This window comes from Rhizobium tropici CIAT 899 (assembly GCF_000330885.1).
GTDB classification, from domain to species: Bacteria; Pseudomonadota; Alphaproteobacteria; order Rhizobiales; family Rhizobiaceae; genus Rhizobium; species Rhizobium tropici.
This window is the reverse complement of the sequence record NC_020061.1, coordinates 286466-399545: the sequence shown is the minus strand read 5'-3', so window position 1 is coordinate 399545 and position 113080 is coordinate 286466. Positions and strand designations below refer to the sequence as shown.

The window sequence follows — 113080 nt, the reverse complement described above, 5'->3', positions numbered from 1 at the left end:
GCTTCACTTCGACTGCGTCGTGCGAGTCCAGCATCACCTTTATTGATGGCGACGAAGGCGTTCTGCTGCATCGCGGTTATCCGATCGAACAGCTTGCCGAGCACGGCGACTTCCTCGAAGTCTGTTACCTGCTGCTCTACGGCGAATTGCCGACCGCAGCCCAGAAGAAGGACTTCGACTATCGGGTCGTGCACCACACCATGGTGCATGAACAAATGTCCCGCTTCTTCACCGGTTTCCGCCGCGATGCGCATCCGATGGCCGTCATGTGCGGCTGCGTCGGCGCTCTGTCGGCCTTCTATCACGACTCCACCGACATCACCGATCCGCACCAGCGCATGGTCGCAAGCCTTCGTATGATCGCCAAGATGCCGACGCTTGCCGCCATGGCCTACAAGTACCATATCGGCCAGCCCTTCGTTTACCCGAAGAACGATCTCGACTATGCGTCGAATTTCCTGCGCATGTGCTTTGCCGTGCCCTGCGAGGAATATGTGGTCAATCCGGTGCTTGCCCGCGCCATGGACCGCATCTTCATCCTGCACGCGGATCATGAACAGAACGCATCGACCTCGACGGTTCGCCTCGCCGGCTCTTCCGGCGCCAATCCCTTTGCTTGCATCGCCGCCGGCATCGCATGCCTCTGGGGCCCGGCCCATGGCGGCGCCAACGAAGCTGCGCTCAACATGCTGACGGAAATCGGCACGGTCGACCGCATTCCGGAATATATCGCCCGCGCCAAGGACAAGAACGATCCGTTCCGATTGATGGGCTTCGGTCATCGCGTTTACAAGAACTACGATCCGCGCGCCAAGATCATGCAGAAGACGGCGCACGAGGTCCTCGGCGAACTCGGCATCAAGGACGATCCGCTGCTCGACATCGCGATCGAACTGGAGCGTATCGCGCTGACCGATGACTATTTCATCGAGAAGAAGCTTTACCCGAATGTCGACTTCTATTCCGGCATCACGCTGAAGGCGCTCGGCTTCCCCACGACCATGTTCACGGTACTATTTGCGCTCGCCCGCACCGTCGGCTGGATTGCCCAGTGGAACGAGATGATCGAAGATCCGGATCAGCGTATCGGCCGCCCGCGCCAGCTCTATACCGGCGCACCGCTGCGCGAATACGTTCCGCTTTCAAAGCGCTGAGCGACATCCGTGATGAAACGAATACCCGGCTGCTCAGCTGCGATCTCGCAGGGTTGAATGCAATGGCGACCGAACAGTGGTGCTTGACGAATCTTGCTTCCCTTGCGAAGGCCTAGCGCGAGCATGCGAAGACGTTGAAAGCGACCGTTCTGCTCGTTGAACTCAGCGACTTCGCGGACGTCAAACGTATCTATGCCGCCCCCCTCTAGACCCCCTACCCCTGCTGGCGGTGGAAGGCGTTGGCGAAAGGTGCAAAAGTGAAATCGAGACCTTGATCGCTCTCAGTCAAGCTGCGCGCCGCCTTCACCGCAACGATCAGGAACAACATTGCTCCGGCGTCCCCGTTCAGCATAAACGTTCAGATGAACAAAGCTGTAGACGTTGACGATCGGAACAGGAAGAACGGGAATGACGCTCACTGCTGCGCTAACGAGGCATCTAAAAAATCCGGAGCAATTCCTCGACCTATCCGAGCCTAGCACGCACACGGCTACATCTATGAAGCGCTTTGCGGTCTTTAACCCGTCCACCGGCGATCTGCTGGCCGAGGTGCCGGACATGAGTGCCGAAGAGGTTTCCGCAGCCATTGACAAGGCGCATGCTGCCCAAGCGCCTTGGGCTGGGCTCACCGCCCGGGCGCGCTCGGACATCCTGTGGAAGTGGCACCGGCTGATCCTCGAACATAGCGACGATCTTGCCGTGATCTTGACGGCTGAGATGGGAAAGCCGCTGGGAGAGGCGAAATCGGAAGTCTTGTACGCGGCGGCATATCTCTAATGGTACGCCGAAGAGGCCAACCGCATTTACGGCGAGACCATTTCAGCGCCCTCCAATGACAGGCGTATGCTGGTGATCAAGCAACCAATCGGTGTTGTCGGGGCCATTACCCCTTGGAACTTTCCGGCCTCGATGGTAGCGCGCAAGATTTCGCCGGCGCTTGCCGCTGGCTGTACCGTTGTCTTGAAGCCCGCTGAGCAAACGCCCCTCGTTGCCGGGGCCATGTTCGCCCTCGCGCGTGCAGCTGGTTTCCCGGAGGGCGTTCTCAATTTCGTCTATGCGTCAGAGGGTGACGCTATCGGTCGTGAATTGTGTTCAAACCCAAAGGTGCGAAAGATCAGTTTCACAGGGTCGAACGAAGTCGGCCGATTACTGATGCGCTAGTGCTCCGACCAAATCAAGCGCATCAGCTTCGAACTCGGCGGGAACGCCCCTTTCATCGTCTTCGACGATGCTGATATCGACGCCGCCGTTGACGGCCCGATCCGAGCCAAGTTTCGCAATGCTGGGCAGACCTGCGTGTCCGCCAATCGGCTGTACGTCCAAAAACGCGTCTATGACGAATTTGCTGAAAAGTTCACCGCGCACGCGCGAAGACTTCGCGTTGGCGACGGCTTTGAACAGGACACCGCGATCGGGCCTCTGATCGACAATCATGCTCTGACAAAGATCGAAGCGCATGTCGATGACGCTGTCAAAAACGGGGCAATAGTGCGATGTGGTGGGCGGCGCATCGGCACGTCCGGAACATTTTTTGAGCCGACCGTGATTACAAATGTCGTCAGCTCAATGCGCATCGCCCAGGAAGAGACTTTCGGTCCTCTGGCACCAATCATCCGTTTCGACGACCCGGAGCAAGTCGTGCGATACGCTAACGATACGATCTACGGCCTCGCCGCCTATTTCTATGCTTCGAACCTCAGGCGGGTCTGGCGTGTGGCCGAGGCGCTGGAATACGGGATGGTCGGCATTAACACCGGCCGCATGTCGTCGGAGGCTGCACCCTTTGGAGGGATCAAGCAGTCAGGCATTGGACGTGAAGGCTCCCGCCACGGCCTCGAGGACTATCTTGAAATGAAGTACCTTTGCCTGGGTGGCCTCTGACGCGGATTAAGACCTCCCGCGATTTGACGCTGTTGATACCAGTCTCTCTCGCAAAAAAGAGGCTGCCGTCCTTGTTCGGCGGCAGCCAAGTCGCTTGGGAGGCGAATTCAAAGCTCAAGCGACTGATCCCCTAAACGAAGCCCTTTTCGTACGTGTCGCCGATCAGATACCTATCGCTTCATAGGCATCGGCGATCTGTCGGATTGACGCGACATAGGCGGCGGTTCGGTAGTCACCGAGTTCCGGTTGCTGCTCCATCAGGTCAGCAATGCGCCCCCAGGTGCTTCGCATCACGTCTTCCAGTCCGGAACGAACGAGATCGATTTCCGCGCCGCCTTCGAGGAACTCGTCACGGATGTCGGCAGGGAACTCCTTACCGGTCATGCATTCGAGGGCCGGTGCGATGGTCTGGTTGCGCCGCTCGCGCCGGCGGCGCTCCATCAAGCCGAAGCCGAAGGGATATGCGTGAGATTCTTCACCCATTCGAAGTAGCTGACGATCAGGCCGCTTCTTTGTTGCGAACATCCTTCCATTAACAACACGGCACAAGTCTGGCGGACCGGTAAGTAGGGGCACACTCCCAAGGACCCTACGAGCCGGAACCAATGCCTAACGCAATATGACCACTAATGCAACGAGTGTCTTAGTTTGCGATATATGGATCAGGTGTAACATCGCTTTCAAGATCATTGGGCTGCATCTGATGCGCCAGCGCACGAGCCATCCATTGGATGTCGCTCCCCAATCGAGGTTGCGACACCGCACCCTGGCAAGTTTAAATGTAAATGGCGTGGCCACTGATCAGGCCTTCCGGGCCGTCCGCTTTGACGACCGATTACACTTAGTTCCAAGAAGTGACGACACCCGCGCCCCCTTCGGTCCGGGCCAAGCGGCTACACAACACGGATACCGCAGCGTTATTAAGCCAATAACTCACGGCGATACATTCGGGTCGAACAGACATACTTAAAACAAATGTTGCATTTCGATTTACCACACGATACGCTTCGAAAACGGGGCAGCAGCCTGGGATACCGATCGGGACGCACAAGCTGAGCCGAGGTGCGCCGCGATGAGCCGCGCCGACAATCAAGAAGCACTAACAAAGGGGAATATCGGATGAACAAATTTTTAAAAATGTTGACAGCGGCGTCGTCGGTCGCGGTTGCTTCGGCAATTCCATTAGCCAAAGCAAATGCCGGTGAGGTACTTGATCGCGTACGCGCAACCAAGACGCTGACAGTTGCGGTCGGAACGGACTGGGGGCCGATGTCGCGCATGAATGACAAGCACGAACTTGATGGTGACGATGTCGATATCGCTAAGGGAGTTGCTAAGTACCTAGGGGTGGAGGTCAAGTTTGTTACGCCTGCCTGGGATCTCATCACCTCTGGCCAGTGGGAGGGTCGCTGGGATCTTTCTATGGGTCAAATGACGCCAACCAAGGAGCGTGCGGAAAAATTAAACTTCCCAGCTGTCTACGTGTGGGCGCCAGAAGTTGCCGTTGTTCACAAAGACAGCAAGGCGACGACGCTTTCGGATTTGGACGGAAAGATTGTCGGCGTCGGAGCGGGCAACGTGGCGGAATCCTACGCCAATCACAACTTCAATCCCAGTTGGATTGACGCCAAGCCGGTGCAGTACCAATTTACGCCAGGCCAAGTGAAGACGTATGGATCCAGCAACGTCGCATTCGACGACCTTCGTCTCGGCGACGGTGTTCGTTTAGATGCGGTTCTCGGTGATGATACGGTGGCCCGTGAAGCAATAAAATCAGGCTATCCGATCAAGGTGCTTGGTACCCTCTTCTACGCGCCAGGTGCAATCTCAATTTTGAAGGGCGACGACGAATTCAATGACAAGATCGCGGCCGCCGTCAAGAGTATGAAAGATGACGGTACCCTTTCCAAGATGTCGATCAAGTGGTTCGGGGTGGACTACTGCGAACAAAAATAAGACATCACGCGTTAGCGGCCCGGCTCGGCCGGGCCCATTTTCTTGAAGGGTCTATCATGCTATATCGGGATACAGTTGAATCCGAGGTGCTTGTTCATAAGCCTTGGTTCGTCGCCCTGATCTTCGTCGCAATGCTTGCATTTTTTCTTTCGTTCAACCTTGCGGGCACGACCTTCGGCGAACTTATGCGGCCGGTTATTGGCGACCCGCTACAAAGCGGAATTTACGGGCGTTTTGCGATCGCCTTCGTACTTGCGATCATATTTAGCCTCAACATCGTAGTAGTTGGATTTATTCCATTACAGGTGCAGATTGGCATCGTATGGATGGAACTATTGCTGCTGTTTCTCGCCTTTTTCAGATCATTCAATCTGAGCATGCCCTTCATATGGGAGAATTTGCCTTACCTCATCTCCCAAGGGGTGGTGACTACGATCTATGTTTCAGCGGTCTCGCTTTTCTTTGCCTCGCTAATCGCGATTGTCGCCGCGGTCGCAAAGCTTTCAAGCAATGGCTTCGCATATGCCACCGCCAGTTTTTACACCTCTTTTTTCCGGGGTCTGCCCCTTCTCATGCAGATTTATCTGATTTACCTCGGTTTGCCTCAGTTGGGGATTGTGCTCAATGCCGTTCCCTCGGGCATCTTGGCGTTGTCGCTCTGTGTGGGAGCCTATATGACAGAGATCTTTCGCGCCGGTATCCAGAGTATCGACCGGGGCCAATGGGAAGCGTCAAGATCCATCGGTTTTGGCTTCGGTCTGACCATGCGCAAGATCATCTTGCCGCAGGCTTTTCCTGTCATCATTCCACCGATGGGAAATACGTTCATCTCAATGCTAAAGGATAGTTCGCTTGTGTCGGTACTCGGCGTGTGGGAATTGACGTTCCTTGCCCGCACAATCGGTCAGCCGACGTTTCATCACATGGAGATGCTGATAGCAGCATCGCTCATCTATTGGACAATGTCTGTCTGCCTCGAGATTGGTCAATCACGGCTCGAGCGCCATTTCGGGAGGAGTATGGTACGATGACCCTTAGCAATACATTTGAAGTGAAGGGGGCCGATGAGCGCAACTCTTTGCAGGGGATTGACAACATGCCGCCAGTGCATGTGCCGTCATCCCACAAGTCTTCGAAGCAGAAGCAGGTCTCGATGAGCGCAGAAAAAATAATTGAAGCGACGAACGTTTCCAAGTGGTACGGCGCCTTCAGGGCACTCACTGATGTCAATATTACTGTCAGCAAAAGCGAACGCATCGTCATCTGCGGCCCCTCCGGATCGGGAAAATCGACACTGATCCGATGTTTCAACCGACTTGAGGCGCATCAGGAGGGTGAGATTGCCATTAACGGGATCAGGTTGCACAACAGAATGCGTAACGTCACCGAAGTTCGCAAGAATGTCGGTATGGTGTTCCAGCACTTCAATCTCTTTCCCCACATGACCGTGCTGATGAATTGTATGGCCGGTCCAATGTGGATTAATGGCGTGCCCGAGGCAGAGGCCAAAAAGATCGCTCTTAAGTTCCTAGAGCGCGTTCGCATCCCCGATCAAGCGAACAAATACCCAGCCCAATTATCAGGCGGACAACAGCAGCGCGTCGCGATTGCCCGTTCTCTGTGTATGGAACCAGCAGTGATGTTATTTGATGAGCCTACCTCAGCACTCGACCCTGAAATGGTTTCGGAGGTACTAGAAACTATGACTAGTCTGGCGCGTGAGGGAATGACCATGGTTTGCGTCACCCACGAGATGGGTTTTGCCCGAGCCGTCGCGGATCGGGTAATTTTCATGGATTGTGGTCGAATTGTCGAAGAGGGCAACCCCGATGACTTCTTTGGCAACCCCAAGCACGACAGAACAAAGCTGTTCCTCAGCCAAATCTTGACACATTGAAAGCTGTTATTTCACGCTTGGCTTTGTCTGGTTAGACTTCTGACACCAGACGTCATTAACGTGGCGAACTATCGAGAATGTGGCTTTGCGTGCGTCGACCTATATCTTCTCGAAGACGCAATTGATTATCGTCTAACGCCTTCGCAAGGAGGCGTGCGGCAGCTTGGTGCCGTCGCAGCGGCACCGCATCCGGCGAGCTAGCCGTCACCCATGCTTGTCGATATCTCCCAACAATATTACCGAAGCCGTCGTAACCACAGACTTGCGCGATCGGTTACATGTTTGGTGATCCTTCACAGGAAGTCCGGAGTTCCAGAGGTCCAGTATCCCCACGCCGAGGACCGCCTTGCTTTGTCACGGTGATATCGATGTTTTGCTGAGGTGAGCGGTATCGCCACGTTGCTAACAACGAGGATAACGACGTGTCTATCCATCAGCTTGAGATTTTGGCGGGCAGTATGCGGCGCCGGAAGTTCACACGAACTTCCAAGGAATCGATCGTTTCGGAGACGCTGACTGGCGAGATGACGGTGACGGAGGTTGCGCGACGTCACGACGTTGATCGGTCACTGGTTTATCGGTGGCGTCGTGAGCTTGGTGTTGCAGAGAGAGCGGAAGAGCCGCGCGCCTTCGTTCCGGTGAAGGTACAACAGGCGCCGGACTCGGCAATGGGAATGCCGGCTGCGACGGCGTCTTCTGCGATCGAAATCCATGTTGGCCGGGGCCGGTCGGTGCGGGTCACTCGTGACTTTGATGCCTCGACGTTGTCGCGCGTGCTTGATGTGCTGGAGGGACGATGATCCCGATCAGTTCGAACGTCAGAGTGTGGATTGCCAGCGGTCACTGCGATATGCGCAAGGGTATGCAGGGGTTGGCTCTCATCGTGCAAGAGGGGCTTGGCCGCAATCCGTTCCAGGGCGACGTTTTTGTTTTCCGCGGGAGAAATGGTCGATTGATCAAGGCCCTATGGCATGACGGTGTCGGACTATCGCTTTATGCCAAACGGCTCGACCGAGGCCACTTTATTTGGCCGGCGACAGTGGACGGAGCCATTGCCCTTACAGCCGGGCAGATGTCCTACCTTCTTGAGGGAATAGACTGGCGAAATCCGCAACAGACATGGCGTCCGACGAGCGCCGGATAGGTGCATTTTGCGGCTCGAACCTTGAAGAAAAGCTATGCAAATCAGTGGCTTTGTGGTTTGATCCGGACATGGAAAACGGCCTGGAAAACCACTCCGATTATGCCGCTGCACTTGAAGCAGAGCTGGTCGTGGCGCGTGCGGAGCGCGCCGTTGCCTTAGCCGAACTTGCCGTCGCCAAAGCCAAGGAAGCGGACGATCAAGCCACCATTCTGCGTCAGAAGGTCCATATCGAAAAGCTGCAAAGGCAATTGCGTGGTCAGAAATCGGAGCGGACTGCCAGGCTGATCGCTCAAATGGAGCTGATGCTCGAGGATGCCGAGGCGGCGGCCACCGAGGATGAACTTGCCGCTGAAATGGCCATTGCTGCGGCCGCCCCCATTGCTGTCGCCGGCTTCACACGCAAACGCCCCGTTAAGAAGCCATTCCCCGATCACCTGCCGCGCGAGCGTGTCGTTGTGCCCGGTCCGGTCGCCTGCAGCTGCTGCGGTAGTGACCGGCTGCGCAAGCTGGGCGAAGATGTCACCGAGACGATGGAGAGCATTCCACGCTCCTGGAAAGTCATTCAGACGGTGCGCGAGAAGTTCACCTGCCGCGACTGCGAGAAGATCAGCCAGGCACCGGCCCCATTCCACGTCATTCCCAGAGGCTGGGCAGGTCCAAGCCTTCTGGCGATGATCCTCTACGACAAATTCGGCCAACACATTCCCCTTAATCGTCAGGTGGAACGATTTGCGCTTGAGGGCGTGTCAATCAGCCTGTCGACGGCAGCCGATGCTATCGGTTCTTGTTGCCATGCCCTTGATCCAATCCTGAGGCGGATCGAGGCTCACACCTTTGCAGCCGAGCGGATTCACGGCGACGATACCACGGTTCCGGTTCTCGCAGCCGGCAAGACCGATACTGCTCGGATCTGGACATATGTGCACGATGATGCCCCGTTCGGTGGCACGGCGCCGCCGTCGGCGATGTTCTATTATTCCCGCGACCGCAGCGGTGACCATCCGCAGGCGCATCTGGCCGGCTATTGCGGCATCCTGCAAGCAGATGCCTATGGCGGTTATACCAAGCTCTATCTTCCTGATCGCAGTCCAGGTCCGATCTATGAGGCAGCGTGCTGGGCGCACGCAAGGCGACCATTCTTCATCATGGCCGATCTCGAGGCCAATGCCCGGCGCAAGGCTCAGGGCAAACCCGCTGCCGTCATCTCACCAATCGCCATCGAGATGGTGCGCCGGATCGATGCGCTGTTCGAGATCGAACGTCAGATCAATGGCCAGACGGCCGATGAGCGCAAGGCGACGCGTCAGCAGCATAGCAAGCCACTGATCGCCAACATGGAGCGGTGGGTGCGCGAGCAACGTGCCAAGCTGTCTCGCGACAATGATCTGGCCAAAGCGTTCGACTACATGTTGAACCGCTGGGTATCGTTTACTCGTTTCCTCGACGATGGCCGGATCTGCCTGTCGAACAACGCGGCAGAGCGTTCGCTGCGCGGAATTGCATTGGGAAGAAAGGCTTGGCTATTCGCCGGCTCCGACCGTGGTGGTCAACGAGCTGCCGCCATGTACAGTTTGATCGTCACCGCAAAGATGAACCATGTCGATCCGCAGGCCTGGCTTGCCGATGTGCTTGCCCGTATCGCCGACCACCCGGCAAACAGGATCGACGAGTTGTTGCCGTGGGCTTGGAAGGCCGAAAAGGCGGCACCTATTGCGGCGGCCGCGTAAACAGTTCCCGAAACAGCTCCTCTGACCGTTGCAGGCCTTCATCCGTTAAGATCAACGACTTCGACTTGTTCACCGGATCGGCGATCAGCCCCTTCTTGAACAAACGATCCGTCGTCTCCCAGTCCAAACCCTTCCAGGCTCGATACCCGTCATGCAGCGTCAGCCACAACAGCGCCAGCACCGCATCGTCGATCTTGTCTTCGTCGATATCCATTGCGAGAGCTTATCACGTGCAAATACGAAATTAATGCGGTACTCGCCGAATGCGTACCAAGGTCCAGAGGTCCAGAGGTTCTTTGATCACAAGACCCAAGGACCTTGTCCTCCTGAAAAAGAGCGGGACGTTTGCATCACAAGTTGAACTTATAAAACATGCGTTGCATTGCAGGAGAGAGTTCGCTATGCATTCTAACTATCAGAAGTACCGATGTCGCTGAAAGGAGCAGACTGAGGCTTGTCCCAGCCACAAACACAGGGAATTACAAATGGTCTAGCTTCAGACGAGAGTAACTGCCGCATCGCAACCGCGCTTGTTGTTTCCTCAACTAAAGATGGAGACTCGCAGTTCGAGAATCGGACAGGATCGTTGTGGACACTGCACCGAGTGAGTGCAATAAACTGCGGAAATTAGTCGACCGGCGAACCGACACGCAGAACACAGAAAAGGCTCTTTCTCATCCAGCATTCGAGCCGAGTTCGCCCGGACGCATTTAGGCGTATGCCGTTGCGCCCGACGCCTCCACCATCACAGAAAGCATCGTTCAATGACTACTACTGAAGCGACTCCAAAGGTTCAACCGTTTAAGTTTACGGCTTTCGAGCAGAAAGACTACAACTATCGCGTTCAGCGCGTGCGCGAGAAAATGGCGCAAGCTGAGATTGACGTGCTGCTCGTTACCGACCTTTCCAATATCTGCTATCTAACAGGTTTTCAAACATTGGTATCGGACTGGTATTCCTGCTTGATCCTTCCTGCGCAGGGAAACCTAGTTCTCCATGTTTGCGATCTGGAGGTCGATCTTGGCCGCGTCCATACTAATGTCGAGCGCATCGAGTCGATAATGTGGAGTCGCATGGATGAGGCTGGTACGGAACTAGCCTTAATCATAGACAGTTTAAATTCAACGCCGAAAAAAATTGGCTTGGAGAGTCGGCAAAAGGGACTAACTCCGTATGCCTACTCGAAACTGTGCTCTGCATTTCCTAATGCAATAGTGGCCGATGCGTCCGGTTTGGTCACTCGCATTCGTGCCGTAAAGTCCCCAACAGAGATTACCTATATGCGCAAGGCCGGGCTTTATTCGGTAGCTGGTCTGACGGCAGCAGAAGCGATCATCCAGGAGGGCATCACCGACAATGACATTGCCGCGGCGGCGTCTGCAGGTATGATCCGCGCAGGCAGTGAATATTTCTCCATTGATCCCATCATCCGTACCGGAGATTGGCATGCTATAGTGCATTCTTCGTTTCGTAGGAACAAGATCAAGCGGGGCGACCCCATCATCATGGAGATGAGTGGGGTCCATGAGCGCTATAACGCGCCGCTTTATTCCACGGCGATAGCAGGGCGTGCGTCAGATAGTACACGCCTTCTGTCAGATGTCGCGCTCCATTGTCTTGAGACACTTTATAGCAATCTGAAGCCCCGCCGAACTATGCGAGACGTTCTGACTAGCACGAAGTGCGAACTGATGAGTTTGGACGCGCGAACTCGCCTTGGAACCCGAATAGTAGGCTCCACTTTGGCTGACTACCTGACTGAGAAATTCAGGTCGTGGAAGGCCTATCCCGTCGGCCTGGCCTTTCCTCCGTCCTGGCCTGAAAACTCGATCTGGCTGGCAGAGTCTGACCAGATTCTCGTGCCGGGGATGTGCTTCCACGCGTGCTACTCGTTCAGAGTGTTTGGGGAGGTCGCCGCCGGGTTCGGTGATTCCATTGCAATTACAGAGGAAGGTTTCGAAATCCTAACACCACGTACGAAGCGTCTTCTCGAGGTGTTCTGAGATTGAAACGCCGATACCGTTGCAACACCGCTTGCGACACGCATTTAAATTGGAGGACCAATGAAGACCGATCTCCTTTCCGTCATTGACTGCGCTGGGTCGCCCCGTCAACGAGGACGCACTCATGGAGAAGCGCTGCGCACCGCTATCGCTGAAAAGATAATGCGCTGGCATGACGCCATCGCGGAAGCCTACGGCGTCACCGCCAAGACGTTCATTCCGCGCTTCTTGGCGGCAACACGGTTCGGCGATGCGGTGAAGCGATACACACCCCACCTCGCCGAAGAGGTTGCAGGAATAGCGGAAGGATCCAACATCGCCCACGAAACCGCATTTGCGCTCCAGCTACTGGATGAGGAGTGGTGGTTCGGCCGCTCCACTGGAGACGGACATTGCTCCAGCCTTGCAATCGCCCCCTGCGGGCCTATCCCGACAATAATTGCTCAAACAATGGACTTGCCACGATGGCACGACGGGGCGCAGGTTTTGCTGAAAACGCAGGACTCGGAAGCCGGTGAGACCATGGTCTTCACATCTGCAGGTCTGATTGGCCTGATGGGCGTGTCCGAGCGCGGGGTCGGCGTCTGTGTGAACACCTTATCACAACTGGCTGTCAGCCCGACAGGGTTGCCAGTGGCTTTCGTGATGCGAGGCGCCCTCGCCTGCTCGAGCGTGTCGGACGCCATTAGGTTCCTGCATGACGTTCCGCACGCCTCGGGACAGAACTATCAATTGGGAGACCGTCAGAACATCGCGACTGTCGAATGCTCCGCGGGCAAAGTATTGCCGCTCGCTACTAAGTCTAGATGTTCGCTGCATACCAATCATCCGCTTGCGAGCGACGACAGGCGTTCGGCGACAATACCCCTCGCAGGAAGCGATAGTTCGCGCGGTCGCCTCCAAAGCTTGCATCTCGATCTTGATGACGTGCGGGTAACCACGGATGATGTCAAGGCGGCACTGGCGGCATGCCGGGCCGGCGGTGAGGTTTCGCTAGTTGCCCCGCAACTGGCGACGGAACCGATGACCGTTGGCGCGGTCGTCTATGAGATCGGCGAGCGTACTAAAATATCAGTCTGCGCTGGACCACCGAGCGTCGAGGCATGGCGGGATATTGGGTTAGGGACGTGAACTTGCGTCTGATTTAGATTGATGCACGCGTGGTGGCCTCGATATAAACTATAATCGACAAAGGATCAGCGGAACGAATGGCGGAACGCTATAGCGCGGCGATCTGGGAGGAACTTCCACCTTGATCGTCGCGCGGCAGAACGCGAAGCTTCGCGCGAATACGCGACAAACCGGCAAAGGGCGCGCGCCTGCAAGCGTTGAGCCAGTCATCCACGCGAAGGCGGTTTGGTTGGCTTACGAAACGCGAGATCGCCAGAGGTGCCCCCTCTACGCAGGCGACCGAACATTCCGCCCCTCCACACATCCGATCATCCGATCAACGATCCTGGATCGTCAACAAGAGGTTCGGCAGACTTCCATCCGTAACAAGGTTGCCGTCGCTCGCCACGTTCAAAGAGAGGCGATATTCGCGCCGATAGCTCAGTACGCCTAGCTTCGAAATGAGGACGGCCCGGAATTGCCGACTCAACTCGGACCAGCGTCATCCGGAGGCACTACCCATGCGCTGTTTCACGTTTCCCGATCGTGTCTCAGCCTAAGGGATTGGTGTAGCTTCCGGCAGGTAGCCGTGTTTTCCGGCGAGCGCCGGAGTGGGATTTCAGCGCGTGACTGCAGGCAGGCTGATTTCCGGATCATCGCTCATTGATGCCATTGTCTCAAGTGTCATGTACCTGGCACGTTGGACGGCCCAGTCATCGTTTTGCTCGGGCAGCAGTGCGCCGACGAGACGGACGATGGCTTCGTCGTTGGGAAAGATGCCAACGACCTCGGTGCGTCGCTTGATTTGCCATTGAGATGTTCGATCGGATTTGTTGAATGCAATTGACCCGGTGCTCTTTCGGGAAGGTCATGCAGGCGAGCACATCCTCTTCGGCATCATTCATGATGGCGGCGAGCTTCTGCACTTTCGGCCGGATCTGGACGGCGACGTTGCGCCACTGGGTGCTCGCCGCCTCCGATGTGTCCTGAGCAAAAGCAGTGGCGATGAAGGCGGATACGACGCGTCTGCCGCTCTTTCCGGCGTGCGCCAGCACGTTCCTCATGAAGTGAACCCGGCATCTTTGCCATGTGGCACTGAGAACCTTGGTGACGGCGGCCTTGAGGCCCTCATGAGCATCGGAGACGACGAGCTTCACACCGCGCAGACCTCGGCGGGCGAGCCTACGCAGGGACTCCGTCCAGATCGGCTCGGCTTCGGGAGTGCCAACTTCCATGCCCAGAGCCTCGCGCCTGCCATCGGTATTGACGCCGACGGCGATGATAACGGCAACGGAAACAATGCGGCCACCGCGCCGGACCTTCAGATAGGTGGGCATCGATCCAGAGATAGGGCCAGCCCGTCGATGGGTCTTTCGAGGAAAACCTTGACCTTGACATCGATCTCCTCGCACAGAGGGCTCACCTGGCTCTTGGAGATGCCGCTCATACCCATCGCCTTGACGAGATCGTCGACGGAACGCGTTGAGATGCCTTGGATGTAAGCTTCCTGGATAACAGCCGTCAGAGCCTTTTCCGCCATGCGACGTGTCCCAGTCTCGGTCGCGGTAGCCGTTGCGTTGGGCCAGCCGCATCGCGTTCTTCTCGCCGTAGCCAGCACCGGTCGCACTGCCGACCTCCAGCTCCATCAGCCGTTCGGCGGCAACGCCGATCATCTCCCGTAGCAAATCGGCATCGGCACTCTTCTCAACAAGCGAGCGCACGTTCATCATATCGTCGGTCATCGGTGTCTTTCCATCAGGTTGGTCTTGAACAGCCCGACCCTGCCGGAAAAAAACTGATGGCCATCTAATCCTCAGGACCTACACTACCCGGCGGGACACGATCCGTTGCCCGAAATGAGGGACACATCATGCATGCCCACAAGCTCGGGCCGACTATAATGTGGCGATGATGACTGTCACGAAAACGACACAGCCGCTTCCCGTCTTGCTGCTAAGACTCACGAGGTTCCCGAGACCTTTTCTTTGGCCAGCCAGGCGCGGAAAGCTTCGAGCGGCGGGTAATTGGTCCGCGATTGCGGCCAGACGAGCCAGTAGGACCCCGAGCCCGGCACCGATCTCTTCAGGACCGGTACCAGGCGCCCTTCGATTATTTCAGTGTCAGCGAGATAGGCCGGAAGAAGAGCCACGCCGAGCCCGGAGATCGCCGACTGCGTCATCGTCGCGAACTGGTCGAAAAGCATCCCCGTCACGTTCGCCGGTCGCGCTCCCTGAGCGGCAAACCAGATCCTCCAGCCGGTCGGCCTGGTTTCCAGTTGCAGAAGTGGCAACCTCGCCATGTCCGCGATGTCGTCAATCGGATGTTCAGCGAGGAGCGCTGGCGAAATGCACGCCGTCAGGCGCTCCTCGAAGAGTTTCATATGGTCGGCATCCCGCCAATCGTCTGCTCCAAAATGAATGGCTGCGTCAAAACTCTCGGCGGCAAAGTTAAAGCGCTTGAGCCGCGTCGCGAGGTTGATCGTGATACCTGGATGTTTGACCAGGAATGCGCCCAACCGCGGCGCCAGCCATCGCGTACCGAAAGCCGGCAGGATAGCCAGCGACAGGGTGCCGCCGCCTGGGTTGGCGGCGAATTCCATGCTGCCCCGCTGGATGAGATCGAGCGCGCGGCTCACGTTCCGCCCGTAGGCATGGGCTGCTTCCGTCGGAATGAGCTTCTGCCTGTGTCGCTCGAAGAGCGGCCGGCCAAGCTGCTGCTCCAGATTCTGCACGAGGCGGCTCACAGTGCTCTGTGTCAAATCAAGCTCACGCGCCGCCGCCGCCGTTGAGCCGGTGCGCAAGACGGCTTCGAACGCAGAGAGGAGGCTCATGGAGGGAAGGAACCGACGCGGGCGCATCAAACCTATGCATTTTATGAATTAGATCACATCTAAATAGGGTTATTTCTCGCGAAACACAATCGGTAAATGCATGAGCAAGCAGCTTCGATATCCGAGGTCGCATTTCATTCGAGGGAAATCCGTGACGACAAATTCCGCCACAGCCATGTCTTCCGCACAGACGAGCGCGTTTGCGTGGGACGATCCCTTCCTCTTGGAGGAGCAGCTCTCTGAAGAGGAACGCATGATCCGCGATGCTGCCAAGGCCTTTGCAGAGGCCGAATTGCTGCCGCACGTGGGGGATGCCTATCTTGAGGAGAAGACTGATCCCGGTCTCTTCCGGCTGATGGGCAGGGCCGGGCTTCTCGGCGTAACGTTGCCGGAAAAATATGGGGCGGCTGGCGCCAACTTCGTCTCTTACGGCCTGGTTGCGCGCGAGGTCGAACGCGTCGATTCAGGCTATCGGTCGATGATGAGCGTCCAGTCGTCGCTGGTGATCTATCCGATCTATGCCTATGGCTCGGAAGAACAGCGAGACAAGTATCTACCGGGCCTCGTATCCGGGGAATTGATCGGCTGCTTCGGTCTGACCGAGCCGGATGCCGGCTCCGATCCCGGCGACATGAAGACCCGCGCCGAGAAAATCGACGGCGGGTACCGCCTGCGCGGCTCAAAGATGTGGATCTCCAATGCGCCGATCGCCGATGTCTTCGTTGTCTGGGCGAAGTCGGAAGCTCATAACCGCCAGATCCGCGGTTTCATCCTCGAAAAGGGCATGAAAGGCCTGTCGGCGCCGAAGATCGGCGGCAAGCTGTCGCTGCGTGCCTCGATCACCGGCGAGATCGTGATGGACGGCGTCGAGATCGGCGAGGACGCCCTGCTGCCGAATGTTTCGGGTCTCAAGGGGCCGTTCGGCTGCCTGAACCGCGCCCGTTATGGCATTTCCTGGGGCGTGCTCGGCGCTGCCGAGGATTGCTGGTTGCGTTCGCGGCAATATGGACTGGACCGCGTTCAATTTGGCAAACCGCTGGCTGGCGCTCAACTCTTCCAGAGGAGGCTGGCGGACATGCAGACGGAGATTGCACTGGGGCTGCAGGCTTCACTCCGCGTAGGGCGCCTGATGGACGAGCACAAGTTCGCGCCGGAAATGATTTCTATCGTCAAGCGCAACAACTGCGGCAAGGCGCTCGATATCGCCAGGCAAGCCCGTGACATGCACGGCGGCAACGGCATCCAGATCGAATACCACGTCATGCGCCATTCCCAGAACCTTGAAACGGTCAACACCTATGAGGGCACGCATGATGTCCACGCACTGATCCTCGGCCGCGCCCAGACCGGTATTCAGGCGTTCTTCTGATGGGCGGTCCGAACAGTGCACCGCTTGCCGGCCTGAAAGTCGTCGAACTTGCCCGCATCCTTGCCGGTCCCTGGATCGGCCAGACACTCGCCGATCTCGGCGCCGAGGTTATCAAGGTGGAAAGCCCGCAGGGCGACGACACCCGCAGTTGGGGGCCACCCTTTATCGAACGCCCGGACGGTAAGGGCGGCGCTGAGAAGGTGGCGGCGTATTTTCATGCGGCAAACCGAGGCAAGTCGTCGGTCATTTGTGACTTCGGCGATCCCGAGGGTCTTGAGCGCGTCAAAGCATTGATCGCAGAAGCTGACGTTGTGATTGAGAACTTCAAAGTTGCCGGGCTGCAAAAATTCGGTCTCGATTATGAAAGCATCGCCGCGATCAATCCGCGGATCGTCTACGCTTCGGTGACCGGTTTCGGTCAGACAGGCCCGCGCGCCCGTCAGCCAGGATACGATTTCCTCATACAGGGTATGTGCGGAATTATGGACCTGACCGGTGAGCCAGACGGTGAACCGCAGAAAGTCGGCGTCGCCTGGATCGACGTCTTTACCGGACTTTACGGCGTCATCGGCATTCAGGCAGCGCTTGCCGAGCGCGACCGCTCCGGCGTTGGCCAGCATGTCGATCTGGCGCTCTTCGACGTCGGAGTTTCCGTCCTTGCCAACCAGGCCATGAATTATCTCGCAACCGGCAACGTGCCTCACCGTATGGGAAACGCTCATCCGAATATCGTGCCCTATCAGGTTTTCCCGGCCTTCGACGGTCATCTCATTATCGCTTGTGGCAACGATCGGCAGTTCGCATCCCTTTGCGACCTGCTGGATCTCGCTGCGCTCGCCGGAGACCCGGCCTACGCCACCAATCCCGCACGAGTGGAAAACCGCGAGAAGCTTTGCGCGATAATTGCGGAAAAGACGCGACTTCGGCCGAAAGCAGAACTGATCGCCGCACTTGAAGGGGCGGGTGTTCCGGGAGGACCGATCAATAGCGTCGCCGAGGCGATCGACGATCCGCAGATCAAGGCGCGCCGGCTTAAGATCGCTCCGGAAGGCTTGTCCGGCCTGAGAACGCCGATCGGCTTGTCGCGCAGCCTCCTCACGCTCGACAGTGCCTCGCCGCTTTTGGGTGCTGGACGCTGGAGCTTTTCTTCCGAAGAGTCGAGGGTAGACACGAAATGACGATCGAAACCATCGGAGTGCTCGGCGCCGGGCAGATGGGCAGCGGTATCGCTCATGTGCTTGCAATTGCGGGATTCGAGGTCTCGCTGATGGACGTCGACGCGGATCGGCTCGTCGCCGCGGTCGCCAAAATTAGCGAGGATATGGACCGGCAGGTGGCACGGGGAACGATCGCGGCCGAGGCAATGTTGAGCGCCGTTGGACGCCTCAGGACGACCGTAAACCTGCCCGAACTTGGCACGCTCGATCTGATCATCGAGACGGCGGCGGAGAGCGAGCCGGTCAAGCTGAAATTATTCGACGATCTCCGACCTCACCTGAAGCCGGAAGCGATCCTCACCTCAAACACGTCTTCGCTCTCGATCACCCGTCTAGCCGGACGGACTCGAAAGCCCGAGCAGTTTATGGGCCTCCACTTCATGAATCCGGTTCCGGTCATGCAGCTCGTCGAGCTCATTCGTGGAATCGTGACCAGCAACGAGACTTTCGAGGCTGTCCGCGCCGTCGTACAACGACTCGGCAAAACCGCAGTCGTTGCGGAGGATTACCCCGCCTTTATCGTGAACCGGATTCTGGTCCCGATGATCAACGAAGCCGTTTATACGCTTTACGAGGGTGTCGGTTCGGTTTTCGACATCGATCAGAGCATGAAGCTTGGCGCGAATCATCCGATGGGACCGCTGGAACTGGCTGATTTCATCGGCCTCGATACCTGCCTCGCCATCATGAACGTTCTGCATGAAGGCCTGGCGGACAGCAAGTACCGCCCATGTCCACTGTTGGTGAAATATGTCGAAGCGGGATGGCTAGGACGCAAAGTCGCCAGAGGCTTTTATGATTATTGCGGCGATACGCCGGTTCCGAGCCGCTGATCAGGAGTGCTGCACATGAAGATTCTCGTTCCCGTGAAGCGGGTAGTTGATTACAACGTGAAGATCCGGGTGAAGCCGGATGGTTCGGGCGTCGAGCTTGCGAATGTGAAGATGTCGATGAACCCGTTCGACGAGATTTCGGTCGAAGAAGCGCTGCGGCTGAAGGAGGCCGGCAAGGCCGAGGAAGTGGTGGTGGTGTCGATCGGACCGGCCAAGGCCGAGGAGACATTGCGCACCGCCCTTGCCATGGGCGCGGATCGCGCCATCCTGGTCGAGACCGAAGATCAGGTCGAGCCGCTGGCCGTCGCCAAGATCCTCAAAGGTGTTGCCGATGCCGAACAGCCGGGCCTGATCATCGTCGGCAAGCAGGCGATCGATGATGACTCGAACCAGACCGGCCAGATGCTGGCGGCCCTCTTGGGTTCGGCGCAGGCGACCTTCGCCTCGAAGATCGAGATCGGCGAGGGAAAAGCCAAGGTGACCCGCGAGGTCGATGGCGGCCTGCAGACGATCGAGGTCAAGCTGCCGGCGGTGGTGACCACGGATCTTCGCCTCAACGAGCCGCGTTACGCCTCGCTGCCGAACATCATGAAGGCGAAGAAGAAGCCGCTCGACAAGAAGGCGCCTGCCGATTTCGGCGTCGATACGACACCGCGGCTGAAGGTGCTGAAGACCGAAGAGCCGTCCGGCCGCAAGGCAGGCGTCAAGGTCAAGTCGGTCGCCGAACTGGTCGAGAAGCTGAAGACCGAAGCCGGCGTGCTCTGAGGATAGAAAGGGAGAACTTCACCATGGCCATTCTTCTTCTGGCTGACCACGACAATGCCCATCTTTCCGACCAGACCGCCAAGGCGCTGACGGCGGCCACTCAGATCGGCGGCGATATCCATGTGCTGGTGGCCGGCAAAGCCGCCAAGGCTGCGGCCGATGCCGCCGCCAAGCTTGCCGGCGTCTCCAAGGTGCTGCTGGCCGAAAGCGACGAGCTTGCCAACAATCTCGCCGAACCGCTTGCCGATCTCATCGTCTCGCTGGCGGCAGGTTATGACACCATCCTGACGGCTGCTACCTCGGTCGGCAAGAACGTCATGCCGCGTGTCGCAGCTCTCCTCGATGTCGCCCAGGTCTCGGAAATCATCGAGGTGGTTTCGTCCAACACCTTCAAGCGGCCGATCTATGCCGGCAATGCCATCCAGACGGTGCAGGCAAGCGATGCCAAGAAGGTGATCACCGTGCGCACCGCCTCCTTCGCTTCCGCCGCAGAAGACGGTTCGGCCACTGTCGAGGCAATCCCGGCGGTCGCCAATCCCGGTCTTTCGAGCTTCGTCGCCGATGCGCTGTCGACCTCCGATCGTCCGGAACTGACCTCGGCCAAGATCATCATCTCGGGCGGACGCGCACTCGGTTCGGCGGAGAAGTTCAAGGAAGTCATTCTGCCGGTTGCCGACAAGCTCGGGGCGGCCGTTGGCGCCTCCCGCGCTGCCGTCGATGCCGGCTACGCGCCGAACGACTGGCAGGTCGGCCAGACCGGCAAGGTGGTGGCACCGCAGCTTTACATCGCCTGCGGCATATCAGGCGCCATCCAGCATCTCGCCGGCATGAAGGACTCGAAGGTCATCGTCGCCATCAACAAGGACGAGGAGGCACCGATCTTCCAGATCGCCGACTACGGCCTCGTCGCCGATCTCTTCGAGGCACTGCCGGAACTCGAAGAGGCGCTGTGAAGATTGATATCTGTTTCCGATCTAGCATGCCCGTTGTGAGGGCGCGCTCAAACGACGAAGCCAGATGCCGCAATGGGGCGGCGCTCCGCATAGCCAAGAAGATGACTGTGCCTCAGAGCGACGATGGTGAAGCGGGTCCGATGATTTCGGCCCCAAGCATCAAGCGGGGGACAAGCGGGGACTATGTTGTGGGAATTGATGCGTCGCTGGCACGGCTCTGAACTCGGGTTAACGTTTCTTCCCTGAACGGTTTGGGTGTGATTCAAGAGTGTCGGTGATTTGGAGGCCGACATGTTTGAAGACGATCGCCCGCGGCTGCGGGTTTTGCTGGACCATTTTAGTCTCGTTGAGGATGAGCGGGAGCAATGGCGGGTCGCCCATCCGTTACCCGAGGTGCTTCTTCTGGTCGTTTGCGGGACGATCGGCGCATGCGACGATTTTGACGAGGTCGTCGAATGGGGAGAGGATAACCTGGCGTTTTTACGTCGGTTTCTTCCCTATCACCATGGCATACCGGGTTCGCGCTGGCTGCGCATTCTGCTCAACCGGATCGATCCGGACCTGTTTTCGAACTGCTTCATATCCTGGGCGGCGACGCTTCGACCCGATGCTCCGGCGCTGGTGGCGATTGACGGAAAGACCTCGCGCGGCAGTCATGACCGGGCCAACGGCCGGGCGGCGCTGCATCTCGTCTCGGCTTTCGCCACCCGTGAACGGCTGGTTCTTGGACAAGAGGCAGTGGCAACGACAAGCTGTGAGCAGGACACCATCCCCTTGCTGCTGGAACGGTTGGCCGAAAAGGATCGCCTGAAAGGCGCGCTCGTGACCATCGACGCCATTGCCTGCAATGCCAAAACCGCCCAGGCGGTGCTCGATGCAGGCGCTGATTACCTCCTGGCGGCCAAGGCCAATCAGCCCGGCCTGATGGGTGAGATCGAGCGCTTCTTTGCCGACGCTCCGGCAAACCTCACCTCAACCGTGACCGAAGTCGACAAGGGCCATGGCCGGGTCGAAGAGCGGCGGGTCACCGTCTCCACTCAAATCGACTGGCTCTCCGGCGACAGGCGCTTTCCCGGCGAATACCGCTTCCCGTCCATCGCCACCATCGTCAAGGTGCAAGCACAAGTCTATGAAAAGTCCAGGCAAAGCAGCCAGGTCCGCTTCTATATCTCCTCGCGGTCGATGACCGCGCTCCAGTTCGCCGAGGCCATACGTGGCCATTGGGCCATCGAGAACTCCCTCCATTGGGTACTCGACGTCACCTTCAACGAGGATGCCGCCCGATCTCGAACCGGGCATGGACCAGCCAACATGGCCGTCGTCCGACACTTCGCCATCAACATGGTTCGAAGCCATAACGACAAGCGCAGTATCAAACTCAGACGAAACAAAGCAGGCAGAAACCCACAATACATGGCCGAAATCATCCGAGCATGACTGTTAACCCGGATTCAGCGCCGTGGCGTCGCTGGTGGCTCTATAAACATCAATGTCGAAATATGACATGGGCAAGAGACACTCGCTGGGTTCTGACACCATCGTACATTCAGGATGACAGTGAGCGCGACGAACAGCCCACTGCTTTCGGCGTTGACGGGATCGCAATAGCACTTTCTTTTAGAACTTCTGCTTTGCCCGCTTCGGCATAAAATAGGTTCGGATATTGACGAGTGCTTCGGCGACGGCAGCAGCATCCTGGTGGGTCGCTTTCCGTTTTGTCTCGCCGAGCTTGCGGATCGGCGCGATGATATCCCCAGTGACGGCATGACCTCGAAGGACAGGCTGCCAAAGCCTCGGCGCGTATCCTGTTCCGAGGAGAAAGCAGATGTCCCAATCGAATGGATCAAGGGTCTGATCATCGATCCTGGTGAACCTGGGCCGGTGGTCTTTCGGTCTCTCGGAAAGGCTTGCAGATATCCGATTATACTCCGCCACGATCGTCTGCACGGCCCGATGTTCGGTTGTTTCCATTGGCAGGTTCAGGGCATCCGGGCCGGTCAGTTCCGGGATCCATTGGCGTGGGTCGATGAACTTCGGGCCGATGATGAGGGCCGTAAGATAGCCATCGAGACTGCTCATTGACCAGATAGGCGATGGCGGACGACGTCTCCTGATAAAGGCTTCGAATGCGTCGTCATCGAGCTTCGGTCGCGGCGTCATCTCCTGGCTGTTCTGTGTCATGCCGCTTGTCGCTCCTGCTGTGTCATCGCTTCGCGCTCGGCGTTCCAGGCCCAAGGCAAAAGGCTCTCCATCTCGTTGGCTTTGACTTTGCCGGAGATGATGCGTTCCAGCACATCGGCAAGCCAGGCGTCGGGGTCCACGCCGTTAAGCTTTGCCGTGTTCACGAGCGATGCCAGGACCGCGAAGGTCTGGCCACCCCGCTCGTTGCCCACGAATAATGAGTTCTTTCTCGTCAGAGCCACGGATTTCATTGAACGCTCGACTACGTTGGAGTCCACCTCGATCCGGCCATCATCGAGGAAGGCTGTCAGGCCGCCCCAGTGGTTGAGCATGTAAGTGACTGCCTTGCCAAGTGCTGATTTCGACGACACCTCGTCGCTCAGTTCGGTGAGATGGACCTTCAGCTCCCTCATGATGGGAGCCGCCTCACGACGCCTGCCGCTAAGCCGGGTATCTTCATCTTCCCCTCGTAGTTTTGCTTCGATGCGATAGATTTCTGCAATCCTGGCAAGGATCGACAAGGCCTCCGAAGAGCCGGTCAGTTTGACGACATCAACGAACTTTCGCCGTGCATGGGCGAGGCAGAAGGCCAGCCGCATGGGGGCAACGTTGCTCTTGCCGCGTCGTTTGACCATGGTTTTATAGGCTTGGTATCCATCAACCTGAAGCACGCCGGCAAACGACGACAATTGCCCCTCGATCTCGCGCGCACTGCGGCTTTCGGCAAAGATATAAGCAACCGCCGGCGGCGCCGGACCATTCCAGGGGCGGTCGTCAACCGCTTGCGCCCATAACTGGCAGACCTTGGTTCGCTTGCGTCCTGGATCGAGGCGCGGAAGCGGCGTCTCGTCACAGAACACCCTCGGCTGCGAGCGGATGAAGGCGGTCAGCGCATCGTAGAGGAGCTCAAGCCACCAGGCGACACGCGTGACCCATGCCCCGAGCGTACCGCGATCAATGATGACGCCGCAGGAGGCCAGCATTTGCGCCTGTCTGTTGAGCGGGAGATGCCAGGCAAACTTCGAAACAGCGACATGCGCGGCAAACGCCGTGGTCACCATGCCACCGTCCATCACGCGTGCCGGTGCGGACGCCTGCACAACAACACTTTCGCAGGCCCGGCATGCATAGCGTGGCCGGATCGTCCGTTTCACCCGGACAACCGCAGGCACGATGTCGAGCGCCTCGCTGACATCAGTGCCGATGCAATGAAGTTCGAACGAACAGCAGGGGCAAGTCTTGCTCTCTGGTTCGATGACCTCGTCATACCGCGGAAGGTGCTTGGGCAAGCGGCCGATATTGCGCGCTGGCGATCGCCGTGCCTGCATTTTGTCTTCAATGACCGGCACGACATCGTCATTGGCAGCAACGGGAATGTCGCTTAGATCGCCAAGATCGAGCATTGCCTGCGTCGGATCGAGCACTGTCATCTTCTCCGATTTCGTCCCGAAGAGCTGGCGCTCAAGGAAGACCACGCGCGCCTTAAGGTCGGCATTCTCTTCGTTGAGCGAGAGAATGATCCGGGTCAATTGCGCAGTGTCCTGGGGCAAGGGATCGGGTCGAAGCGGCATGACGGACCCTACCACATGAGCCTGAATCTTCAAGCAAAACCAATAGGATCAACCAACTTTCAAGGGCCGCTTCACTGGGTTCTGCTTCACCCTTGTCCAGTCAATACCGGCAACCAAAAGTGAGAACTCTTCGCGCGTCATCTGCATGGCGCCATCGCGGATCGGTGGCCAAACGAACTTGCCTGCCTCCAACCACTTCGTCGCTAAAATCATGCCTGATCCGTCCCAGTAAATGCAACGAAGCCGATCAAGACGCTTGGCGCGGAACACGAACACGTCGCCGCAATAGGGTTATGTGGCGCGCCACATAACCCTTTTTATGCATCGGGTGAGATTTTGTGGCGGAGCCGTCATGGCGCCAGCCGGGGACTGCCAAATCTGGCATCTTCCGCCACATAATGTTTTAGCTTAGATGCTGTTCAGCAGTTGCAGAACGGCATCGGTGGGCCGGAAGCGCGTCCCGTAATCGCCCTTGATGCCCGCCTTTTCGAGTCCGTTACGCATCATCTCGACATCCGCGGCGGCATAGCGGTGGGTGGTGGCGACCTGTGCGTGCCCGAGCCAGGCTTGAATCGTCAAAAGATCCACGCCGGACTGGAGAAGCTTCATGGCAAGGGAGTGCCGGAAGATGTGTGGCGATATGGGCTTTTCGGCCAAATCCGGCCTTGTGGCCACTGCCTTGGCCGCCGCTCGTCGTACGATGTGGGTCGCCCCGAAGCGCGTCAGGCGCTCATTGTGGGCACCGATAAAGATCGGTCGTGGTTCGTGGTTGGTGATTCCGCGCTCGCGCAACAAGGCCGCCAGCGCTCTCGCCAGATCCTGAGGAACGGGGATGACGCGATCTCTGCGCCCCTTACCGTGCAATAGCACCTGCGAGTGCGGGCGTCCCAACTGAAGGTCGTCAGCATTGACACCGATGGCTTCGGAGACCCGCGCGCCGGTCCGCGCCAGGAACAGCAGAAACGCGCGGTCGCGCCGACCACGGGGCGTCCTCTGATCGGGCGCCGCAATGACGGTGTCCACTTCTGCGTCGGTGAGATGGTGCGTCACCTCAATGTGCGCGCGTTTTGTGGGAATCGTCAGCACGCGTTGCGCGACACCAAAGGACGCCGGGTCGGCGGCTGCCACATGGTGGAAGAAAGATCGTATCGCAGCTAGTCGGGCATTACGCGTGGCGACGGTGTTGTTCCGCTTCTCCTCGAGTTCGTCGAGAAATGCGAGAACGAGGTCTCGATCGAGATCTTCGAGCACCAACGCCGCCGGCCTCTTCCGCAACCTGGCGGCGGCAAAGAGGATCAGCATGCGCAAGGCGTCGCGATAGCTCGCGACAGTCGCGGGAGTGGCGTTGCGCTGCTTGGTTAGGCGCCGGCGAAAGTAGGATTCCAGGAGCGGCGCCAGGAGCAGATGTTCGCTCATGCTGCACCTCCATCGAGGAAAGCGCGGTCCGCCGCAATGGCGAGAAGATCCGCCGAACCAGTGAGGTAGTAAGCGGTATCGCTGTAGCTGGCGTGGCCGAGATAGGTGGCGAGCAACGGGAGCAACGCCTGAACGTCTGCGCGCTGTTGATGCCAGAAGCTGAGGCGGGTCACGGCGAACCGGTGCCTGAGATCGTGCGGCCTTAAGGGCTTACCGCCATCAAGGCCGGAGAGCTTACGCACCTCGGCAAAACCGTTTTGCAGGCCGGTCGCTGAGAGGCGGTTGCCACGAGAGCTGAGGAAGAAGCCCTGGTCCTTGGGCGTGGGAAAAGCGGCGTCACGCTCACTGGCGTAGTGGCGAAGGGCAGCCTGGGTCGTCGTGTGAACTGGAACGAGACGGTCCTTGCGGAACTTCGTCTTCCGAACGAGAAGAACCCCGTTGGTCAGATCGACGTCGGAACGATCAAGCCTTACCACTTCGCCAGATCGCAGTCCCGAGCTTGCCAACAATCCGATTAGCGTTGCCATCGTCCGCCCCCTGAGAGGGATGCTTGGCGAAATGCGCGCACATGCGTCGATGAGCGACGCCAACTCTGACTCGCTGAGGATCCGCGGCGGCGGAATTGCCCTGGATCTGGGAAAGACCCTACGCTCCAAGCTCTCGGTTTGGGCGTCATAGACGGCGAGATACTCGTAGAATCTGCGGAGCACGCCGTGACGAGTGGTGCGGCTGTTGGCGGCCCCGCCGAACGATAGGACGAAGTCCAGCGCCATCGTCCGGGTGGCGGGCGCGTCGATTTGAGTGCGTTCAACGTAGCGGACAAAAGCGCGCAACGTACCAGCTTGCTTACTGAAGGCATAGCCGAGCGAGTGGCGCAGTTCGATGTAACGCTCAACCTTCTCGCCGAGGAATCGGGCAAAGGCGGTCATGCGGCGCCTCCCGGAAAGGGGAGTGCGACCTCGGCGAGTTGCGAGGCCGCAACCTTCACGTACAACGCCGTTGTGTTGATGCTCCGGTGGCCAAGAAGATCGGCGACCTCGTTGATTGGCCTTTGCTGCCTGACGAGCTGGGTGGCAAGGCTGTGGCGCAGGAGATGCGCACCTGCGACTCGCCCAAGTTCGACCCCGCCATGCCGCAACCGCTTCCGCACGATCCTCGAAACAGGCGACGCGCACTTGAACGGCCCCAGCGGCGGCGTGAAGGACAGGAACAGATACGGACTATCCACCTTCGGTCGAGCGCGCAGGATGTAATCGGCGAGTGCGGCGCCGGTCTCCTCTAGGAGTGGCACCACCCGATCACGCTTGCCCTTGGTGCGCCGGACAAAAACCTCGCCAGTACGCCAGTCGATATCCTTCAGCCGAATGGCGCGTAACTCGCCGTTGCGAATGCCCGTAGTGGCGAGCAGCAGCAGGACGGCTCGATCGCGGATGTCGACCGGCGTCGTTGCGCCGATCGCATCGATCGCCTGCCGAACGTCATCCCATGCAAGGCGTGGCGGCAAATGTGCCAAACGCCAAGAGGGCGTCCTTGGGACAACGCCGGCGAGATCTTGGCGATGGTAGCCAGCCCAATACAAAAACCGAAGAAATGTTCGAGTGTGAGCAGTCGCTGCCGTGCGGCTGCCGGAGGTCGCCGATAGCGACAGCCGATGCTCGACAGCAGCAAGGACCTGCTCAGCCGTCAACGGCTCGAGGTCCTGGCCGAGATGGTGATGGCGGAACCAATCCAGAAAGCGGCGGCCGCCCAGAAGAACGCCTCGCGGCAAACTGGCTAAAGCGCGCAATCCGGCTCAGGTAAATCTTGGCAGACGCTCGCTTATAACCGAGCGTGAAAAAATGCTCCGCGAAGCGATCCATCTCGCCGCCGAGCGCACCGCTACGCAGACGCTTGAGTACCCCACGATACGAAAAATAGAAGTCGAGCATATTGCCCCTCCAGTATTGCGGCGCAGGGGGATCCCGCGCCCGTCAGAGAGGCATGAAATATTATGTGGCGGAGAATTCTAGATTTGGCAGTCCCCGGCTGGCGCCGTAATGGCTCCGCCACAAAATCTCACCCGATGCATAAATATGGATCGGCCGCAAGGGCTGACGCCACCAACGCCACCAGGCCATTCATGCCGCGCCGGAAGTCGACAGGTCGCGTCGCAACCATGATCTTCACACCGCTTGGTGAAAGTCCGATCACCGGCGCCCTCGCAACACCGCCACCATCGCCTGCGCCAACTCGGGCGCCACCGAGCCGATAACCGTCATGCGTGCGCCCGCAATTTCGATCTCAATTCGGCCAGCAAGAACCTCCGAGGCATTCGATGGCGAGCCTTCGTGTCGTGCGCCATCCCCAACCACTGTCACCGGCACGAACACGGCAGACGGCAAACTGGCCTTTGCCGACCGTTGAGAGGTTAGTCCGGCATCCCGTCGCCACACATTCAGCAAGCCGCGATTGACGCCCCAGCGCCGGGCAACGGCCGAGATGTTCACGTCAGGTTCTGCGCTTTCCGCAAGGATCTGCGCCTTCTCCTCGTCAGTCCAATTCCGCCGCTGGCGCCGACCGGTGATCACCTCGATCCGGCGATACTTTCCCTCATGCCTGGCTTCATGCATGCCTTCATCCATGACTTCAAGCATGGCATCAACGCGATCTCCAACCATTCCATTCCGCTCCTATCGATGAAGGAGCTTATCTCACGGCCTCATTCACAAAAGAAAAGGTGGGTTGTTCGTCGCGCTCACGGATGACAGTAGTTTGCCACAGCAATATTAGACGTCGTCGCACGTCCTCTCAGAAAAAATTTACAAAATCTTCGCGTTCGCAGATTGCTCGGCAATGATACGTTCACCCGCAAATCCGCGGAGAGGCGTGCGTAAAAACTGATGGAAATTCATCCTCAGCTCGCCTGAAAGCACGCCACATGGAGGTTGACGCCAATGAAAGGAAGAACACTCATCTTAATTGAAGGTTCACGGGCTAATGGCCCGCTGTACGTCCAAGCGGCTCAGCGGCTTGGTCTCCATCTTATTACTCTGTCTGCAGATCCAGCTCAGTACGACTATCTTGGCGCGAACGAGGTTCAGACAATCTGTGTCGATACAGACGATCTCGATGCGTTAATCCGCGAATGCTACCAGTTAAGCACGACTTATGAGATTGCTGGCATTACCGGGTTTCCAAGCCCGAGCGAGACAGTCTATGCAACAGTTGCCCGACTCTGTCGACACTTCACTCTACCTGGACCGGACCCCGCATCGATTGATCGATGCTGCGACAAATTTGTGCAACGCCAAGTACTCGCGGAATACGGAGTTCCAGTACCTGCTTACCGCTTGGCAACAGATGCAATGGAGGTGGAATGCTCAGCGGAGAAGATTGGTCTGCCGGTGATACTAAAGCCAACCGCAGGCCTCGGCGGCAGCGGTGTCCGATTGTGCCGGGATGCCAAAGAGTTAGCTCAACATACGAGCCATCTGCTCGACGGAGATCACCCGTGGCAATCTTCGCCGAAGATACTCGTCGAAGAATTCGCACAAGGCCCGTACTACGGCGCTAATACAATGGGAAACCAAGTCATTGCAATTGGTACCGCTGACTTCGGCCCCCCGCCACATTTCGTCTTTCGTGAATACACCTTTCCTGCCCCGCTGACTGAAACCGAACTTCAACGCATCATCGATGTTTCACTTAGCTGCTTGCGAGCTCTCGGTCTTGGATGGGGACCGGCAAACATTGAATTCCGATGGACGAACGATGGCCCAGTTGTCATTGAAGTTAATCCCCGCCTTCCGACCGGGGAAGCTAGACTGGTTCAACTGGCGTACGGCGTTGATTTGATCACGGCGCACATCAATCTTGTCATCGGCCAACAAATTTGTGACTTGCGAGCAAAGCATTCGCACATAGCAGCAGTGAGGAGCCTGCTTCCGGAGGGCGATGGCATCCTCGATTGGATCAGTGGTGACAATCGCGCGGCTGCTGTACCGGGTGTCAACGAGGTCAAATTTTACGTTACACCAAAGGCACAAATCGTCAGAAGAGGTGATTATTTAGACTCGATTGGACATGTCATCGCATGTTCGTCAAGTCGTTCTCAGACAGAAATGATGCTGGAGCGTGCCGTTAATCTGATCAGGTGGTCAATCGCACCATTTCCGTCCCTTTGCGAACCGGACGAAATATCGACCTCAATCTCCGGGGCGAAGGAGGCGCCTCGCGAAGGATGATCTAAATAAGAGTTTGCAAGGCCTTCTTCTGGGAGCTTCGTATTCCTTTTGCTAGTGCCCTCTTGTCAGATGGCAGGCTTGCCAACAAACAGTCATGTCTTGGACAACAGCGCGAACGATGCTGAAGGATACAGCATCACAGATCCGTTCAGTTAACTGCAGCGCCGATGCTTCTGTCCTCGCTTGACCATTTACGTTCTTGGGAGCGAGCGACTCATATGGGAAGATCGGGTCAAGAACTCCATCGCATGTTTTCTTCGGTCGCTCTTTCGGCATCCAAGGCTGAGCCTGTTCGCGTGAACGGGCCTGTTTCCATTGCCGGTTCAAACTCACATTCGGTCGCCGCGCCGAGCGGCTGCACCATCATTCCGCTTGCGTTGCGGCAAAGGCTCGGGAGGACGAGACCATTCTTAGTAGCGGCGTTTGAAGCCATGTCGCGATCGGGCGAGTCGCGGAGGGACTTCACCCTCCGCGCTCTCAGAACCGTGCGTGAAACTGTCGCTTCACACGGCTCCCATCAGACGAACTTACCGGTTATTCCGAGCTGCCAATGCACGAAAAGCTTCGTTCGACTTTGGGCAAGGCGTTGTAGAAATTTCCCTGCTTGGGTCGAACGGGCATAGCGCTTGAACTTCCTTCTCACCCACACGCACAGCGTCTGATTGACGTAACGCCGCAAGGCATCCAGCGCCGATGGCGTAAACCGCCCGTAATACGCAATCCACCCCCGGAGGAGCGGATTGATCTCGCGAGCAATGTCGGCCAGCGACACATGCGTTTTCTGTCGGAGTTTCAAGTCCCGGATCGTCGCCCGCATGTGGTTCAGCGCCGAGGGAGCAACCCCCGGCGTAAATCGGCAGAACAGTCGCCCATTTTGCGGATTTCTCACCACTCGCGGTCGAAAACAGTATCCGAGAAAGTCAAAGCTGACGTTCGGATACGTTCCCCTGCGTTTGGGGTCTTTGCAGTAACCGATCTTGGTTTTGGTGGGATGCATTTCCAGCTGGCATTCCGCCAGCCTTGCTTGAAGGGCAGCCTTGACGGCCTCCGCTTCCTGTTCGGTCCGGCAGTGCACCAGACCGTCATCCGCATACCGGCACCATGGGAGGTCGGGGTATGTCCGGTTAGAGATCAAATGCGTAGTGCAGGAACAGATTTGAAAGAATCGGACTGACCACACCCCCTTGCGGGGTACCGCGATCCGCCCTATCCTTTGTCCATCCTGTTCCAAGGGCGCCGTCAGCCATCTTTCGATATAGAGCAACGCCCCTTGACCCTTGACATGCTTGTGGACCGCCTTGAGCAAGAGATCGTGCGCCAAGTTGTCATTTAGGCCCTTGATATCAAACTCTAAAACCCAATCATATTTCCAGCACCGCTGACGCGTGATCCCTACCGCGTCCAGAGCAGATTTGCCCGGTCGGTAGCCGTAGGAATCTGGCCGGAAGATCTGATCAAGTTCCGGTTCAATGAGCCGTTTGACCACCATTTGCGCGATCCTATCGCTCACGGTGGGCACACCCAAAATCCGCTGGCCCCCAGTCTTTTTGGGAATGGGGACGGCACGGACCGGTGGCGGAAAGTAGCTTCCCGAACTCATCCCGTTCCAGATCTTGTAGAGATTACCCTTCAAGTCGGCTTCGAACTGCTCGATCGTCTGCCCATCCACTCCGGCCGCACCACCATTGGATTTGACCGCTTTATAAGCTTCGTACACCAGCCGCTTATCGATCCTAAACGGCTTGTCTGTCGTATCCGCCGACGTCATCCTGTCTCCAGTTGTTTCGAAAATACGACCACCTGATCCGAGCCCTTTGCTCCAGCTCCATTAAAGCGCCTTCATCACTACTACGGGTCGGTTCGCCCCAACTTCCTGTATCTGTACTCTCGCCTCACGGTGATGTGCCGCTTGTGCTTCTCCCTTGGCATCAGAAAGCTGGTTCCTGCAGTTCCGCGCAAAAGCCTGTGACCGACTCACGCCCTCTCACCGCCGACCGCCGTCCGCCCGATAATCAGGCTCCTGACGGACTTGTCTCAGAGGAACGAACCGCCCCTGATTTTGACGGTATCTGACCAGTTTACGACGAGTCTTCGAGGGTTCACGTTTGTTCGTCTTTCGGACACGCACCTGCTCATGGTCATGCCATGAGCTTTTGATCCGACGCTCACCACCACGGCTCTTTACCGCAGCAAGCAGCTCGGACTGGTTTGGAACCTGCTCCTGAAAGCCGATCCCGAGGGGCCCACCCTCATCTTTCACGCAGCTTGTCCACACGTTAGTTGTTCATGTTGAACTCCCTTCATGTGTGCCTGCAGCACACGTTCGTCCCCCCTGGATCCGCCAGGATTGATCGCTCCTGGAAGATTACAGCGTAAACTCATAAAATTTCTTGGCATTTATCGACCGCCGTGATTCAAGGCTTCGAAATAGGGAAGCATTTGATGACGGTCGTCGCTACGAACTGACTGACCACGAATGGTCGATTATATCGCCGTTGTTACCCAACAAGCCACGCGGCGTTGCCCGCGTTGATGATCGGCGGGTACTGAATGGCATCCTCTGGCGGTTTCGAACGGGCTCGCCTTGGGCGGAAGTTCCGGAACGCTATGGCCCGCCGACGACCTGTTACAACCGCTTCGTCCGCTGGCGCAAAGCCGGGGTATGGGATCGGCTTCTTGAAGCGGTGTCCAAGGCCTACGATGGCGACATCGTCATGATCGACTCGACCTGTGTCCGCGTTCACCAGCACGCGGACACGGGAAAAAAGGGATGGAGACGATGGTGGCATGGGACGTTCCCGCGGCGGCCTTACGAGCAAAATCCATGCGCTCGTCGATGCCGAAGGTCGCCCGGTCAATCTGCGTCTGACTGGTGGACAGATCGCCGATTGTGCCGAAGCCGACGCGCTGACGGATGAGCTTGGCGAGGGGGACATCCTGCTGGCCGACAAGGGTTATGACACGAATGCCATACGGGCTAAGGCCGCCGAGAGAAAGGCCTGGGCCAACATCCCGCCGAAGAGTAATCGCAAGGGCTCTTTGTATTTTCGCGCTGGGTCTATCGGCAACGTAATCTCGTGGAACGGTTCTTCAACAGGATCAAGCAGTTCCGAGGCATCGCAACCCGATATGACAAGCACCCGGAAAACTACCTCGCCGCCGTAAAGCTCGTCGCAACAAGAATATGGTGCCAGAGTTTATGAGTCGACGCCGTAGAGAATTTGGCTTGCTGCGGTCATTCTCTTCTTTCGAAACGGACCGTCGTGTTCGCCTTATCGGATGTCCGCCACGTCCTCGCGTGTCACTTCATTTTCGTAATTGTTGCCGAAATTTGTGCGCACGTAGTTAACGACGGCAGCAACTTGGTCATCGCTCATCATATGACCGATAGGTGGCATGCCTGTATGCCCGTGGAGCACCAAGTAAACTGGGTAATCCCCGACCACTAGATTCTGATTTTGAGTAAGGGCCGGATATTTGCCTGCCCCCATCGCACCTTCCCCATGGTTCATATGACAAGCGGCACAGACGTTCGCATACAGCGCTTCCCCGCTTTGTTCACTGAAGTTCTCACCGTCGCTCAACATTACTTGGGCTCCGACGGGGACAGCGAGCGCCATCGTCAAGATTGAAACAACAACGGAGCCTAGAGGCCCTTTGGAGTTTTTCGCCATCGGAAAAAACCTTCAATTGGTCGCAACGTATTATCAGCCAGCCATGATGCGCTTATGAAGCCTTGTGATTGCGTCTAGTGAGGAGAGAATCGCCCCCTCCATCCAGGCCGGGACTTGGGATGCATGCTCGCCGGCGATTACTACGCGACCGTCGATCTTGCAAAGATTATTGAAGTGTTCCCTGCGGGTGTCTTCCGTCCAGTCCCCGGCGCAGCCAAGTGTAAACGGGGAGCGATGCCAGGCCCAGGAAACGCCATTTTCGAACTCCTCTTTGTATTGAGGATGGATCCGCGCACCGTATTCGACAACCCGCTTCACGCGTTCCTCGGGAGCCATTGACGTGAACTCATAGGAATTCGGCCCATTCCAAGTGTAACAGCCCAGCAGAACGCCCTTTCCCTTCGTATTGAAGTCACTGCTTGGATAAGAAATCTGCCGGATCGGCAGATTGGTGTAGCTCACGCCCCCGAAAATCAGGTCATCTTCCTCCCAAAAACGACGCTTGAACTGTAGGCCTACCTTCACGGATGATGCATAGGGTACAGCTTTGATCGCTGCGAGCATTTCGGCGCTGACATTGATGTCGATTTGACTGAGGATCGTCAGGGGAATCGTACATACGCACCAGTCGCCGCTCGCCCGCTGTATTGTACCGGGATTCTCGCTGTCTTCGTAATAGGCCGTGACGCGCTTCTCGTCCTGCTCGATCTTTGTCACCTTGGCGTTATAGGTGACGAGGTCGTCCACTTCCTTGCTGAAAGCCTTGCCAATCAGGTCGATGCCGCCACGTGGCTGGAACATGGTTGTTTGGAATTCATAGCGCGCAAAAGCGGCTAGATCGCTCCAAAGGCCCGAACCTAGTATTTCGGAAAGGCTCAGCGGCTTTCCGGACGTTGGCACGACGCTATTTCTCCCCGCGCGATAGGCTTCGACCGAACCGCGAAACTCTCTCACGTGTGTGCTATTCTGGTAGGCATAATTCTCATCCAACGCGCCCCAGGAGCGAAGGGCCTCAAGTAGCATCTCCTGATCTTCCTTAGTGACACTCCCTTCGAGTGCGCCCTTGCGCGTCACCTTACACAGCAGCTCTGATATGTGTCCCCGAATATCGGTCATAACGTAACGCACTCGCTGCGGCTTGCCGCCGCCCCCCCTTGTGGAGTGCAGGAACGCGTTGTGGTTGAGTTGTTGGAAGGGCTCTAGCACCACGCCCAGCCGCTTGCAGTATGCGAGCAAGCCATGGTGATGATACGGAATTCGCCACGGACCAGGATTGATGTAAAGCCCCTCATCAAATTCACAATTCCGGATCTCGCCGCCCAGTTCCTTCACGCTATCGCCGCCGCGTATCGTCCAATTTCGGCCACCTACTCGATTGTTGTATTCCAGTATTTTCACGTTGTAACCGGCCTGACGCAGTTCGAGTGCTGCCGTCATACCCGCCAATCCTGCTCCAAGAATCAAGACGGAAGTGTCCTTCGGAGCGCCTTCCAGCTTTATTGGTCCGTTGTATCTAGACTCACCAGCCAGCCCGAGCGTAGTCATGGCGTGGTACATCGTCATACTGCCTGCAGTCATACCGATTAGCGATAGAAGATTGCGCCGGTTTAAGCCAACTAGCTTATCTTGTGCCATTTTCCGTCCTCTCACTGTCCGTGCCAAAACTGTAAGTTTGCGAAGCCCTTTGAAACTTTTTTTATCCATTCAATCGCTATGCCACCACGGCAACTAGTACCGCTCCTAAGAGATTCTGACTGGTGAGCTAGCGTAGGATTGGCAGCGCCTCAGGTTCTACGAGCAATTGAATGCTTCGCGCTTCTCCAGGCTGGCATTGAATGAGGCCGGCTTTTTCCAGGGTTATCACCATCTGGTGTACAGACGGTGCGGTCACCTCAAAGTGGCGACGCATGTCCGCTTCTGCCGGGGAGCGTTTGAAGATCCTGGTATAGGCATAAATGAAGACCAGGTATCGGCCCTGCAACTGCGTGAACTGTGGCGCTCCGGCAGGAGGCTCCTTGTCTCGTTGCGCGGGCTTATCCCAGGATGACGAAACGGTCCTGGTTTCGACGACGCTTGAATTTCTTAACGACGCGTCTTCGGATGGTTCACTTTCGTTCGTCTTTCGGACACGCACCTGCTCGATCTCGTCCGAACTTTTCATCCGACGCTCACCACCACGGCTCTTTACCGCAGCAGCTCGGACTGGTGAGACCCGCTCCCGAAAACCGATCCCGGAGGGCCAGCCTCCATCATTCACGCAGCTTTACGACACAGTGTCAGTTCATACTGAACTCCTTCCGTGCCTCTGCAGCATACTCTCGTCACAGAATACCCCCGGCTGCGAGCGGATGAAGGCGGTGAGCGCATCGTAGAGAAGCTCCAGCCACCAGGCGACCCACGTGACCCAGGCGCCGAGCGTGCCGCGATCGATCATGACGCCGCAGGAGGCCAGCATCTGCGCCTGTCTGTTGAGCGGGAGATGCCAGGCAAACTTCGAAACAGCGACATGCGCGGCAAACGCCCGTGGTCACCATGCCACCGTCCATCACGCGCGCTGGTGCCGACGCCTGCACAACAACGCTTTCGCAGGCCCGGCAGGCATAGCGCGGTCGGATCGTCCGTCTGACCCGGACAACCGCAGGCACGATGTCGAGAGCCTCGCTGACGTCCGTGCCGATGCAATGAAGTTCGAACGAACAGCAGGGGCAAGTCTTGCTCTCCGGCTCGATGATCTCGTCATAACGCGGAAGGTACTTGGGCAAGCGGCCGATATTGCGCGCTGGCGATCGCCGTGCCGGCGTTTTGTCTTCACCGACCGGCGCGACATCGTCATTGGCAGCAACGGGAATGTCGCTCACATGGCCAAGGTCGAGCATTGCCTGCGTCGGATCGATGATCGTCATCTTCTCCGATTTCGTCCCGAAGAGCAGGCGCTCAAGGAAGGCCACGCGCGCCTTAAGGTCGGCATTCTCTTCGTTGAGCGAGAGAATGATCCGGGTCAGTTGCACGGTGTCCTGGGGTAAGGGATCATGTCGAAGCGGCATGACTGGCCCTACCATAGGAGCCTGAATCTTCACGTAAAACCGACAGGATCAGCCTGCTTTTGAGGGCCTCCTCACAGCGTTTCGTTTGACGCGCGTCCAGTCAATACCGGCTAGCAAAAGCGAGAACTCTTCGCGCGTCATCTGCATGGCGCCATCGCGGACCGGGTGGCCAAACGAACTTGCCAGCCTCCAACCACTTGTACCTTATCTGAGAATGCAGCCTCGACCAGCACAGATCAGCAGCTAGTGCTGGTTACACATCAGTTTCATCCGCTTTTCGGACGGCAACGGGCCTCTAATCGACAATGATGCTCTGAAAAAGATCGAAGCGCATGTCGATGACGCTGTCAAAAAAGGGGCGATGGTTCGCTGCGGCGGTCGTCGGATCGGCGCGAAGGGAACATTTTTTGAGGCGACCGTCATCACCAACGTCGTCGGTTCGATGCGGATCGCGCAGGAAGAGACGTTCGGTCCGCTGGCGCCGATCATCCGTTATGATGACCCGGAGCAGGTGATTCGGGAAGCCAACGATACGATCTACGGCCTCGCCGCCTATTTCTACGCCTCGAACCTCAAACGCGTCTGGCGCGTGGCCGAGGCGCATGGTTGGCATCAACACTGGCCGCATGTCATCGGAGGTGGCACCCTTCGGAGGCATCAAGCAGTCCGGCATTGGACGCGAAGGCTCTCGGCACGGTCTCGAGGACTATCTCGAAATGAAGTACCTCTGCATGGGCGGCCTCTAACGCTGGTTGCCGCCCTCCAACATCGACGCCGGGTTCGACGATGTTAAGATCCGGATCACCTCAAAAAAAGAGGCTGCCGTCGACACATGTCCTACGGCAGCCAAGTCGCGTGGGAGGCGAATTTATTGCCAGGGCCATCGAAGAATCGCTGGCTCTCTAGTCTTACTGAGTCACAAAAAACGGGAGATTCGCGGTTTGCGATGATGTGCTAGCGTGGCGATTCGTGGTCAGCAGGAGCAAGCTGAGATGAATGGCCTGAGCGGAAGAAGTGAATCAGACTTTGCGGATTATGTCGAGAGGCTTGTCGATGTGATCGGCCATGCCGATCGGGCAGAGCCGCTGAAGGATTACTGCCTTGGCCTCATGCTGCCGGTGGAGCGCAAGAGTGTCGAGCCTCTGGCAGCGGTAACGGCACCGGCGAGGGTTTCGTCCAAGCATCAGTCGTTACTGCATTTCGTCGGTCAGGCGCCGTGGTCGGACGAGGCGCTTCTGCGGCGGATTGGCGATTTGGTGCTGCCGCTGATCGAGCGACATGGGCCGATCGAGGCGTGGATTGTAGATGACACCGGCTTTCCCAAGTAGGGCAGGCATTCGGTCGGGGTGGCGCGGCAATATTGTGGCCAACTCGGCAAGCAGGACAACTGCCAAGTCGCGGTCAGCTTGTCGATCGCCAACGTCGCAGCGAGCTGCCGATTGCCTACCGGCTGTATCTACCCGAGATCTGGGCCGACGATGCCGAGCGGCGGCGCAAGGCGAAGATCCCTGACAGCGTCGCATTCCAGACCAAACCGGCCATCGCGCTGGAGCAGATCCGAGCCGCCCAGGCAGCCGGAGTGGCGCCCGGTGTGGTGTTGGCCGATGCCGGCTATGGCGTGGACGGCGCATTCCGCGCCGGCCTGTCGGCACTCGGCCTCGACTATGTCGTGGGCGTGCAGCCGACACTCAGCGTCTGGCGACAACACTGACCTCAACTCTCGCTTCGCCGCCGTGCGCGTCAGGCCCGCGTCCAGGGATTACAAATTGACCGAGCCCCGCGCCGAGGAATGGCTGCTGATCGAATGGCCCGAGGGTGATGCCGAACCACTCAAATACTGGCTCTCCACTCTCCCGGCCGCCGCTTCGCTCGCAAAGCTCGTCAGCACCGCCAAGCTGCGCTGGCGCATCGAGCGCGACTATCAGGAACTCAAACAGGAACTCGGGCTCGGCCACTATGAGGGACGCGGTTGGCGCGGCTTCCATCATCATGCAAGCCTCTGCATTGCCGCTTACGGATTCCTCATCTCCCAAAGGGAGACGATTCCCCCCTCAGCGCCGCCCGAAACCAAAAACCGCCCGCAATCTGGCCTTCCCCAGGGTTATCGACCCCGCGGAGCCCCCGATCCGACCCGAGCGACACGTGTCGAATTCGATCGCCACAATCCGAAGGCACTTGACCGTCGCACTCAGTCGCAACCTCCAGCGATGTCCATGCTGCTCCCGGATGAAGGATCGATAAAATCCACAAATTTGTGACGCAGTAAGACTAGGCAGGCAATTGATCAGATTCCTATCGCTTCATAAGCATCGGCGATCTGCCGGATCGACGCGACATAGGCGGCGGTCCGGTAGTCACCGAGTTCCGGTTGCTGTTCGATGAGGTCGGCGATCCGTGTCCAGGTGCTGCGCATGACGTCTTCGAGGCCGGACCGGACGAGGTCGATCTCGGCGCCGCCTTCGAGGAATTCATCGCGGATATCGGCGGGGAATTCCTTGCCGGTCATGCGTTCCAGCGCCATTGCGATGGTCTGGTTGCGCCGCTCGCGCCGGCGCCGTTCCATCAGACCGAAGGGAATATGCGTCAGGTTCTTTACCCACTCGAAGTAGCTGACGACGACACCGCCGGCATTGACGTAAAGATCGGGAAGAACGGTGATCCCTCGGGTGCGAAGCACCTTGTCAGCCTCGAAGGTGATCGGGCCGTTGGCCGCCTCGACGACCAAATTTGCCTTGATGCGGTCTGCATTGCCCGCATGGATGGCATTCTCCATGGCCGCCGGAATGAGGACGTCGCATGGCTGCGCAATGCCCGTCATATCGCCGGCAAACGAGGTGGCGTCTTCGAAGCCGAGAATGCTGCCGGTCTTGATATGATGCTGCTTCAGCGCCTCGATCGCAAGACCATCGGCGTTGGCGACATAGCCGTCGCGTTCGGCAACAATCGTCACCCGGGCACCGTCTTCTTCAGAGACGAACTTTGCCGCATGGTAGCCGACATTGCCGAAGCCCTGGACGATGATTGCAGCACCCTTCAGATCGCGCTTGCCGTTCAGGCCGGCAGTGCGCGGATCGCGGAGATAGCTCTGGATGGCGAACTGCACGCCTCGGCCGGTTGCCTCGGTGCGGCCGGCAATACCGCCCTTCGACAGCGGCTTGCCGGTGACGCAGGCGCGCGCGTTGATGACATCGGTCGGATTGGCGCGGCGGAACTCGTCCATCATCCAGGCCATTTCCCGCTCGCCGGTGCCGATGTCGGGTGCCGGGACGTTGACGCCGGGGCCGATCAGGCCGCGCTTGTTGAGTTCCTGGGTGAAGCGGCGGGTGATGCGCTCGAGCTCCTGCGGCGTCCATTCGCGCGGATCGATCTTTAGCGCGCCCTTCGAGCCGCCGAACGGCACATCGACCAGCGAGCATTTGAGCGTCATCAGCGCTGCCAGGGCCTCGACCTCTTCAGCATCGGCATTCGACGCATAGCGAATGCCGCCCTTCACCGGCTCGCAGTGCTCGCTATGGACCGAGCGCCAGCCGATAAAGCTGTACATGCGACCCCGCAGGCGGACGCCGAACCGAACCGTGTAGGTCGAGTTGCACTGCATGATCCGCTCCGACAGGCCTTCCGGCAGGTCGAGGAATGTCATGGCATGACGGAAGTTTTGGTCAACGCTATCCAGGAAGCCTGCGGAGCTGGTTTCTCCGGCTTGCACGTTGCGTTGTGGTATTGCGTTCACTGGGGTGTTCCTCCTTGGTGGGAAAGTTTCGGGCCGAAGCTGTGTCAGCTCAGCAGAACTCGACGGTCGGCATTGCGCACGAGCAGGGCGTAGATCAGTGTGAACAGCCGGCGGGCGGTGTCGTTGTCGATGTTCACTTTCGCTGACAGCCGGCTTTTCAGCAGTTCGGCTGCCTCGTTATGGACGCCGCGCCGGCCCATATCGATCGCCTCAAGCCGTTCAGGGCCTGGGTGGCGGATGGCGTCGTAGTAGCTCTCACAGATGCGGGTGTAGTCTTTCAGCAATCGGCGGAACGGCGTCAGCGACAGGTAGTGACTGACGACATGCTCGCCATGGGCATCGGCGACATGTAACGCGAGGCGCCCGTCGGCCGCCGCAATCGTGAGGCGGTATGGCCCGCCATCGTGACCGACCGGAATGAAGGTGTTGGATTCCAAGAGGTCGATAACCGCGAGCGCTTGCTCCCGCTCAATTCTCGCGTCCCGGCCAGCGAACGACCGGTCGAGCGATACGTCGCAGAGACGGTACTCGGCGGAGGCCATGGCCCTGCCTCCTCACATCGCTTCCACGCACATGGCGACACCCATGCCGCCGCCGATGCAGAGCGTTGCCAGACGTTTCCTGGCGCCGCGGCGCTTCATTTCGAAGAGCAGCGTGTTGAGCACGCGGGCGCCGGAGGCACCGATCGGATGGCCGATGGCGATGGCGCCACCATTGACATTGACGATGCCAGGATCCCAGCCGAGGTCCTTGTTGACCGCGCAGGCCTGCGCCGCGAAAGCCTCGTTGGCCTCGACCAGCTCGACATCGCCGATCGCCCAGCCGGCTCTGGCCAGCGCCTTGCGCGAAGCCGGGATAGGGCCGGTGCCCATGACCTGCGGGTCGACGCCGGCCGTTGCCCAGGAGACGATGCGCGCAAGCGGCTGGATGCCGCGCTTGGAAGCCTGCGCTTCGCTCATCAGCAGGGTGGCGGCGGCGCCGTCATTGAGGCCGGAGGCGTTGCCGGCGGTGACCGTGCCTTCCTTGTCGAAGGCCGGACGCAGCTTGGTCATCTGGTCGAGCGTTGCGCCGTGGCGGATATATTCGTCCTGGTCGACGGTGACGTCGCCCTTGCGGCCATTGACGATGAAGGGAATGATCTCGTCGGCGAAACGCCCAGCCTTCTGTGCGGCCTCGGCCTGGTTCTGCGAGGCGAGTGCGAACGCATCCTGCTCCTCGCGGCTGAGCTGCCACTGACGGGCGACGTTCTCGGCGGTGATGCCCATATGATAACCGTAGAAGGCGTCGGTCAGGCCGTCCTTGATCATCGTGTCGATCATCTTGAAGTCGCCCATCTTCATGCCGCCAGCGACGATGATATCCGCATCACCGGTTGCAATCTGCTGCATGCCGAGCGCGACGGCGCGAAGGCCCGAGCCACAGAGCTGGTTCATGCCCCAGGCGGTCTTTTCCTGTGGGACACCCGCCTTCATCGCTGCCTGGCGCGCCGGATTCTGGCCCTCGCCAGCCTGCAGCACCTGGCCGAGGATCACCTCGTCGACTTCACCCGCTTCGACGCCCGCGCGCTCAAGTACGCCCTTGATGACGGCAGCACCGAGCTCATGCGCCGGCGTGTTGCCGAAGGCGCCGTTGAAGGATCCGACCGCGGTGCGGCCAGCACTGGCGATGACGATCGATGGGATGCTCATGGTGGTCTCCTCTATGGTCCTCGCGAAGCCGGCACAGGCCGGCTCCAGCTACTCGGCAAAAGGCTCAGGCCTAGTTGACGATGGTCGCCTCGGTGGCGCTGCGGATCTCGCCGTCGGTGACGCCCTCGGCAAGCTCGACCAGCTTCAGTCCGCCATCGACGACGTCGAGCACACCGAGATTGGTGATGATCCGATCGACGACGCTTTGTCCGGTCAGCGGCAGGGTGCAGGCCTTCAGCACCTTGGATTCGCCTGATTTGTTGGTGTGGTCCATGACGACCACCACCCGCTTCACACCAGCAACCAGATCCATCGCGCCACCCATGCCCTTGACGAGCTTGCCGGGGATCATCCAGTTGGCGAGGTCACCGTTCTCGGCTACCTCCATCGCGCCCAGGATCGCCATCGCGATCTTGCCGCCGCGGATCATCGCGAAGCTCTGCGCTGAATCGAAGAAGGCGGAATGCGGCAGTGCCGTCACCGTCTGCTTGCCGGCATTGATCAGATCGGCATCGATCTCACCCTCGGACGGAAAGGGACCGATGCCGAGCAGGCCATTCTCCGACTGCAGCGTCACGTGGACGCCGTCAGGGATGTAGTTGGCGACCAGCGTCGGGATGCCGATGCCGAGATTGACGTAGGTGCCGTCTTGAAGTTCGCGTGCAGCGCGCGCCGCCATCTGGTTTCTGTCCCAGGCCATGTGTTTCTCCCCAGCCTCAAGCCGCCGCGCGCGTGGTGCGCTGTTCGATGCGTTTCCCGTGCTGACCCTGGATCAGGCGATGCACGTAGATCCCCGGCACATGGATGTGATCGGGATCCAGGCTGCCGACCGGGACGATTTCCTCGACTTCAGCGACACAGATCTTGCCGCATGTGGCGGCCGGCGGATTGAAGTTGCGGGCCGTCTTGCGGAAGACGAGATTGCCCGAGGTATCCGCCTTCCAGGCCTTGACGATCGACAGGTCGGCGACGATTCCAGTCTCGAGAACGAAGACCTCTCCATCAAAGACCTTGAGTTCTTTTCCTTTCGCGACGACGGTGCCGACGCCGGTCTTGGTGTAGAAGCCGGCAATGCCGGCGCCGCCGGCGCGCATGCGCTCGGCAAGTGTTCCCTGGGGGTTGAACTCGAGCTCGAGTTCACCGCTCAGATATTGCCGCATGAACTCGGCGTTCTCACCGACATAGGACGAGATCATCTTCCGGATCTGCCTGGTCGTCAGCAGCACGCCAAGGCCGAAGTCGTCAACACCGCAATTGTTCGACGCGATTGTCAGGTCCTTGGTGCCAGCTTTGCGGATCGCATCGATCAACAGCTCCGGAATGCCGCAAAGGCCAAAGCCACCCGCCGCGATGAACATGCCGTCGAACAGCAAGCCCTCAAGTGCTGACGTCGGATTGTCGAAGATTTTGTTCATTCTCCCCCCATCAGGTTCGGCTGTTGCGGCGCCGAGGCGCCGCCTGGATTCATTCACTTGGGTTCGAAAGTCCGGCAGCGGTATCAAACGGCTGCTAGGTCCCTTTACCCACGGTTGATACAAACGACCTTTGGCTGGGTCATCTCTTCATAGGCGAAGCGCACGCCTTCCCGGCCCATGCTGCCGTATTTGGAGCCGCCGAATGGCATGGCATCGAAGCGGTAGTCTGAGGAGTCGTTGATCATCACGCCGCCAGCTTCGATCCTGGCTGCGGCGTCAAGTGCGACATTGAGGTTGCTGGTGAAGATGCCGGCGTGCAGGCTGTATTCGGGTTCATTGGCCAGCTCGACCGCTTCATCGAGCGTCTCGAACGGTGCAAGCATGACCACGGGCGCAAACACTTCTTCGTGCCACAGGCGGCAGGTCACCGGCGTACCTTCCAGCACCGTCGGGTGATAGAGCGACCCTTCGCGTTTGTGGCCGCAGAGCAACTTCGCGCCGGCGGCGATGGCGTCGTTGACGGCTGCTTCGGTGCGTTGGGCGACCTCCTTGGAGATCATCGGACCGACATCTGTGTCCTCCTTCAGCGGATCGCCGGCCTTGAGTTTGTTCGTCGCCGCCACGAAAGCATCGCGGAAGCGCTCATAAAGCTCGGCCTGGACAAGAACACGCTGGGCGCCGATGCAATTCTGACCGGCTGCCCAGAAGGCGCCGGAGACGCATCCTTCAACCGCCTTGTCGAAGTCGCAGTCGTTCATGACGATGACCGGCGCATTGCCGCCAAGCTCCATCGCGAGTTTCTTAAGGCCCGCCTTGCGGCTGATCGCTTCTCCGGTAGCGAAGCCGCCGGTAAACGACACCATGCGAACCTCACGCGCGGAGACGAGAGCCGAGACGATCTCGCGATCGCCGTGAACGACGGTGATGATCTCGGGTGGCAAGCCCGCTTCCACCAAGGCTTCGACAAGCTTGATCGAGGAGAACGGCGTCAGGTTTGACGGTTTCAGCAGAACCGCATTGCCGCCGGCAATCGCCGGACCGAGCTTGTGCGCGACCAGGTTCAGCGGATCGTTGTAAGGTGTAATGGCGGTGATGATCCCGAGCGGCTCGCGGGTGAACCAGCCCTGACGCTGTTCCGAGCCGACATAGGCATCGAACGGTACGATCTCACCGGCATTGCGCTTTGCCTCCTCGGCAGAGAGCTTTAACGTATTGACGCAACGAAGCACTTCCTTGCGCGCCTGGACGATCGTCTTGCCGGCTTCGCGCACGATGGTTTCGGCAAATGCTTCACGGGGGCTCTCGATGATCCGCGCAGCTCCTTCGAGGATGCGCGCGCGCTCATGTCTCGGCAGCCTGGCTGAAAGCTCTGCGCCGCGACGGGCGCGGGCCAGAAGTTCGTTAATTTCGCTCGCATCCGTGGCGTCAATCGTCCCGAGGACAGACCCGTCATAAGGGCTGTAAACAGTGATCGGCGCCAGACTGGTGGTGATATGAAGTTTGGCAACGGTCATAGGCCGGCTTCCTCTTGCGTGATGATGCGCCACCTGCGCGGCGGCTGAGTTGGTCGGTCAGGGCAAGGAGAGGTCCCTGCCCTGTTCTCGTTTCCATGACTGCATTGGTTGCGGTAGGAGCGACCGACCGCTTGGCGGTCAGATTTTCTGACCGTTCAGAACCAGGTCATCGATGACGCAGCGTACTGCCTTTTCCGCGATCGAGACGATCTCGTCGATCTCCGCCTTGGTGGTGACGAGCGGCGGCGCGAAGCCGAGGATGTCGCCATGCGGCATGGCGCGGGCGATGAGGCCCCGGTCTCGAGCAGCCTTGGAGACGCGGGCACCGACCTTCAGCGACGGATCAAACCTGGTCTTGTTCTCACGGTCGGCAACGAATTCAATCGCGCCCATCAGGCCAACACCACGCACTTCACCGACGATCGGCAGCTGCGCGAACTTCTCCTTGAGCTGGGCCTGGAAATAGGCACCGACTTCGCGGGCATTGCCGGGCAGGTCTTCCTTTTCGACGATGTCGAGCACCGCGTTTGCGGCGGCCGCACCGATCGGGTGCCCGGAATAGGTATAGCCATGCGAGAAGGCGCCGACCTTGTCAGCTCCCTCTTCCATGACCTTGTAGACCTTCTCGCCCACGATCGAAGCCGATAGCGGAAAGTAGGCCGAGGTCAGGCCCTTGGCGACCGTGATCAGGTCGGGTTCGATGCCGTAGTGCTGCGAACCGAACATCGAGCCGGTGCGGCCGAAGCCGGTGATCACCTCGTCGGCGATCAGCAGCACGTCGTGCTTCTTCAGCACCGCCTGGATTGCTTCCCAATAGCCTTCCGGCGGTGGCGTGATGCCACCGGTGCCAAGCACCGGCTCGGCGATGAAAGCGCCGACATTGTCCGGTCCAAGCGTCTCGATCATCTCGTCGAGCTCGGCGGCGCGACGGGCCGAGAATTCGCGTTCGGTCTCGCCGGGGTTGGCGCCCCAATAGTGATGCGGAACACCGGCGTGATCGATCTGCGGGAGCGGCAGATCCATATGGTCGTGATAGAAGCTCATGCCGGTCATCGAGCCGGAGACGACGCTACAGCCATGATAGCCGCGTTCACGCGAAATGATCTTCTTCTTCGTCGGCTTGCCACGCAGATTGTTGTAGTACCAGACGAGCTTGGCCTGGGTCTCGTTGGCGTCCGAACCGGACATGCCGTAGAACACCTTGCTCATCTTGCCGGGCGCCATCTTGACGAGGCGGTCGGAGAGGATAGCCAACTCATCGGTCGTGTGCGCGGCATAGGAATGATAATAGGCCAGGCGATAGGCCTGACGAGAGATCGCCTCGGCAACCTCGGTGCGGCCATAGCCGACATTGACGCAGTAGAGACCGGCAAAACCGTCGATCAGCTGGTTGCCGTGCGCATCCTGGATGCGGATTCCCTTGCCGGTCTCCACGATCGTCGGTTCGCCGAGCTTGCCGGTCGCAAAGTCCTTCAACTGGGTGAAGGGATGCAGGACCGAGTTACGATCTTTCTCAGCGATGTCTTTGATGTTGATGGTCATTTTAACCCCTTCGGTCGCCGCTTTTCAGCTGCGCGCTTTTCTTCCTGTGAACCTGGGCCTGATCAAGTGCGAGCAGCAAAACCTCGACTTGAGGACAGCTTTCGCTTGCCCGACCCGCTCAGATGATATTGCCTGTAGGTGCTAGCTTCATCGCACCATTTCGCTCCGGGGTGACGCCGGGTTCCTGCAATCTTCCTCGCTTTTTGCAGGAATTCGCTATCGGTGGAGGCTTTGCTGATTTGACCCGTGCGGTCGGCTCATTGGGTTGGATCGACCGCGGAGACATAGGTTGAAGAACAAAGCGAGGATCGAGGGTGCTTGAGGACCGGCCCACCTCAGGTGAGATTGGAATGTCAGGCCACACTCTCCACCCATCGCAAGCGTCCGCGCAGCCTCAAAACATCACCAGCCTACTTGACTAGCACCGTTCCTCCCAGGACATCGCACTCGTTGGGGGCAGCATGGACGCTCCAATCAACCCGGTCAGCGGATAGCGCGAACACGCCCATCGCCAGAGTTTGCGACCCATCGATTGTTCCGTTCTTGTAGATCGGCACCGTCTCATCGAATAGAGCGACTTCTGCGTCTTCAGCGAGCCTTTGTCCGGCAGTAACCCGGTCCACTGCCGCCTGACGATCGCGGGAAGAGGCGCTGATGGTCTGCTCCAACTGGGCGAATTCTTCGAAGATCAAATGGTTCGCATGGCCTTGGGGGGTGACGGCCTCCCGAATGGCGCAGCCTGAAGCGGGAGCCTCGATTGAGACGAGCCGGCGCGTTTTCGTCTCGCCGAGATTATGATGGAATCCGCTGGCACGGTCCTTGCGCTTGAGGATTTCTACCGCATCGCATAACGACCTTGAGTCGAGGATCGCGCGGCAGATGATGTGTCGGGGTACTCCAGGCTGAAGATCATGCGCGGTGATGTTATTTATCGTCTGCACGAGCCCCATCTCATTGAAGCCAAACGTGTGGCCGGGCAGCATGCCAGGGTACATGAAGCTGGCCCAGGCTGGTCCCTCGTCCGGCTCGACTTCAACCCAAAAGCAGGCGCCGAGGAGCGCTTGGTCACCGTCCTCGTTATGGGCAATTATTGCGGGGCGGTCGTCCTGCGCCGGCAGCAGGAGTGTCGTGCATCCATTGGCAGCAACCGACCCTGTTGCCGGGGAGACATCCTCGGGAAGCCGAAGGTCTCCGCGGCAATTCCAGAGGAAGATCGAATCGAAATCTTGACCGGCGCCTTCGGCGATGCCCTCGATTTCGCGCACAAAGCGGGGATAGGTTGCGCGCGCCGCAGCTTCGAGAGCCTTCAAATATGCAGATCGGCGCCACCGGGTATCCAACGCCCGATATTCTTCAGTGTGCAAGACGCGCTCTCGGAAAGCAGAAGCGCTTGCTCGTCCGAGTGTCACGCCGATCGAGAAGGCATCGCCCTTGGCACGGACGCGCGAAATGGGATTTTTGGACATGCGACTTTCCTCATCGTTTCTTTCGCACTTGAGGTGTCCAATTCAAGGAAGCCACGCCTCCTTGTGGCAAGGCGTCACCGGGCGCATTGTGGATCACGATTTCGCCCGGGGATTGGACTCACTCGATAACGAGCAACTTGCGGGGGACATTGGACAGGAATTCGACTTCGCCCTCCGTGATCAAGAAACTTTCGGTAATTTCGATACCCCAGTCGTCGTACCAAAGCCCGGACATGAAATGAAATGTCATGCCTGGGCGCAGCTCGGTCTTATCACCGTCGCGGAAGCTGGCGGAGTTCTCGCCCCACGCCGGCGGGTATCCCATGCCAATGGAGTAGCCGGCGCGGCTTGCCTTCTTCAGACCGTATTTCGCAAGGGCATTTCCGTAGGCCAGAGCGATATCTTCGCAGTAATTTCCCACCACAGCCTTCTCAAGGCCGGCGCTCATGCCTTCCAAAACGGCCTTCTCAGCATCCAGCATTTGCTGGCTCGGCTTACCGAGATAGTACGACCGAGAGAGCGGGCAGTGGTACCGTTTGTGTACACCAGCAAGTTCAAAGAAGATGCTTTCGTTCGCGCGAATGGGCTTATCAGTCCACGTCAGATGAGGAGCTGAGGCATCGGCACCGGCGCCAAGGTTGGGTACGGCTGACGGATAGTCTCCCCAGTAGTCGCCCACACCACGGGTGCCAACATAGGAAATTTCAGCGATTATGTCCGACTGTTTTACTTCCGGCCGCAGCACCTCTGTGATGCGCTCATACATCGCTTCGACAATCTTGCCGGCGCCGCGCATATATTCGATTTCACGAGGGGATTTGACGATGCGTTCCCAGTTGATCATGCGCATGGCGTTTTTGAAGCGCGCGTTGGGAAGTGCGGCTGTAAGGGCTTCGAAACCGGCCGGTGAGAAATAGTAGCTGTCCTTCTCCAGACCGATTATGGCTGAACCGTGCCCCTCATCCGTGAGGAACTGGCCAAGAACGGTCATGGGGTGCAAGGTGTCTGACTGAACGTAGTGGTCCTCGTACCACCTGATCCGATCCTCGCCGATATATGCCGTGCGACGGCATCCATTGGCATCCTGACCACGGCCGAACCAGAGGGGATCCTTGTCCTTTGACACAACAACACATTGTGGCACGTAGAACGAGTTGCCCTCGTAACCGGTAAGCCAGCCCATGTTAGCGGGATCGGTAACGACCAGTACGTCTATGCCAGCTCGCTCCATGGCGCTGCGCGCCTTCTCGAGGCGTGTTCTGTATTCAGAAAGTTCGAACCGTAGTTTCTCGTCAGACATTTCAGTTCCTTTAGATTTGGATGCGCTAAGTCAGACGCGGGCGGTCACAGTCGCAAGCGTCAGTTTGCAGAGGTCGGTAATGTCGTAGATGGGCAGTCCTGTCTTCAGCCGAAGGGCATTTGCAACGACAGGGAAGCCAGTGCACTCGAAGAGTATCATCGCAATCTCGGGGTGGTCGGAGCGCAGTTGATCGATACGGGCACCGACCTCCTGCTGGATCTGATCCAGCGCTGTCCGCACGAACGGCCGCGCCACGGCATTGCGCACGTATACACCACCTTCGATGCCTCCGACGACCACGCGCTTCCGATCCGCCGGGTGCTGGATGCCCAACAGGTCTTCGGTGCAATGTCGCGAATCCGCTGTTAATACCGCGAGCTTTTTCGCGGGCGATAGCTGACGTAACAAAGTCGGAATGAGTAGAAGGCTTGAGGTTATGACGGGTACATTGACTGCTGCAGAGATTGCAGACTGGTGGCGGATAAGGAAGCCGCAGTCAGCGGCAACAACGTTGGCACCTCGATCGACCAATCGCTGTGCAGCCGCAATGCAGGCGTGTTCCAGCGAAGCATCACCTCGAATGACAACCTCTGCAAAGGCGCCTTCCACCATTTCCGTGATCACAGGCCCGCCAAACGTTGCCGGGTGCAATAGGGATCCTTCGCGCGGGCTAAGAAGCGGACTGTCTGGTGACACGCCTTCATCCAGCTCAAGTAGTCCAAGAACAGTGCTGCTTTGCGAAGTCATGATGAAGTTCCTCGATTTCGGACGGGTTTGGTCAATGCGAGTATCGTAAGACGTGTGAACTTGCTCGACTGCGCCTCACGCCCAGGCGGCCACCGACTTCAGTGCCGGCCCAGGCACGTCATCAGTCTATTGTTGTTCCGGCTTTGACGGCCAGCGCTCTTGCGAAAGCAAGATTTGCAATGGCAGTGTCTTGAATACCCGTCCCGGTCAGATCGGCGATCGTGATCTGGCGATCGTCGGTGCGTCCAGCCACAGCACCGGCAACAATCTGGCCGAGTTCTCGAAGGGCACGATCTTCCGCGACAGCCCCCGCCTCAATCGCGTGATGCAACTCACCGAGGCGTCGCGTCTGAGCGAGGCTGTCAGCCACGTAGAGATCGGCGCGCGCAATAGCCTCGGCCTCTACTTCGTTCTTGTGTTCGGCATCGGAGCCCATCGCCGTGATGTGCTGTCCTTGTTCGAGCCATCGAGCTTCCAGGATCGGCTGATCAGCCGGCGTTGTGGTGATGATCACATGCGCACCGGCAACGGCTGCTTCCCGGCTATCGGAAGCGATGACGCTGATGCCCAATTGGTCAGACAGTTCTCGGGCCGTCTTGTTGGCTTTGGCAGCGTCACGCGCCCAAATCCGCGCCTCACGAATTTGTCGGACCAGCATGAGCGCCTGCAACTGTAGGCGCGCCTGCATACCAGCGCCAAAGACAGCAGCCACCGACGCGTCTTTGCGAGCGAGGTGCATTGCAGCCACGGCACCTGCTGCGGCCGTCCGAACATCGGTGAGATAACCATTATCCAGCAACAATGCTTGAACCAAACCGGTCTTGCTTGACAGCAAAACCATAAGGCCGTTTGTACTGGGCAAGCCAATTTCGGGATTGCCGAAAAAGCCGGGGCTGATCTTGATGGCGAAGCCATCGAGACCAGGTACGTAGGCCGTCTTGACGTCAACCTCACCGCGATGCTCCAAAATATCGAGGCGAAGAATTGGCGGCATCACCACTTTTTTTGTTGCAAGCGTGCGAAATGCCTCTTCCACGCAACGCACAGCCTCCAGATCAAGAGTCACCAGATCTCTCAGTTGCCGTTCAGTCAAAATGGTCATCGATCTCATGACGTGGTCCTCGCAATAATATCTGCTGTCTCATCGCTCACGACGCGACGATGTAAATTCATATCGATGTTGCGGCCCGACAGCACAGTCACGACGGGTCCATGAAGGTTGCGCACTTTGTTCGCCAGGAGCGCCGCGATGCCAATCGCCCCTGCGCCTTCGACGATCTCGCGCTCCTGGAGGTATGCATGTCGGATGCCAGCCGCTATTTCGGCTTCGCTCAACAAAATGACATCGTCCAAGAGGTCGCGGCACATGGGAAAAGTCCATTGATTGGCGAGGCCAATCCCGCCGCCGAGCGAATCCGCCAGACTTTCAAACTCATCGACCTGCACCGGGCGACCTGCATCAAGGCTTGCCTTCATCGCAGCGCCGCGATCCATCGTGAGCCCAATGATACGCACATCCGGCCGCTGGCTTTTCACGGCTGCCGCCACCCCAGAAGCCAAACCGCCCCCCGAGAGCTGGATGAGCACAGTCGCCACGTCCGGCAACGCTTCGACGATTTCTAGCCCTAGCGTTCCTTGACCGGCAATGATTGCCGGGTGATCGAACGGCGGGACGAGGCACCGTCCCTCGCCCGCCAACCTCTCGGCCTCTTCCTGAGCGTTATCCTGGGATTTTCCGACGATACGGACCTCGGCACCTAACCGGCGAATTTCCGAGACCTTGTTTTCGGGGACCAGGTTCGACATGCAGATCGTGGCCGTCACACCACACGTGTTGGCTGCGAACGACAGAGCACGACCGTGATTGCCCGTCGACGCGGCCACAACGCCGCGTGCCCGCTCGTCCGCGGACAGTTGAAGAATGGCATTGAAGGCGCCGCGCAGCTTGAAACTGCCTGTCGTCTGATGGTGCTCCAGCTTTAGATATACGGGCACAGCGCAACAGTTCGACAGAGACGGAGAATGCGCGAGCGGCGTAGTGAGTATGTGATCTTTGATGCGCCGTTTTGCGCCTTCAATGTCGTCGAGGTCAATCATCAAGGTCCTCCCTCCGCACCAGCCGCGCGTTACGCGCTTTGAAAGAGTTCCCAGCAGTAGCGGATCGCCAGCTCGGTTGTCGGGACGAGAGTCTGGTCGGACACCCCGAACGTCGGCGTATGGACGCCGGATTCGTTTCCCGGCTCCTTGCTGCCGAACCAGAAATAGATTGACGGGATGCAGCCGGAGTAAAAACCAAAGTCATCGCTGCCGGAGCTTGCCGAACCCTCGATATATTTGTCCTCGCCATCGGACTGCACGACGATCTGCTTGAATCGCTCGACCATTGAGTTGTCGTTGACCACAGGAGGCTCGCCCGCGTGTGAGCTAAATTCGGCCCGGCCTCGATGGATCGCAGCAACGCCCTCGGCAATTTCGCGCACCCGTTGAACCAGCAACTTTCTCCTCTCGGGACTGCTCGTCCGGATCGTTCCGGTCATTGTGACCGAAGGGCAGATTATGTTCGTCGCTTCCCCGCCGTGGATCGTGCCGATCGTAACGACAGCGCCATCGTCAACCGGCATTTCGCGCGACACCACCTTCTGAACTTCGTTGATGAAGGCGCCTGCTATCGCGATCGCGTCCACGCCCAAGTGAGGCTTGGCGCCGTGTGCCATCGTCCCGATAAATTCGAGCGAGAACTGATCCGCTGACTTTGTTACGGCGCCCGCACGGGCGCCATAGGAGCCGGCTGGAATGTCAGTGCGGACATGAAATCCCACTGCGGCGTCGAACCCGTCTAGCAAGTTTTCTTCAACGACAGTCCGGCCGCCAAGTGGTTCTGCTTCTTCAGCGGGTTGAAAGAACACTCGCAGCCTGCCTGAGAAATTTTCGCGCATGCGATGGAAAGCGAGCGCCGTTCCCAAGGCGATTGAGCCATGCATGTCATGACCGCACGCATGCATGACGCCTGGCACTTGCGACCGATACGGCAGGTCGTCGCGGGCTTCCTGAATGGGAAGCGCGTCGATGTCTCCGCGCATCGCGATCGAACGATTTGCGCCTGGGGCCAAGCCCTGGATATCGACATAGACACCGGTCTTGTGAAACGTCTTTGCTTCGGTCAGGCCGAAGGCGGCCAAGGTCTCGATAATCCGCTTCTGGGTCTTCCACTCGTTGTTGGAAAGTTCGGGCTCGCGATGCATGGCGTGCCGCATCTCGACGACTGCGTTACGCTCGACCTCGGAGAGGAAGTTGTTGGTAGGCATGTTCATGGTGGTCTCCTGGTCTAGTCGTCATGGTGTCTGTTGTTGCACCTAGCAGCGGAGCTGCGCGGCCCGTCGATTCGAATGCACATCACGCAGGGTCCCTGCATAAATGGAGGTGACACTGGATCCGTCGCTGCGACATCATCACTACACCTCGAGCGGGATAGCGAAGCTGGCCTTGAGACGGTCCATCACAACCATGGTCTTGAAGCCTTTGATATCTGCGTTTTCATAGAAAAACCGGCGCGTGAAGTGCTCGTAGTCCTGCATATCTTTCGCGGTAATCACGAGCATGAAGTCGGCATCTCCCGTTACGTAGAAACCCATCATCACCTCACGCGTATTTCGTATCGCAGCCTTGAATCGATCGACGATGTCGGCCCTTTCCCGTTCAAGGGACACCATGACGATCATGGTGATGTGTCGTCCGACTGCTTTGGGCGAGACGATGGAAACGTCTCCCTCGATGACGCCCTCGTTGCGCAACCTTCTCAAACGCCGTTGGCACGCCGTCGGCGAGAGGTGGACCATCCCCGCGAGTTCTTCAGAGGTCAGCCGGTTGTTTTTCTGAACGGCTTGGAGAAGCGCAATGTCGGCGCGATCGAGTTCAACCATCACCTACCTCCCCGAAAGAAGAACCTGGGGAGCCCGCGCGGAGGCCTGCAGCGCCGATGCGACCTGGCATAGGCCGGTTGCTTCGACGTTCCCGGCGCAGATACTCGTCCGAACTGGTTAGGCCATTTCGGAAACGAAGCAGACATGCTGGAACCAGACGAGTATGCACCGGATACAGTCTCTATTTGACGAAGAGCTTGCGCGGCGTCTTCGTCAGGGGCTCGTAACCCGTTTCGGAGACCGCAAAGCTCTGTGTGATCGTGATCCCGACATTGTCGAGCCACAGGCCAGGCATCATGTGGAACACCATACCCGGCTTGAGTACGGTTTCGTCGCCCTTGCGAATGCTTGCCGTTCGTTCGCCTGAGGCCGGAGGGAACCCAATGCCGGTCGGATAACCAATGCGAGACTCTTTCTCGATCCCGTGGCGGGCAAGCGCCTTGCGGAAGTCGGCATCGACCTGCGAGCAGGTGCGACCGGGCCGAACTGCTTCCAGCCCGGCATTCAAGGCCTCAACAGCGATTTCCGACAGGTTCAGGAAAGCGGATGAAGGCTGGCCGACGACGATCGTGCGCGCCAGGTTGACCTGGTAGCGATGCCGGCAACCGTTCAGTTCCAGGTTGACAACGGTGGACTCCGGCAGGGGGTCGTCCGTCCAGGCGGCATGCGGCGCGATTGAGCGTTCGCCAATGCACAAATCGGGGGGGCAACAAGGATAGTCGCCACCGAACTCGGGCGTGCCCGAAATCTGCTGGTGATAGATCGCAGCAGCAATATCGCACTCACGGACCCCGGCTTGCACCATATCGATGACGCGCGTCATGGCGGCATCCGCAAGCTGGCCAGCTTGATGCATAATGGCCACCTCGGCTGGGCTCTTTACGAGCCGGATCCATCCAACAAGAAGATCGGCGTCGACGAACTCTGCATTCGGCAAGGCTCGCGTGAGATCTGCGTGGCCGCGGGCCGGATAGTAATATCCCCCCATCTCGACGCCGATACGCGCCTTTTCCCCTCCGAGCTCCTTCACGATATCGGCCATGAAAGTATAGGCCGACAGCGTTGCCGATTGAACATAGGTGTCGGGATAGGCTCGGATATTGTCCTCGGCCAGATAGGTGGTCATGGAAGCCGAAACACGGTCCATGAAACGGCCGATCCAAATCGGTTCTGCGTGGTCTTGCGCCACAATCACCATTTGCGGTGTGTAGAAGGAATACGCATTATAGCCGGTAAGGTAGTTCTGGTTCGGCGGTTCTGAGAGGAGGAGGATGTCAATCTCTCTCTTCGCCATTTCCTTTTTAACGGCTGCTAGACGGGTCTGGAATTCTCCCAGTGCGAAGTGCAATTCTTTTATCATTCTTGATCTCCCATTCGGCCGCGGCTGCCGCGCCAATATTTCCCCGTCTGTCAGGGGGCAAAGCGGGCCGTCGTTATCCCTGTATTGATCGGCTCCTGATCGGCTCCACGCTTGAACCTGCAGCCTAAGGGCACGGCTGGATCGGAAGGCCGAACTCTCGTTTTTTGCTCCATCAGATTGGGTGTTCAGCCATCTCGTCGACAACGTCTTGGTCGATCGGCGTGTCGAAAGTCATCAATATGAAACCGAGCACCGAATAGAAGCCGACGGTCGCCATAAGGTCGAACACGGCTTGCCGACCTATGCTCGCAGCAATAGCTTGCTCGAGATGCGAAGGCAGACGTGCGCCGTCAAATAGCGCGTCGACAGCACCGGCAAGTACGCCCTCTTCGCCATCGGGAGTTCCAGCCATACTCCGGATTCGCGCATCGGAAATACCAAGAGCGCGAGCGCGGCTTACATGGTGGGACCACTCATAGGCGGAGCCCATACGATGTGCCGCGCGCAAAATCACGAGCTCGGACCGGACCGGACCTAACGCACTATCTTTTACGATATGCTGCCGCAGCGGAGCCCACGCTCTCAGCAGCGCGGGATGATGAGCCATGGTGCGATAGACGTTCAGCGCGCCGGCAAAGCCCGTTTTCATGTCCGCGATTTCCGCGGGCCAGTTTTCATCAGCGATAGGCGGACAGGACGATGTTGTCATTTCGCGAGAACCTCAGTCTACTACTGCGGCGCGGATGGCGTCGGAAAGCCGTTCGACAATCAAATCGATTTCTTCAGGCTGAATGATGTAGGGTGGTGCTAGCAGCACGTGGTCGCCCTGCGCGCCGTCGATCGTACCGCCCATTGGGTAGCACATAAGGCCTCTGCGCATGGCTTCCTTCTTGATGCGGGAATGCATCTTGCGGGCCGGATCGAAAGGTTGCTTGGTGTCTTTGTCGGCCACGATCTCGACGCCGCGGAAAAGACCACGACCGCGGATGTCGCCGACATAGGGTGATTGTCCAAGTGCCTCATCGAGCCCGGCCTGGAGGCGCTTGCCCATCCGGATGACGTTTGCCATCATGTCCGCGCGCGTGATTATTTCAACCACCTTACTGGCTGCCGCTGCTGCGATCGGATGTCCGATATAGGTATGTCCATGCTGAAACAGACCCGACCCGTCGGCGAACGCACGGTAGATCTTTTCGGAGAGCAATACCGCTCCGATCGGCTGAAAGCCGCCGCCCAGTCCCTTCGCAATCGTGACCAGATCCGCGACAATGCCCTCCTGCTCCATAGCGAAGATTGTGCCGGTACGCCCCATTCCGCACATGACCTCGTCGAGGATCAGCAAGATGCCATACTTGTCGCACACCTGCCGAACCCGCTTGAAATAGTCCGAAACCGGGCCAACGGCACCCAGCGTCGCACCGACCACCGGCTCGGCGACGAAGGCCATGACCTTGTCCGCGCCAAGTTCAAGAACCTTGTCTTCCAGTTCCGCAGCAAGACGCTCGGCATAAGCCTCCGGCGTTTCGCCCACCTGCAGGTCGCGGTAGGCATAGCAAGGAGAAACATGATGCGTTTCAGGCAAGATCGGCTTGAACTGGGCACGGCGCCAGGCATTGCCGCCTGTTGCCAAGGCACCGATCGTATTGCCGTGATAGCTTTGCCGACGTGCGATGATGTGGCGCCGCTGCGGCTGCCCGACTTCGACAAAATACTGGCGCGCCATTTTGAGAGCGGCCTCGACAGCTTCCGAACCGCCAGACACCAGATAGACATAATCGAGGCCTTCGGGCGCAAGTTCAACCAATTGCTCGGCAAGCCGCTCGGCGACGTCGGTCGTGAAGAACGACGTATGGGCGTAGCTGATCCGACCCATCTGTAGCTTCATTGCGTCAAGAACTTCTGGATGATTGTGCCCGAGGCAACTGACGGCGGCGCCCCCCGACCCATCCAGGTAGCTCCTGCCCTCGCTATCCACGACGTAGATGCCCTCCCCCGCGACCGCGGTTGGCAGAGTTGTTCCGATCGTTCGATGGAGAATTTTTGTCATGGTCATCTCGGGGTGCTTATCCGTCCGGCTTTCGAACGTTTCCATCCATTGATTTGCAGGTTTTGGCGAAATATGCAACAACTGTTTTATAAATCACGTTTTGATGCATTTGTTTTCCCGCTCTCAAGTCAGAATTTTTGGAGCGGTTGTGATGTGAGATAGCCGACGGCTGTTTGACTTTTTAGTTCCCGAGAGAGATGGTCCAGGTGAATTATGACATCGTATGTGAGGCAAATGTTGCAAAAAGGCCCATTACACGCTCGGATCATCGAGCGATTCGACGACATGTCCGAGCAGTTGCAGCAAGCGGCTCGACACATATTGGAACATCCGCAGGAGGTGGCGCTCGTTTCGATGCGCGAACTCGCGCGGAATGCCGGTGTTCAGCCATCGACAATGACGAGGCTGGCGAAGTTTCTTGAATTCTCCGGGTATGAAGATTTCCGAGAGCAACACGCCGACGTCATCAGGGTGAGCGCCGACGGATTTGCGGCCAGGGCTTTACAAAGAGAAGAAGGGGCGGCGAATGGTGAGGGCTTGGCTTATAGGATGCTCCAAGGTCTCTCCGCGCAGATCGATCGGCTCCGCGACCCTGATACGATTTCGCGTTTGGATACAATGGCGGAGCACCTGGCAAAAGCGAGGCGGATTTTCGTGCTCGGCTTGCGTTCGTGCCACTCGGTCGCGTGGCATTTCCACTACGTCATGACATTGCTCGGCGAAAAGACTGTCCACTTGGATGGTCCGGCTGGAACAAGCGGCGACCCCCTCATCCGCGCAACTCATGAGGACGTGCTTTTGGCGATTTCCATCAACCCCTATTCGCTTCAGACGCTTGAGCTTGCCGAGGCCGCCCGTGAGAAGGGACTGTCCATCCTGGCGATCACCGACAGCGAAGTGTCTCCCCTGGTGACGATCGCAGAGCACGTTGTCTTCTTTCCGACTGAAAGCCAAACATTCTTTCACACGCTGGCGCCAGCGCTGGCCGTCTCTGAAGTTCTATGTGGTCTACTGGCGAGCCGAGATCGTGCGGCGGCCTTGAAAGAGTTGAAGCTAGCCGATCGCCATCTTTCTGCAATGAACACGTATGCGACGTCCATTCCGCGACGAAAGATTTAGCGACGTTTACGAGGCCGGCTACTCGCGCCAACGGCGCCTCCTGACCTTGCAACCGGAATTGAAGTTATTCGCACATCAGTCGATGTCCGATGAGTGGACCTGATGGTTGCCGCGGAATTGTCCCGCAAAGAACGGACTGACAGCAAATAGGGAACGCGCCGTCACCCGAGGGATGACCGTCTAATGCGTCAATGAAACCAGAGCTTGCCTAGAAAGTCCGTCGTGACCGGCTTCGGCTTTGAGCACAAGCGATTGATGAGCTCCATTGCGCAGTAAATGCGCCGGGCAGTCTTCGAGCCAGGAGCCCGCCCCAGAGTTCGCTCTGGGACAGGCAGTCAGTTTCACGGCTGCGAGTTACGGAGCCGGCATGAGTATGATGACTCAGGTCGCGGCGACCGGAGCACTCTTCAACGCCCCTCTTCCGCGCCAAAGCGTGAAATAAAGCGCAACCAGCCAGACGATTGGCAACATTGTCAGCAAAGCGCCAACGGCAGCGATCGTCGGGTCAAGTTGCTGCTTCAGGTTTTCCAGCATTTTCAATGGCAATGTCGGGATCGCATAGCCACTGACAAACGACGTGATGATGACCTCGTCGAAGGAAGCCAAGAACGCGAAGAGCGCGCCGCCGATGATACCAGAGCGGATTAACGGGAGAGTAACCCGCATGAACGTCTGGGTCGGCCCGGCGCGCATGCTCATTGCCGCCTGTTCCAGCCTCCTGTCGAATCCTGCGAGTGTCGCAAGGACGATGACAACGACATAGCCGATGGCTCCGATCGTCTGGCCCAGGATGATCCCGGTGTTCGTTCCAACCAATCCTAGTTTGGCCAGCCCGGTATAGACAGCAACACCAACAACAATGATTGGGAAGGTAATCGGCGTCAGGATCACCATGGTTAGACCCGAGCGCAAGCGCGACGAGCACCGGCTGAGGCCAAACGCTGCCAATGTGCCGACTATGGTCGATACCACGCTGACAATTACGCCGAATTGGAAGCTGTTCCACAATGCGCCGATCCACGAGGGGTCGTTGAAGAACGAATAGTACCATCTGAGCGAAACAGCCTTAGGTGGGAACTCGAGGAACTCCCCTGCATTTAACGAGACGATGATCACGATGAAACCGGGCGCCAATAGATAGATGACAACGACGGCAAGGAATGCTGCCCCCGCAATCTTGGACCACGGGGTTTCCCGCTGCGCTTGATGGAGCTTTGCTGCCCAGCGTCGCGCCCGATACGGGACGAGAAACTCGTTGAGATAGCGGGATGCCTTGTCGAATGAAGGCAGTTTACGTCGTCGGGCGTTCTGCTCGCTTGAAGCAGGCTGTCCATGCGCGCCGGCGAGATTGACGCCCGCTACGGAAAGAACCGCGAGCGCCATCGCCAACAATATAAAGGCTGCCGCGGCGGTCGCCGCAATGTTCAACGATGTTGTAAGCTGCGAATTGATGAGGGTTGAAAGCATGGTGTCGCCCAAGCCGCCCAATGCTTGTGGCGTGATGTAAAAGCCCAGGCAAACAACAAAAACCAATATGCAGCCGCTTCGAACGCCCGGGATACTAAGAGGTACGAAGACCCGGAGAAAGGCGGTGAACGGCTTTGCGCCCATGCTGCGAGCGGCTGCCATCAAGGAAGTATCAATGCTCATCATCACGCTGACAATCGGCAAAATCATCATGGGCAACATGATATGCACCATGCCAACATAAACAGCGAAACGATTATAGATGAGAGACAAAGGGCTATCGATTATGCCCGAATTGAGCAACACGCGGTTGATCAATCCACTATCACCCAAGACGACAGTCCATGCGTAGGTCCGAACCAGAGCACTCGTCAGCCAAGGTAGGAAGACAAGCACCAGGAGGATTGGTCTTGCACGGCCGGCGATCGTAATCAAATAAGCCGTCGGGTAGCCGATGATCAAACAAAGTGCCGTGGCTATGAAGCTGATCTTGAAGGTCTGAATCAGGATCAGGACAAATGAGCGCTGTTCGAAAAAAGCGATATAATTCGCAAAAGACAGATTTGGCGCATTGAGGCTGGTCGCGAAAAGAAGGAGCATGGGTATGCCGAAAATCGCAAACAGCACAGCGAACGCTGGCAAAGTTAGCAACATCGGCGTGGACCGGATTCTCTGAAGTGTTGTCATGGATGCTGTCCTTCCGCTTTACGCAGCGACAAACCGGATGTCGGATCGAAGCCAATCAAGGCGAACCTCTTCGCCCGGACGGAAGACTTGCTGGCCCGATGCCACATGTTCGCGCGCGATCAGCGTCGCATTCCCAACCCGCACCCGGTACTTCCTCAAGGGTCCAGCATAGATCATATCGTCCACGATCCCCGAGACGGACTGTCTGTGGTCCGCATCTGCGCGCCTTGCTGCTGAAGGCACACTGACGCAAATGCGCTCCGGCCGAAGCATCGATACCATACCGGAAGAAGGAACAACGTCCGATTCAATCTTGAAATCAACGCTTTCGAGGATATTTGCTTCACCCAGGAAGTTGGCGACAAAGCGCGTTTTGGGGCGATCGTACAAGGCCTCCGGTGTATCGATCTGCTCGATTTGACCGGCGCGCATGACAACGATGCGGTCCGAAAGCGTGAGTGCTTCTTCTTGATCGTGGGTGACGCAGATGGTCGTTTTCCCAAACTCCTTGTGCAGCTCTTTGATTTCCACTTGCATCTGCTCGCGCAGATTTCGATCGAGCGCGCCCAGCGGTTCGTCCAGCAGCAAAATCGGTGGATCTGCAATCAAGGCGCGCGCGACGGCCACGCGTTGTTGCTGGCCCCCACTCAATTGTGATGGCATGCGCTCGCCAAACTCACCCAGGCGAACACGCTCAAGCATTCTTTTGACCCGCGACGCTCTGTCAGAGGCCTTGATGCCGCGCATTTCGAGCGGGAACTCCAAGTTGTGATGCACCGTAAGGTGCGGGAAAAGTGCATAGCTCTGGAAGACAATGCCTTGGTCGCGGCGGTAAGACGGGACTTCGGACACGGACTTGCCGGAAATGAGGATGTCTCCTCCGGTAGGGGTCGTGAAGCCGGCGAGCAGCATCAATGCTGTCGTTTTGCCAGAACCGCTCGGTCCAAGAATCGTAAGGAACTCGCCGCGCGAAACAGAAAGGGAGATATCCTTAACCGCAGCAACGGCCCCATAGATCTTGGAAACATTGCGAAATTCGATTTGAGCGGTATCCGGAAGCTTCTGCAACACTTCGTCCTCGGCAGGAAGATGATTTTTCAGATTCAAGTTCATTACGATACTCCAGCAGGACTGATGAGCAACTTTGGCATGCAGTCCCGTAAGGCAGGTAGTGGGAAGAGGTGGCGCTAACCTTTGACGGCCCGCGCCGACTGGACGAGCGCCACCGATAGATCGTTGGGGACAGAGGATTACTGAAGAATCCACTCATTCCAACGCTGCACAAGCCGCTCCTTGTTCGACTTTCCGTCCGATCCAACCTCGGCATACCATTTGGCGTTCATAGCGAAGCTGATCGCCTCGTAGTCGGGATGCGACGCAAGTTTTCGGGCGACATCGTCAGGAATCAATTTGAAGGCGTTCTTGTTCGTTGGGCCCTGCGCGATAAGCTTTGCAAACTCGGCCTGTCGGTCCGGGCGGCTTGTCAGCGCAATAAATTTTTGAGCATTTTCGGCATTCGGACTGCCCTTCGGGATGCACCAATAGTCCGTTGTCAGTTTCGCCTGGTTGCGGTTGATCTCGATTGGCCCACCTTCATCAATAAGGGTAAGTGCGCGCGCGTCATAGGACTGCACGATGTCGGCGATGTTGTCTCGCATGATCTGAAGAATTTCCGACCCGCTCGTCCACCATTTGCGAATGTGCGGCTTGATCTTGTCCAAGCTTGCAAACACGCGGTCGATATCCATCGGGTAGAGCTTGTCCATCGGAACGCCATCCGCGAGCAATGCTTCTTCCCAAGGCCCACTTCCGTATTCGCCGGTATTGATGGAGCGAACGCCAGGGAACTTCTTGACGTCCCAGAATTCCGCCCAGGTGGTCGGCCGGGGCTTTCCTGCCGGGAACTTCTTCGTGTTCCAGACCATATTCACCGAGTATACGTACGAAGCAAAGCCGTTCGGTTGCCTCCAGTTTTCTGCGATTGCTTCCAGGTCTTCCTTCTTCCAGATGGAATAATCGATCTTTTCGAGGTAGCCCTTGGCAGTAAGCGGATCGACATTGGTTTGACCAAGGTTGACGACGTCGGCCGAAACGTTTTTGGTATCGACCATCATCGCAATCTGTGTCGATGAGAAGTCCGCATTGACGCGCGTCACCTTGACTCCGGTCTCGGCCTCAAAGGACTCGACGTAAGCCTTCATCACCGCATCGCCCCAGTTGCCGCCGCTCATGTTGACTTTGAGCTCGCCGGTGGAGGCGGCCGTTGCACGGCCGGCCGCGGAAGCCAACGCGCCTACCGCAATTGCGGTCGAAGTAGCCTGCATGAACCGCCGGCGATTTATCAGAATGCTCATTTCGTTCTCCCTCTGTTAATTCCTTGCTCATGGCGCACGGGGATCTCACTTCATCAGTGTACGGCGAACACGACGCCGGCGATGTCAGACCAAAGCACGCGGTTCCTGCGTTTCCACTCGGTCCCGCATTCACCAAGACGGTGGCGCATAAACGATTGCAGTGTTCAGGCAGCAGCCTCCTCGACCGCTACCATCAATGTCCTAACGCAACACGATAAGGAATGCAACAAATGTTTTATAACGCTCAATATGCATCAAGCGTATTATTGATATCTGAGCCTTTGGTCGCCTCAGTTTACCATCTGCCGAACACTGCTGCCGACGCCAGCCCTACGGGAGCGCCTGCAGGCTCTGGACTTCCGGGACGTGGTTTTTAACCGTACCTGATTCAAATGGATCATTGACACAATAGCGACTCATATGTTTCATTCGGTTCCAAAGAGGCCGATTCATCCGCGTAAGCGCGGTCGCTGATCGGCATCATTTCACTCTGCGAACCGCCGGTCGAAGACACCAGGTAAGCTTTCAGGAAAAGAGAAGAGGTCAGATGGCATACTTGGGCAATAATGTGCGTGAGTATCGGTACAAGCTACTAAATGAACTGATGGATCGCGAGAACCTGGATGCTGTCGCTTTCGCAAGCACAGAGTTCTTTCAGTTCGCGACCAACTTCCAGACGGATGTCACCACCTGGGAGCGGCCAATTCTCTGTGTCGTCCCGAGGAACGGCGCGCCGTTTGTTGTCCTCAATGAGCTTTCGACAAACAATTGGCGATATGCGCACGAAGACGGGCGTCTTTGGGTATCCGACACAAGCTTTTATGCGGAGCATCCAGTCCTCTCCAATCGAATGCATCTTGTGCATGAATGGCCGGAGATGGTTGCCGAAAAACTACGAAGTGCAGGTCTCGGGAGAGCTCGCATCGGGACCGATGTTGGTGGCGGTCCATTGCAGAAGGCGTTCGCGCTGCTACCTGAGGCCCGTCCTCTAATGAAGACGCAAGAGTTTCGAGCGCTTCGTTGGGTCAAGCATCCCGAAGAGATCGCACTCATGCGCGAGATAGCGAGCTTGACCGACTGGTTACAGGATCGCTACCGGGAGAGTATCCGTCCGGGTCGGCTCCTGATGGAATTGGATATGATGATGGGAGCCGAGTTAGCGCAGGAGGCCGCACGACGCTTTCCAGCGCAGGATGTTGCCTTGCTCGACCTGTGGTCGATCTCGGGTCCACCGTCGGCAGCTCCACACGGGGACGGCAAGCGATCCGGTGCGATCCTCGAAAAAGGACACGTGATGATCAACTTGATTATCCCCCGCATTAATGGAGTGGTCGTGGAGAATGAGCGGACCTGGTTCTGTGGCAAGCCGGATACCCGGCAGGAACGCTTCTTCGAGGTCGCGCTCGCTGCAAATGAAGCTGGAATTGAAGCCGCTGTGGCGGGTCGACCGGTGTCGGGAATTGATGCAGCAGCGCAGGCAATCATCGAAAAAGCGGGTTTTGGAAACTACATCATGCACCGGACAGGACACGGCATGGGCTTGTTGTGCCACGAGTACCCCGGAGACATGGCATTCAATCACCGTGCCTTGCTCGAAAACGAAGTTTATTCGGTCGAGCCCGGATTGTATGTTTATGGACTCGGCGGCTTCCGACAAGACGATACGGTCGTCATCGGGGAAAAGCCTGAAGTGCTGACACGGGCGTCTAAGGATCTAAGAAGCCAGACTGTTCTGTGACACTTCGTCCCGACAGAATCTAGTCGCGATCGCGATTTTGCCGCTTTGCCCTTTGGTCATCGCTCCGGTGGAGCGGTGGCACGCCCAGAGCCGCGAACGGCCTACCATAAAGCTGCTAGTGGGATCGCTTGGCTAACACGGTCGCGCCCCGCAATCCGCACCCTCCAGGCCGGCGCCCCTGCACTGGTAAGACAAATGCCGCAAAACACTACGTACTGAAACATATGTCGCACACTCACAGGAGCGTTTGCATGACCGATTCTCGCTTTCAGGCCCAGGCCGAGCCGAACGAAAATCCAGTATACCGCCTTGATCTCAGTGCCAAAGCTGCAGGCAGAGAGAAACTCGGCCCATTGGAATCGACGTATGTGTATGCGCACGAAGGTGTCAGGCTCGCTTTGGACGTGGTTCGTCCGATGGGCGATAGCGCGGATCATAAGCGCAACACCATCTTGGTTATGACCTGTTATGGGCGCGGAAAGAAGGGCGAGCCGTCCAATCAATATGCGGATTTGTTCGTTCCAGAAGGCTATGCGGTGGTGGTTGGAGATGTTCGCGGTACCGGCGCCTCGTTCGGCGTTTGGCCAGGTCACCGCTCGCGCGAAGAAATCCTCGACTTTAGTTACGTGTTAGACTGGATCGCTGCACAGCCTTGGTCGACGGGCAATGTGCTTGCGTACGGCGTGTCCTACACCGCCAACTCTGCAGACCTTATTGCTTCGAGAAATCATCCCGCCCTGAAAGGCATCGTGCCGCGCTATGTCGACTACGATATCTTTTTCGAAACCTATCCAGGAGGTGTTCCGAACCTTACCCTCGACAGGTGGAGTCAACTGGTTGAATCGTTGAACAGAGACGAAAATAGCGAGATCAATGCTGATCGCGCCTCAACTCTCCGTGCGGGAATTCGTCCGGTGGGAAGCCAAGCGGAGTTGACGGCCGCGCTGCAAGAACACGGCCGCGCGCCGTCATTCCAGCCGGTCGAGCAAACCACGTCCTTTGACGATTGGCTCAGCAAACGTTCTGGGTTCGATTTCTCTCCACAGGCGTCGGCTGACCTTATCTCGCAATCGGGGGTTCCGATTCAAAATTGGGGCAGTTGGTTCGATTCTGGGTCGCCCCTCGGGTCTATCCGGCGATTTCTACTCCAGTCGAACCCCATGAACATCATTCTTGGTCCGTGGAACCATGGCGGCCGCAAACCATATGACCCACTGCGTGCTGATGTTCAGGACTGCGCTCCGATCATGGCGGCGCAACACGCAAATGATATTCGATTCATTGATGCTTGTTTCACGGGCGAGGCTGCTCTGCAGGCCGATAAAGTCATTCACTACTACACGTGCGGCGAGGGATCCTGGAAGTCAACGCGCTCATGGCCAGTCCCGGCCGTCCGACAACGATGGCATATGGCAAGTGGCTCGCGCCTGAGCTCATCGCCGAGTGACACGGGCTACGACACTCTGCAGGTTGACCGTGAACTGGGGGACGTCCTCTCAAACAGATGGGACACCAATGGTGGCATTGGAACATGGGAAATCGATTATGGAGATCGGCGACAGTTCGATGCGGCTCGACTGGCCTATACGAGCGAACCGCTGCAGAATGATTTGGAGATCACCGGGCATCCAGTTGTGGATCTGAACATAACCTCAACCCGTGAAGACGGTATTTTCTTCGTCTATTTGGAAGCAGTTAAACCTGATGGGACCTCCTGCTACCTTACAGAAGGCCAGTTGCGTGCGCGTCATCGGAAAGTATGGACTGCCTCGCCTTTCGGCGCGCTCGGACCACAACAAAGCTATTTGGAAAGCGACGCCGAGCCGCTCACACCAGGAGAACCGACCAGATTGGCGTTTACACTGTTACCGATTTCGGCGCTCATACCAGCGGACTATAGCTTGAGGGTGTGTCTAGCGGGAAGCGAGAGCACGAGTTTCGCCAATGTACCCGCTGACGGAGAACCGCCGCAGCTCAAGTTGCATCGCGGTCCTCACGGTTGCTACATCGATTTACCCGTTGTTGAACGGTGAGGGCAGTCTTCATCTCCCATAAAGAGAGCGGCGTCGTTAATTCGGCGTCGCCTCCAGCAAAGTGATAGTTTCCGACCCGACTTGGGATAGTCTCATCTTCGCTCGAAGCGCCGCGGAGAGCTTTAGAATTCACTCTCGTGCGGGTGGAGCGCCGTCGGGCGAACTACCTACAAAAGTCCGCGCCGATACAGAATGCGGACCCAAACCGACCGGCCGTCAATGTAGATCATGCTGAGCGTCTGGCATACATCGACGCGTTTCGAGCCGTGCATTTCAGTTAGCAAGGAAAGAAGGCGCGAGAGCCTGCGCGTATAGGCCTGCGAGATCGCACATCTCGAGGGTATAATGTTCGGCAGCATCCAAGAGGTTGATCCAACCAATGACCTCGTTCCGCCAAACGACTGCGGTATTCAATACACCCACGAGGCCCATTTTGATCAATGTTTCGTGGTCGGCAAAGTAGCGCTTCATGTCTTCGCAATCTTTGCCCAGAAAGTGCCGACCAGCGCCGACACGCCTACTCCACTCGTCATCGGCGAGGGGCTTCGTTCCTCCGAGGGGACTGTAATTGAGGTCGGTCGAGTAGATCCGCCGCATAACGCCTGCGGCTCTATCAACCTTGAGGAGGGTAAAGAGCTTGTGGCCAAATTCCTCCTGGAAAGCGTTGTCTGCCAATGCCATTAAGGCTTCGGAATCCGACAGGCGGCCGGCGCGCTCGTGAAATACGACGAGCCGTTGATACTGATCGTCTCTGAGATGATAGCCCATATCTTTCCTTGCAACTTCGCAATGGGGTTTGTGGGATTTTTCACCTGGCCGGGCCTTGAACAGACCGGCTGCAGTTTTTTTGACGTGGCTGATCGCTGCCCAGACGCACCCGTGGGTTCGGTCCCCGGACGACGACGTCGCACCGCTCGGCGACTTGAGGCCGCATTAGACGACGCGCATTGTTCCGCTTAGTGCAGCTCGCTCGTCACGAGCCGCATGTATCCGCCACTCGATGCGGTCTGGAAAAAGCTCGAAAACACTCGTCGCGAGGGTCCGGGAGTCTTTCCAATCCTTGAAGATTAGAGTGGTCTCGTCAAACAGCACCGCTTCTGCTCCACCCGCCAACGCGCCTTCGCCGATCATTCGATCCGCCGCTGCTTGTCGGTCACGGGAGGAAGCGCCGATGGTCTGCTTCACCCCACTGAACTCGCTGGAGAGCAGATGGTTGGCATGCGCTCGCGGTTCAGCAACCTCTACCACGACGCAGCCTGAGGCCGGCGCTTCGACAGAGAGTACCTTGCGGGTCTTCGCATCGCCAAGAGTGTGATGGAATCCACACGAGCGGTCATTGCGCTTCAAAATGCCGACCGCTTCGTCCAAACTTTTAGCATCAAGAATGGCGCGGCAAAGAACCTGTCGGGGCACGCCAGGTTTTTGGTCGTTCGGGGTGATCGCGTTGATCGTCTGGACCAGGCCGGTCTCGTTCAGGCGGAAGGTACCGCCCGGCAGCATGCCCGCGGTCATAAAGCTGCTCCACGCCGGCCCCACATCGGGCTCAATCTCCACCCAGAAATTGGCACCCAGCGATTCGGGCTCGCCGTCCTCATTGTGGGCGATAACCGCCGGCCCATTGCATTCAGCTGGTATTAGGACAGTCGTGCAGCCCATTCCGGCAACAGCTTTTGCCGCGGAGGCGGCGTCTGGAATCTGCAGATCAGTCTGGCAATTCAATAGGAAGATGGTCTCGAAATCCTTGCCGGCACCTTCTGCGATACCCTCGATTTCGCGCACGTAGCGGGGATATGCCGCGCGGGCTGCAGCTTCCAAATTCTTCAAATATTCCGATCCGCGCCATCGAGCATCTAGAGCGCGAAATTGCTCCGTGCCAAGCCGATACTCGAGGAAGCTTGTGGCATTGGCCTTCCCGAGCGCACAACCAATCGAGAAGGCGTCGCCCTTGGCGTGCACACTGGTTATGAGGTTTTTTGTCATTGAGTTCTCTGCTTTCCGCTTACTGTCGGTATGTTTCGGAGAGACTGCTGGCGCTGCCGTCAGAAGTGGGAGAGCGTTTGGTTTTCAGGTCGTGGCTCCCCTTCCGCTGCCAGGCCGCTCAGCCAAATTCATTGCGGCGCGTCGAGGCTAAGTATCCTGCATAAATCATTTGATACAAATTAATGCTTTATGAGTCAATTGCTTCATTCTCCGACTGAAAAGCTGTGTCGGCCCCCGGCTCTACGGCGCTCTTGCTAGATCGCTGATGCAATACCCCGGCCAGCCAAGGCAACGAGAGGATCCCTGAAGCAATTACGATCACTCAAGGGTGCAAAGGTCTGAGCGGTCGTTATTGTGACGGTAGTACACGAGTATTCTTCGGACCGCGTGATTACCGATATCGCCAGTAGGCTGGGTGATGCTCCATTCCACCGTGCGCCGATCAAAACATCGCACACCTAGATCCGTCAAACAAAAAATTTACAAGATCTTTACGTCCGCAATTCGCTGAGGATGGTACGTTCACTGCAGATCTGTGGCCGGGCGTAGCTAGCAAGGTTGATGCGGATACGCTCGGACCGCCGCAAATCCCGCAACGGAGGGTCAGCAGTCAATGGCAAGAAGAGCGCTCATCCTGCTTGAAGGCAACGGACATGGTACTGGTGAGCAATATGTCCAAGCTGCCAAGAGTTTTGGCCTTCATCCAATTACCCTATCGACCGATCCAGCTCAGTACCCCTATCTCGCAGCGGGAGGTGTTGAAGCAATCCAAGTCGATACAGACAATCTCCATGCGCTGATCAACGAATGCTCTCGGCTGGGTAAGACCTACGAAATTGTTGGCATTACAAGCGCCGAGGAGAAGGTCTACGCGACCGCCGGAAAGCTCTGCCAGCAATTCGATTTACCGGGACCAAACCCCGCTTCGGTCGAACAATGTTGCGACAAATTCATTCAACGTCGCCTGCTCGCTGATGGAGGCGTTCCGATACCTGCTTATCGCCTGGCCACTAACGCGGCGGAGGTTGAAAGCTGTGCCGCGGAAATCGGCCTGCCAGTGGTGGTCAAGCCTGCGATCGGGGGTATCGGCGGCATCGGTGTTCGACTGTGCCGAAACGTCGCCGAGTTGGCCGAACATACGGCCCATCTTTTAGGTGGGAAGCATACATGGCGGTCTTCACCGAAGATCCTGGTCGAAGAATTCGCACAGGGCCCGTTCTATGAAGCCGACACGATGGGAAATGAGGTCATTGGGATTAGCGCCGCCGATTTCGATCATCCACCACATTTTCTCTTTCGTGAGAGCATCTTTCCGGCCCTGCTGACTAACGACGAGCACGAGCGAATCTCCGACGTGGCGCTGCGCTGTTTGGGAGCTCTGGGACTTGGGTGGGGGCCAACCAACATTGAATTGCGGTGGACGACGCGTGGCCCAGTTGTAATAGAAGTCAATCCGCGTATTGCGGGCGGAACCTATCCTCGGCGGGCTCATCTTGCTTATGGTGTCGATCTCGTAACCGAGCACATTAAGCTTGCCACCGGCGTGGAATGTGACTTACGCACCACGTATCTCCAGACTGCAGCCGTGCGATTCCTACTCCCTGATCGCGATGGCACCCTCAGTTGGATCGACGGCGACAGTCGGGCGGCTGCCGTGTCGGGCGTTGTAGAGGTCAAATTTTATGTTAAGCCTAAGACGCAGATAGTCAGGAAAGGTGACTACCGGGACCGCATAGGACATGTGATCGCCGCTTCATCCAGCTTTGCACAGACCAAGGCCATACTTCAGCATGCGGTCGGTCTAATCGATTGGTCGATCACGCCATTCTCTACCTCTGGCGAAGAAGAACACGCCGTGCCGTTAAACTCCTCCAGCAGCCTCAAAGGCTCTAGGTAAAGGGCAATTCGCAATGAATATTGAGTTGCCCAGTGTAGATTGCAGAGACGTGCGTTCCTTTTAGCGAGGCAACACTTGATGACCACGGCGCAATTAATTTCCGCTCACCGAATAATCGTGAAGATTGGCTCCGCACTAATTGCCGACGGAGAAACCGGAGACATTCGCGGTTCTTGGCTTGAAACGATGATAGAAGATGTGGTCCGATTTTTCTCACGTGGGCAGCAGGTGATCATCGTGACCTCCGGTGCTGTCGCGGTTGGGTCACGTCACTTCAATGAGTTTGACGTTCCTCTGAGAAGTGAAGAGCGACAAGCGGCTGCAGCCATCGGTCAAGTTCGACTCATGCTTGCCTTCGAACAGAGCTTAAAACGGTTTGGATTTGGACTCGGACAAATACTATTGATGGGCGAAGATCTACGCAACCCGCATCGCCGACTCAATGTTCTGTCAACTGTTCGACAAATCCTCAAAGTTGGCGCCGTTCCCGTTATCAATGAGAACGACACAACCGCAACTGCCGACACCCGTTTTGGCGACAATGATCGTTTGGCGGCCCAGCTCGCAGAGTTGGTGCAGGCTGACATAATTATTTTGCTTTCCAACATAGATGGCCTCTTCACGGAAGATCCACACGACAACCCGTCGGCCCGTTTGATCACAGAGGTGCGACGCATTACCCCCCAAATAGAGGCCATGGCCGGTCATTCCGTCTCTCGTCATAGTTCGGGTGGCATGCTGACGAAGTTGATGGCAGCAAGGATCGCCATGGATGCCGGGTGTTACATGATCATCGCGAAGGGAAACAAATCTTACCCGCTGTCGGCCATCGAGAACGGTGGCCCATCAACCTGGTTTATCCCGTTTGCAAGGGATAGGAGCGACCGCCACACTTGTGGCGACAACCTACCGCAGGCTCAATAATCGTCCTGCATTGCTGATTATTGGTAGCGCTCTTTTCAGTGCACGTTGTAAATCGTTTTGAAGAGCGGCGGCTTATGCTGGCTGGCTTTTGAAGTTGAAGGGCAGCAGATCCTCGATATTGGCATCGTCGGGGCGCCGCAGCAGCGGTGTCCAGCCAAGCCCCAGCCACGCGCGCCAAAAAATCAGCACGCCGCAAGACAAGCGCATGACAGCGGCGGCAACCACATCAGATGGTGCTTCGAAAAACAACGGCTCAATCATTCCTTACATTGGTCGTGTCAACTTGGGTCCATTTCTGTTCTGGCCCTGACACACTGAAGACCCTTGTATTCTGTGGACGCCTGCGTAACCTGACTTTGCGTCACTTTGACAGCAATCAGATCGTCGACGGCACATTGATTGCAGGTGCATAACGAAGAACCGTACGACAATTGCCTCTCGCCTTTTTTTATTAAGGGCTCTAGATGAAGACCACTCGAACTATCCAAGGTAAGACGACAAAATTAAAAGTGGCTCCGCTCATCAGTTCGGACCCGCTGTTGTCGTCCAAGATCATAAATTTCATTGAGGGGGCACGCGCAGTCACCCCCGCCGAGGTGGAAGCAAACAGCATCACGCGTTATCGTGTTACAAAATTCTATCGTGAACAGATCATCAACAGTGGTCATTATGATCAGCTTAAATTCATCGTCGAGCCCTCATTCGAAGAGTTCGACGGTCCCGGCACTCTGGATACCAGCGGAGAGCACGAAAACACGGTCGCGCCCGGGTTTCAGCACAAGTACGCGCAAACAGGATTGTTGCTTGCAACGGACCGCTGCGCTTCATACTGCCGTTATTGCTTCCGCAAACGCATTGTCGGCAAGGACTCAGATGAAATCGCAGCTGACCTTGGGCAGATTGCGCGATACATTGGAGGTCATCCTGAGATGACGAACGTCCTGATATCAGGAGGTGACCCGTTCGTGCTCAACACCGCCAGCCTCCATGAAATTCTTGATCATCTGCTGCCATTCCCACATCTGAATTCCATTCGTTTTGGCACAAAAATGCTCGCCTACGCGCCCCAAAGGTTTGAGGATCCTGCTCTAGTGGCCTTGTTCGAACGGATCCATGTAGCTGGAAAATCCGCAGTGATCGTTACGCATTTTGACCATATCGGCGAAATTTCGGCCGATGCGGAGCGAAGCATTCGGTCATTGCGGGCGCGTGGTACGCAGTTCCTAAACCAGTGCGTGCTTCTCGCGAAAGTCAACGATGACCCCGACATTTTGGCCGCGACCTTCGCCAAGTGTCACCATATGGGTGTCCGCCCATATTACCTATTTCAAGGCAGGCCGGTGAAAGGTGCATCGCATTTTCAGGTTCCACTGCGCCGCGGCCTGGAGATTTCGCATGGCATCAACCAACGCCTGAGCGGCATTCAAAAGACATTTAAATACATCATGTCGCATTACACTGGTAAGATCGAGATTCTCGACTTTGGAACTGATGGCCGCGTCTATATGCGATATCACCAAAACAAGGCTTCAGAAAAGATCGGAAAGATCTTTTCCCGGCCGAACCTCGAAGGCGCCTGCTGGTTGGACGATTTGCCCGAAGGATGAGATCTGAGGGCGCCAATGCAAACTACCAAATCATTCCCTGTGGAAGTACCGTGGACGGCGATGATGAACTCTCCCGCCGTGCGGCAGAACCAGTTTTTACGTTGAGATCTTCAGGAAGCATGCGCCGCTGGAGCAGAGACGCCAGGAGCATGACGGTGAGCAGGCATAAAAGGTCTCTGAATCACCTGAGCAGGCGCAAGAAGTTGTAGCCAACGGCAGCCAGAACGGCATCGACGGCATCTCCTTTTGTCCGGCGAGATAATTGCGATCCATCCGATGCTCGTTCTTGATGTGGCCGATGACGGGCTCGACGGCTGGCTCTCGTCGCATCTGTCGTTTGATGGCCGGCGTCACGCGGCGCTGTTGTGGCTTGTGAAGACCCGCAGCTTGTGACTCTCAGGTGAATTGTGGCCGCGATATCCGGCATCGGCCAGGTGCGGACAACTCGTTGCCGATCGTCTCCTCCATGTCGGGGATGATGGTCTCGAGGGTGCGCCCATAATAGGGGTTCCTGGCAGTGCCATGGCATGGAGGGCGAACTGGCCGCCTTTGGAGAGCGGTTCAGTATCGAGGCCACCGAGACTTGACGCCAAACTCGTAGGGCTTGTGCGCCTTGCCTTCGGATGCATTCGACTTCGTCGTAAGCGCTCATTTCCATGCGCGTTGACGCGGCCCGTTTGACCGGGGTCGCCGTCAGACGGCTGCCATTGGATCATGCAGCGGCGGTTTCAGCGTTTCAGCGAAGTTGAAGGGCAGCAGGTCGGTGATGTCGGCTTCGATGACACGCTGCGGTAATTCGGTAAGGACGTGACGCAGATAAGCCAAGGGTTCGATGCCGCAGGCGCGGCATGTCAGCATGAGGCTGTAGATGACGGCACTGGCCTTGGCTCCGTCCACGGTGTCGCTGAACAGCCAACTCTTTCTTCCCGTGGCAAAAATCCTGATGTCGCGCTCAAGCAAGTTGTTGTCGATCGGCATCCTGCCGTCTTCTGTATAGCGCGTCAGGTACTCCCATTGGTTCAGGGTGTAGGACACGGCATCGCCAAGCTTGGTATCGGGCAAGACCTTCGGCGCGATGTCGTCGAGCCATGCCTTGAGAGCGTTCAGGATGGGGACGCTGTGTTGCTGGCGGAAGCGGTGGATGCAGTGATCTCGCGTTTCGTCCTTATCCGGCTTCTCATTGCGCGCCTGGCTTTCAATCCGGTAGAGCTGCGCGAAGAACTTGAGCGCCTGCTCCGGCGGACCGCCGCCTTTCTTCCTTGCCTTGAGCGCGTCGACGAAGCGACGCCTGGAATGGGCCATACACCCAACATGGGTCGCGCCGTTCAATGTGCGCCAGGCGGTGTAGCCATCGCTCATCAAGATGCCGCGGTAGTCGCCGAGGAAGGCCTGCGGATAAATCTGGCCGCGGCCGGGTTGATAATCGAGCAGCACGATTGGCTCGCCGCTGTCTTCCCCGCTCCTGTATGCCCACATGAAGGATGTGCTGGTGGCTTCCTTGTCCTTTTCCTTCAAGACCTGGACCGTGGTCTCGTCACCATGGATGAGCGGCTGCGCCCTGAGCCGCAATTTCAGGGCGTCATAGATTCGGGAGAGATGCCTCTCGCTCGATCCGATCACCCAATGCCCGAGAGCGCCGCGGCTGACGGGAACACCGGCACGCTCGAAGGCCTGGGCCAGGCGGTAGAGCGGCGTGCCATCGACATATTTATGGACGAGCGCGAAGGCCAGTGTCGAGGCCGTGGCGATGCTGCCCGGCAAGGCCTGCGCGGGCATTGGCGCGAGAATGACAGGCGTGTTGATGCCGGTGCGGTCGCAATGGCGGCAGGCATACTTGAACATGGGGTAATCGCGGCGCGCGTCACCCGATGCTAGGCACGAAATGTCTACTGGCGGGGGTGGTTGCCCCCGATAAGATGGAAATACGGGCTCACGATTGGAACCGGGCCCAAACATCAAATGGAGGCAACCGTGGACCAATATATAGGGCTGGACGTTTCATTGAAAGAAACTGCAATCTCGATCCGACAGGAGGGGAAGCGGATCTGGCGGGGAAAGTGCCCATCCGACCCAAAACTTTTGTCGGAGATGATCCGCAGGCACGCCCCTCACGCCAAGCGCGTTGTATTCGAGACGGGTCCGTTATCTACGTGGTTCTATCATGCGCTCACGGCCGAAGGAGTGCCGGCGATCTGCATCGAAGCGCGGCACGCCCAAAGGATTTTGGATGAGACGCTCAACAAGACGGATGCCAATGACGCGGATGGCTTAGCTCATTTGGCCGAAGCCGGATTCTACAAGACGGTTCGGGTAAAGGCATTCGACAGCATGCTGACACGCACGCTGGTGACCGCTCGCAATCAGTTGCTCAGCATCTCGACCCAGCTCAGCAATCAAATTCGCGGTCTGATGAAGACTTTCGGTCTCATTGTCCCGAAAGGGAGGGGGCGAATATTTGACGGGAACGTGAGACAATTCCTGGATGGGAATGACGCCTTGGCTAAGATCATATTGCCTCTGCTCGACGCCTGGTGCGACATACGAAGACGCGCTGCCGGTCTTGATCACCAGTTGCTCGCGGCAGCACGGGGAAGTCAGGAGACCAAGCTTTTGATGACGATCCCAGGGGTCGGCGCCGTCACCGCCATCTCGTATGTCGCCGCAATCGAAGACCCAGACAACTTTAAAAAGTCGCGCTCCGTTGGCGCCTGGCTTGGATTGACAACGCGGCGTTATCAATCAGGAGAGGTCGATTATGACGGCCATATCTCGCGACGAGGCGACAACCGTCTGCGTGGGCTGCTTTACGAAGCGGCGATGGTGCTTCTTACAAGAACCAGTGCTAGGACCGAATGCAGTCTGAAGAATTGGGGGCTCAAGCTGCGTGACCGGCTTGGCTTCAAGCGCGCTGCGGTGGCGGTCGCCCGAAAGCTTGCCGTCATCATGCATAGTATGCTCAAAACAGGAGAAATGTTCAACGCATTGGCTGGCGCTCCCGTATAAAGCGAAAGTACCTGCCTTAAACCTCAACGCGTCAAATCTGATTTGAGGCGTACTCAGCGTCCGTGCCACGGACGTGGGTTGGATCATTCCGTATGTTGCGGCTGCAGCTCGTTGAGACTTGCGTTTTGAACAAAGGAAGGTCCACCCTGCGAAGACCCATTATGCGGCGATCCTATGTCGACCGCGAAGACAACCCTGCCCCTGGCACCGGATGGCTGTAAAGAAAAAAACGACGCTGAGGCCCGATCTATCGAATTGATACGCCGTTTTGCGTGCTGCAATACGGTGCGATACTGAATGGCCAAACCAACTTGACTAATGGATTGCGATTAGACAACCGCACATTCTGCAGGACCTTGGCCTTCACCTCGATATGGAGCTGCTCGGTGACCGCCTCACCCATGCGATGCATCTGGTGACGGCAGCAAGGGCAGGCCTTCTGATCGTGGGCAATGTCATATTCGACGCGCTCGCGCGGCAGGTGTTCCGGCAGGGGCTTGCGGCCACGCTTCTTGCCCTCCGGCCTTTCGGTCGATGGCAAGCCGGTGTCCGGCAGGTGGACGACCTCGCCATCTTCTCCGCTGGCGTCGTCATCGGCAACCTGCTCGGCTTCATCGAAGAGGCGGTCCACGTGCTTTTCGCTCTTCGGCGCAAAACGATGCAGCCGCGCCAGCACCAACTCTTCCTCGAGCTTGACCACGCGTTCCGTGAGCTGACGGTTTTCCGCCTGCAGCGCCGCAATGCGCGCCATCAACTCCTCAACAGTGGGTTCGCCGGGTCGGATCATCAGATTCTTGAATCTGAACCGTTTCGCCCCGTCAACCGCAGACGTTGCGAACTGTCAGCCGGCGATCTGGTATTGCCGAACCGGATGGCGGACCATCGCGTCGATATCAATGCCGTCGAGAATCCAGTGTAATTGCTCGGTCGTCAGCGTTACCACCATCATCTCCCGACGTGGCCACCGGAACCGGTCTTCCGACAATCGCTTCAGCACCATCACAAAACCGGACCGATCGAAGAACAGGAGCTTCATCCGGTCACGGCGGCGATTGCAAAAGGCAAAGACCGCAGGCGCAAACGGGTCCAGCGCCATAGTCTCCTGCACCAGGACCGCAAGGCTGTTGATGCCGGCGCGGAAGTCGATCGGTTCGCGATGCAGGTAGACCTTGAGATCAGCGCCCAGTCTGAACATGACCCAAAGCTCCGATGATTGTCCTCAAAGCATCAGCATCACCGGATTCCAGCGTCAGCTTCACGCCGTTTGGTAGCAACGCGCTTATTTTGGAAGAACCTGACAGATTGGCCTTCCCCAGTGACGCCGGTTGGTCTTCCCTAAACGCGACCGGCATCTCCAACGAGGAGGTCCCGACAGGCAGGCTGCAGTCTGCCGCGACGACCGGGATAAACCGCGAGCTTGCAGATCCCGCCGAGAAGCGAGCCTCCCTGGCATCCTTGACCCATTTGCGCAGTAGGTTGGCATTGATCCCATGCGTAAGCGCAAGGCCGGATATCGACACACCAGGCTCAAGGCAGGCCGCAACAAGCCGCTCCTTTGATCCCGGATCATAGCGGCGTCGCCCATCACGTCCCACCAACCGCACTCGCAGTTTCTGCTCTTCGTCACTCATATTTGGTGTCCACCTATTTTAAGTGGACACTTCATGCGGCAGAGAATTCAACGCGAAAAGGCGCAACGAAATGAGCGCTTACACTTCGTCGGCGTGAGATGTCGCGGATCGTTCGCCCGAGATAGGTCCTTAGCTTGGGCAGCGCCGTCCCAGCCCGCTTGAACTGTTTGGCATGGGGATACCGCTGGTGCTGGATCAGGGCGAATTTTCCCAGCCGTCTGGCGCAGATCGAGCGCCACCCTGCGAGCCAGCCACACGAGCCGCTCCGTGCCCGGTCAATGAGCTTGGCGGCGGTCGGAAACATCATGTTCTTGGACTATTGTATCGACGATCGCCTGCCGCGTGTCCGACGACTTCATCGCACCGGTCTTGACGCCACCAAGAGGCTCTCCTGCAGAAGCGCCTTTATCCGCTACTCGCCCATGCGTTGGCGCCAGCCATGCGACAAACTGCATTTGCGCTGCCATCAGCGACGAACGATCGAAACGGCAATGTGTGTTGGAAGAATGTCCCGCCGCAGAAATACTGGAGAGGCTGTCGAGGTAGTGGCGGCATACCGGCTCCATCGGAATAAATCTCACCATATCGTTCTTCTAGAACGGCCAATCGATTGTCTGCGCCAACCAGATAAGGTCGTGCTTCAGATCAATGATCTGATCAAGACGAGACCGGAACGGATCCTGCTCCCGTCTCGCGCCGTTCACTAGGTCTCGACATTTGTTGGCTCCCATTGTTCCTGAGGCAATGCGACAGCTTTCTTGCGACACCGATTAATGGGACACGTACGATGTACCGGAAACATCAACTACTTCCGGATAATTCACGGCCGACTACCTTGGCCTCGTTTGACGAACTTGACAGATTCAACTTCAAATAGACGCTGCATAGGCCCTTCAAAAGTTTTACAGAATCTTTGCACAAGCAACCCGCCGACAATGATACGCTCACATAAACTGAAGAAACGCGTTGAGTGAGAGAGGGACTTTGCAATTTGCCCTCAGATCATCCAGAGCGTCAACGTCGGAGCTCCGCGTAAATGGCAAGAAGAGCGCTCATCCTAGTTGAAGGTAGTAGAGGTAATGGTCCTCTGTATATTCAAGCTGCCCAGCGCCTTGGCATTCAACCAATTACTCTATCGGTTGACCCAGCTCAGTACGACTATATTTCGGCAAAAAGGGTACAAGCGATCCGTGTCGATACAGGCGATCTCGATGCAATGATTCATGAGTGTACCCAGCTACGTGCGACTTATGACATCGCGGGCATCACTGGGTTCGCGGGCCGAGATGAATCGGTCTATGTGACAGTCGGGAGGCTCTGCCGCCATTTCGATCTACCCGGACCAGACCCAGCATCGATTGAACAGTGCTACGACAAATTCGTTCAACGTCAACTCCTCGCACGGGCGGGCGTTCCAATACCTGCCTACCGCTTGGCAACGGATGCAACGGACGTTGAAAGCTCTGCAGAGGAGATTGGTCTGCCGGTGATACTTAAGCCAGTCACTGGCAGCGGCAGCAGCGGGGTCCGATTATGCCGCAACATCACGGAGGTGGCTGAACACACGACTTATCTGCTGGGCGGTAAGCACATCTGGCGATCTTCGCCAGGGATACTAATCGAAGAGTTCGCTCAAGGACCATACTATAGTGTCGACACAATGGGGAATGAGGTCGTTGCAATTGGCACCGCCAAATTTGGCAGCCCACCGCATTTCGTCGTTCGTGAGAGCATCTTTCCGGCGCCCCTAACTGATGGTCAATGTAAGTGCATCGCCGATGTTTCACTAAGCTGCTTACGAGCTCTCGGTCTTGGTTGGGGGCCAGCGAACATTGAATTGCGGTGGACGAAGCGAGGTCCAGTCGCTATTGAAGTCAATCCGCGTCTTCCGGGTTGGACCACTCCTCGGCTGATTCAGCTGGCTTATGGTGTCGATCTTATCAATCAGCACATCAAGCTTGTCATAGGCGAGAAATGGGATTTGAGCCGAAGACGTTCGCAGACGGCGGCCGCACGATTCCTAGTTCCTGATACCGATGGCATCCTCGATTGGATCAATGGCGATAGGCAGGCAGCCGCTGAGCCCGGTGTCGCCGAGATTGAACTGTACCTTAAACCGAAGACGCCGTTCGTCAGGAAAAGCGATGACCGAGACTCGATTGGACACGTCATTGCCACCTCACCCAGTCGCAGTCAGACCGAGATCATACTTGAGCGTGCCGTTAACCTAATCAGTTGGTCGATTACACCTTTTCCGAACATTGGCGAACAGGAACAATTGTAAGCATCTGCTCGAGCAGCTTTTGAGATGCAGTACGCATTCGGCGAGGACCGCATTAATTTCGTATTTGCTCGTCAAAAGCTCTCGCAAGGGATATCGACGATGCGGTGCTGGCGCTGTCGTGGCTTGTGAAGACCCGCAGCTTGTGACTCTCAGGTGCATTGTGGCTCCGCCGTGTGCGGCGTCTACGCCCCATTGATTTTTCAGTTTCAGCGACTCAATAGTGTTCCCTAAGGCCGGATATGAGCTCAGGATAGTATCTGACGAGCTCATTGTGAGGTCTTGATGCGAGCGGCATAAGCCCATGGCATCAGAGCGTCGATATCTTTGGCAAGAGGCCATTGGCGAGACGGGTGAAGAGATCCCACAGATAAGCGTAGGGCTCCACGCCATTCATTTTGCATGTGCCAATCAGGCTGGCGAACTGGGCCCAGTTGCGTCCGCCTTCATCATGGCCTGCAAAGAGCGCATTGCGGCGGTTCATGGCAATGCCCCGTTCATTCGTATGCCCACGCCGAGGACCGCCTTGCTTTGTCACGGTGATAGCGATGTTTTGCTGAGGTGAGCGGTATCGCCACGTTGCTAACAACGAGGATAACGACGTGTCTATCCATCAGCTTGAGATTTTGGCGGGCAGTATGCGGCGCCGGAAGTTCACACGAACTTCCAAGGAATCGATCGTTTCGGAGACGCTGACTGGCGAGATGACGGTGACGGAGGTTGCGCGACGTCACGACGTTGATCGGTCACTGGTTTATCGGTGGCGTCGTGAGCTTGGTGTTGCAGAGAGAGCGGAAGAGCCGCGCGCCTTCGTTCCGGTGAAGGTACAACAGGCGCCGGACTCGGCAATGGGAATGCCGGCTGCGACGGCGTCTTCTGCGATCGAAATCCATGTTGGCCGGGGCCGGTCGGTGCGGGTCACTCGTGACTTTGATGCCTCGACGTTGTCGCGCGTGCTTGATGTGCTGGAGGGACGATGATCCCGATCAGTTCGAACGTCAGAGTGTGGATTGCCAGCGGTCACTGCGATATGCGCAAGGGTATGCAGGGGTTGGCTCTCATCGTGCAAGAGGGGCTTAGCCGCAATCCGTTCCAGGGCGACGTTTTTGTTTTCCGCGGGAGAAATGGTCGATTGATCAAGGCCCTATGGCATGACGGTGTCGGACTATCGCTTTATGCCAAAAAGTTAGACCGCGGGCGGTTCGTCTGGCCGTCTGCGGAAGGCGGCGCGATAGCGATATCGCCTGCGCAGCTTTCTTATTTGTTGTCCGGAATTGATTGGCGCCATCCGCAGGAAACCTCTCGTCCGACGAAGGTCGGATAGCATTATTATATTGAAAATGTTGAGTGAATCTGATCAGATGGCTCATGGTATCGAAGCCCTCCGATCTTCCTGCGGACCTTACAAGCGCCTATCGGGCGCTGCTTTCCGAGCGTGCGATCCTTCAGGCCGAACGCGATGTCGTTGCCGCCGAGCGGGACATCGCGGTGGCCCAAGCTGCCAATGCACAGGCCATGCTGTCGGACAGCGAGGCGCTGATCGTCAGTCTGGAACTGGCGATCGAAAAGCTCCGGCGCGAACTGCGCGGTCAGAGGTCCGAGCGCACGGCGCGTCTGAATTACAGCTCGAAGAGCTCGGTGCGACGTGAAGTCGCTTGAATAATTGTTCGAAAGGGAAAGGAGAAAAACCACGCAGAGAACCTGACGTTCCGTCGTCTGTAGCCTACCGGCACATGCGGGATTGGCAACAATCCGGTGTGAAGCTGCCGGGACAATGTAGCCGGGCCCTCGGGCCGTGCGGAAGCCGTGAGGTGGAGGCATCATCTGCGAGCATCGACGCGGATCGGGCGCTAGGCTGGGCGGTATGACCAACTCAAGTGAACTGCTGTACTCGTCGTCATCGAGAACAAGCCAAAGATGCTGACAGGCTTGAACCAAAAGGTGCACGGTCGGATGCTTCCCGCTAGTTTGGAAGCACACGGACAACATGACCGCCGGCGAAAAGGCAGGGTCTAACCCGCTCCTGTTATTCAAGTGAAACACGGTAAGCCCGTATCCCCGCCCGGCAACGGGCAGGCCGACCGCAAGGAACGCTGTCGGAGGTGCGGGTAAAGGATGTTGGAGAAAGCGAAGGCCGTGCTGCAATGGCGCGGATAGGGGTTATGGGCAACCAACATCACCCCGCCCGAAAGGGAGCAGACTTCCGACTGGTCTCTCATCGCGAGAGAACAGGCAGAACCCTTACAGGAGGAAAAGCAAATGGCGGTCATGAAAATGACTGGTGCAGCCTCCCGCGGAACGGCGGACTGGAACCAGATTGACTGGAGCAAGGTTCGACAATCCGTGCGGCGGCTGCAAGTGCGTATCGCGAAAGCAGTTCGGGAACGCCGCTGGGGCAAGGTAAAAGCCTTACAACGGCTGCTGACCCACTCGTTCAGCGGCAAGGCATTGGCCGTGAAGCGAGTAACGGAAAATAGAGGAAAGAGAACACCCGGGGTGGACCGGACCATCTGGGACACACCCGGGAAATGCATCGGAGGATTATCGTCACTCAAACGGCGAGGGTACGGGCTGACGCCAATCCATTCGATCCGGCGTGGGATGGTTACTTCGCCCTACGGCGACACCAACCCTCGCCACGAGCGGATAAGCTCGATCCACGATCCCACTCCCTTTTATTATCACCGGAACCGGTGGCTCTCGTCGCTGAGGGCTTAGCAGAGGCTTGAGCTGCATGCCGGGAAACTGGCACGTGCAGTTCTAAGCTCAGAGGCTGCCTCAAAAAGAGGTGGGTGATTTCAACAGGTTATGATTCCTTCGGATTTGCGAGATTCGATGGAGAACACGATGGCCTGGACCAAAATCACCCGTCGGCAATATGCCCGGCGAACGGCACGCTACGTAAGCGATATGACGGATCGGGAATGGGGTCTGGTTCAGCCTTTCCTGCCAATGCCGCGCCGCTTGGGCCGCCCGCGGACCACGGATTTGCGAGAGGTGGTGAATGCCCTGCTTTACATCGCCACAACTGGTTGCCAATGGCGGATGCTGCCGAAGGATTTTCCACCCTGCTCGACCGTCCAGCGCTATTTCTATGAATGGAGAGCGTTGGGACTTTGGCCACGCATCAACCATCGTCTCGTGATGGAAACGCGCGAGTTGGAGGGCAAGGAGGCAAGCCCGACGGCCGGTGTGATCGATAGCCAGAGCGTCAAAACCACCGAAAGCGGCGGCATCCGGGGCTATGACGCGGGCAAGAAGACCAAAGGCCGCAAGCGCCATATCATCGTCGATACGCTCGGCCTGATGGTCGCTCTCATGGTGCACAGCGCCGACATCCAGGATCGCGACGGTGCTCCCGATCTCCCGAAATCCATCCGCCACAGGTGGCCATGGTTACTGCATGTCTTCGCCGATGGTGGCTATGCGGGCGATAAGTTGAAGCGGCGACTGAAAAAGATCGGGCGCTGGACGATCGAGATCATCAAGCGCTCAGACAAGGCGAAAGGCTTCGAGGTTCTGCCGCGTCGATGGGTGGTCGAACGGACCTTCGCCTGGCTTGGCAGATGCCGCAGATTGGCCAAAGACGTCGAACGCTCCATCGCATCAGCCGAAGCGTGGATCATGATCGCCCACATTCGTCTCATCACCAGACGGCTAGCAAGGTATGGATATCGTTGAACGCTTTTCGAATCCGACTCTAAGGGGGGTGCGGCCCGGAAACGGGCCGCGCCTACCCGACTGATGGCCGCGACGGAGGATGAAGTGGCGGCCCAGGCTGCTGCCGCCAGAACGTCGAGCGTGCGTTCGTTCACACGCAAACGGCCGGTGCGCAAACCCTGGCCAGAGGATGCCGAGCGCGAGCGCGTGGTGATCGATCCCCCGACCATCTGTGCTGCGGCGGCGGGCCGCGCCTGTCGAAGCTGGGCGAGGATGTCAACGAGACACTGGAGGAGATACCGCTGCCGCTTCAAAGTGATCGAGACGGTTCGGGAGAAATTTACCTGCCGCGATTGCGAGGCGATCAGCCAGGCGCCAGCACCGTTCCATGCCACGCCGCGCGGCTTCATCGGTCCGCATCTGCTGGCGACGATCGTCTTCGACAAATTTGGGATGCACAGTCCGCTGAACCGCCAGAGCACAAGGTTCAAATGTGAGGGCATAGACCTGTCGACCTCGACGTTGGCCGATCAGGTCGGATTTGGAGCGGCACCTCACGGATCACATTAAAGGAGCGTCCAAACGAGTGACAGGCTCAGGCGACTCCGCAGCGATTGGCAGAGGCACGAACGCTGGCTCGACACCATGCGCTCTGACGGCAGTGTTACGGCAGTATAAGAATGCAGTCGCGAGCCTGACGCCGCCAATCGGAAAGCTGGTTCGCTATTACGCCGTGACGACGCGCGACATCAACAACACGAACACCAGGCTCAAGGCTTTCCGCCACAATTCGAGCCTTCACATCATCCGGCGACCGCCGGTTACCGCGGCGCGGCTCAACAACCTCGTACCGACCAACAAATCCATCATCCATCATTCAGCTTCCATATGCGCCTGGAAACCTTCTCGCATTCGAACCTATGCTGCAAAAAGCAGCCGAACCGATGGGACACAGACGGGGCTTACGCTCCACCGAAGGTGGAGGTTTTATCTTGCTCACAAGAAGTCGTCGCCATGATCGGCGAGAACTTCGAATTAGTCGAGAGGTAACCGCCAACTCGGACAATATCGCCGAAGGCAAACTGGTTTATCTCCGTGGCGGCAGTGAAGATGGCAAAAGGCCTGACCGAAAATGGGATTGACGATCTTCAAGATCTCCTCGCCGACATACGGTCAGCCGAGCGTCCCGACGCCAGATGTTCAGCAAACCGCGATCGCCAAGTAAGTCGCCAACTGGTGCGAACCCAAAGCTGCTGGTGAGAAGGTCTTCCCCACGTCTCTACCTGCTTTGCAAAAGCCGCCCTGCCGTTGATGCGTTGGTTTCAGCACGCTCCATCCGGCTCAAAAGCAATGGAAACCAGCACCTATCTCGTGCGCATCGTTCCAGATCCCGACATTTGCGGTGATCGAGTTGTATGCCCGCGGTCGACAGTACGCATCCTAGGTGGTCTGCTCAGATGTATATACACCAACTACCAAGACTAATAGTTGAGCAGGTGGGCACATTCCGAATATCCTTCTATCCGGAAATTAACAGGAAAATGACAGGAATGAATGTACACCGTCTGCGGGAATAGTGATCCCATGCGGTTTACAAAGCTCAGAGAGTTCGGTGCAAACGACACCTTCCGCGACAAGTGCTCGTGAGTGTGTGAGCAAGCATACGGAAGTGGGACCCGAGTGGTTCGATAGTGCCGGGTCTACGTTTCGACCGCCGCCTGCATAAATACAAGGTCTACTTACCCGTCCAAGAGGTTAATACCGCATGCTGCTGGTTAGCCAATTCGCTACGGTCGCGATGGGAGTCGTCGCTTAACGAATTCACGCAAAATATGAGATTAAAAATGGTTGAACTTGAAACAGTAGCATCCTCATTGGCGCCGCTAGAAGACTCTGGCTGGTCATCGATTCCTACAGTGACAGAGCTATTTGACTGGGAATTTGCGACGAACTACCGAGATCCCATGCGGCCGGTTCTCCTACGTGGAGGCTGTGCAGCCTGGAGTGCCTGTCAGCGCTGGTCACCTGAGTATTTTGAGAAAGTCGCCGGGTCAATGATTGTACCCACCAAAACGCTCGACGGCAGCGAGATTAAGGTCTCTTCTTGGGAACTAGCAAAATACGCCCGGTTTGTAATGGAGTCACCGTCTTGCCACGATGGAGCCTCTTCATTGAACGCGAGAGCGGCACCCTACTGCCACGACATCCCCCTACTGGGCTTAGTGGAGAGCTTGGCGGAGGACTGTCAGCCCTTCCCGGTTAACTTTGTCAGTTCGTCTTACCGCCGGCACTGGTGGCGCTATACGCAGTTTTTCATGGGTCCGGAAGGAACCGTTACCCCCCTCCACTTCGATACGCTGCTTAGCCATAACCTATTTTTCCAAATCTTCGGTGCGAAGCAGTTCACCATTCTCCCACCCAGCCAAGCCACCCGCTGTGCACGCCGAGGTTGGCGGTGGTTTGATGTGGACCCGGAGCAACCGGACTATGTGCGCTTTCCGCAGTACAAGCGAGCGACACCCCTCGTAATCACGGTAAATCCCGGTGACATCCTTTATATGCCGCCCGGAACGCTCCATCACGTTCGCAGCTTATCGGCCTCGATTTCCTTCAACATCGATTTTCACACGAATCGCAGCGTATTAGATGCGCTAACGCAGGCAGACAAGGGCATGCCGAAAGAGGTCATTTTTTACAACGCGGTCACCGCGCTGGCGGTAATCAGCAACGTACCGGAAGCTATCACGTTTCCCCTATATCGGCCCTATCTGAGCTATGTGAGTTGACAACAGTGAGCCGCACGAGCTCGCATACGGGATTGCTAGATCAAACCTGCTGCGGTAGTGAGGTGTTGCCCGCTGAGCTGTTCCTCCGACGGTCGCTCGAACAAGCCGATTGCACCGGGCGGGGGAACTGACGGGAGTTTGGGTTCCAGATGAGACCCATGAGGCGATCCGCGATCTGGTCCGGGCTCGTGAGGCTGCAAACGACGCCCTGAAGAAATCCCGCCAGCAGTTGCAGGCTTTCCTGCTGCGTCGCGGTCATATTTATAGCGGCCGCTCGCCCTGGACACAAGTCCATCGGCGATGGTTGGCAGAGTTGTTGTTCACCCATCCCGCCCACCACATCGTTCTCGCAGAATACATTCAGACCATCGAAGACGCTGAGGTTCGGGTAGAGCGGCTGACCAAACAGGCCGCCGCGACTGTGGTCTCCTGGTCGATGGCGCCAGTCGTCGAAGCCTATCAAGCAATGCGCGGCGTCTCGCTCCTCACAGCGGTGACTTTCGTGGTTGAAATCGGCGACGTCAGGCGCTTCGAAACGGCTCCGCAGCTGATGGCGTATCTGGGGTTTGTGCCGTCCGAGAGCTCGACTGGCGAACCGGTGAAACGCAAGGGTATCACCAAGGCGGGAAGTACGCGGGCCCGCCGTGTTCTGAGGGCGCGTGGACGTATAGATTACCCGGCCCGGGTAAGTCGGGCCATTCAGGCAAGACTGGAGGGGCTGCCACAGCCGGTCCGCGAAATCGCCTGGAAAGCTCAGATCCGGCTATGCGCACGCTATCATCAACTTATCGGCGCGGGGAAGCTCAAGGCAGTAGCCACCATCGCGATCGCTCGGGAAATGGCGGCGTTCCTGTGGGCTATCGGTCAAGAGGTCGCTCCCGCGGCATAAGCGTGATCAACGCCAACCTCAATACATGAAAGGAAGCAGCTAATCAGCATTCGCATATATCTGCTGATGTATAAACTTGGGGGCAGAGCCCCGGTGGGGAATCCTCGCCAAATCCAAGTGGCAAGCGTTGAGCCCATGCCCGATCGTAGACAGAGGCAGCCCCAGACGAACCTGTCAAGCGAATCGAGGAATTGACCCCTCTGCCGAATTGAAGAACTGACCCCCTCATTTGTTTGCAGTTTCGTTGGTTTCAAGCGCCGCTCCGGCCTTCTGCAGAAGGCCGGAGCGGCGCTTTTCGCGAAGTCGGTAGCTATCGCCCCGAATGGTGATCACTGTCGAGTGGTGAAGCAGGCGATCCAATATTGCCGTGGCAACGACGGGATCCCCAAAAACACTTCCCCATTCGCCCACAGAGCGATTTGAAGTGATCAGGATTGAGCCCTTTTCGTAGCGCCGAGACACCAGTTGGAAGAACAGGTGGGCGGCATTGGCCTCGAAGGGCAGGTACCCCAGCTCGTCAATGATCAACAATTTCGGTCGCGACAGAATCGTCAACTGTTTGTCGAGCGAGCCGTCGCTGTGAGCCTTCGCCAGCATCGCCACCAAGGTAGCCGCCGTGACGAACTGGACGTTGTAATTTTGACGGATCGCCTCGCGGCCGAGGCTCACCGCCAAATGCGTCTTGCCTGTACCTGGCGGTCCAAGGAACAGAACAGTGTCACCGTGGGCGATCCAGCGGCAGGTCGCTAGTTCCCTGATCTGCCCCTGATCCAGCGAGGGCTGCGCCTCGAAGTCGAAGCCGTCCAGTTCGCGCACGAACGGGAATTGCGCCAGCTTGCTCGACATTGATATCCGCCGCTCGTCGCGCCGGGCGATCTCGCGCGATACCAGGAAGGCGAGAGCCTCCCGCAATGTCATCTTCGACCGCGCTGCCTCGTCCAGCAACGTATCGAGCTGGTCGCGGATCGCCGTCAGCTTCAGCCGGTCGAGCGTTGCGATCAGCACGTCATGATCCACAGTCGTCATCACCAGCCTCCTCCAACCACTGCTTCATATTCCGCAAGCGGCCGCAGCAAGGCAGCGGGCGCGGCCTCGATGGCCTCCTTACGAACCGGCCCGTCGAAGCCGGTAACGCCAACAAAGTGCGCCCGGTCCACAATTCGTTGTCGTCGCCCCCGGCACTGGGGATGGTTAGCGATGACCTGGCCGGCATGACGGATAATCACGCGGCCGGCCAACACTACGACCTGAACGCTTTCACCGATCAGGTGCCAAGGGACCGAGTAGCTGTTGGTATCGAGGTCGATCGCGCAATCGGCTTGAACCTTGCGAACCAGATCCCGCAATTGTCCGAAGGGTGCCCGTCCGGCCAGCGGACGTAGCGCCTTGGCTTCGTCGGCAAAACGTTCCGCCGGTTTGACACCGGTGGTGCCGTGTTCACGCTGGTCGGCAACTTCGCGTGTCCATCGATCCAGGTGCGCTTCGAACTCGGCCCAGCTCTCGAAGCGTCGCCCGGCGATCGCGTTCTTCTTGATGTAGCCGACCCCGCGCTCGTCTTTGCCTTTCGTTCTCGCCCGATACGGTGCACAGGCCCGCGGCGTGAAGCCCCAATAACGGGCAAAAGTATGCAGTCGCGCGTTGAAGCTTACCTCTCGCGTCACCGCATCATGATGCTCGACCAGGGCTTTCGCATTGTCGATCAGCACTTCCGCCGGAATCCAACAAACCGCAGAAAGGCGCCTTCCATCCCCTCGAACCAGTCCGCCTGCCGCTCCCTCAGTGACGCGCGAGCGTGCATCCGTCGCGAATAGCCCAACGTCGCCACGAACAGATGAACCCGAGCCCGCTCGCCGCCGATCCATACCTTCGTATCACCGAAGTCGATCTGCATCTGATGGCCTGGCGCCGTCTCAAAGCGGACTGTCGCCCGCTTCTGTGCTTTTAGCTCTCGCCGCCACTGCCGAACTCGAAGCTCAACTGAACGCAGACCGATGGTGATTCCATGCTCGCTCGCCAACTCCTGGCGGATTACATCCGCATTGCCGTCGTGCCGGAAAAAACGCTCGCGAAGCCAATCATCAAGCCCGTCGAACCCCGTGCGCCGAACAGGCTGTTTGAACGGTGCAACTCCGCCTTCTCGAAGATAACGCCGGACCGTATTGCGGGCGCATCCGAACTCCTTCGATAGACGTTTGGCGCCCCAACCGAGCTCGTGCAGCCGCAACATCGCCACCACCTCATCAGCCTGAAGCATATCCCCGTCCTGCATCGTTCGCGACAATGCAGGATGCGATAAAATCGTGCTCGTCATCCATCATTCCTCGTTTTGACACGAGGGGTCAGTTCTTCGGTTCGTCAGGGGGTCAGTTTTTCATTTCGCCCGACAGAACCTACGGAAATGCGGTAAACAACCCGCGCACAAGAGTATGCCAACCGTCGTCGAAAGCCCTGCCTCCAACTTTGTATATCAGCTTCATCTACACGGCTTCATCACTGCTGATGGAAGGGACACAGTCATGCCTAGACCACTTGACAACGAACATAAGAGGATTTGAAGACTCGGTTTGATAGCCAGTTATCGCACGTGAGCTCTGATGTTCATTGTAAAGGTAAATCGTGCAACCTTCGGCCTTCCTTATTATGGGCCTGGTATTTGGAGCGGCTGCGCAGGGCGGGAGACAGAGCTTTAGACAGTTGAGCAGCCAGCGACGCGAGCCAGATGGTGGCTCAGCTAGGTCCGCATGTGCGCTATCAAGGGCGCTGATCGATCCTGTCCTCCGGCCAATCGATAGGGGAAACAAACGCAACTCAGCCTCGATGCGATAGAGTTCAGCGACCTGCTAGGCGGAAACGAGCGGTTCAAATTTCTGGCTCTTCTTTAGTCATGAGAGTTCTTGCCGACGCCGCTCTTCAGAGCATAAGTTTCGAATTCCATAAGTTGTTCTTCATGGTCAGCCAGAGCTCGAAGAGCGAAGCTCCCGCGTCTCGCGGCGACCAGTTCCATGAGACATTCTACTGCGGCCAATGCGGGAGTCATCGTGTGAATAAATGAAGGAACTTCGGTGCGAACGCGGATTACCGCTTGAGAAATCTTGGCGATTGGAGACAGTTCGCTGTCCGTCAAAGCGACGAGTTTTGCACCACGGGATACGGCAAACTCGGCTGCCTGTACTGTGAAGCGAGTGTAAGGGTTGACTGTGACCGCTAGCAAAATGTCTTCTGGGCCGACAGACCGAAGCGCATCATCGGAGGCACCGCCCATCCCATCGATCAATGTTGTAGGAGAGCCAAGCAATGATCCAACATGGTGCATTAGATAGGCGATGGGAAAGCTTGAACGGCGGCCGACGCAAAAAATTTGTTTCGCCTCCGCTATTAGGTCGGCTGCTGCCGCCAACGCGGCAATCGCGGGCGGCTGCGCGAACCTGCTTAGATGACCCTGCAAAGCATTCACTGTATCGCATATGAGGACGCCATCGCCCCCGATCTCCGCTCGTGCCAATAACTCCTCTCCACTCCCACCGAAGCTTTCCGGCCGTTCCCTGACCCTATCGGCGAATACCTCCTTTAATTTGTCGAAACCGTCGAAGCCAAGGCGTTTTGCAAGTCTCGTTAATGTTGCCGGAGGCACTCGTGCTCGGCGTGCCTGCTCCCTCATTGACAGCAGTGCGACCTCTGTCGGATGGTCAACCAACCAACGCGCAGCGACCTTCATTTGCCGAGGAAATCGCTCATAGTTGTTCTTTATGAGACTTGTGGTGGGACAATCCATTCTTACTTCCTGAAGTCTATTAGGCAAATGCTTAAGCGACAAAGGCTTTTCCTTGGTCTATGGATTAAGGTCGCCGTCTTCGTTGACAAACGTGACCATTCCGCGATGCCTCAAACAGCCCGTGTTGCCTACGGCATCCACGTGCTTAAGCGTTCCCCGGGACCTGGTTTGATTGAAACTTTCTTGAAGATCAGGCGATGTCAACCCAAGCGCACCAACATCGTCAGGAGAATCAGGACGGCGCCGAACATGAAATTACTCGATGTGCGGCACGCTGTCTTCTACTTCTCATCATCATAATCTCGTCCTTGACGTTAAGATCGGCAGTCCATTGCTTCGCAATAGGAAGCAAGCAAAAGATGTGCCAACTCCGCAGAATTAGCCAACGAAGGGGTTATCTCCACTGTTCGTAAGCGGACAGGCCATCCCACGTAGCATGGAGACGCGAAATCGCTCATTTTCAGCATGAATCATGCTGGGAATCCTATGAGTGAAGATATGAATCATGATCGTACGTTCGAAATTCTGACGGCGGAGCCGGTGCGAACGCGGCGGAAACCGAAGTCGTGGTCAGATGAGGCGAAAGCTCTGATCCTGGAGCAAGCGTTGGCTCCGGGCGCAAATGTCTCTGCGGTCGCGCGTGCCCATGGAATGGACCCATCGCAGCTCTTTGGATGGCGGCGCGTAGCCCTTGCATCTGGTTCGGTTCAGCGGTTGAGAGCAACCGAAAACGATGAGGCCTTTACTCGTTTCGAGGCGGTGCGGACGGACACTGTCGAGATCCAGGTGGGCGACACGACACTTCGCGTCAGCGCTTCGATCGATCCGGCGCTGCTGAGCGGCATCGTCAGGGCGGTACGGCAAGCATGATCGCTTCGGGTGTCGTGGTCTATGTGTCGTGCCAACCGGTCGACTTCCGCAAAGGCGCGGCCTCGCTGATGGCCCTGGTGCGCGATGGCGGCCTCGACCCCTTTTTATGCATCGGGTGAGATTTTGTGGCGGAGCCGTCATGGCGCCAGCCGGGGACTGCCAAATCTGGCATCTTCCGCCACATAATGTTTTAGCTTAGATGCTGTTCAGCAGTTGCAGAACGGCATCGGTGGGCCGGAAGCGCGTCCCGTAATCGCCCTTGATGCCCGCCTTTTCGAGTCCGTTACGCATCATCTCGACATCCGCGGCGGCATAGCGGTGGGTGGTGGCGACCTGTGCGTGCCCGAGCCAGGCTTGAATCGTCAAAAGATCCACGCCGGACTGGAGAAGCTTCATGGCAAGGGAGTGCCGGAAGATGTGTGGCGATATGGGCTTTTCGGCCAAATCCGGCCTTGTGGCCACTGCCTTGGCCGCCGCTCGTCGTACGATGTGGGTCGCCCCGAAGCGCGTCAGGCGCTCATTGTGGGCACCGATAAAGATCGGTCGTGGTTCGTGGTTGGTGATTCCGCGCTCGCGCAACAAGGCCGCCAGCGCTCTCGCCAGATCCTGAGGAACGGGGATGACGCGATCTCTGCGCCCCTTACCGTGCAATAGCACCTGCGAGTGCGGGCGTCCCAACTGAAGGTCGTCAGCATTGACACCGATGGCTTCGGAGACCCGCGCGCCGGTCCGCGCCAGGAACAGCAGAAACGCGCGGTCGCGCCGACCACGGGGCGTCCTCTGATCGGGCGCCGCAATGACGGTGTCCACTTCTGCGTCGGTGAGATGGTGCGTCACCTCAATGTGCGCGCGTTTTGTGGGAATCGTCAGCACGCGTTGCGCGACACCAAAGGACGCCGGGTCGGCGGCTGCCACATGGTGGAAGAAAGATCGTATCGCAGCTAGTCGGGCATTACGCGTGGCGACGGTGTTGTTCCGCTTCTCCTCGAGTTCGTCGAGAAATGCGAGAACGAGGTCTCGATCGAGATCTTCGAGCACCAACGCCGCCGGCCTCTTCCGCAACCTGGCGGCGGCAAAGAGGATCAGCATGCGCAAGGCGTCGCGATAGCTCGCGACAGTCGCGGGAGTGGCGTTGCGCTGCTTGGTTAGGCGCCGGCGAAAGTAGGATTCCAGGAGCGGCGCCAGGAGCAGATGTTCGCTCATGCTGCACCTCCATCGAGGAAAGCGCGGTCCGCCGCAATGGCGAGAAGATCCGCCGAACCAGTGAGGTAGTAAGCGGTATCGCTGTAGCTGGCGTGGCCGAGATAGGTGGCGAGCAACGGGAGCAACGCCTGAACGTCTGCGCGCTGTTGATGCCAGAAGCTGAGGCGGGTCACGGCGAACCGGTGCCTGAGATCGTGCGGCCTTAAGGGCTTACCGCCATCAAGGCCGGAGAGCTTACGCACCTCGGCAAAACCGTTTTGCAGGCCGGTCGCTGAGAGGCGGTTGCCACGAGAGCTGAGGAAGAAGCCCTGGTCCTTGGGCGTGGGAAAAGCGGCGTCACGCTCACTGGCGTAGTGGCGAAGGGCAGCCTGGGTCGTCGTGTGAACTGGAACGAGACGGTCCTTGCGGAACTTCGTCTTCCGAACGAGAAGAACCCCGTTGGTCAGATCGACGTCGGAACGATCAAGCCTTACCACTTCGCCAGATCGCAGTCCCGAGCTTGCCAACAATCCGATTAGCGTTGCCATCGTCCGCCCCCTGAGAGGGATGCTTGGCGAAATGCGCGCACATGCGTCGATGAGCGACGCCAACTCTGACTCGCTGAGGATCCGCGGCGGCGGAATTGCCCTGGATCTGGGAAAGACCCTACGCTCCAAGCTCTCGGTTTGGGCGTCATAGACGGCGAGATACTCGTAGAATCTGCGGAGCACGCCGTGACGAGTGGTGCGGCTGTTGGCGGCCCCGCCGAACGATAGGACGAAGTCCAGCGCCATCGTCCGGGTGGCGGGCGCGTCGATTTGAGTGCGTTCAACGTAGCGGACAAAAGCGCGCAACGTACCAGCTTGCTTACTGAAGGCATAGCCGAGCGAGTGGCGCAGTTCGATGTAACGCTCAACCTTCTCGCCGAGGAATCGGGCAAAGGCGGTCATGCGGCGCCTCCCGGAAAGGGGAGTGCGACCTCGGCGAGTTGCGAGGCCGCAACCTTCACGTACAACGCCGTTGTGTTGATGCTCCGGTGGCCAAGAAGATCGGCGACCTCGTTGATTGGCCTTTGCTGCCTGACGAGCTGGGTGGCAAGGCTGTGGCGCAGGAGATGCGCACCTGCGACTCGCCCAAGTTCGACCCCGCCATGCCGCAACCGCTTCCGCACGATCCTCGAAACAGGCGACGCGCACTTGAACGGCCCCAGCGGCGGCGTGAAGGACAGGAACAGATACGGACTATCCACCTTCGGTCGAGCGCGCAGGATGTAATCGGCGAGTGCGGCGCCGGTCTCCTCTAGGAGTGGCACCACCCGATCACGCTTGCCCTTGGTGCGCCGGACAAAAACCTCGCCAGTACGCCAGTCGATATCCTTCAGCCGAATGGCGCGTAACTCGCCGTTGCGAATGCCCGTAGTGGCGAGCAGCAGCAGGACGGCTCGATCGCGGATGTCGACCGGCGTCGTTGCGCCGATCGCATCGATCGCCTGCCGAACGTCATCCCATGCAAGGCGTGGCGGCAAATGTGCCAAACGCCAAGAGGGCGTCCTTGGGACAACGCCGGCGAGATCTTGGCGATGGTAGCCAGCCCAATACAAAAACCGAAGAAATGTTCGAGTGTGAGCAGTCGCTGCCGTGCGGCTGCCGGAGGTCGCCGATAGCGACAGCCGATGCTCGACAGCAGCAAGGACCTGCTCAGCCGTCAACGGCTCGAGGTCCTGGCCGAGATGGTGATGGCGGAACCAATCCAGAAAGCGGCGGCCGCCCAGAAGAACGCCTCGCGGCAAACTGGCTAAAGCGCGCAATCCGGCTCAGGTAAATCTTGGCAGACGCTCGCTTATAACCGAGCGTGAAAAAATGCTCCGCGAAGCGATCCATCTCGCCGCCGAGCGCACCGCTACGCAGACGCTTGAGTACCCCACGATACGAAAAATAGAAGTCGAGCATATTGCCCCTCCAGTATTGCGGCGCAGGGGGATCCCGCGCCCGTCAGAGAGGCATGAAATATTATGTGGCGGAGAATTCTAGATTTGGCAGTCCCCGGCTGGCGCCGTAATGGCTCCGCCACAAAATCTCACCCGATGCATAAATATGGTTATGTGGCGCGCCACATAACCCTTTAACGGTGCGCTTTATGTATTCCGCTCGAAACGTGCAGACCGGATCCGCATTGTTTGGTGGGATGGCAGTGGGGTCTGCCTTTACGCCAAAATAATCGAAGAAAATGGCTTCTGCTGGCCTGTCCCGTCTGCTGCCCGCGTCCGTCTCGACCATGCGCAATTGATGGCACTTCTGGCCGGAATGGATTGGAAAAAGATCCGCCCCGCCAAGGTGCGCCGGCCACTTTCGATCGGCTGATGACGACGTGCGGCAAGTTGAATCATGTTGCTGTAAGTGTTGGGAAATCGGCTGATTTTATGCTCTATTACGCGCATGATTTTACCCGGTCCCGACCTTCCTGACGACATCGATGCGCTGAAAGCGATGATCATCGCTTTGAACGCAGAGAAGGCTGCGACTGACGCCGAAATTGCCCGAATGAAGGCTGTCCAACAGAAAGCCGACGAGCGGATCACCACTTTGACGGCGATCTTGAAGGTTTTGCAGCGGGCCCAAAACGGTACGCGCTCCGAGCGACTGCGGCTGGCGATAAACGACGAGCAGATAGACTTCGCTTTTGAGGAGGTCGAGACTGGCCTTGCGGCGATTGACAGCGAGCTCGGCCAAGTGGGCAAAGAGCGGCCAAAAAGGGAGGCGCGGCCACGCAAAGGTTTTGCCGCCCATCTCGAACGCATCGAGGAAGTGATCGAGCCGGAGATCCCCGACGACTGCCAAGGCTTGGAAAAGGTTCTGATCGGCGAGGACCGATCCGAGCGGCTTGATGTCATACCGCCGAAGTTCAGGGTCATCGTCACACGCCGCCCGAAATATGCCTTCCGCGAACGTGACGGCGTGCTGCAGGCTTTGGCGCCCGCGCATATCATCGAAGGTGGGCTGCCGAGCGAACGGTTGCTGGCCTATATCGCCGTGTCGAAATACGCCGATGGTCTTCCGCTCTACCGGCAGGAGGCGATCTATCTGCGCGACAGCGTGGTTCTCAGCCGCTCTTTGATGGCCCAATGGATGGGGCATCTGGGCTTCGAGCTGCGGATCTTGGCGGATTACATCTTGGAACGCATTAAAGCCGGAGAGAGGGTTTTTGCAGACGAGACCACCTTACCGACGCTGGTCCCCGGCTCTGGTAGAACGATGAAGGCGTGGTTATGGGCCTACGCTTGCGATGACCGACCGTTTGGCGGGTCTGGCCCGCCGATGGTTGCCTATCGCTTCGAAGACAGCAGGGGTGGCAAGTGTGTCGCGCGTCATCTCGCCGGGTTCAGCGGCATCCTGCAAGTGGATGGGTACTCGGCTTATACCAGCATGCTCAAGGAGCGCGCCAAGTCCGGCAGCAATGAAACGATCAAGCTTGCCGGATGCTGGGCACATTTACGCCGAAAGTTCTACGAGCTGCATGTCGGCGGCATTAATGACGCTGCAACGGCGTCGATCACAGCCATGACGGAACTTTGGAAGGTCGAGGACGAGATCCGCGGCAGTGATGCCGAAACGCGCGCGAGGCGCCGTCAGGAGACGTCCGCTGGCATTGTCGCCGATCTCTTCCAGTTGTGGGAGAAGGAACTCTCCAAAGTCTCCGGAAAGTCCAAGACTGCTGAGGCGATACGCTACGGCCTGACACGCCGGGAGGCGCTGGAGCACTTCTTGACGGACGGCCGCGTCGAAATCGACTCCAACATAGTCGAGCGTGCCATCCGGCCCCAAACCATTACGAGGAAGAATAGTCTCTTTGCCGGCAGCGAGGGCGGCGGAGAGACATGGGCGACGATCGCCACACTTCTGCAGACGGCAAAAATGAACAACGTCGATCCGCTTGCCTGGCTATCTCAAACGCTCACCCGCATCGCAAATCGCTGGCCAGCCGCTGATATTGAGCTGCTCATGCCATGGAACTTCAAACCAGACGCCGTCGGCTAACCGCTTACCACTGTTCAACTATTTAGGTGAGGATGGGGCAACGCGCAGGGCCGAACTCCGTGTCATGAATCCGACAAATCAACCGCAGTACCCAACAAGCTTAAGGGTCGTACTTTTTAAATAGCGGCAACCCATTACGAGTGGCGCCAACGAAGACGCCCGTCCGGCCGCACGATCGGAGAATGAACCGGTTCGTGCGAGCCGCGGTGCCCAAAACTACGATAAATGCCCTCCCCCCATTGCTTTGGCTCTGCCATGCCTCCAAGAGGCAAGCGTAGCTTTATACGCTTGAGTGGACGGACTTCTCCAGAATGTCCAAGCCACGCTGCAAGATCTGCCGTTCAATTGTCAATGGAGGAAGAAGCTTAATAACCTGATCTTCAGCGCCACATCGCTCTACTACAAGCCCGTCTTCAAAGGCTTTCCGTACGATTTCCCCCGCCAATTTGCCCGTACTGCAGTCGAGCCCCACCATCATGCCCCTTCCACGTACGGTAATGTTGGAATTTCGGTTGCTTTGGGCGACTTCCTGAAGGCGCTCTCTTAGAATGCATCCTGTTTCGACAACTCCTTTAGATAGCTTTTCATTTGTCCAGTATTTTCGCAAAGCAGCAGTCGCTGTCACGAGTGCGAGATTGTTGCCCCTAAAGGTTCCACTGTGTTCGCCTGGTTGCCATACGTCAAATTCGGGTTTGAGCAGCAGGAGCGACAGCGGCAGCCCACAACCGCTGAGAGACTTAGACAAGAGAACGATGTCTGGAGAAATGTCCGCAAACTCAAAGCTGAAAAAATCGCCAGTTCGTCCGCAGCCCGCTTGAATGTCATCAATAATCAGGAGGATCTCGTTCTTCCTGCAAAGCCGCTCTAGCGACTGCAACCAGTTTCTGCTCGCAGGATTGATGCCGCCCTCACCCTGAACGGTTTCGAGAATAACAGCTGCAGGCAAATCGACGCCACTGCTACCATCCGCAAGCACTTTGTCCAGATATTCCGTAGTATCCTGATCAGGCCCCCAATAACCGTCGTAAGGCATGAAGACCGCGCCGGAAGGAGGAAGACCTGCCGCATTTCGGAAGTATCGATTACCAGTTACAGCAAGCGCGCCCAGGCTCACCCCATGATAACCGTTGGTGAATGAAACGACGCTATGACGTCCAGTGACCTTGCGTGCAAGTTTCAAAGCTGCCTCGACGGCATTGGCGCCAGTGGGACCGACAAACTGAAATTTGTATGAGAGACCGCACGGGCGCAAAATCAGGTCGTCAAAAAGCTCCATAAACTCTCTTTTCGCCGGCGTAGCCATGTCTAACCCATGAATAACTCCATTTGAATGCAGGTATTCCACGGCAGCACTTAGGATGTGCGGATCATTGTGACCGTAGTTAAGGGCACTCGCGCCGGAAAGAAAATCAATGAACGCACAACCATTTTCGTCTTCGAGGATGGCTCCTGCCGCTTTCGTGAACACCACGGGGAATGATCGGGAATAGGATCGCACGTTCGATTCATGGTTTTCAAAGGCAAATAGGGAATTGGAAATGCTGTCATTACTCACGATTATTTCCTCAACCAGATGCCATGACCCACCAGCGCCTGTACCCCTCGCCAATTACCGCGAGATCTTAGCAATGCTCCGAAAGCGGGCTCCATTTTGAAAGTTTCCGCAACTCTATACGGCCATTGCCAACTGTGCTCCTACCTAGAATGATAGTGTTCCTACTTGCCTATTGTTCGTCGCAGGAAAACAGGCCTGCGGCAGTGGCGGCACTATCACTTAGCGACGAACGAACATCGCCTCCTACAACTCGATAAATCCGAAATTTAACGCCTTAATAGCCGCGACGGTTCTACTCGCAGCGTCTAATTTTCTCATGACGTTTTTAATGTGAAAATTAACAGTATTTTCAGATATACTCATAATAATTCCAATGTCCCATGACGACTTTCCCCGTGCTACCCAGAGAATACATTCTTTCTCCCTTTGCGAGAGCTCAGGCACTTTCTCCATGACATTCGAACTCCCGACATTAGCAAGTCTCAGATGGAAATGTATCGCCGCTAGTTGTAAGTAGGCGATTGCCCTGTGGTGGAATTCACGCTCAATCTGCTGGGCAAAGCTCATGATGGCGAAACTTCCAGCCGCGCTGCGCAATGGAATGGTAATGCCTGACCTTACGCCAAAGCTTGCAGCCTCGTCGAAGATGCGCCGTTCGTTTGGAGTTGTGCTCGAGCTAACGTATGCCTCCCTCCATTGAATAGGGCCTGATCGCATTCGACTTTCCTTGATAATAGGAGCTTTCCGATCATAACCCATTTCGAGACATCGCTTCTGCCATTCATCAGGATAGTTCAGGATCTCAAAAGAAGGGCGTCGAACCGGCTGTAAAACCTTGCGCTCGGTTGTAAGAGGACCGTAGGCTATCCACGTGCAGCCAAGATTCAGAGCAAAAGCTGATAAGTGCTCAAATAACTGTTTAGACCGAGCGACGGTATGTGTCTGGTCAAGAAATCGGCCGAACTCGGCCGCAAGTTCCCCTCGATTTAAAGCTTGAGAAGGTGGCGAGAGGTCCGAGGAATTCAGATCGGTAACTCGGCCAGTCTGTTTATTGATTTGAGTGGAACCGCAACCGTCCCGAGACAATCGATGCTGTCTCTCGGGCAAATAATGGCACGCCATGCTGTCGCCAGATGAAGTCGCTGGCCGTGAGCGGCCACCGGCGAACGTTATCGCTAAAGCTTTGGAAGCGGGCTGTGGAAGAGCTGACATCCTGCTTTCCTCTCGTTTTTTCCGAGGGGTCGGAATTGCTGTCCGTAGTTCAAGAGTCGTGCCAATTTGAAAGAACCCACAGAGCCTCTACCAAATTTTCTTAACTGCATGCGAAATGCAGCATAATCAGCCGAGTACGTCGCGACCCTGGGTTGGACAAACCTGACAATAGTTCTCTTAGAGGCTGCCTCAAAAAGAGGTGGGTGATTTCAACAGGTTATGATTCCTTCGGATTTGCGAGATTCGATGGAGAACACGATGGCCTGGACCAAAATCACCCGTCGGCAATATGCCCGGCGAACGGCACGCTACGCAAGCGATATGACGGATCGGGAATGGGGTCTGGTTCAGCCTTTCCTGCCAATGCCGCGCCGCTTGGGCCGCCCGCGGACCACGGATTTGCGAGAGGTGGTGAATGCCCTGCTTTACATCGCCACAACTGGTTGCCAATGGCGGATGCTGCCGAAGGATTTTCCACCCTGCTCGACCGTCCAGCGCTATTTCTATGAATGGAGAGCGTTGGGACTTTGGCCACGCATCAACCATCGTCTCGTGATGGAAACGCGCGAGTTGGAGGGCAAGGAGGCAAGCCCGACGGCCGGTGTGATCGATAGCCAGAGCGTCAAAACCACCGAAAGCGGCGGCATCCGGGGCTATGACGCGGGCAAGAAGACCAAAGGCCGCAAGCGCCATATCATCGTCGATACGCTCGGCCTGATGGTCGGTCTCATGGTGCACAGCGCCGACATCCAGGATCGCGACGGTGCTCCCGATCTCCTGAAATCCATCCGCCACAGGTGGCCATGGTTACTGCATGTCTTCGCCGATGGTGGCTATGCGGGCGATAAGTTGAAGCGGCGACTGAAAAAGATCGGGCGCTGGACGATCGAGATCATCAAGCGCTCAGACAAGGCGAAAGGCTTCGAGGTTCTGCCGCGTCGATGGGTGGTCGAACGGACCTTCGCCTGGCTTGGCAGATGCCGCAGATTGGCCAAAGACGTCGAACGCTCCATCGCATCAGCCGAAGCGTGGATCATGATCGCCCACATTCGTCTCATCACCAGACGGCTAGCAAGGTATGGATATCGTTGAACGCTTTTCGAATCCGACTCTTATGAGTCACTTACGCCGTGACGTATGTATGAAAGGGCTCGAAGAAAGAAGAGAGCGACTCGCTGGTTGGCATACGCGCAATTTGGCGTCAGGAACCAAGCTTTGCATTTTGACAACAGGGAACGCATCTGGGGCCTCAAAGATTGCGTGCGCCGAAGGAACAGGGTTGCGGCCAGATTCTTCAGTTGCGGCACTCAAAATCTTGCTGCATGGATGTCGTTGTTCATCGTATTTCGCCGGGTTCGGCACACATGACATAGATTGGATGACCGTGAAAACCAAATGCTGCTTCAAAGAACTCCGGATCGTCATGCGAGCGACGTTTCCGCCTCCGCGCAATCCTCCGAACTAACGCCGCATCAAATTTATAAATGCCGACGAGGCTCAAATCTGCAGACGCACTTTTATAGCTGTCGGAGCCTTCGGGTACAATTGCTGTAAGGCGTTGCGCTTTGCCCGTCAGCACTCGTAGCGATCGTTTGCCGAGTGACTGGCTCACAACGACAATGTTGCGATATGATGACCGTACCAAGCGCTCCAGCACAGTTAAATTGATCACCATTTCCGCGGTAAATATCAAAACTACTCCATCGACATCAGCGACTTCCTCTGCCGCTGTCACATCAATAAGACGCCCGGGATATGGCGTGCGCTGTGGGCGTACGCGGAGCTCCATACCGTACAGCTCGTGACAGAAACGATGGTCGACCTCGCCCATGCCTCCTAGTCCAAGGATAATCGTCTTTTGCACGCCAACGCGTGCCAATTGAGATAATAGATGTTGCAGAACGGACGTGCCGCCGACCATAACTGCGCGCGCTGGGAAGCGCTCTTTGCCAGTTAACATAGTATGTCGGGGGCTTGCGATAACAATCGCACATGTCTCCATTAGCAGTGCCCTCGGATCGTGCACATAAGCTGAGACTAACCCCGAAACGTACTTGGTCCACTCCCTAATCAGATAGTTGACTAGCTGGTGGATCAGCGCCTCCTCCAGGCGCATGTCCAAACGCTGTTCGCAGCCATCGGCGACGGCGAAAGCATCAAGATCAGAGGGTCGAACAGATGGTCCGCGTCAAGAGTATGCGGTGTTCTTTCTGCCGCTGACAGATACATTTCTTCACGAACCGAAACGCGTGTTAATGCAAGGGCGCGCTGGCTACAGATCCGCTGAAGTATCTTTGCTTTAGTGGCAAAGCGCCCAAGTCCGAGTTTCAACATGTGCGCTCTAGATTAGAGGCATGGCACTGTTTCAAAACGATCTTTTCATTGGCACGATGTGTGCATGGTTATCCGCAAAATTGCCGACTGAGGAGTGAACTCCCTCCGGATCAAGCCCATTCGCCGAGGTGCCGCAATGGAAAGCTTCGGCGCGAGCCGCAGTTCAACAAACTGGGTTTTGGAGATAAGTGCAAAACTTTGTTGGCGAAAGAATTTGAAGGTCGGTCGAACTTTCATTGAAGGATGCACGCGATGGCGGAGAACGAGACTAATCGGGATTTCCACTCAGCGGCGGTGCTGATCACTGCACCAGAAGATTGCTCTGGTCAGTTCTTGGAATGCGCATGTAAGCACCTCAATACCAGCCATGGGAACGTCCTCGCCAAACACTTCCAAGAGGCGACGCCAGATGTGGTGTTTCTTAGGACGCATTTCCCTGACGTTGAGAAGCAGACGCTCTGTATTCGCCTGCGTCTTTCTCGCCGGGCGCGGTCAATGTCGATCATTGCGATTGCGGCGGTTGCTGATGAAGTAACTCAAGGAGACACGGTCACTTTCGATGACAATGAGCATGTTAGCCGATCGCGAGAGATAGCGCTGACGAGCATCGGCAGAATCTTGGACGGCTCGTGTCGGAGTTCCATTCCCAGGCATCACGAACTGCTTGCCTTTCAGGACATTGAATTGGATGTGGCCACGCATCGTGTGCGCCGAAACGGCCGGACGATTCATGTAGCTCCAACCCAGTTCCGCCTGCTGGAGCACTTTATGAGGAACCCATACCGGGCCTACTCGCGAGATGAACTAAAGAATGCAGCTTGGCCCCATGCCGTTCATATCGGGCCTCGCACCATCGATGTTCACATCGGCAACTTGCGCGCGGCACTAAATAGGGATAGCGACCGCGATCTGATACGGACTGTAAGAACTGTCGGCTACGCGCTTTCCGAAAAACCGGATTCGTAATTGCGGGATCGGCGTGAAGCTGGCCGTGTAAGCGGCGCCAATTTGGCGGCGTCTTAATCAGTCAAATTCAACAGCGCTTGATATTCAGCTTTTTCAGGCGGAGGATTTTTTAGTTGCCAGCGGTATTCCATTGTTGCTGATGTTAGCCCATCTTCATATTGCTGAGATTGGCAAGAAGGGCCGTCGCCCGCAGTACTATTGCTTATTGGCGCATCCGTGGAACCTTCAAAGTCCAGGGCATCTATGGAGGCTCTTCCTTTGGATCAGCCGTTGCGAAACGTGTCGCTGTAAGCATTGATTGCCGGCACGCCGCCGAGATGCGCGAATAGGAGCCTTGATCCTTTCGGAAAGAAGCCCTTGCTGATGAGATCTATCATCCCTTGCATCGATTTCCCCTCGTAGACGGGATCAGTGATTATGCCTTCCAGCCGCGCGCAAAGGCGAATGGCCTCGTTTGTTTCCTCGGAAGGAATGCCATAACGGGGGTGCGCATAGTCCGCGAGCAATACCACATCATCATTGGCGATTTCTCTTCCGAGTTCGACGAACTTCGCAGTTTGCCGGGCAATGTTAAGCACCTGCGACTGGGCTTGGAGAGGGGTTGCCGAAGCATCGATACCGATCACATTGCGCTGTCGTCCATCCTTGGCGAAACCAACGACCATGCCGGCTTGCGTCGAACCCGTCACAGTGCAAACCACGATATAGTCAAAGGCAAAACCAAGCTGTTTTTCCTGCGCGCGCACTTCCTCGGCAAAACTCACATAACCCAAGCCGCCATATTTATGGACAGACGCACCGGCTGGGATCGCGTAGGGTCTGCCGCCCATTTGCTTGACGTCGTCGAGCGCCCTTTCCCAACTGCTGCGGATGCCGATATTGAAGCCGTCATCAACCAGTCGCACCTCCGCTCCCATGATCCGGCTTAAGAGGATATTCCCAACCTGATCGTAAACAGCGTTCTCATATGGTACCCAATCCTCTTGCACCAGAAGGCATTTCATGCCGATCTTGGCGGCTACTGCGGCGACCATGCGTGTATGGTTGGACTGCACGCCACCAATGGAAACAAGCGTGTCGGCATTTGACGCGATCGCGTCCGGGATGATGTACTCGAGTTTGCGGAGCTTGTTGCCGCCGAACGCCAGCCCCGAGTTGCAGTCCTCGCGCTTGGCATAGATCTCCACCTTGCCCCCTAGATACTCGCTAAGTCGGTCAAGCTTTTCGATAGGCGTAGGGCCGAAGGTAAGGGGATATCGTTCGAAGTTTTGCAGCATGTTCTCTCCAGTGATTTGCGCCTGAAATAGACGTGTTCACGACGCGTGGGCGGGCAAGCCCGGCAACAATCCTCGGCGTTTGATTAGATCCCATTGCTTCATCGGCCTTCGTTCGTCGTCGAGGCGGCGCAACCCACAGGCCGGTCGCTGCGTTTGCCACAGCACCCTTCAATGGGAACCGAACAGCAATAAACTCCTTAGGTTGCTACACCGTGGAAGCCATTGCCGACGGACACGTCGTGTAGTTGTTCCAACAACGTTATGCTCGATGATCAATGTCTTCCAGGCAGCCCGAGGCTCGCAACTGATCTGTTCCCGGCCCTCAAGGGCAACAAACCCACCATCGAGCCGAGCTGGAAGACAACGGGGTAGTTCAGTCTTTCTTTTCGCAATGCTCTGGCCGGTAACGCATTTCCTCGAGATCATCGAAACGCAAGACCCGCTGGCTCCTCTTTAAAGCGCAACTGGCGCGCCAGATCAAAAAAAGCACGCTTGCGAAATAGGCCACCTGAAGAAGGAGCCAAATATCCACCGTCGTGACCATTGCTCTGCGGATTGAATGTGAAACGAAGTAAGCGCCTAGAAGGCTGAAGCACATGACTGGTTGCAGGAGGCGACAGAAAATTGCAAAAGGCACAGTCGTTCTCCCGCGTTTATACGCCAGCACATGAAGCGAGCTTGTCAGCCGGTATATGAATCTGACAGTTCTTCGGGCAGACGCGGGCGCAGGCGCCGCAGCCGATACATCGCCCTGCTTCGTCCACGACCATGATCATACGATTGAGTTCGCCATCGAAGTCGTCGTCTTCGTCATCGCAGATGCCGAGGATTTCACCCGCTTCACTTGCGCCGTAAAGGTGCATGACATCGCGCGAGCAGACCTTGAAGCAGCGGCCGCAGCCGATGCAAGTTTTGCCATCGATAGCGGTCAGATACTCCGGCAACCAGGTGGATCCATCACGGGTAACGAAGGTCCCCGTCATCGCGAATCCTCCAAGGCGGCAAGCTCGTTCTTTGCCGCATTCAACTCCGCGAATGCGTCGAACGTCTTTGCTGCGATCGTCTTGATCTTGGGCCAGTTGACCGGCAGGTCCTCGGCAAGATCGTGCAACTCCATTTTCGCGGTTGTCGCTCGTGACTGCAGTTTACGGACCTTTTGAAGCTGCTGCACAATGTCTGACATTTATCTCTTTCCTCAAAAACCCGAATTCACGGCGCCCGCGCCACATCGGGGTAGGCTTTTATGGCGATGACAGCATCATCGACCAATTTCGTGCCGGCCTCGGTGAGTTTGCGAAGCGTCTCAAAGCCGAACCGATGGACGTCTCTGAGCGTCTTCGACAAAACGACCAAACGCCCTGTCGTGAGAACCACTCGCCCGAAGCCCTCGGGATTCATCGTCACGATCGAGGAGGCGACGAGGCCTGAGTGCCCTTCGATTTCAAGCCCAACGCAGGTGTAAAAGATTTGAAGCCTCCAAATCACGTCCGGATCGGGGTCGCCGATGATCGGCATTTGCCGGCGCTGCTCCTTCGTCACAATGAAATCGGCAAGCAGGTCAGTGTCCGATTTTCCGTCCCACGACCCATGAGTATCCTGCGCCCTGACCAAGCGAACCAGGCGCTTCATGAACGGGGTTGCCATTGCGTCGCGATCATCATCTGCGAGTGTGTTCGCAAGGTTGCTGGGCGAAGTCATCGCCGACCTCCTTTAATCTTCGTCGTCGAAGAACGGCTTGGCGAGACCCATGCCGGCGTCTGCAAGCACCTTGCGCAGCCATGGCGGCGGGGCAGTTTTCAGCATGGTCTGGGTGCGCATCAGTACCTCTTCGATGGACGATGGCTCCGGCACCTTGATCGGATGGATTTTTGCCGAGACGACCTTCGCGGCGGAGGGCCCGCCGATCGCCAGGCAGAACAGCAGATGACATCCCTTCAACGCCTCGACCCTCATCGCGATGCGATCGGTGCCGCCGTCGTTCGTGTGCTTGCCGCTTTCGTCAGTTGCTTCACCAAAATCGACGGCTTCGACGATCTCCCAACCGGTTGGGGTGACGTCATAGACTGCAAAAAGCTTGGCAGACCCGAAATGTGCGTTCAGCCTCTTCAGGTCCTGTGTCGCGATGGCAACGCGCAGAACTCCCTTCGGGCACTCTGGCGCAGGGGCTGGCCCCTCCTCAGTGACGAGTGAAAGACGTCTGACGGCCGTCATTTTTTGCCTCCATGTCTTGCAAGGGATTGAGCGCTTCGGGGCTCGGCCGGCGGCAGTTCGACTGAAAAATGTTGGCGGCCTCGAACAGGAAGTTGCGCGCGCCCTCATAGAGAATGGTTTTCTTATGCTGGCTGCCGAGCCGATCAAAGATCGGAAAGCCGACCCTCATCAGCGGGACGCCAAGCCGCTCGGCGGCCTGGCGGCCGTGGGAATGGGTCACGATCAAATCACCGCCAGCGTGGCGCGCCATGGTTTCGAGATCAGAAAGGTCGCCGACCTGCACAGCGTCGGCCGGCACCTTCTGCAGAATGCAGCTTGTGCCGGTGGTCGAAACGGCGGCGACTATTTCAGCGCCCATACCCTTGAAGAACGTTGCAAGTTGAAAAAGATGATCTGGCTCTGCGGCAATCGCGATACGTTTGCCGCCGAAATAAAAATGGCCGTCGAGGAGTGCGTCCTGCAATTGTGCGCGGCGCCGCCGCACAGCGGGCGGCACCGGATTGCCGGCGATCATGGCCAGCATCGTCATGAAACGGTCGATTGCCTTTAACCCGACAAGCTGCTCGAAGAGGACGTAAGGCACGCCGGTCTTCGCCTGCAGGGCCGCGGCGGCCGTGCGCATATGCTCGCCAATCGCAACCGCCTGGAAGCAGGTGCCGAGTTCGCGGATTTCCTCGACCTTCGTGCCGCCATAGGTAGTCGGCACCCAACGGTCGTCAGGAACCGTGCCGTCGAGCGAGCCCGAGACGTCCGGCAGGATCACCGGCTTCAGACCAAAGCTTTCGACCGTTTCGCGCAGAAGCTCAATATCGGCGACCGTCAGGTGCCAACCGGGGAGGATCGCAATCTTCTTCAGATCGCGGGGCCGGCCGCCTGGGGTCGTAATGCCTTCGATCATGGAGGTGACTGCCTTTGCCCAACCCTCCTCGATCGCACCGTCGAAATCGGGTGTGCTCGCTAGCACGACCTCGGTACCTGCTAGCTCTTCGGCACGCTCCAGCTTGATATTGACAAGATCGCCCTCGAAATTCTCGCCGCGGGTTTCCACCAGCGCCGTCGTGCAGATCCCGATCAGCTTCGGTTTAGCGCGTGTTTTGATATTGAGGAGCGCCTCTTCCAAATTGCCGGCGCCGCCGAGGATCGTCGCCACTGCGTCCATCGCCGTTGTCTGCAGGGGGATGGCTTCCTTGAAATGGCGCACGAAGAGCACCAGCGCGAAGCTGGTGCAGCCTTGGCTGCCGTGGAACAGCGGTATCGCACCATCGACGCCAAGATAGGCTAGAGCGGCACCGAGGGGCTGCGACGATTTCAGCGGATTGACCGCCGCCGACTTGGTCTGCGGGAGAATGCAGGCCATCAGCTTTCCTCACCACCCGCGGAAGCCGCCGGCGGAGGCGCCGACGAGATCTGTGAGGCGGGGAACGTCTCGCTCTCGCTTTGCGTGCTTTGCAGTTCTTCCTTCATTGCGGGCTGGGCGTCCCATGGTGCCGGCTCCCGCACCTCGCTCCAGATCGGGTTGTGGATAGCAAGATCGATCTGGCGAACGAGCTCCACCATGCCCTCATAGCCGGCATAGGGATGATGGCGCTCCTGGTTGATATCAAGCCAGGGCGTTTTTGCCTTCAGCGCGACATATTGCGTACGCCCACCAGACAGCATGATGTCGGCTTTGTGTTCTGCGAGAATGTCGTACATCTCCCGCGATCCCATCGACTCGAACATGCGGTGATCCTCCTTCAGAATTTCCTTGATGCGCTCCTTGTCTTCGGCCGTCGATTTCTTGGTCGAGGTGCCCACGATTTCGACGCCGATCTCCATCAGCGCGTGGGCAATCGACCAGGCCTTCACACCGCCGGTATTAAGCAGCACACGCTTGCCTTGAAGCCGCGACCGGTATGCCGCGAGCTTTTTCCAGGCGATCGCCTCCTGCTCTGCGATCAGCGCCTCGGTGCGCTCAAGAATCTCCGGATCGGCGCCCTTCCTGACGAGCAGCTCAGCGATCTGCCGCAGCGATTGCGACGTGTCGGTAATGCCGTAGAAGGACCCTTCGAAGAACGGAATGTCCCAGAGTTCCTCCATTTTGCGGGCAAGATTTATGAGTGCGGTCGAGCACACCATCATCGCTGCCCGGGCACGATGCGCTGAGGCAATGTCACGATAACGCGCGTCACCGGGGATGCAGGCGCGCACGCGAATGCCAAGCCGATCAAGAAGCGGCTTTACCAGCCAGAACTCGCCGGAAAGATTGAATTCGCCGAGGATATTGATGTCGTAGGGGCCGGCATCATCGGGCTCCACCGTGCCGATGACATGATCGAGCAGCGCCTCGCCGGCGAGCTTGTTTCCAAGATTCTTGGAGCCGGAAAAGCCGGGCGCATTGATCGGCACCACCGGCAAGCCGAATTTTTCCGCAGCGCGCTTACAGACCGCTTCGATGTCGTCGCCGATTAGCGCCGTAACGCATGTCGAATAGACGAAGATCGCCGGTGGCGCGTAGGTTTCCTTGATCTCGCGGATCGCTTTGAAAAGCTTCCGCTCGGCGTGGCCCATCACCACGTCGAGTTCGGTAAGATCGGTGGTGAAGCTCGTGCGCCAGAGCATCGGGCCGGACGAAGCCGTACCACGGTTATCCCAGGAATTGCCTTCGCAGGCGAGCGGAGCATGGATCAGATGCGCGACGTCGGTGATCGGCTGCAGCACGATCTTTGCGCCGTCGAACGCGCAGCCACCGGCTGCCGCCCCGGGGGTGAGCGGCTTGGAACAACCCTTCTTGCGGACATTGGCATCTTTGCCGCGGTTCATCTCGCAAGCGGGTTCCTCGAAGACGTCCTGGATCCTGGCATCGAGCGACCGGCTTGCGCCGGCCTTAGATGTCGATTGCAAGACACTCGGCGGCGGAGCCGAGCGTTTGCCGTTAGCGTGTGAGGTCATAGGAATAGTCCGTGACACCTGTTTGGCTCGTCTCGCGGTCGAGTTTGTCGAATATCGTGTCGAGGATTGTCGTTAAGACACGCAGCCCGCCTTGGTAGCCCATCAGCGGGAAGCGATGATGATGGTGCCGGTCGAAAATCGGAAACGTCAGCCGGATCAGCGGCGTGCCGGTGTCGCGCTCCAGATATTTGCCATAGGAATTGCCGATCAACAGGTCCACCGGTTCGGTGAAAAGCAGTGATCGCAGTGCCCAGAGGTCCTTGCCCGCCCAGACCTTGGCATCCTTTCCGAACGGCGAGGATGCAAGCAATGCCTTCATTTCGCTTTCCCACGCAGATGTGCCGTTGGTCGCGAGGCAATGTGTGGGCTCGCCGCCGGTTTCCATCACGAACCGGGCCACCGCATAGACAAAATCTGGATCGCCGTAGATCGCGTATTTCTTTCCGTGCAGCCAGGCTTGGCTGTCCGCCATGGCGTCGACGAGGCGCCCACGCTCCAGTCCGATCGCGGAAGGGATTTCCTTGCCGGAAATCTCCGAGATTTTCACCAGCAATTCGTCGGTTGCTTTAACGCCAAGGGGATAATGGAAGGAAGCCGTCGGCTGTCCGAACTCCTTGCAATATTCCAGCGTCTTGCGGGTGTTGTAGTGCTGCAGCGATAGTGTCGCTTCGGCGCCAAGAGCTTCCTTGACGTCTCCGATCGTCGTGCCGCCATCATACATGCGATACATGCCATCCGAGGGAGTATCGAACTGGTCGGATGCGTCCTGGATGAGGGTATACGATACGCCCATGAGGTTCAGCAGGCGCTTGAGCTCGCGGTTGTTGCCGACGCAGAAGCCGTCGAACCCGGGTATGATGTTGATGGTGCCGTTCGGTTCCTTGCGCTCCCTGCCCTTCCAGAAGTGCTCCAGGATGCCCTTGACCATGCCGTCATAGCCATCGACATGGCTGCCGACGAAGGCGGGCGTGTGGGCGAAAGGAACATCGAAGTCTAAGGGGACCGAGCCTTCGCTCTTGGCGTTTTCGATAAAGCCGTGCAAATCGTCGCCGATAACCTCCGCCATGCAGGTGGTCGAGACGGCAATCATCGACGGGTCGTAGAGCGCATAGGTGTTGGCGAGCCCGTCGACCATGTTCTTCAGTCCGCCAAATACCGCCGCGTCCTCAGTCATCGAGGACGAAACCGCCGACGAAGGCTCCTTGAAGTGTCGCGAAAGGTGCGACCGGTAATAGGCAACGCAGCCCTGGCTGCCGTGGACGAAGGACATGGTCCGCTCGAAGCCCGCAGCCGCAAAGACGGCCCCGAGCGGCTGGCAGGCTTTGGCGGGATTTATTACGAGGGCTTCGCGGGCAAGATTTTTCTCCCTGTACTCCCAGGTCTTGGTGAACTCGCTTTGATCGGCAACGACCTGGTCCGGGTGCGGACATTCGAAATTCAGCTTCTTTTCGGCAAGCATTCGCCTGTATTCCGGCTCGCGGAACAGAGGCGCGTGGTCGAGAATTTTTTCCGCCGACTGCGGCATGGTAATCGCCTTTCGTTTCATCGTGCCGCACCAATGGCGGCAAAGGACGTCGAGATGTTCGAGGTGTCAGGATCAAATCCGCGGCGAGAGCCTAGCCTGCCCCTGCTCCAAGACAGGCCAGGCCCTCATTCGGCCGCAACCGCCTCAGCCGGCGCGACCTTTCTCTTCCAGGGGGCGTCGTAAAGATCCCAGACTGGATTGTTGATGGCGAGGTCCATGTCTTTGGCAAAGATGGCAAAGCCGTCGTAGCCATGATACGGGCCGGAGTAGTCCCACGAATGCATCTGGCGGAATGGAATGCCCATCTTCTGCACCGGGTACTTTTCCTTGATACCGGAGCCTACGAGATCGGGGCGGATCCCCTCGATGAATTTTTCCAGTTCATAACCGGTCGCGTCGTCGTAGATGAGCGTGCCTTTTTTCACGTAATGGCCGGTGCGCTGATAGTCGTCGTTGTGGGCGAACTCGTAGCCGGTGCCAACGATCTCCATGCCGAGATCCTCGTAGGCCGTGACCACGTGACGAGGGCGCAAACCGCCGACGTAGAGCATCACGGTCTTGCTTTGGAGGCGTGGTCGGTATTTGGCGATGATGGCGTCGACCAAAGGCCGGTACTTGGCAATGACTTTCTCGGTCTTTTCCTCAATTTCCGGCCCGAAATGCTTGGCAAGCTTGCGCAAAGAGGCTTCGATCTGCGACGGACCAAAGAAATTGTATTCCATCCATGGAATGCCGTACTTTTCCTCCATGTGCCGACAGATGTAGTTCATCGACCGGTAACAGTGGATGAGGTTGAGCTTGGCCTTCGGCGCCCGCTCCACTTCGGCAAGCGTGGCGTCTCCAGACCAGTTGCCGACCACGCGCAACCCCATCTCCTCCAGGAGGATGCGCGTGGCCCACGCATCGCCGCCGATATTGTAATCGCCGACGACGTTGATGTCGTAAGGACTCGCCTCGAACTCGACATCCGTTTTCTCGAAAACCCAGTCACGGATGGAATCGTTGGCGATATGGTGGCCAAGTGATTGCGATACGCCGCGGAAGCCCTCGCAGCGCACCGGCACGATCGTCTTGTCGTGTTCCTTCGCCTTCTTGCGCGACACAGCCTCGATGTCATCGCCAATCAGACCGATCGGGCATTCCGATTGGATGCTGACGCCTTTGTTCAGCGGGAATAATTCCTCGATCTCATCGATGATCTTGTCCAACCTCTTGTCGCCGCCGAAAACGATGTCTCTTTCCTGGAAGTCGGAGGTGAACTGCATCGTCACGAAGGTGTCGATCCCTGTCGTGCCGACATAATAATTGCGACGCTGCGACCAGGAATATTGGCCGCAACCAACCGGTCCATGGGAGATGTGGACCATATCCTTGATCGGCCCCCACACGACACCTTTGGAACCGGCATAGGCGCAGCCGCGGATGGTCATAACGCCCGGAATGGATTTGATATTCGATTTGACGCTGCATTCGGAAAG

At 57.5% G+C, this 113080-nt stretch carries 92 protein-coding genes and 22 pseudogenes (2 of these 114 cut by a window edge); 46 read left to right on the top strand and 68 right to left on the bottom strand.

Annotated features, from left to right (window positions below):
• Window positions 1-1154: the 3' portion of a citrate synthase gene (gltA, locus tag RTCIAT899_RS21505; protein ID WP_004129043.1), read on the top strand. Its footprint begins 136 nt before the window's first position; the window shows 1154 of its 1290 coding nt (coding positions 137-1290); its start codon lies off the left edge, out of view; its stop codon occupies window positions 1152-1154.
• A gap of 408 nt (window positions 1155-1562) precedes the next feature.
• Window positions 1563-3035 (top strand): annotated as a pseudogene (locus RTCIAT899_RS21500) (NAD-dependent succinate-semialdehyde dehydrogenase).
• 162 nt (window positions 3036-3197) lie between these two features.
• Here the strand turns inward: RTCIAT899_RS21500 and RTCIAT899_RS21495 are convergent.
• Window positions 3198-3541 (bottom strand): annotated as a pseudogene (locus RTCIAT899_RS21495) (glutamate dehydrogenase); the annotation flags it as partial.
• 613 nt (window positions 3542-4154) lie between these two features.
• On the opposite strand from RTCIAT899_RS21495, the gene RTCIAT899_RS21490 reads away from it, so the two are divergent.
• The 6 genes from RTCIAT899_RS21490 to tnpC (RTCIAT899_RS21465) all read left to right on the top strand — a co-directional run bounded on the left by RTCIAT899_RS21490 (window position 4155) and on the right by tnpC (RTCIAT899_RS21465) (window position 9759).
• Window positions 4155-4991: a transporter substrate-binding domain-containing protein gene (locus tag RTCIAT899_RS21490; protein ID WP_004129031.1), complete on the top strand. Its 837-nt coding sequence runs from the start codon at window positions 4155-4157 to the stop codon at window positions 4989-4991.
• Window positions 4992-5047: 56 nt separating this feature from the next.
• Entirely contained in the window at window positions 5048-6022 is a 975-nt protein-coding gene (locus RTCIAT899_RS21485) for an amino acid ABC transporter permease (protein WP_004129028.1), read from the top strand.
• Window positions 6023-6144: 122 nt separating this feature from the next.
• Window positions 6145-6888 carry an amino acid ABC transporter ATP-binding protein gene (locus RTCIAT899_RS21480; RefSeq protein WP_028755383.1) on the top strand — a complete coding sequence of 248 codons (744 nt, stop codon included), beginning with the start codon at window positions 6145-6147 and terminating at the stop codon, window positions 6886-6888.
• Between the two features lie 422 nt (window positions 6889-7310).
• Complete coding sequence (gene tnpA / locus RTCIAT899_RS21475) at window positions 7311-7688, top strand: IS66-like element accessory protein TnpA (protein WP_004126183.1); 378 nt, start codon at window positions 7311-7313, stop codon at window positions 7686-7688.
• Window positions 7685-8032 (top strand): IS66 family insertion sequence element accessory protein TnpB, encoded by a 348-nt coding sequence (tnpB, locus tag RTCIAT899_RS21470; RefSeq protein WP_004129022.1) that lies wholly within the window; start codon window positions 7685-7687, stop codon window positions 8030-8032. The genes tnpA (RTCIAT899_RS21475) and tnpB (RTCIAT899_RS21470) overlap by 4 nt, the downstream gene beginning before the upstream one ends.
• 68 nt (window positions 8033-8100) lie before the next feature.
• On the top strand, window positions 8101-9759 hold the full coding sequence (gene tnpC / locus RTCIAT899_RS21465) for an IS66 family transposase (protein ID WP_004129019.1): 1659 nt from the start codon (window positions 8101-8103) through the stop codon (window positions 9757-9759).
• Here the strand turns inward: tnpC (RTCIAT899_RS21465) and RTCIAT899_RS21460 are convergent.
• Window positions 9740-9973 (bottom strand): DUF6429 family protein, encoded by a 234-nt coding sequence (locus RTCIAT899_RS21460; RefSeq protein WP_004129017.1) that lies wholly within the window; start codon window positions 9971-9973, stop codon window positions 9740-9742. The two genes, tnpC (RTCIAT899_RS21465) and RTCIAT899_RS21460, sit on opposite strands and share 20 nt — an antisense overlap.
• Window positions 9974-10523: 550 nt before the next feature.
• Between RTCIAT899_RS21460 and RTCIAT899_RS21455 the strand changes: the two genes are divergently transcribed.
• Both RTCIAT899_RS21455 and RTCIAT899_RS21450 read left to right on the top strand, forming a co-directional pair.
• Window positions 10524-11762 (top strand): M24 family metallopeptidase, encoded by a 1239-nt coding sequence (locus tag RTCIAT899_RS21455; protein ID WP_004129006.1) that lies wholly within the window; start codon window positions 10524-10526, stop codon window positions 11760-11762.
• 60 nt (window positions 11763-11822) lie between these two features.
• Complete coding sequence (locus RTCIAT899_RS21450; protein WP_004129003.1) at window positions 11823-12893, top strand: C45 family autoproteolytic acyltransferase/hydrolase; 1071 nt, start codon at window positions 11823-11825, stop codon at window positions 12891-12893.
• 598 nt (window positions 12894-13491) lie between these two features.
• Here RTCIAT899_RS21450 and RTCIAT899_RS21440 read toward each other — a convergent pair.
• Together RTCIAT899_RS21440 and RTCIAT899_RS21435 are read right to left on the bottom strand one after the other, a co-directional pair.
• Window positions 13492-14614 (bottom strand): annotated as a pseudogene (locus RTCIAT899_RS21440) (IS256 family transposase).
• A 218-nt stretch (window positions 14615-14832) separates the two neighbouring features.
• Entirely contained in the window at window positions 14833-15729 is an 897-nt protein-coding gene (locus RTCIAT899_RS21435) for a LysR family transcriptional regulator (RefSeq protein WP_004128999.1), read from the bottom strand.
• 148 nt (window positions 15730-15877) lie between these two features.
• Between RTCIAT899_RS21435 and RTCIAT899_RS21430 the strand changes: the two genes are divergently transcribed.
• The 6 genes from RTCIAT899_RS21430 (at window position 15878) to RTCIAT899_RS21400 (ending at window position 22276) form a co-directional block, all read left to right on the top strand.
• The gene (locus RTCIAT899_RS21430) at window positions 15878-17071 is read left to right on the top strand and encodes an acyl-CoA dehydrogenase (protein WP_015342015.1); all 1194 of its coding nucleotides are present in this window, start codon (window positions 15878-15880) and stop codon (window positions 17069-17071) included.
• Window positions 17071-18249: a CaiB/BaiF CoA transferase family protein gene (locus tag RTCIAT899_RS21425; protein ID WP_004128995.1), complete on the top strand. Its 1179-nt coding sequence runs from the start codon at window positions 17071-17073 to the stop codon at window positions 18247-18249. Before RTCIAT899_RS21430 ends, RTCIAT899_RS21425 begins: the two co-directional genes overlap by 1 nt.
• On the top strand, window positions 18246-19121 hold the full coding sequence (locus RTCIAT899_RS21420; RefSeq protein WP_004128992.1) for a 3-hydroxybutyryl-CoA dehydrogenase: 876 nt from the start codon (window positions 18246-18248) through the stop codon (window positions 19119-19121). The genes RTCIAT899_RS21425 and RTCIAT899_RS21420 overlap by 4 nt, the downstream gene beginning before the upstream one ends.
• A 15-nt stretch (window positions 19122-19136) precedes the next feature.
• Window positions 19137-19886 carry an electron transfer flavoprotein subunit beta/FixA family protein gene (locus tag RTCIAT899_RS21415; protein ID WP_004128988.1) on the top strand — a complete coding sequence of 250 codons (750 nt, stop codon included), beginning with the start codon at window positions 19137-19139 and terminating at the stop codon, window positions 19884-19886.
• Between the two features lie 23 nt (window positions 19887-19909).
• A complete protein-coding gene (locus RTCIAT899_RS21410) occupies window positions 19910-20839 on the top strand; it encodes an electron transfer flavoprotein subunit alpha/FixB family protein (protein WP_004128985.1) in 930 nt (309 codons plus the stop codon).
• 291 nt (window positions 20840-21130) lie between these two features.
• Window positions 21131-22276 (top strand): ISAs1 family transposase, encoded by a 1146-nt coding sequence (locus tag RTCIAT899_RS21400; protein ID WP_004128957.1) that lies wholly within the window; start codon window positions 21131-21133, stop codon window positions 22274-22276.
• 180 nt (window positions 22277-22456) lie between these two features.
• On the opposite strand, the gene RTCIAT899_RS21395 is transcribed toward RTCIAT899_RS21400, so the two are convergent.
• The 6 genes and pseudogenes from RTCIAT899_RS21395 to RTCIAT899_RS34230 form a co-directional block, all read right to left on the bottom strand.
• A complete protein-coding gene (locus tag RTCIAT899_RS21395) occupies window positions 22457-23020 on the bottom strand; it encodes a UPF0149 family protein (RefSeq protein ID WP_004128954.1) in 564 nt (187 codons plus the stop codon).
• The gene (gene tnpC, locus RTCIAT899_RS21390) at window positions 23017-24591 is read right to left on the bottom strand and encodes an IS66 family transposase (protein WP_004128951.1); all 1575 of its coding nucleotides are present in this window, start codon (window positions 24589-24591) and stop codon (window positions 23017-23019) included. Before tnpC (RTCIAT899_RS21390) ends, RTCIAT899_RS21395 begins: the two co-directional genes overlap by 4 nt.
• Before the next feature lie 48 nt (window positions 24592-24639).
• Window positions 24640-24882 (bottom strand): annotated as a pseudogene (gene tnpB, locus RTCIAT899_RS21385) (IS66 family insertion sequence element accessory protein TnpB); the annotation flags it as partial.
• A gap of 117 nt (window positions 24883-24999) precedes the next feature.
• Complete coding sequence (locus tag RTCIAT899_RS21380; RefSeq protein WP_004126146.1) at window positions 25000-26007, bottom strand: tyrosine-type recombinase/integrase; 1008 nt, start codon at window positions 26005-26007, stop codon at window positions 25000-25002.
• Window positions 26004-26936: a tyrosine-type recombinase/integrase gene (locus RTCIAT899_RS21375; protein WP_004126144.1), complete on the bottom strand. Its 933-nt coding sequence runs from the start codon at window positions 26934-26936 to the stop codon at window positions 26004-26006. Before RTCIAT899_RS21375 ends, RTCIAT899_RS21380 begins: the two co-directional genes overlap by 4 nt.
• On the bottom strand, window positions 26933-27520 hold the full coding sequence (locus RTCIAT899_RS34230) for a site-specific integrase (RefSeq protein ID WP_028755352.1): 588 nt from the start codon (window positions 27518-27520) through the stop codon (window positions 26933-26935). Before RTCIAT899_RS34230 ends, RTCIAT899_RS21375 begins: the two co-directional genes overlap by 4 nt.
• 138 nt (window positions 27521-27658) lie before the next feature.
• Between RTCIAT899_RS34230 and RTCIAT899_RS34435 the strand changes: the two genes are divergently transcribed.
• A complete protein-coding gene (locus RTCIAT899_RS34435; protein ID WP_276307848.1) occupies window positions 27659-27784 on the top strand; it encodes a hypothetical protein in 126 nt (41 codons plus the stop codon).
• Between the two features lie 293 nt (window positions 27785-28077).
• Here RTCIAT899_RS34435 and tnpB (RTCIAT899_RS33255) read toward each other — a convergent pair.
• Both tnpB (RTCIAT899_RS33255) and tnpA (RTCIAT899_RS21365) read right to left on the bottom strand, forming a co-directional pair.
• Window positions 28078-28197 (bottom strand): annotated as a pseudogene (gene tnpB, locus RTCIAT899_RS33255) (IS66 family insertion sequence element accessory protein TnpB); the annotation flags it as partial.
• A complete protein-coding gene (tnpA, locus tag RTCIAT899_RS21365; protein ID WP_004128939.1) occupies window positions 28194-28664 on the bottom strand; it encodes an IS66-like element accessory protein TnpA in 471 nt (156 codons plus the stop codon). The gene tnpA (RTCIAT899_RS21365) and the pseudogene tnpB (RTCIAT899_RS33255), both read right to left, overlap by 4 nt.
• 276 nt (window positions 28665-28940) lie before the next feature.
• Between tnpA (RTCIAT899_RS21365) and RTCIAT899_RS21360 the strand changes: the two genes are divergently transcribed.
• The gene (locus RTCIAT899_RS21360) at window positions 28941-30230 is read left to right on the top strand and encodes an ATP-grasp domain-containing protein (protein ID WP_004128937.1); all 1290 of its coding nucleotides are present in this window, start codon (window positions 28941-28943) and stop codon (window positions 30228-30230) included.
• Window positions 30231-30747: 517 nt separating this feature from the next.
• Here the strand turns inward: RTCIAT899_RS21360 and ltrA are convergent.
• Window positions 30748-31998 (bottom strand): group II intron reverse transcriptase/maturase, encoded by a 1251-nt coding sequence (ltrA, locus tag RTCIAT899_RS21355; RefSeq protein ID WP_004128932.1) that lies wholly within the window; start codon window positions 31996-31998, stop codon window positions 30748-30750.
• Window positions 31999-32692: 694 nt separating this feature from the next.
• On the opposite strand from ltrA, the pseudogene RTCIAT899_RS32390 reads away from it, so the two are divergent.
• A pseudogene (locus RTCIAT899_RS32390) lies at window positions 32693-33433 on the top strand (IS5 family transposase).
• Window positions 33434-33502: 69 nt separating this feature from the next.
• Here the strand turns inward: RTCIAT899_RS32390 and RTCIAT899_RS21345 are convergent.
• The 5 genes and pseudogenes from RTCIAT899_RS21345 to tnpB (RTCIAT899_RS32385) all read right to left on the bottom strand — a co-directional run.
• Window positions 33503-33904, bottom strand: a complete 402-nt coding sequence (locus tag RTCIAT899_RS21345; protein ID WP_004128924.1) for a c-type cytochrome — start codon at window positions 33902-33904, stop codon at window positions 33503-33505.
• Between the two features lie 33 nt (window positions 33905-33937).
• A complete protein-coding gene (locus tag RTCIAT899_RS21340) occupies window positions 33938-35539 on the bottom strand; it encodes a flavin monoamine oxidase family protein (protein WP_004128922.1) in 1602 nt (533 codons plus the stop codon).
• Window positions 35540-35666: 127 nt separating this feature from the next.
• Window positions 35667-36065, bottom strand: a complete 399-nt coding sequence (locus RTCIAT899_RS34635; RefSeq protein ID WP_376766909.1) for a LexA family protein — start codon at window positions 36063-36065, stop codon at window positions 35667-35669.
• A gap of 141 nt (window positions 36066-36206) precedes the next feature.
• A pseudogene (locus tag RTCIAT899_RS21330) lies at window positions 36207-36948 on the bottom strand (IS66 family transposase); the annotation flags it as partial.
• A gap of 48 nt (window positions 36949-36996) precedes the next feature.
• Window positions 36997-37147, bottom strand: a pseudogene (gene tnpB, locus RTCIAT899_RS32385) (IS66 family insertion sequence element accessory protein TnpB); the annotation flags it as partial.
• A 90-nt stretch (window positions 37148-37237) separates the two neighbouring features.
• Between tnpB (RTCIAT899_RS32385) and RTCIAT899_RS32380 the strand changes: the two are divergent.
• The 3 genes and pseudogenes from RTCIAT899_RS32380 to RTCIAT899_RS34625 all read left to right on the top strand — a co-directional run.
• Window positions 37238-37694 (top strand): annotated as a pseudogene (locus RTCIAT899_RS32380) (aldehyde dehydrogenase family protein); the annotation flags it as partial.
• A gap of 246 nt (window positions 37695-37940) precedes the next feature.
• A pseudogene (locus RTCIAT899_RS34630) lies at window positions 37941-38659 on the top strand (IS701 family transposase).
• 55 nt (window positions 38660-38714) lie between these two features.
• On the top strand, window positions 38715-39206 hold the full coding sequence (locus RTCIAT899_RS34625; RefSeq protein WP_240535549.1) for a transposase: 492 nt from the start codon (window positions 38715-38717) through the stop codon (window positions 39204-39206).
• 26 nt (window positions 39207-39232) lie between these two features.
• Here the strand turns inward: RTCIAT899_RS34625 and RTCIAT899_RS21315 are convergent, their stop codons facing one another.
• The 17 genes from RTCIAT899_RS21315 to RTCIAT899_RS21235 all read right to left on the bottom strand — a co-directional run bounded on the left by RTCIAT899_RS21315 (window position 39233) and on the right by RTCIAT899_RS21235 (window position 57677).
• On the bottom strand, window positions 39233-40678 hold the full coding sequence (locus RTCIAT899_RS21315) for a Glu/Leu/Phe/Val family dehydrogenase (RefSeq protein WP_037136561.1): 1446 nt from the start codon (window positions 40676-40678) through the stop codon (window positions 39233-39235).
• Between the two features lie 44 nt (window positions 40679-40722).
• Window positions 40723-41220 (bottom strand): UPF0262 family protein, encoded by a 498-nt coding sequence (locus RTCIAT899_RS21310; protein WP_004128902.1) that lies wholly within the window; start codon window positions 41218-41220, stop codon window positions 40723-40725.
• A 12-nt stretch (window positions 41221-41232) separates the two neighbouring features.
• Window positions 41233-42366, bottom strand: a complete 1134-nt coding sequence (locus RTCIAT899_RS21305) for an acetyl-CoA C-acetyltransferase (RefSeq protein ID WP_004128900.1) — start codon at window positions 42364-42366, stop codon at window positions 41233-41235.
• Window positions 42367-42436: 70 nt separating this feature from the next.
• Window positions 42437-43066 carry a 3-oxoacid CoA-transferase subunit B gene (locus tag RTCIAT899_RS21300; protein WP_004128898.1) on the bottom strand — a complete coding sequence of 210 codons (630 nt, stop codon included), beginning with the start codon at window positions 43064-43066 and terminating at the stop codon, window positions 42437-42439.
• A 16-nt stretch (window positions 43067-43082) separates the two neighbouring features.
• Window positions 43083-43781, bottom strand: a complete 699-nt coding sequence (locus RTCIAT899_RS21295; protein ID WP_004128896.1) for a CoA transferase subunit A — start codon at window positions 43779-43781, stop codon at window positions 43083-43085.
• A gap of 104 nt (window positions 43782-43885) precedes the next feature.
• The gene (locus RTCIAT899_RS21290; RefSeq protein ID WP_004128894.1) at window positions 43886-45295 is read right to left on the bottom strand and encodes an aldehyde dehydrogenase family protein; all 1410 of its coding nucleotides are present in this window, start codon (window positions 45293-45295) and stop codon (window positions 43886-43888) included.
• Window positions 45296-45433: 138 nt separating this feature from the next.
• Entirely contained in the window at window positions 45434-46837 is a 1404-nt protein-coding gene (locus RTCIAT899_RS21285; protein WP_004128893.1) for an aspartate aminotransferase family protein, read from the bottom strand.
• A gap of 410 nt (window positions 46838-47247) precedes the next feature.
• Complete coding sequence (locus RTCIAT899_RS21280; RefSeq protein WP_004128892.1) at window positions 47248-48303, bottom strand: C45 family autoproteolytic acyltransferase/hydrolase; 1056 nt, start codon at window positions 48301-48303, stop codon at window positions 47248-47250.
• A 118-nt stretch (window positions 48304-48421) separates the two neighbouring features.
• Window positions 48422-49603 carry a M24 family metallopeptidase gene (locus RTCIAT899_RS21275; RefSeq protein ID WP_004128891.1) on the bottom strand — a complete coding sequence of 394 codons (1182 nt, stop codon included), beginning with the start codon at window positions 49601-49603 and terminating at the stop codon, window positions 48422-48424.
• A gap of 30 nt (window positions 49604-49633) precedes the next feature.
• Window positions 49634-50350 carry an aspartate/glutamate racemase family protein gene (locus tag RTCIAT899_RS21270; protein ID WP_004128890.1) on the bottom strand — a complete coding sequence of 239 codons (717 nt, stop codon included), beginning with the start codon at window positions 50348-50350 and terminating at the stop codon, window positions 49634-49636.
• Between the two features lie 121 nt (window positions 50351-50471).
• Window positions 50472-51461, bottom strand: a complete 990-nt coding sequence (eutC, locus tag RTCIAT899_RS21265; protein ID WP_004128888.1) for an ectoine utilization protein EutC — start codon at window positions 51459-51461, stop codon at window positions 50472-50474.
• Window positions 51458-52447, bottom strand: a complete 990-nt coding sequence (gene eutB, locus RTCIAT899_RS21260; RefSeq protein ID WP_004128886.1) for a hydroxyectoine utilization dehydratase EutB — start codon at window positions 52445-52447, stop codon at window positions 51458-51460. Before eutB ends, eutC begins: the two co-directional genes overlap by 4 nt.
• A 29-nt stretch (window positions 52448-52476) precedes the next feature.
• Window positions 52477-53661, bottom strand: a complete 1185-nt coding sequence (locus RTCIAT899_RS21255) for a M20 family metallopeptidase (protein ID WP_004128884.1) — start codon at window positions 53659-53661, stop codon at window positions 52477-52479.
• A 141-nt stretch (window positions 53662-53802) separates the two neighbouring features.
• Window positions 53803-54270 carry an Lrp/AsnC family transcriptional regulator gene (locus RTCIAT899_RS21250; protein ID WP_004128880.1) on the bottom strand — a complete coding sequence of 156 codons (468 nt, stop codon included), beginning with the start codon at window positions 54268-54270 and terminating at the stop codon, window positions 53803-53805.
• Between the two features lie 181 nt (window positions 54271-54451).
• On the bottom strand, window positions 54452-55666 hold the full coding sequence (locus RTCIAT899_RS21245) for a M24 family metallopeptidase (protein WP_244441502.1): 1215 nt from the start codon (window positions 55664-55666) through the stop codon (window positions 54452-54454).
• A gap of 136 nt (window positions 55667-55802) precedes the next feature.
• Window positions 55803-56339, bottom strand: coding sequence for a carboxymuconolactone decarboxylase family protein (locus RTCIAT899_RS21240; protein WP_004128874.1), 537 nt, complete (start codon window positions 56337-56339; stop codon window positions 55803-55805).
• Window positions 56340-56351: 12 nt separating this feature from the next.
• Window positions 56352-57677: an aspartate aminotransferase family protein gene (locus tag RTCIAT899_RS21235; RefSeq protein WP_004128870.1), complete on the bottom strand. Its 1326-nt coding sequence runs from the start codon at window positions 57675-57677 to the stop codon at window positions 56352-56354.
• A gap of 234 nt (window positions 57678-57911) precedes the next feature.
• Here RTCIAT899_RS21235 and RTCIAT899_RS21230 point away from each other — a divergent pair, with 234 nt between their 5' ends.
• Complete coding sequence (locus RTCIAT899_RS21230; protein WP_004128868.1) at window positions 57912-58796, top strand: MurR/RpiR family transcriptional regulator; 885 nt, start codon at window positions 57912-57914, stop codon at window positions 58794-58796.
• A 381-nt stretch (window positions 58797-59177) separates the two neighbouring features.
• Here RTCIAT899_RS21230 and RTCIAT899_RS21225 read toward each other — a convergent pair whose 3' ends face one another.
• The 3 genes from RTCIAT899_RS21225 to RTCIAT899_RS21215 all read right to left on the bottom strand — a co-directional run bounded on the left by RTCIAT899_RS21225 (window position 59178) and on the right by RTCIAT899_RS21215 (window position 63304).
• Window positions 59178-60950: an ABC transporter permease subunit gene (locus RTCIAT899_RS21225; RefSeq protein ID WP_004128865.1), complete on the bottom strand. Its 1773-nt coding sequence runs from the start codon at window positions 60948-60950 to the stop codon at window positions 59178-59180.
• Between the two features lie 18 nt (window positions 60951-60968).
• Complete coding sequence (locus RTCIAT899_RS21220) at window positions 60969-62063, bottom strand: ABC transporter ATP-binding protein (protein ID WP_004128856.1); 1095 nt, start codon at window positions 62061-62063, stop codon at window positions 60969-60971.
• A 137-nt stretch (window positions 62064-62200) separates the two neighbouring features.
• Entirely contained in the window at window positions 62201-63304 is a 1104-nt protein-coding gene (locus tag RTCIAT899_RS21215) for an ABC transporter substrate-binding protein (protein WP_004128854.1), read from the bottom strand.
• 547 nt (window positions 63305-63851) lie between these two features.
• Here RTCIAT899_RS21215 and RTCIAT899_RS21210 point away from each other — a divergent pair.
• Complete coding sequence (locus RTCIAT899_RS21210) at window positions 63852-65042, top strand: M24 family metallopeptidase (RefSeq protein ID WP_004128852.1); 1191 nt, start codon at window positions 63852-63854, stop codon at window positions 65040-65042.
• A gap of 251 nt (window positions 65043-65293) precedes the next feature.
• On the top strand, window positions 65294-67075 hold the full coding sequence (locus tag RTCIAT899_RS21205; RefSeq protein WP_004128850.1) for a CocE/NonD family hydrolase: 1782 nt from the start codon (window positions 65294-65296) through the stop codon (window positions 67073-67075).
• A gap of 273 nt (window positions 67076-67348) precedes the next feature.
• Here the strand turns inward: RTCIAT899_RS21205 and RTCIAT899_RS21200 are convergent, their stop codons facing one another.
• Window positions 67349-67843 (bottom strand): hypothetical protein, encoded by a 495-nt coding sequence (locus tag RTCIAT899_RS21200; RefSeq protein ID WP_015342013.1) that lies wholly within the window; start codon window positions 67841-67843, stop codon window positions 67349-67351.
• Window positions 67844-68008: 165 nt separating this feature from the next.
• Window positions 68009-69055 carry a C45 family autoproteolytic acyltransferase/hydrolase gene (locus RTCIAT899_RS21195; RefSeq protein ID WP_004128849.1) on the bottom strand — a complete coding sequence of 349 codons (1047 nt, stop codon included), beginning with the start codon at window positions 69053-69055 and terminating at the stop codon, window positions 68009-68011.
• A gap of 613 nt (window positions 69056-69668) precedes the next feature.
• Between RTCIAT899_RS21195 and RTCIAT899_RS21190 the strand changes: the two genes are divergently transcribed.
• Together RTCIAT899_RS21190 and proB are read left to right on the top strand one after the other, a co-directional pair.
• Window positions 69669-70952, top strand: coding sequence for an ATP-grasp domain-containing protein (locus tag RTCIAT899_RS21190; RefSeq protein ID WP_004128847.1), 1284 nt, complete (start codon window positions 69669-69671; stop codon window positions 70950-70952).
• 78 nt (window positions 70953-71030) lie between these two features.
• Window positions 71031-71876, top strand: a complete 846-nt coding sequence (proB, locus tag RTCIAT899_RS21185; protein ID WP_004128845.1) for a glutamate 5-kinase — start codon at window positions 71031-71033, stop codon at window positions 71874-71876.
• 72 nt (window positions 71877-71948) lie between these two features.
• On the opposite strand, the gene RTCIAT899_RS33545 is transcribed toward proB, so the two are convergent.
• Window positions 71949-72125 (bottom strand): hypothetical protein, encoded by a 177-nt coding sequence (locus tag RTCIAT899_RS33545; RefSeq protein WP_154660804.1) that lies wholly within the window; start codon window positions 72123-72125, stop codon window positions 71949-71951.
• A 215-nt stretch (window positions 72126-72340) separates the two neighbouring features.
• Between RTCIAT899_RS33545 and RTCIAT899_RS21175 the strand changes: the two genes are divergently transcribed.
• The gene (locus tag RTCIAT899_RS21175) at window positions 72341-73483 is read left to right on the top strand and encodes a KamA family radical SAM protein (RefSeq protein WP_004128843.1); all 1143 of its coding nucleotides are present in this window, start codon (window positions 72341-72343) and stop codon (window positions 73481-73483) included.
• Window positions 73484-73670: 187 nt separating this feature from the next.
• Here RTCIAT899_RS21175 and RTCIAT899_RS32370 read toward each other — a convergent pair.
• Both RTCIAT899_RS32370 and tnpC (RTCIAT899_RS21170) read right to left on the bottom strand, forming a co-directional pair.
• Window positions 73671-74120, bottom strand: a pseudogene (locus tag RTCIAT899_RS32370) (transposase); the annotation flags it as partial.
• Window positions 74121-74176: 56 nt separating this feature from the next.
• Window positions 74177-75319, bottom strand: a pseudogene (gene tnpC, locus RTCIAT899_RS21170) (IS66 family transposase); the annotation flags it as partial.
• Window positions 75320-75454: 135 nt separating this feature from the next.
• On the opposite strand from tnpC (RTCIAT899_RS21170), the gene RTCIAT899_RS21165 reads away from it, so the two are divergent.
• Window positions 75455-76486, top strand: a complete 1032-nt coding sequence (locus RTCIAT899_RS21165; protein WP_015342012.1) for an IS110 family RNA-guided transposase — start codon at window positions 75455-75457, stop codon at window positions 76484-76486.
• A gap of 337 nt (window positions 76487-76823) precedes the next feature.
• Here the strand turns inward: RTCIAT899_RS21165 and RTCIAT899_RS21160 are convergent.
• The 4 genes and pseudogenes from RTCIAT899_RS21160 to RTCIAT899_RS32365 form a co-directional block, all read right to left on the bottom strand.
• A pseudogene (locus RTCIAT899_RS21160) lies at window positions 76824-77273 on the bottom strand (IS66 family transposase); the annotation flags it as partial.
• Between the two features lie 54 nt (window positions 77274-77327).
• Window positions 77328-77681, bottom strand: a complete 354-nt coding sequence (tnpB, locus tag RTCIAT899_RS21155) for an IS66 family insertion sequence element accessory protein TnpB (protein WP_004121998.1) — start codon at window positions 77679-77681, stop codon at window positions 77328-77330.
• Window positions 77662-78117, bottom strand: coding sequence for an IS66-like element accessory protein TnpA (gene tnpA / locus RTCIAT899_RS21150; protein WP_004121997.1), 456 nt, complete (start codon window positions 78115-78117; stop codon window positions 77662-77664). The genes tnpB (RTCIAT899_RS21155) and tnpA (RTCIAT899_RS21150) overlap by 20 nt, the downstream gene beginning before the upstream one ends.
• Before the next feature lie 91 nt (window positions 78118-78208).
• Window positions 78209-78834 (bottom strand): annotated as a pseudogene (locus tag RTCIAT899_RS32365) (transposase family protein); the annotation flags it as partial.
• 319 nt (window positions 78835-79153) lie between these two features.
• Here RTCIAT899_RS32365 and RTCIAT899_RS21140 point away from each other — a divergent pair.
• Entirely contained in the window at window positions 79154-80401 is a 1248-nt protein-coding gene (locus tag RTCIAT899_RS21140) for an ATP-grasp domain-containing protein (protein WP_004126188.1), read from the top strand.
• Between the two features lie 266 nt (window positions 80402-80667).
• Here RTCIAT899_RS21140 and RTCIAT899_RS32360 read toward each other — a convergent pair.
• Window positions 80668-80894, bottom strand: a pseudogene (locus tag RTCIAT899_RS32360) (transposase domain-containing protein); the annotation flags it as partial.
• Window positions 80895-81000: 106 nt separating this feature from the next.
• On the opposite strand from RTCIAT899_RS32360, the gene tnpA (RTCIAT899_RS21135) reads away from it, so the two are divergent.
• The 6 genes and pseudogenes from tnpA (RTCIAT899_RS21135) to RTCIAT899_RS34515 form a co-directional block, all read left to right on the top strand.
• A complete protein-coding gene (tnpA, locus tag RTCIAT899_RS21135) occupies window positions 81001-81378 on the top strand; it encodes an IS66-like element accessory protein TnpA (protein WP_004126183.1) in 378 nt (125 codons plus the stop codon).
• Window positions 81375-81722 carry an IS66 family insertion sequence element accessory protein TnpB gene (gene tnpB / locus RTCIAT899_RS21130; protein ID WP_004126182.1) on the top strand — a complete coding sequence of 116 codons (348 nt, stop codon included), beginning with the start codon at window positions 81375-81377 and terminating at the stop codon, window positions 81720-81722. Before tnpA (RTCIAT899_RS21135) ends, tnpB (RTCIAT899_RS21130) begins: the two co-directional genes overlap by 4 nt.
• A gap of 44 nt (window positions 81723-81766) precedes the next feature.
• Window positions 81767-82015 (top strand): annotated as a pseudogene (locus RTCIAT899_RS21125) (IS66 family transposase); the annotation flags it as partial.
• A 642-nt stretch (window positions 82016-82657) separates the two neighbouring features.
• Window positions 82658-83116 (top strand): reverse transcriptase N-terminal domain-containing protein, encoded by a 459-nt coding sequence (locus RTCIAT899_RS21120; protein ID WP_051043303.1) that lies wholly within the window; start codon window positions 82658-82660, stop codon window positions 83114-83116.
• A gap of 129 nt (window positions 83117-83245) precedes the next feature.
• Entirely contained in the window at window positions 83246-84079 is an 834-nt protein-coding gene (locus tag RTCIAT899_RS21115; protein WP_004126178.1) for an IS5-like element ISRtr4 family transposase, read from the top strand.
• Window positions 84080-84145: 66 nt separating this feature from the next.
• Window positions 84146-84610: pseudogene (locus RTCIAT899_RS34515) on the top strand (IS66 family transposase zinc-finger binding domain-containing protein); the annotation flags it as partial.
• Between the two features lie 15 nt (window positions 84611-84625).
• Here the strand turns inward: RTCIAT899_RS34515 and RTCIAT899_RS32345 are convergent.
• Window positions 84626-84935: pseudogene (locus tag RTCIAT899_RS32345) on the bottom strand (transposase); the annotation flags it as partial.
• A 137-nt stretch (window positions 84936-85072) separates the two neighbouring features.
• Between RTCIAT899_RS32345 and RTCIAT899_RS34205 the strand changes: the two are divergent.
• The 3 genes and pseudogenes from RTCIAT899_RS34205 to RTCIAT899_RS21100 form a co-directional block, all read left to right on the top strand.
• Window positions 85073-85318 (top strand): annotated as a pseudogene (locus RTCIAT899_RS34205) (hypothetical protein).
• Window positions 85319-85902: 584 nt separating this feature from the next.
• Window positions 85903-86844 (top strand): cupin-like domain-containing protein, encoded by a 942-nt coding sequence (locus RTCIAT899_RS21105; protein ID WP_240535526.1) that lies wholly within the window; start codon window positions 85903-85905, stop codon window positions 86842-86844.
• Window positions 86845-86947: 103 nt separating this feature from the next.
• Window positions 86948-87733, top strand: a pseudogene (locus tag RTCIAT899_RS21100) (IS110 family RNA-guided transposase); the annotation flags it as partial.
• A gap of 225 nt (window positions 87734-87958) precedes the next feature.
• On the opposite strand, the gene istB reads toward RTCIAT899_RS21100, so the two are convergent.
• From istB to RTCIAT899_RS21085, 3 genes and pseudogenes are all read right to left on the bottom strand, one after another.
• Entirely contained in the window at window positions 87959-88759 is an 801-nt protein-coding gene (gene istB / locus RTCIAT899_RS21095; RefSeq protein ID WP_004126157.1) for an IS21-like element ISSme2 family helper ATPase IstB, read from the bottom strand.
• Window positions 88759-90044 (bottom strand): annotated as a pseudogene (gene istA, locus RTCIAT899_RS21090) (IS21 family transposase). Before istA ends, istB begins: the two are co-directional and overlap by 1 nt.
• 567 nt (window positions 90045-90611) lie before the next feature.
• Window positions 90612-91505, bottom strand: a complete 894-nt coding sequence (locus RTCIAT899_RS21085) for a MurR/RpiR family transcriptional regulator (RefSeq protein WP_004126151.1) — start codon at window positions 91503-91505, stop codon at window positions 90612-90614.
• 498 nt (window positions 91506-92003) lie between these two features.
• Here RTCIAT899_RS21085 and RTCIAT899_RS21075 point away from each other — a divergent pair, with 498 nt between their 5' ends.
• Complete coding sequence (locus tag RTCIAT899_RS21075) at window positions 92004-92375, top strand: transposase (protein ID WP_240535525.1); 372 nt, start codon at window positions 92004-92006, stop codon at window positions 92373-92375.
• Window positions 92372-92494, top strand: coding sequence for a transposase (locus RTCIAT899_RS34420; RefSeq protein WP_141694186.1), 123 nt, complete (start codon window positions 92372-92374; stop codon window positions 92492-92494). Before RTCIAT899_RS21075 ends, RTCIAT899_RS34420 begins: the two co-directional genes overlap by 4 nt.
• A 76-nt stretch (window positions 92495-92570) precedes the next feature.
• Here the strand turns inward: RTCIAT899_RS34420 and RTCIAT899_RS21070 are convergent, their stop codons facing one another.
• From RTCIAT899_RS21070 to RTCIAT899_RS34200, 3 genes are read right to left on the bottom strand one after another with little or no spacing between them, the layout of a single operon-like run.
• Window positions 92571-93578, bottom strand: a complete 1008-nt coding sequence (locus tag RTCIAT899_RS21070; RefSeq protein WP_004126146.1) for a tyrosine-type recombinase/integrase — start codon at window positions 93576-93578, stop codon at window positions 92571-92573.
• Complete coding sequence (locus tag RTCIAT899_RS21065; protein ID WP_004126144.1) at window positions 93575-94507, bottom strand: tyrosine-type recombinase/integrase; 933 nt, start codon at window positions 94505-94507, stop codon at window positions 93575-93577. Before RTCIAT899_RS21065 ends, RTCIAT899_RS21070 begins: the two co-directional genes overlap by 4 nt.
• On the bottom strand, window positions 94504-95091 hold the full coding sequence (locus RTCIAT899_RS34200) for a site-specific integrase (protein WP_028755352.1): 588 nt from the start codon (window positions 95089-95091) through the stop codon (window positions 94504-94506). The genes RTCIAT899_RS21065 and RTCIAT899_RS34200 overlap by 4 nt, the downstream gene beginning before the upstream one ends.
• A 138-nt stretch (window positions 95092-95229) precedes the next feature.
• Here RTCIAT899_RS34200 and RTCIAT899_RS34415 point away from each other — a divergent pair, with 138 nt between their 5' ends.
• The 3 genes and pseudogenes from RTCIAT899_RS34415 (at window position 95230) to tnpC (RTCIAT899_RS21055) (ending at window position 97591) form a co-directional block, all read left to right on the top strand.
• Window positions 95230-95355, top strand: coding sequence for a hypothetical protein (locus tag RTCIAT899_RS34415; RefSeq protein WP_276307848.1), 126 nt, complete (start codon window positions 95230-95232; stop codon window positions 95353-95355).
• Between the two features lie 331 nt (window positions 95356-95686).
• Window positions 95687-95917 (top strand): annotated as a pseudogene (tnpB, locus tag RTCIAT899_RS34620) (IS66 family insertion sequence element accessory protein TnpB); the annotation flags it as partial.
• A 75-nt stretch (window positions 95918-95992) separates the two neighbouring features.
• The gene (tnpC, locus tag RTCIAT899_RS21055; protein ID WP_004126142.1) at window positions 95993-97591 is read left to right on the top strand and encodes an IS66 family transposase; all 1599 of its coding nucleotides are present in this window, start codon (window positions 95993-95995) and stop codon (window positions 97589-97591) included.
• A gap of 280 nt (window positions 97592-97871) precedes the next feature.
• Here tnpC (RTCIAT899_RS21055) and ectB read toward each other — a convergent pair whose 3' ends face one another.
• The gene (gene ectB, locus RTCIAT899_RS21050; RefSeq protein ID WP_004126138.1) at window positions 97872-99146 is read right to left on the bottom strand and encodes a diaminobutyrate--2-oxoglutarate transaminase; all 1275 of its coding nucleotides are present in this window, start codon (window positions 99144-99146) and stop codon (window positions 97872-97874) included.
• A 243-nt stretch (window positions 99147-99389) separates the two neighbouring features.
• Window positions 99390-100358, bottom strand: a complete 969-nt coding sequence (locus RTCIAT899_RS21045) for a LuxR family transcriptional regulator (protein WP_004126135.1) — start codon at window positions 100356-100358, stop codon at window positions 99390-99392.
• A 258-nt stretch (window positions 100359-100616) separates the two neighbouring features.
• Here RTCIAT899_RS21045 and RTCIAT899_RS21040 point away from each other — a divergent pair, with 258 nt between their 5' ends.
• A complete protein-coding gene (locus RTCIAT899_RS21040; RefSeq protein ID WP_004126132.1) occupies window positions 100617-101450 on the top strand; it encodes an IS5-like element ISRtr4 family transposase in 834 nt (277 codons plus the stop codon).
• A 244-nt stretch (window positions 101451-101694) separates the two neighbouring features.
• Here the strand turns inward: RTCIAT899_RS21040 and RTCIAT899_RS21035 are convergent, their stop codons facing one another.
• Window positions 101695-102474, bottom strand: a complete 780-nt coding sequence (locus tag RTCIAT899_RS21035; protein ID WP_244441509.1) for a hypothetical protein — start codon at window positions 102472-102474, stop codon at window positions 101695-101697.
• A gap of 470 nt (window positions 102475-102944) precedes the next feature.
• Between RTCIAT899_RS21035 and RTCIAT899_RS31710 the strand changes: the two genes are divergently transcribed.
• On the top strand, window positions 102945-103658 hold the full coding sequence (locus RTCIAT899_RS31710; RefSeq protein WP_157385444.1) for a response regulator transcription factor: 714 nt from the start codon (window positions 102945-102947) through the stop codon (window positions 103656-103658).
• Between the two features lie 263 nt (window positions 103659-103921).
• On the opposite strand, the gene RTCIAT899_RS21025 is transcribed toward RTCIAT899_RS31710, so the two are convergent.
• From RTCIAT899_RS21025 to nifD, 10 genes are all read right to left on the bottom strand, one after another.
• The gene (locus tag RTCIAT899_RS21025) at window positions 103922-104935 is read right to left on the bottom strand and encodes a 1-aminocyclopropane-1-carboxylate deaminase (protein WP_004126123.1); all 1014 of its coding nucleotides are present in this window, start codon (window positions 104933-104935) and stop codon (window positions 103922-103924) included.
• A 373-nt stretch (window positions 104936-105308) separates the two neighbouring features.
• The gene (locus RTCIAT899_RS34195) at window positions 105309-105533 is read right to left on the bottom strand and encodes an exopolysaccharide production repressor protein (RefSeq protein WP_210305378.1); all 225 of its coding nucleotides are present in this window, start codon (window positions 105531-105533) and stop codon (window positions 105309-105311) included.
• 55 nt (window positions 105534-105588) lie between these two features.
• Window positions 105589-105918, bottom strand: coding sequence for a ferredoxin III, nif-specific (gene fdxB / locus RTCIAT899_RS21015; RefSeq protein WP_004126119.1), 330 nt, complete (start codon window positions 105916-105918; stop codon window positions 105589-105591).
• The gene (locus tag RTCIAT899_RS21010) at window positions 105915-106118 is read right to left on the bottom strand and encodes a CCE_0567 family metalloprotein (protein ID WP_015342006.1); all 204 of its coding nucleotides are present in this window, start codon (window positions 106116-106118) and stop codon (window positions 105915-105917) included. The genes fdxB and RTCIAT899_RS21010 overlap by 4 nt, the downstream gene beginning before the upstream one ends.
• A gap of 26 nt (window positions 106119-106144) precedes the next feature.
• On the bottom strand, window positions 106145-106633 hold the full coding sequence (locus tag RTCIAT899_RS21005) for a NifX-associated nitrogen fixation protein (RefSeq protein WP_004126118.1): 489 nt from the start codon (window positions 106631-106633) through the stop codon (window positions 106145-106147).
• 12 nt (window positions 106634-106645) lie between these two features.
• A complete protein-coding gene (nifX, locus tag RTCIAT899_RS21000; RefSeq protein WP_015342005.1) occupies window positions 106646-107146 on the bottom strand; it encodes a nitrogen fixation protein NifX in 501 nt (166 codons plus the stop codon).
• Window positions 107112-108503, bottom strand: a complete 1392-nt coding sequence (gene nifN / locus RTCIAT899_RS20995; RefSeq protein WP_004126114.1) for a nitrogenase iron-molybdenum cofactor biosynthesis protein NifN — start codon at window positions 108501-108503, stop codon at window positions 107112-107114. The genes nifX and nifN overlap by 35 nt, the downstream gene beginning before the upstream one ends.
• Window positions 108503-109948, bottom strand: a complete 1446-nt coding sequence (gene nifE, locus RTCIAT899_RS20990; protein WP_240535527.1) for a nitrogenase iron-molybdenum cofactor biosynthesis protein NifE — start codon at window positions 109946-109948, stop codon at window positions 108503-108505. The genes nifN and nifE overlap by 1 nt, the downstream gene beginning before the upstream one ends.
• Before the next feature lie 112 nt (window positions 109949-110060).
• Entirely contained in the window at window positions 110061-111602 is a 1542-nt protein-coding gene (nifK, locus tag RTCIAT899_RS20985) for a nitrogenase molybdenum-iron protein subunit beta (RefSeq protein ID WP_004126108.1), read from the bottom strand.
• A 125-nt stretch (window positions 111603-111727) separates the two neighbouring features.
• Window positions 111728-113080: the 3' portion of a nitrogenase molybdenum-iron protein alpha chain gene (nifD, locus tag RTCIAT899_RS20980; RefSeq protein ID WP_004126105.1), read on the bottom strand. Its footprint extends 150 nt past the window's final position; 1353 of the gene's 1503 nt are visible here — the last part of the coding sequence; its start codon lies beyond the right edge, outside the window — the gene reads right to left on this strand; the stop codon is at window positions 111728-111730.

What these genes read in the sequence shown, in the direction of transcription:
- RTCIAT899_RS21310 (WP_004128902.1), bottom strand. Translation starts at nt 41,220, where the DNA reads ATGGCCTCCGCCGAGTACCGTCTCTGCGACGTATCGCTCGACCGGTCG.
- RTCIAT899_RS21415 (WP_004128988.1), top strand. Translation starts at nt 19,137, where the DNA reads ATGAAGATTCTCGTTCCCGTGAAGCGGGTAGTTGATTACAACGTGAAG.
- RTCIAT899_RS21190 (WP_004128847.1), top strand. Translation starts at nt 69,669, where the DNA reads ATGGCAAGAAGAGCGCTCATCCTGCTTGAAGGCAACGGACATGGTACT.
- tnpA (WP_004128939.1), bottom strand. Translation starts at nt 28,664, where the DNA reads ATGGTTGGAGATCGCGTTGATGCCATGCTTGAAGTCATGGATGAAGGC.
- nifK (WP_004126108.1), bottom strand. Translation starts at nt 111,602, where the DNA reads ATGCCGCAGTCGGCGGAAAAAATTCTCGACCACGCGCCTCTGTTCCGC.
- RTCIAT899_RS21065 (WP_004126144.1), bottom strand. Translation starts at nt 94,507, where the DNA reads ATGACCGCCTTTGCCCGATTCCTCGGCGAGAAGGTTGAGCGTTACATC.
- RTCIAT899_RS21005 (WP_004126118.1), bottom strand. Translation starts at nt 106,633, where the DNA reads ATGACTTCGCCCAGCAACCTTGCGAACACACTCGCAGATGATGATCGC.
- RTCIAT899_RS21040 (WP_004126132.1), top strand. Translation starts at nt 100,617, where the DNA reads ATGGCCTGGACCAAAATCACCCGTCGGCAATATGCCCGGCGAACGGCA.
- RTCIAT899_RS34435 (WP_276307848.1), top strand. Translation starts at nt 27,659, where the DNA reads ATGCTCGACAGCAGCAAGGACCTGCTCAGCCGTCAACGGCTCGAGGTC.
- nifX (WP_015342005.1), bottom strand. Translation starts at nt 107,146, where the DNA reads ATGACGGCCGTCAGACGTCTTTCACTCGTCACTGAGGAGGGGCCAGCC.
- RTCIAT899_RS21045 (WP_004126135.1), bottom strand. Translation starts at nt 100,358, where the DNA reads ATGTCAGCTCTTCCACAGCCCGCTTCCAAAGCTTTAGCGATAACGTTC.
- RTCIAT899_RS21230 (WP_004128868.1), top strand. Translation starts at nt 57,912, where the DNA reads ATGTTGCAAAAAGGCCCATTACACGCTCGGATCATCGAGCGATTCGAC.
- eutB (WP_004128886.1), bottom strand. Translation starts at nt 52,447, where the DNA reads ATGATTGACCTCGACGACATTGAAGGCGCAAAACGGCGCATCAAAGAT.
- RTCIAT899_RS21120 (WP_051043303.1), top strand. Translation starts at nt 82,658, where the DNA reads ATGGCGGTCATGAAAATGACTGGTGCAGCCTCCCGCGGAACGGCGGAC.
- proB (WP_004128845.1), top strand. Translation starts at nt 71,031, where the DNA reads ATGACCACGGCGCAATTAATTTCCGCTCACCGAATAATCGTGAAGATT.
- RTCIAT899_RS21035 (WP_244441509.1), bottom strand. Translation starts at nt 102,474, where the DNA reads ATGCGCCTGGAGGAGGCGCTGATCCACCAGCTAGTCAACTATCTGATT.
- RTCIAT899_RS21425 (WP_004128995.1), top strand. Translation starts at nt 17,071, where the DNA reads ATGGGCGGTCCGAACAGTGCACCGCTTGCCGGCCTGAAAGTCGTCGAA.
- RTCIAT899_RS21430 (WP_015342015.1), top strand. Translation starts at nt 15,878, where the DNA reads ATGTCTTCCGCACAGACGAGCGCGTTTGCGTGGGACGATCCCTTCCTC.
- RTCIAT899_RS21215 (WP_004128854.1), bottom strand. Translation starts at nt 63,304, where the DNA reads ATGAGCATTCTGATAAATCGCCGGCGGTTCATGCAGGCTACTTCGACC.
- RTCIAT899_RS21070 (WP_004126146.1), bottom strand. Translation starts at nt 93,578, where the DNA reads ATGAGCGAACATCTGCTCCTGGCGCCGCTCCTGGAATCCTACTTTCGC.
- RTCIAT899_RS21075 (WP_240535525.1), top strand. Translation starts at nt 92,004, where the DNA reads ATGAATCATGATCGTACGTTCGAAATTCTGACGGCGGAGCCGGTGCGA.
- nifE (WP_240535527.1), bottom strand. Translation starts at nt 109,948, where the DNA reads ATGAACCGCGGCAAAGATGCCAATGTCCGCAAGAAGGGTTGTTCCAAG.
- RTCIAT899_RS21280 (WP_004128892.1), bottom strand. Translation starts at nt 48,303, where the DNA reads ATGTCCAAAAATCCCATTTCGCGCGTCCGTGCCAAGGGCGATGCCTTC.
- tnpC (WP_004129019.1), top strand. Translation starts at nt 8,101, where the DNA reads ATGGAAAACGGCCTGGAAAACCACTCCGATTATGCCGCTGCACTTGAA.
- RTCIAT899_RS21225 (WP_004128865.1), bottom strand. Translation starts at nt 60,950, where the DNA reads ATGACAACACTTCAGAGAATCCGGTCCACGCCGATGTTGCTAACTTTG.
- RTCIAT899_RS21210 (WP_004128852.1), top strand. Translation starts at nt 63,852, where the DNA reads ATGGCATACTTGGGCAATAATGTGCGTGAGTATCGGTACAAGCTACTA.
- RTCIAT899_RS21450 (WP_004129003.1), top strand. Translation starts at nt 11,823, where the DNA reads ATGAAGACCGATCTCCTTTCCGTCATTGACTGCGCTGGGTCGCCCCGT.
- RTCIAT899_RS21375 (WP_004126144.1), bottom strand. Translation starts at nt 26,936, where the DNA reads ATGACCGCCTTTGCCCGATTCCTCGGCGAGAAGGTTGAGCGTTACATC.
- tnpB (WP_004129022.1), top strand. Translation starts at nt 7,685, where the DNA reads ATGATCCCGATCAGTTCGAACGTCAGAGTGTGGATTGCCAGCGGTCAC.
- RTCIAT899_RS21275 (WP_004128891.1), bottom strand. Translation starts at nt 49,603, where the DNA reads ATGTCTGACGAGAAACTACGGTTCGAACTTTCTGAATACAGAACACGC.
- RTCIAT899_RS34635 (WP_376766909.1), bottom strand. Translation starts at nt 36,065, where the DNA reads ATGAAAAGTTCGGACGAGATCGAGCAGGTGCGTGTCCGAAAGACGAAC.
- RTCIAT899_RS21410 (WP_004128985.1), top strand. Translation starts at nt 19,910, where the DNA reads ATGGCCATTCTTCTTCTGGCTGACCACGACAATGCCCATCTTTCCGAC.
- RTCIAT899_RS21115 (WP_004126178.1), top strand. Translation starts at nt 83,246, where the DNA reads ATGGCCTGGACCAAAATCACCCGTCGGCAATATGCCCGGCGAACGGCA.
- RTCIAT899_RS21250 (WP_004128880.1), bottom strand. Translation starts at nt 54,270, where the DNA reads ATGGTTGAACTCGATCGCGCCGACATTGCGCTTCTCCAAGCCGTTCAG.
- RTCIAT899_RS21395 (WP_004128954.1), bottom strand. Translation starts at nt 23,020, where the DNA reads ATGACACAGAACAGCCAGGAGATGACGCCGCGACCGAAGCTCGATGAC.
- RTCIAT899_RS21295 (WP_004128896.1), bottom strand. Translation starts at nt 43,781, where the DNA reads ATGAACAAAATCTTCGACAATCCGACGTCAGCACTTGAGGGCTTGCTG.
- tnpC (WP_004126142.1), top strand. Translation starts at nt 95,993, where the DNA reads ATGATTTTACCCGGTCCCGACCTTCCTGACGACATCGATGCGCTGAAA.
- RTCIAT899_RS21455 (WP_004129006.1), top strand. Translation starts at nt 10,524, where the DNA reads ATGACTACTACTGAAGCGACTCCAAAGGTTCAACCGTTTAAGTTTACG.
- RTCIAT899_RS21360 (WP_004128937.1), top strand. Translation starts at nt 28,941, where the DNA reads ATGAAAGGAAGAACACTCATCTTAATTGAAGGTTCACGGGCTAATGGC.
- eutC (WP_004128888.1), bottom strand. Translation starts at nt 51,461, where the DNA reads ATGAGATCGATGACCATTTTGACTGAACGGCAACTGAGAGATCTGGTG.
- istB (WP_004126157.1), bottom strand. Translation starts at nt 88,759, where the DNA reads ATGACGACTGTGGATCATGACGTGCTGATCGCAACGCTCGACCGGCTG.
- fdxB (WP_004126119.1), bottom strand. Translation starts at nt 105,918, where the DNA reads ATGACGGGGACCTTCGTTACCCGTGATGGATCCACCTGGTTGCCGGAG.
- RTCIAT899_RS21290 (WP_004128894.1), bottom strand. Translation starts at nt 45,295, where the DNA reads ATGACCGTTGCCAAACTTCATATCACCACCAGTCTGGCGCCGATCACT.
- RTCIAT899_RS21255 (WP_004128884.1), bottom strand. Translation starts at nt 53,661, where the DNA reads ATGAACATGCCTACCAACAACTTCCTCTCCGAGGTCGAGCGTAACGCA.
- RTCIAT899_RS21285 (WP_004128893.1), bottom strand. Translation starts at nt 46,837, where the DNA reads ATGACCATCAACATCAAAGACATCGCTGAGAAAGATCGTAACTCGGTC.
- RTCIAT899_RS21240 (WP_004128874.1), bottom strand. Translation starts at nt 56,339, where the DNA reads ATGACAACATCGTCCTGTCCGCCTATCGCTGATGAAAACTGGCCCGCG.
- RTCIAT899_RS34420 (WP_141694186.1), top strand. Translation starts at nt 92,372, where the DNA reads ATGATCGCTTCGGGTGTCGTGGTCTATGTGTCGTGCCAACCGGTCGAC.
- RTCIAT899_RS21195 (WP_004128849.1), bottom strand. Translation starts at nt 69,055, where the DNA reads ATGACAAAAAACCTCATAACCAGTGTGCACGCCAAGGGCGACGCCTTC.
- RTCIAT899_RS21305 (WP_004128900.1), bottom strand. Translation starts at nt 42,366, where the DNA reads ATGAGCATCCCATCGATCGTCATCGCCAGTGCTGGCCGCACCGCGGTC.
- RTCIAT899_RS21420 (WP_004128992.1), top strand. Translation starts at nt 18,246, where the DNA reads ATGACGATCGAAACCATCGGAGTGCTCGGCGCCGGGCAGATGGGCAGC.
- RTCIAT899_RS21235 (WP_004128870.1), bottom strand. Translation starts at nt 57,677, where the DNA reads ATGACAAAAATTCTCCATCGAACGATCGGAACAACTCTGCCAACCGCG.
- RTCIAT899_RS21270 (WP_004128890.1), bottom strand. Translation starts at nt 50,350, where the DNA reads ATGACTTCGCAAAGCAGCACTGTTCTTGGACTACTTGAGCTGGATGAA.
- RTCIAT899_RS21435 (WP_004128999.1), bottom strand. Translation starts at nt 15,729, where the DNA reads ATGCGCCCGCGTCGGTTCCTTCCCTCCATGAGCCTCCTCTCTGCGTTC.
- tnpB (WP_004121998.1), bottom strand. Translation starts at nt 77,681, where the DNA reads ATGTTCAGACTGGGCGCTGATCTCAAGGTCTACCTGCATCGCGAACCG.
- RTCIAT899_RS21490 (WP_004129031.1), top strand. Translation starts at nt 4,155, where the DNA reads ATGAACAAATTTTTAAAAATGTTGACAGCGGCGTCGTCGGTCGCGGTT.
- RTCIAT899_RS21345 (WP_004128924.1), bottom strand. Translation starts at nt 33,904, where the DNA reads ATGGCGAAAAACTCCAAAGGGCCTCTAGGCTCCGTTGTTGTTTCAATC.
- tnpB (WP_004126182.1), top strand. Translation starts at nt 81,375, where the DNA reads ATGATCCCGATCAGTTCGAACGTCAGAGTGTGGATTGCCAGCGGTCAC.
- RTCIAT899_RS21025 (WP_004126123.1), bottom strand. Translation starts at nt 104,935, where the DNA reads ATGCTGCAAAACTTCGAACGATATCCCCTTACCTTCGGCCCTACGCCT.
- tnpA (WP_004121997.1), bottom strand. Translation starts at nt 78,117, where the DNA reads ATGAGTGACGAAGAGCAGAAACTGCGAGTGCGGTTGGTGGGACGTGAT.
- RTCIAT899_RS21340 (WP_004128922.1), bottom strand. Translation starts at nt 35,539, where the DNA reads ATGGCACAAGATAAGCTAGTTGGCTTAAACCGGCGCAATCTTCTATCG.
- ltrA (WP_004128932.1), bottom strand. Translation starts at nt 31,998, where the DNA reads ATGACGTCGGCGGATACGACAGACAAGCCGTTTAGGATCGATAAGCGG.
- RTCIAT899_RS21140 (WP_004126188.1), top strand. Translation starts at nt 79,154, where the DNA reads ATGGCAAGAAGAGCGCTCATCCTAGTTGAAGGTAGTAGAGGTAATGGT.
- RTCIAT899_RS21400 (WP_004128957.1), top strand. Translation starts at nt 21,131, where the DNA reads ATGTTTGAAGACGATCGCCCGCGGCTGCGGGTTTTGCTGGACCATTTT.
- RTCIAT899_RS34415 (WP_276307848.1), top strand. Translation starts at nt 95,230, where the DNA reads ATGCTCGACAGCAGCAAGGACCTGCTCAGCCGTCAACGGCTCGAGGTC.
- RTCIAT899_RS21010 (WP_015342006.1), bottom strand. Translation starts at nt 106,118, where the DNA reads ATGTCAGACATTGTGCAGCAGCTTCAAAAGGTCCGTAAACTGCAGTCA.
- RTCIAT899_RS34195 (WP_210305378.1), bottom strand. Translation starts at nt 105,533, where the DNA reads ATGTGCTTCAGCCTTCTAGGCGCTTACTTCGTTTCACATTCAATCCGC.
- RTCIAT899_RS31710 (WP_157385444.1), top strand. Translation starts at nt 102,945, where the DNA reads ATGGCGGAGAACGAGACTAATCGGGATTTCCACTCAGCGGCGGTGCTG.
- RTCIAT899_RS21220 (WP_004128856.1), bottom strand. Translation starts at nt 62,063, where the DNA reads ATGAACTTGAATCTGAAAAATCATCTTCCTGCCGAGGACGAAGTGTTG.
- RTCIAT899_RS21175 (WP_004128843.1), top strand. Translation starts at nt 72,341, where the DNA reads ATGAAGACCACTCGAACTATCCAAGGTAAGACGACAAAATTAAAAGTG.
- nifN (WP_004126114.1), bottom strand. Translation starts at nt 108,503, where the DNA reads ATGGCCTGCATTCTCCCGCAGACCAAGTCGGCGGCGGTCAATCCGCTG.
- RTCIAT899_RS21480 (WP_028755383.1), top strand. Translation starts at nt 6,145, where the DNA reads ATGAGCGCAGAAAAAATAATTGAAGCGACGAACGTTTCCAAGTGGTAC.
- RTCIAT899_RS21300 (WP_004128898.1), bottom strand. Translation starts at nt 43,066, where the DNA reads ATGGCCTGGGACAGAAACCAGATGGCGGCGCGCGCTGCACGCGAACTT.
- RTCIAT899_RS21085 (WP_004126151.1), bottom strand. Translation starts at nt 91,505, where the DNA reads ATGGATTGTCCCACCACAAGTCTCATAAAGAACAACTATGAGCGATTT.
- RTCIAT899_RS21380 (WP_004126146.1), bottom strand. Translation starts at nt 26,007, where the DNA reads ATGAGCGAACATCTGCTCCTGGCGCCGCTCCTGGAATCCTACTTTCGC.
- RTCIAT899_RS21200 (WP_015342013.1), bottom strand. Translation starts at nt 67,843, where the DNA reads ATGGGCTATCATCTCAGAGACGATCAGTATCAACGGCTCGTCGTATTT.
- RTCIAT899_RS21105 (WP_240535526.1), top strand. Translation starts at nt 85,903, where the DNA reads ATGGTTGAACTTGAAACAGTAGCATCCTCATTGGCGCCGCTAGAAGAC.
- RTCIAT899_RS21205 (WP_004128850.1), top strand. Translation starts at nt 65,294, where the DNA reads ATGACCGATTCTCGCTTTCAGGCCCAGGCCGAGCCGAACGAAAATCCA.
- tnpC (WP_004128951.1), bottom strand. Translation starts at nt 24,591, where the DNA reads ATGCCGCTTCGACCCGATCCCTTGCCCCAGGACACTGCGCAATTGACC.
- RTCIAT899_RS21485 (WP_004129028.1), top strand. Translation starts at nt 5,048, where the DNA reads ATGCTATATCGGGATACAGTTGAATCCGAGGTGCTTGTTCATAAGCCT.
- RTCIAT899_RS21460 (WP_004129017.1), bottom strand. Translation starts at nt 9,973, where the DNA reads ATGGATATCGACGAAGACAAGATCGACGATGCGGTGCTGGCGCTGTTG.